The 115,343-nt window shown below is 40.7% G+C and carries 98 protein-coding genes and 2 pseudogenes (1 of these 100 running past the window's edge); 73 read left to right on the top strand and 27 right to left on the bottom strand.

What is annotated here, in order from left to right:
* Positions 1 to 884: 884 nt before the first annotated feature.
* Both AC4E8C_RS22960 and AC4E8C_RS22955 read right to left on the bottom strand, forming a co-directional pair.
* The gene (locus tag AC4E8C_RS22960) at positions 885 to 1,385 is read right to left on the bottom strand and encodes a competence protein ComK (RefSeq protein WP_490212635.1); all 501 of its coding nucleotides are present in this window, start codon (positions 1,383 to 1,385) and stop codon (positions 885 to 887) included.
* Positions 1,386 to 1,913: 528 nt separating this feature from the next.
* Positions 1,914 to 2,141 (bottom strand): helix-turn-helix domain-containing protein, encoded by a 228-nt coding sequence (locus AC4E8C_RS22955; RefSeq protein WP_490212634.1) that lies wholly within the window; start codon positions 2,139 to 2,141, stop codon positions 1,914 to 1,916.
* A gap of 216 nt (positions 2,142 to 2,357) precedes the next feature.
* Here AC4E8C_RS22955 and AC4E8C_RS22950 point away from each other — a divergent pair, with 216 nt between their 5' ends.
* Both AC4E8C_RS22950 and AC4E8C_RS22945 read left to right on the top strand, forming a co-directional pair.
* Positions 2,358 to 2,615, top strand: a complete 258-nt coding sequence (locus AC4E8C_RS22950) for a hypothetical protein (protein ID WP_490208938.1) — start codon at positions 2,358 to 2,360, stop codon at positions 2,613 to 2,615.
* A 58-nt stretch (positions 2,616 to 2,673) separates the two neighbouring features.
* On the top strand, positions 2,674 to 2,874 hold the full coding sequence (locus tag AC4E8C_RS22945) for a hypothetical protein (protein WP_490208937.1): 201 nt from the start codon (positions 2,674 to 2,676) through the stop codon (positions 2,872 to 2,874).
* Between the two features lie 438 nt (positions 2,875 to 3,312).
* On the opposite strand, the gene AC4E8C_RS22940 is transcribed toward AC4E8C_RS22945, so the two are convergent.
* The gene (locus AC4E8C_RS22940) at positions 3,313 to 4,134 is read right to left on the bottom strand and encodes a hypothetical protein (RefSeq protein WP_490208936.1); all 822 of its coding nucleotides are present in this window, start codon (positions 4,132 to 4,134) and stop codon (positions 3,313 to 3,315) included.
* A 379-nt stretch (positions 4,135 to 4,513) separates the two neighbouring features.
* Here AC4E8C_RS22940 and AC4E8C_RS22935 point away from each other — a divergent pair, with 379 nt between their 5' ends.
* Positions 4,514 to 4,744: a hypothetical protein gene (locus AC4E8C_RS22935; RefSeq protein ID WP_490208935.1), complete on the top strand. Its 231-nt coding sequence runs from the start codon at positions 4,514 to 4,516 to the stop codon at positions 4,742 to 4,744.
* A 163-nt stretch (positions 4,745 to 4,907) separates the two neighbouring features.
* Here the strand turns inward: AC4E8C_RS22935 and AC4E8C_RS22930 are convergent, their stop codons facing one another.
* A complete protein-coding gene (locus tag AC4E8C_RS22930) occupies positions 4,908 to 5,609 on the bottom strand; it encodes a hypothetical protein (RefSeq protein WP_490208934.1) in 702 nt (233 codons plus the stop codon).
* Between the two features lie 408 nt (positions 5,610 to 6,017).
* Between AC4E8C_RS22930 and AC4E8C_RS22925 the strand changes: the two genes are divergently transcribed.
* From AC4E8C_RS22925 to AC4E8C_RS22890, 8 genes are all read left to right on the top strand, one after another.
* Positions 6,018 to 6,923 carry a DnaD domain protein gene (locus AC4E8C_RS22925; protein ID WP_490208933.1) on the top strand — a complete coding sequence of 302 codons (906 nt, stop codon included), beginning with the start codon at positions 6,018 to 6,020 and terminating at the stop codon, positions 6,921 to 6,923.
* 670 nt (positions 6,924 to 7,593) lie between these two features.
* The gene (locus tag AC4E8C_RS22920; RefSeq protein ID WP_490208932.1) at positions 7,594 to 8,754 is read left to right on the top strand and encodes a DUF2628 domain-containing protein; all 1,161 of its coding nucleotides are present in this window, start codon (positions 7,594 to 7,596) and stop codon (positions 8,752 to 8,754) included.
* A gap of 940 nt (positions 8,755 to 9,694) precedes the next feature.
* Complete coding sequence (locus tag AC4E8C_RS22915; protein WP_490208931.1) at positions 9,695 to 10,945, top strand: ATP-binding protein; 1,251 nt, start codon at positions 9,695 to 9,697, stop codon at positions 10,943 to 10,945.
* A gap of 486 nt (positions 10,946 to 11,431) precedes the next feature.
* Positions 11,432 to 11,803 (top strand): GIY-YIG nuclease family protein, encoded by a 372-nt coding sequence (locus AC4E8C_RS22910; RefSeq protein ID WP_490208930.1) that lies wholly within the window; start codon positions 11,432 to 11,434, stop codon positions 11,801 to 11,803.
* Between the two features lie 133 nt (positions 11,804 to 11,936).
* Positions 11,937 to 12,119 (top strand): hypothetical protein, encoded by a 183-nt coding sequence (locus tag AC4E8C_RS22905; protein ID WP_490208929.1) that lies wholly within the window; start codon positions 11,937 to 11,939, stop codon positions 12,117 to 12,119.
* 121 nt (positions 12,120 to 12,240) lie between these two features.
* On the top strand, positions 12,241 to 12,570 hold the full coding sequence (locus AC4E8C_RS22900) for a hypothetical protein (protein ID WP_490208928.1): 330 nt from the start codon (positions 12,241 to 12,243) through the stop codon (positions 12,568 to 12,570).
* 65 nt (positions 12,571 to 12,635) lie between these two features.
* A complete protein-coding gene (locus AC4E8C_RS22895; protein WP_490208927.1) occupies positions 12,636 to 12,863 on the top strand; it encodes a hypothetical protein in 228 nt (75 codons plus the stop codon).
* 226 nt (positions 12,864 to 13,089) lie between these two features.
* A complete protein-coding gene (locus AC4E8C_RS22890; protein WP_490208926.1) occupies positions 13,090 to 14,160 on the top strand; it encodes an HNH endonuclease in 1,071 nt (356 codons plus the stop codon).
* 742 nt (positions 14,161 to 14,902) lie between these two features.
* On the opposite strand, the gene AC4E8C_RS22885 is transcribed toward AC4E8C_RS22890, so the two are convergent.
* Positions 14,903 to 16,444 carry an amidase gene (locus AC4E8C_RS22885; RefSeq protein WP_490208925.1) on the bottom strand — a complete coding sequence of 514 codons (1,542 nt, stop codon included), beginning with the start codon at positions 16,442 to 16,444 and terminating at the stop codon, positions 14,903 to 14,905.
* Positions 16,445 to 16,488: 44 nt separating this feature from the next.
* A complete protein-coding gene (locus tag AC4E8C_RS22880; RefSeq protein WP_490208924.1) occupies positions 16,489 to 17,958 on the bottom strand; it encodes an amidase family protein in 1,470 nt (489 codons plus the stop codon).
* A 1,734-nt stretch (positions 17,959 to 19,692) separates the two neighbouring features.
* On the opposite strand from AC4E8C_RS22880, the gene AC4E8C_RS22875 reads away from it, so the two are divergent.
* From AC4E8C_RS22875 to AC4E8C_RS22855, 5 genes are all read left to right on the top strand, one after another.
* A complete protein-coding gene (locus AC4E8C_RS22875; protein WP_490208923.1) occupies positions 19,693 to 22,050 on the top strand; it encodes a bifunctional YncE family protein/alkaline phosphatase family protein in 2,358 nt (785 codons plus the stop codon).
* A 144-nt stretch (positions 22,051 to 22,194) separates the two neighbouring features.
* Positions 22,195 to 25,317: an efflux RND transporter permease subunit gene (locus tag AC4E8C_RS22870; RefSeq protein ID WP_490208922.1), complete on the top strand. Its 3,123-nt coding sequence runs from the start codon at positions 22,195 to 22,197 to the stop codon at positions 25,315 to 25,317.
* Positions 25,318 to 26,156: 839 nt separating this feature from the next.
* A complete protein-coding gene (locus tag AC4E8C_RS22865; RefSeq protein WP_490208921.1) occupies positions 26,157 to 28,562 on the top strand; it encodes a pectate lyase family protein in 2,406 nt (801 codons plus the stop codon).
* 357 nt (positions 28,563 to 28,919) lie between these two features.
* Positions 28,920 to 32,432 (top strand): InlB B-repeat-containing protein, encoded by a 3,513-nt coding sequence (locus AC4E8C_RS22860; protein ID WP_490208920.1) that lies wholly within the window; start codon positions 28,920 to 28,922, stop codon positions 32,430 to 32,432.
* Positions 32,433 to 32,772: 340 nt separating this feature from the next.
* Positions 32,773 to 33,297: a CBO0543 family protein gene (locus AC4E8C_RS22855; protein ID WP_490208919.1), complete on the top strand. Its 525-nt coding sequence runs from the start codon at positions 32,773 to 32,775 to the stop codon at positions 33,295 to 33,297.
* A gap of 127 nt (positions 33,298 to 33,424) precedes the next feature.
* Here AC4E8C_RS22855 and AC4E8C_RS22850 read toward each other — a convergent pair.
* The 3 genes and pseudogenes from AC4E8C_RS22850 to AC4E8C_RS22840 form a co-directional block, all read right to left on the bottom strand.
* A pseudogene (locus AC4E8C_RS22850) lies at positions 33,425 to 33,541 on the bottom strand (putative protein N(5)-glutamine methyltransferase); the annotation flags it as partial.
* A gap of 718 nt (positions 33,542 to 34,259) precedes the next feature.
* Positions 34,260 to 35,177 (bottom strand): ketopantoate reductase family protein, encoded by a 918-nt coding sequence (locus AC4E8C_RS22845; protein WP_490212633.1) that lies wholly within the window; start codon positions 35,175 to 35,177, stop codon positions 34,260 to 34,262.
* A 77-nt stretch (positions 35,178 to 35,254) separates the two neighbouring features.
* Positions 35,255 to 35,446: pseudogene (locus tag AC4E8C_RS22840) on the bottom strand (carbon starvation CstA family protein); the annotation flags it as partial.
* 573 nt (positions 35,447 to 36,019) lie between these two features.
* On the opposite strand from AC4E8C_RS22840, the gene AC4E8C_RS22835 reads away from it, so the two are divergent.
* The 8 genes from AC4E8C_RS22835 to AC4E8C_RS22800 all read left to right on the top strand — a co-directional run bounded on the left by AC4E8C_RS22835 (position 36,020) and on the right by AC4E8C_RS22800 (position 44,634).
* Entirely contained in the window at positions 36,020 to 37,318 is a 1,299-nt protein-coding gene (locus AC4E8C_RS22835; protein ID WP_490208918.1) for an ABC transporter substrate-binding protein, read from the top strand.
* 91 nt (positions 37,319 to 37,409) lie between these two features.
* Entirely contained in the window at positions 37,410 to 38,366 is a 957-nt protein-coding gene (locus AC4E8C_RS22830) for a carbohydrate ABC transporter permease (RefSeq protein ID WP_490208917.1), read from the top strand.
* Positions 38,366 to 39,208 (top strand): carbohydrate ABC transporter permease, encoded by an 843-nt coding sequence (locus AC4E8C_RS22825; RefSeq protein WP_490208916.1) that lies wholly within the window; start codon positions 38,366 to 38,368, stop codon positions 39,206 to 39,208. The genes AC4E8C_RS22830 and AC4E8C_RS22825 overlap by 1 nt, the downstream gene beginning before the upstream one ends.
* Before the next feature lie 90 nt (positions 39,209 to 39,298).
* On the top strand, positions 39,299 to 40,324 hold the full coding sequence (locus AC4E8C_RS22820) for a LacI family DNA-binding transcriptional regulator (RefSeq protein ID WP_490208915.1): 1,026 nt from the start codon (positions 39,299 to 39,301) through the stop codon (positions 40,322 to 40,324).
* A gap of 53 nt (positions 40,325 to 40,377) precedes the next feature.
* Entirely contained in the window at positions 40,378 to 41,280 is a 903-nt protein-coding gene (locus AC4E8C_RS22815) for an ROK family protein (protein ID WP_490208914.1), read from the top strand.
* A 35-nt stretch (positions 41,281 to 41,315) separates the two neighbouring features.
* Positions 41,316 to 42,749, top strand: coding sequence for a glycoside hydrolase family 1 protein (locus AC4E8C_RS22810; protein ID WP_490208913.1), 1,434 nt, complete (start codon positions 41,316 to 41,318; stop codon positions 42,747 to 42,749).
* A gap of 236 nt (positions 42,750 to 42,985) precedes the next feature.
* Positions 42,986 to 43,720: a hypothetical protein gene (locus AC4E8C_RS22805; RefSeq protein ID WP_490208912.1), complete on the top strand. Its 735-nt coding sequence runs from the start codon at positions 42,986 to 42,988 to the stop codon at positions 43,718 to 43,720.
* A gap of 374 nt (positions 43,721 to 44,094) precedes the next feature.
* The gene (locus AC4E8C_RS22800; RefSeq protein ID WP_490208911.1) at positions 44,095 to 44,634 is read left to right on the top strand and encodes a hypothetical protein; all 540 of its coding nucleotides are present in this window, start codon (positions 44,095 to 44,097) and stop codon (positions 44,632 to 44,634) included.
* Between the two features lie 82 nt (positions 44,635 to 44,716).
* Here the strand turns inward: AC4E8C_RS22800 and AC4E8C_RS22795 are convergent, their stop codons facing one another.
* The 8 genes from AC4E8C_RS22795 to AC4E8C_RS22760 form a co-directional block, all read right to left on the bottom strand.
* On the bottom strand, positions 44,717 to 45,145 hold the full coding sequence (locus tag AC4E8C_RS22795; RefSeq protein WP_490208910.1) for a YhfM domain-containing protein: 429 nt from the start codon (positions 45,143 to 45,145) through the stop codon (positions 44,717 to 44,719).
* A 128-nt stretch (positions 45,146 to 45,273) separates the two neighbouring features.
* Positions 45,274 to 47,043, bottom strand: a complete 1,770-nt coding sequence (locus AC4E8C_RS22790) for a PhoX family protein (protein WP_490208909.1) — start codon at positions 47,041 to 47,043, stop codon at positions 45,274 to 45,276.
* Between the two features lie 196 nt (positions 47,044 to 47,239).
* Positions 47,240 to 49,456 carry a glycerophosphodiester phosphodiesterase family protein gene (locus AC4E8C_RS22785; RefSeq protein WP_490208908.1) on the bottom strand — a complete coding sequence of 739 codons (2,217 nt, stop codon included), beginning with the start codon at positions 49,454 to 49,456 and terminating at the stop codon, positions 47,240 to 47,242.
* 1,358 nt (positions 49,457 to 50,814) lie between these two features.
* Entirely contained in the window at positions 50,815 to 51,492 is a 678-nt protein-coding gene (locus AC4E8C_RS22780) for a DUF1129 family protein (RefSeq protein ID WP_490208907.1), read from the bottom strand.
* Positions 51,482 to 51,820, bottom strand: coding sequence for a PadR family transcriptional regulator (locus tag AC4E8C_RS22775; RefSeq protein WP_490208906.1), 339 nt, complete (start codon positions 51,818 to 51,820; stop codon positions 51,482 to 51,484). Before AC4E8C_RS22775 ends, AC4E8C_RS22780 begins: the two co-directional genes overlap by 11 nt.
* A gap of 238 nt (positions 51,821 to 52,058) precedes the next feature.
* Complete coding sequence (locus AC4E8C_RS22770) at positions 52,059 to 52,547, bottom strand: hypothetical protein (protein ID WP_490208905.1); 489 nt, start codon at positions 52,545 to 52,547, stop codon at positions 52,059 to 52,061.
* A gap of 24 nt (positions 52,548 to 52,571) precedes the next feature.
* The gene (locus tag AC4E8C_RS22765; RefSeq protein WP_490208904.1) at positions 52,572 to 53,504 is read right to left on the bottom strand and encodes a PD-(D/E)XK nuclease family protein; all 933 of its coding nucleotides are present in this window, start codon (positions 53,502 to 53,504) and stop codon (positions 52,572 to 52,574) included.
* 124 nt (positions 53,505 to 53,628) lie between these two features.
* Positions 53,629 to 54,417, bottom strand: a complete 789-nt coding sequence (locus AC4E8C_RS22760) for an HIRAN domain-containing protein (RefSeq protein ID WP_490208903.1) — start codon at positions 54,415 to 54,417, stop codon at positions 53,629 to 53,631.
* 187 nt (positions 54,418 to 54,604) lie between these two features.
* Here AC4E8C_RS22760 and AC4E8C_RS22755 point away from each other — a divergent pair, with 187 nt between their 5' ends.
* Positions 54,605 to 55,216: a tetratricopeptide repeat protein gene (locus AC4E8C_RS22755; RefSeq protein WP_490208902.1), complete on the top strand. Its 612-nt coding sequence runs from the start codon at positions 54,605 to 54,607 to the stop codon at positions 55,214 to 55,216.
* Positions 55,217 to 55,326: 110 nt separating this feature from the next.
* On the opposite strand, the gene AC4E8C_RS22750 is transcribed toward AC4E8C_RS22755, so the two are convergent.
* Complete coding sequence (locus AC4E8C_RS22750; RefSeq protein WP_490208901.1) at positions 55,327 to 56,571, bottom strand: YHYH domain-containing protein; 1,245 nt, start codon at positions 56,569 to 56,571, stop codon at positions 55,327 to 55,329.
* Between the two features lie 329 nt (positions 56,572 to 56,900).
* On the opposite strand from AC4E8C_RS22750, the gene AC4E8C_RS22745 reads away from it, so the two are divergent.
* The 8 genes from AC4E8C_RS22745 (at position 56,901) to AC4E8C_RS22710 (ending at position 66,453) form a co-directional block, all read left to right on the top strand.
* Complete coding sequence (locus tag AC4E8C_RS22745; RefSeq protein WP_490208900.1) at positions 56,901 to 58,733, top strand: cache domain-containing sensor histidine kinase; 1,833 nt, start codon at positions 56,901 to 56,903, stop codon at positions 58,731 to 58,733.
* Positions 58,711 to 59,412, top strand: a complete 702-nt coding sequence (locus AC4E8C_RS22740; RefSeq protein ID WP_490208899.1) for a response regulator transcription factor — start codon at positions 58,711 to 58,713, stop codon at positions 59,410 to 59,412. The genes AC4E8C_RS22745 and AC4E8C_RS22740 overlap by 23 nt, the downstream gene beginning before the upstream one ends.
* Positions 59,413 to 59,511: 99 nt before the next feature.
* Complete coding sequence (locus AC4E8C_RS22735; protein WP_490208898.1) at positions 59,512 to 60,804, top strand: ABC transporter substrate-binding protein; 1,293 nt, start codon at positions 59,512 to 59,514, stop codon at positions 60,802 to 60,804.
* A 62-nt stretch (positions 60,805 to 60,866) separates the two neighbouring features.
* Positions 60,867 to 61,559, top strand: coding sequence for a hypothetical protein (locus AC4E8C_RS22730; RefSeq protein ID WP_490208897.1), 693 nt, complete (start codon positions 60,867 to 60,869; stop codon positions 61,557 to 61,559).
* A gap of 116 nt (positions 61,560 to 61,675) precedes the next feature.
* Positions 61,676 to 62,503, top strand: a complete 828-nt coding sequence (locus AC4E8C_RS22725) for a carbohydrate ABC transporter permease (protein WP_490212632.1) — start codon at positions 61,676 to 61,678, stop codon at positions 62,501 to 62,503.
* Positions 62,493 to 63,326, top strand: a complete 834-nt coding sequence (locus AC4E8C_RS22720; protein WP_490208896.1) for a carbohydrate ABC transporter permease — start codon at positions 62,493 to 62,495, stop codon at positions 63,324 to 63,326. Before AC4E8C_RS22725 ends, AC4E8C_RS22720 begins: the two co-directional genes overlap by 11 nt.
* Before the next feature lie 48 nt (positions 63,327 to 63,374).
* Positions 63,375 to 64,715 (top strand): FAD-dependent oxidoreductase, encoded by a 1,341-nt coding sequence (locus AC4E8C_RS22715; protein ID WP_490208895.1) that lies wholly within the window; start codon positions 63,375 to 63,377, stop codon positions 64,713 to 64,715.
* A gap of 88 nt (positions 64,716 to 64,803) precedes the next feature.
* A complete protein-coding gene (locus AC4E8C_RS22710; protein WP_490208894.1) occupies positions 64,804 to 66,453 on the top strand; it encodes a DUF4127 family protein in 1,650 nt (549 codons plus the stop codon).
* A 694-nt stretch (positions 66,454 to 67,147) separates the two neighbouring features.
* Here the strand turns inward: AC4E8C_RS22710 and AC4E8C_RS22705 are convergent.
* The 3 genes from AC4E8C_RS22705 to AC4E8C_RS22695 all read right to left on the bottom strand — a co-directional run bounded on the left by AC4E8C_RS22705 (position 67,148) and on the right by AC4E8C_RS22695 (position 69,240).
* Positions 67,148 to 67,321, bottom strand: coding sequence for a capping complex subunit for YIEGIA (locus AC4E8C_RS22705; protein ID WP_490212631.1), 174 nt, complete (start codon positions 67,319 to 67,321; stop codon positions 67,148 to 67,150).
* Between the two features lie 38 nt (positions 67,322 to 67,359).
* The gene (locus AC4E8C_RS22700; RefSeq protein WP_490208893.1) at positions 67,360 to 68,268 is read right to left on the bottom strand and encodes a YIEGIA family protein; all 909 of its coding nucleotides are present in this window, start codon (positions 68,266 to 68,268) and stop codon (positions 67,360 to 67,362) included.
* A gap of 318 nt (positions 68,269 to 68,586) precedes the next feature.
* The gene (locus AC4E8C_RS22695) at positions 68,587 to 69,240 is read right to left on the bottom strand and encodes an HAD family hydrolase (RefSeq protein WP_490208892.1); all 654 of its coding nucleotides are present in this window, start codon (positions 69,238 to 69,240) and stop codon (positions 68,587 to 68,589) included.
* Between the two features lie 270 nt (positions 69,241 to 69,510).
* On the opposite strand from AC4E8C_RS22695, the gene pcp reads away from it, so the two are divergent.
* The 16 genes from pcp (at position 69,511) to AC4E8C_RS22615 (ending at position 83,175) form a co-directional block, all read left to right on the top strand.
* Entirely contained in the window at positions 69,511 to 70,128 is a 618-nt protein-coding gene (gene pcp / locus AC4E8C_RS22690; protein WP_490208891.1) for a pyroglutamyl-peptidase I, read from the top strand.
* A complete protein-coding gene (gene pxpB / locus AC4E8C_RS22685) occupies positions 70,092 to 70,859 on the top strand; it encodes a 5-oxoprolinase subunit PxpB (RefSeq protein WP_490208890.1) in 768 nt (255 codons plus the stop codon). Before pcp ends, pxpB begins: the two co-directional genes overlap by 37 nt.
* 25 nt (positions 70,860 to 70,884) lie before the next feature.
* Complete coding sequence (locus AC4E8C_RS22680) at positions 70,885 to 71,664, top strand: LamB/YcsF family protein (protein WP_490208889.1); 780 nt, start codon at positions 70,885 to 70,887, stop codon at positions 71,662 to 71,664.
* Positions 71,648 to 72,532: a 5-oxoprolinase subunit C family protein gene (locus AC4E8C_RS22675; protein WP_490208888.1), complete on the top strand. Its 885-nt coding sequence runs from the start codon at positions 71,648 to 71,650 to the stop codon at positions 72,530 to 72,532. The genes AC4E8C_RS22680 and AC4E8C_RS22675 overlap by 17 nt, the downstream gene beginning before the upstream one ends.
* Positions 72,533 to 73,190: 658 nt before the next feature.
* Positions 73,191 to 75,014: a BglG family transcription antiterminator gene (locus AC4E8C_RS22670; protein WP_490208887.1), complete on the top strand. Its 1,824-nt coding sequence runs from the start codon at positions 73,191 to 73,193 to the stop codon at positions 75,012 to 75,014.
* Between the two features lie 40 nt (positions 75,015 to 75,054).
* Positions 75,055 to 75,396 carry a PRD domain-containing protein gene (locus AC4E8C_RS22665; RefSeq protein WP_490208886.1) on the top strand — a complete coding sequence of 114 codons (342 nt, stop codon included), beginning with the start codon at positions 75,055 to 75,057 and terminating at the stop codon, positions 75,394 to 75,396.
* A gap of 63 nt (positions 75,397 to 75,459) precedes the next feature.
* Positions 75,460 to 76,596: a DgaE family pyridoxal phosphate-dependent ammonia lyase gene (locus tag AC4E8C_RS22660; protein ID WP_490208885.1), complete on the top strand. Its 1,137-nt coding sequence runs from the start codon at positions 75,460 to 75,462 to the stop codon at positions 76,594 to 76,596.
* A complete protein-coding gene (gene dagF, locus AC4E8C_RS22655) occupies positions 76,574 to 77,329 on the top strand; it encodes a 2-dehydro-3-deoxy-phosphogluconate aldolase (RefSeq protein ID WP_490208884.1) in 756 nt (251 codons plus the stop codon). Before AC4E8C_RS22660 ends, dagF begins: the two co-directional genes overlap by 23 nt.
* A 16-nt stretch (positions 77,330 to 77,345) precedes the next feature.
* Positions 77,346 to 78,473, top strand: a complete 1,128-nt coding sequence (locus AC4E8C_RS22650; protein WP_490208883.1) for an amidohydrolase/deacetylase family metallohydrolase — start codon at positions 77,346 to 77,348, stop codon at positions 78,471 to 78,473.
* Positions 78,474 to 78,486: 13 nt separating this feature from the next.
* The gene (locus AC4E8C_RS22645) at positions 78,487 to 78,849 is read left to right on the top strand and encodes an SFCGS family glycine-rich protein (RefSeq protein ID WP_490208882.1); all 363 of its coding nucleotides are present in this window, start codon (positions 78,487 to 78,489) and stop codon (positions 78,847 to 78,849) included.
* Positions 78,842 to 79,117 carry a DUF4312 family protein gene (locus tag AC4E8C_RS22640; RefSeq protein WP_490208881.1) on the top strand — a complete coding sequence of 92 codons (276 nt, stop codon included), beginning with the start codon at positions 78,842 to 78,844 and terminating at the stop codon, positions 79,115 to 79,117. The genes AC4E8C_RS22645 and AC4E8C_RS22640 overlap by 8 nt, the downstream gene beginning before the upstream one ends.
* A 30-nt stretch (positions 79,118 to 79,147) precedes the next feature.
* Positions 79,148 to 79,930 carry a DUF4311 domain-containing protein gene (locus AC4E8C_RS22635; RefSeq protein ID WP_490208880.1) on the top strand — a complete coding sequence of 261 codons (783 nt, stop codon included), beginning with the start codon at positions 79,148 to 79,150 and terminating at the stop codon, positions 79,928 to 79,930.
* A gap of 1 nt (position 79,931) precedes the next feature.
* On the top strand, positions 79,932 to 80,606 hold the full coding sequence (locus AC4E8C_RS22630; protein WP_490208879.1) for a DUF4310 family protein: 675 nt from the start codon (positions 79,932 to 79,934) through the stop codon (positions 80,604 to 80,606).
* A gap of 22 nt (positions 80,607 to 80,628) precedes the next feature.
* Entirely contained in the window at positions 80,629 to 81,744 is a 1,116-nt protein-coding gene (locus tag AC4E8C_RS22625) for a DgaE family pyridoxal phosphate-dependent ammonia lyase (protein ID WP_490208878.1), read from the top strand.
* Between the two features lie 99 nt (positions 81,745 to 81,843).
* Entirely contained in the window at positions 81,844 to 82,476 is a 633-nt protein-coding gene (locus tag AC4E8C_RS22620; protein WP_490208877.1) for an HAD family hydrolase, read from the top strand.
* 21 nt (positions 82,477 to 82,497) lie between these two features.
* On the top strand, positions 82,498 to 83,175 hold the full coding sequence (locus tag AC4E8C_RS22615; RefSeq protein WP_490208876.1) for a copper homeostasis protein CutC: 678 nt from the start codon (positions 82,498 to 82,500) through the stop codon (positions 83,173 to 83,175).
* Between the two features lie 118 nt (positions 83,176 to 83,293).
* Here the strand turns inward: AC4E8C_RS22615 and norA are convergent, their stop codons facing one another.
* The gene (gene norA, locus AC4E8C_RS22610; protein WP_490208875.1) at positions 83,294 to 84,487 is read right to left on the bottom strand and encodes a multidrug efflux MFS transporter NorA; all 1,194 of its coding nucleotides are present in this window, start codon (positions 84,485 to 84,487) and stop codon (positions 83,294 to 83,296) included.
* A 113-nt stretch (positions 84,488 to 84,600) separates the two neighbouring features.
* Here norA and AC4E8C_RS22605 point away from each other — a divergent pair, with 113 nt between their 5' ends.
* The 19 genes from AC4E8C_RS22605 (at position 84,601) to manA (ending at position 104,443) form a co-directional block, all read left to right on the top strand.
* Entirely contained in the window at positions 84,601 to 85,428 is an 828-nt protein-coding gene (locus AC4E8C_RS22605) for a MerR family transcriptional regulator (protein WP_490208874.1), read from the top strand.
* A gap of 600 nt (positions 85,429 to 86,028) precedes the next feature.
* Entirely contained in the window at positions 86,029 to 86,493 is a 465-nt protein-coding gene (locus tag AC4E8C_RS22600) for a CBO0543 family protein (protein ID WP_490212630.1), read from the top strand.
* Positions 86,483 to 86,962 carry a CBO0543 family protein gene (locus tag AC4E8C_RS22595; protein WP_490208873.1) on the top strand — a complete coding sequence of 160 codons (480 nt, stop codon included), beginning with the start codon at positions 86,483 to 86,485 and terminating at the stop codon, positions 86,960 to 86,962. Before AC4E8C_RS22600 ends, AC4E8C_RS22595 begins: the two co-directional genes overlap by 11 nt.
* 1,909 nt (positions 86,963 to 88,871) lie before the next feature.
* Positions 88,872 to 89,798, top strand: coding sequence for a GntR family transcriptional regulator YhfZ (gene yhfZ, locus AC4E8C_RS22590; protein WP_490208872.1), 927 nt, complete (start codon positions 88,872 to 88,874; stop codon positions 89,796 to 89,798).
* 46 nt (positions 89,799 to 89,844) lie between these two features.
* Positions 89,845 to 90,720: a phosphotriesterase family protein gene (locus tag AC4E8C_RS22585; protein ID WP_490208871.1), complete on the top strand. Its 876-nt coding sequence runs from the start codon at positions 89,845 to 89,847 to the stop codon at positions 90,718 to 90,720.
* A 10-nt stretch (positions 90,721 to 90,730) separates the two neighbouring features.
* The gene (locus AC4E8C_RS22580; RefSeq protein ID WP_490208870.1) at positions 90,731 to 91,840 is read left to right on the top strand and encodes an aminotransferase class V-fold PLP-dependent enzyme; all 1,110 of its coding nucleotides are present in this window, start codon (positions 90,731 to 90,733) and stop codon (positions 91,838 to 91,840) included.
* A 1-nt stretch (position 91,841) separates the two neighbouring features.
* Positions 91,842 to 93,050: a phosphopentomutase gene (locus tag AC4E8C_RS22575; RefSeq protein WP_490208869.1), complete on the top strand. Its 1,209-nt coding sequence runs from the start codon at positions 91,842 to 91,844 to the stop codon at positions 93,048 to 93,050.
* A 16-nt stretch (positions 93,051 to 93,066) separates the two neighbouring features.
* Positions 93,067 to 94,218: a YhfX family PLP-dependent enzyme gene (locus AC4E8C_RS22570; protein ID WP_490208868.1), complete on the top strand. Its 1,152-nt coding sequence runs from the start codon at positions 93,067 to 93,069 to the stop codon at positions 94,216 to 94,218.
* A gap of 136 nt (positions 94,219 to 94,354) precedes the next feature.
* On the top strand, positions 94,355 to 95,425 hold the full coding sequence (locus AC4E8C_RS22565) for a hypothetical protein (protein ID WP_490208867.1): 1,071 nt from the start codon (positions 94,355 to 94,357) through the stop codon (positions 95,423 to 95,425).
* A gap of 45 nt (positions 95,426 to 95,470) precedes the next feature.
* Positions 95,471 to 95,848, top strand: a complete 378-nt coding sequence (locus tag AC4E8C_RS22560; protein ID WP_490208866.1) for a PRD domain-containing protein — start codon at positions 95,471 to 95,473, stop codon at positions 95,846 to 95,848.
* A gap of 1 nt (position 95,849) precedes the next feature.
* Positions 95,850 to 96,209 (top strand): DUF2620 domain-containing protein, encoded by a 360-nt coding sequence (locus tag AC4E8C_RS22555; protein WP_490208865.1) that lies wholly within the window; start codon positions 95,850 to 95,852, stop codon positions 96,207 to 96,209.
* 22 nt (positions 96,210 to 96,231) lie between these two features.
* Entirely contained in the window at positions 96,232 to 97,524 is a 1,293-nt protein-coding gene (locus AC4E8C_RS22550; RefSeq protein ID WP_490208864.1) for a YhfT family protein, read from the top strand.
* A 415-nt stretch (positions 97,525 to 97,939) separates the two neighbouring features.
* Positions 97,940 to 99,124 (top strand): acyl-CoA dehydrogenase family protein, encoded by a 1,185-nt coding sequence (locus tag AC4E8C_RS22545; RefSeq protein WP_490208863.1) that lies wholly within the window; start codon positions 97,940 to 97,942, stop codon positions 99,122 to 99,124.
* Complete coding sequence (locus AC4E8C_RS22540) at positions 99,111 to 99,983, top strand: transporter substrate-binding domain-containing protein (RefSeq protein ID WP_490208862.1); 873 nt, start codon at positions 99,111 to 99,113, stop codon at positions 99,981 to 99,983. Before AC4E8C_RS22545 ends, AC4E8C_RS22540 begins: the two co-directional genes overlap by 14 nt.
* Before the next feature lie 20 nt (positions 99,984 to 100,003).
* Complete coding sequence (locus AC4E8C_RS22535) at positions 100,004 to 100,711, top strand: amino acid ABC transporter permease (protein ID WP_490208861.1); 708 nt, start codon at positions 100,004 to 100,006, stop codon at positions 100,709 to 100,711.
* Between the two features lie 11 nt (positions 100,712 to 100,722).
* Positions 100,723 to 101,436, top strand: coding sequence for an amino acid ABC transporter permease (locus tag AC4E8C_RS22530; protein WP_490208860.1), 714 nt, complete (start codon positions 100,723 to 100,725; stop codon positions 101,434 to 101,436).
* A 22-nt stretch (positions 101,437 to 101,458) separates the two neighbouring features.
* Positions 101,459 to 102,214, top strand: coding sequence for an amino acid ABC transporter ATP-binding protein (locus AC4E8C_RS22525; protein WP_490208859.1), 756 nt, complete (start codon positions 101,459 to 101,461; stop codon positions 102,212 to 102,214).
* Positions 102,215 to 102,582: 368 nt separating this feature from the next.
* Positions 102,583 to 103,446 (top strand): ROK family protein, encoded by an 864-nt coding sequence (locus AC4E8C_RS22520; protein ID WP_490208858.1) that lies wholly within the window; start codon positions 102,583 to 102,585, stop codon positions 103,444 to 103,446.
* Positions 103,447 to 103,498: 52 nt separating this feature from the next.
* A complete protein-coding gene (gene manA, locus AC4E8C_RS22515) occupies positions 103,499 to 104,443 on the top strand; it encodes a mannose-6-phosphate isomerase, class I (protein ID WP_490208857.1) in 945 nt (314 codons plus the stop codon).
* A 202-nt stretch (positions 104,444 to 104,645) separates the two neighbouring features.
* Here the strand turns inward: manA and AC4E8C_RS22510 are convergent, their stop codons facing one another.
* Positions 104,646 to 104,975, bottom strand: a complete 330-nt coding sequence (locus tag AC4E8C_RS22510) for a four-helix bundle copper-binding protein (RefSeq protein WP_490208856.1) — start codon at positions 104,973 to 104,975, stop codon at positions 104,646 to 104,648.
* Positions 104,976 to 105,208: 233 nt separating this feature from the next.
* On the opposite strand from AC4E8C_RS22510, the gene AC4E8C_RS22505 reads away from it, so the two are divergent.
* Positions 105,209 to 106,390, top strand: coding sequence for a hypothetical protein (locus tag AC4E8C_RS22505; RefSeq protein WP_490208855.1), 1,182 nt, complete (start codon positions 105,209 to 105,211; stop codon positions 106,388 to 106,390).
* Between the two features lie 154 nt (positions 106,391 to 106,544).
* On the opposite strand, the gene AC4E8C_RS22500 is transcribed toward AC4E8C_RS22505, so the two are convergent.
* Together AC4E8C_RS22500 and AC4E8C_RS22495 are read right to left on the bottom strand one after the other, a co-directional pair.
* Positions 106,545 to 107,498, bottom strand: a complete 954-nt coding sequence (locus AC4E8C_RS22500; RefSeq protein WP_490208854.1) for an ADP-ribosylglycohydrolase family protein — start codon at positions 107,496 to 107,498, stop codon at positions 106,545 to 106,547.
* An 815-nt stretch (positions 107,499 to 108,313) separates the two neighbouring features.
* Positions 108,314 to 109,162, bottom strand: coding sequence for a DUF2935 domain-containing protein (locus AC4E8C_RS22495; protein WP_490208853.1), 849 nt, complete (start codon positions 109,160 to 109,162; stop codon positions 108,314 to 108,316).
* 266 nt (positions 109,163 to 109,428) lie between these two features.
* On the opposite strand from AC4E8C_RS22495, the gene AC4E8C_RS22490 reads away from it, so the two are divergent.
* Positions 109,429 to 109,950: a DoxX family protein gene (locus AC4E8C_RS22490; RefSeq protein ID WP_490208852.1), complete on the top strand. Its 522-nt coding sequence runs from the start codon at positions 109,429 to 109,431 to the stop codon at positions 109,948 to 109,950.
* 146 nt (positions 109,951 to 110,096) lie between these two features.
* Positions 110,097 to 110,642: an SMI1/KNR4 family protein gene (locus tag AC4E8C_RS22485; RefSeq protein WP_490208851.1), complete on the top strand. Its 546-nt coding sequence runs from the start codon at positions 110,097 to 110,099 to the stop codon at positions 110,640 to 110,642.
* Positions 110,643 to 111,288: 646 nt separating this feature from the next.
* Here AC4E8C_RS22485 and AC4E8C_RS22480 read toward each other — a convergent pair.
* Together AC4E8C_RS22480 and exaC are read right to left on the bottom strand one after the other, a co-directional pair.
* Positions 111,289 to 111,651 (bottom strand): DUF779 domain-containing protein, encoded by a 363-nt coding sequence (locus AC4E8C_RS22480; RefSeq protein ID WP_490208850.1) that lies wholly within the window; start codon positions 111,649 to 111,651, stop codon positions 111,289 to 111,291.
* A gap of 20 nt (positions 111,652 to 111,671) precedes the next feature.
* On the bottom strand, positions 111,672 to 113,192 hold the full coding sequence (gene exaC / locus AC4E8C_RS22475) for an acetaldehyde dehydrogenase ExaC (RefSeq protein WP_490208849.1): 1,521 nt from the start codon (positions 113,190 to 113,192) through the stop codon (positions 111,672 to 111,674).
* Positions 113,193 to 113,738: 546 nt separating this feature from the next.
* On the opposite strand from exaC, the gene AC4E8C_RS22470 reads away from it, so the two are divergent.
* A complete protein-coding gene (locus tag AC4E8C_RS22470; RefSeq protein WP_490208848.1) occupies positions 113,739 to 114,620 on the top strand; it encodes a fumarylacetoacetate hydrolase family protein in 882 nt (293 codons plus the stop codon).
* A gap of 11 nt (positions 114,621 to 114,631) precedes the next feature.
* On the top strand, positions 114,632 to 115,343 hold the 5' portion of the coding sequence (locus tag AC4E8C_RS22465) for an aldehyde dehydrogenase family protein (protein ID WP_490208847.1). It continues 728 nt past the right edge of the window; only the first 712 of its 1,440 coding nucleotides appear in the window; its start codon is at positions 114,632 to 114,634; its stop codon lies off the right edge, out of view.

Raw genomic sequence — 115,343 nt, 5'->3', positions numbered from 1 at the left:
AGAAAAAACGGGTAATTAAAAGGAACGGCAATTATCAGACTATATTCTTTGATAGGTCAATGATTTAATTATAGGTAACTCTACCGGTTCCGTTATTTATATTAGCGATTTATTGGGTCAGTAGGTACAGTTCTCGACAACCTTTTTAGTAGATGTATGGATAAAATGAGGAATGGAGCATGATAGGGGGTCTTCTAATTAAACGTTTAGTTAGTGTTGAAAAGAGAGGAAATTTATTGAATGGTGTCACTTAATGAGAATCTTAACTAATTTGCTAGAAAGTTAGGTTATAGTAAGATAAATTCCGATTTGGTTCACGACAATCTTTTTCATGCTGGTTCGGGAGATTGTTTATATAGTGCCACTTTCAGTCATATTAAACAAACGTTTGAACAGTATAGCACATAGGGAATTTGCTCGAAAATGCGTCGTATTGTGCTGAATCAGTGCTAAGCCATCAATCTTATCCCATATTTCAACAACTTTTTTAAGTGCTAACTGGTAAGAGTGCATATTTCCCAAGGCATGGAGCCTATTTAACCAAACGTTAATTAGAGGAGAAATTACTAGATACTAGTCGGTACTTGTCATTTCAACTGTGGTTCATGGGGGGCTTTACACTTTTAGAATTGTTCCGCTCATGATGGGACATAGCTAAGACCCCCAATGGCATAGGGGGTCCTGGCATCAAACTATTAATGCTGATAGATGTTTGCTGTTGCTCTTTTGCTTAATTTGGCATAGGTCACCTGAATTTAACTATGCAAAGCTTTTATCTTTACGGTAAGAGCGAAACGTTCTTTTATATAATTCAATAATAATTGATGTATTTGCTCATCAATATTTATAAATAGCCTCTAATCTTTAAAATATTATGTATTAAGTCATGCACCTTTTTTAGGATCTTGCTTAAAGGAAATGGTGTTATTTTCTATACCGACTGTCATTTTCTTAAATTGCTCAGCTGTTTGCAATTTATGATTAAAAGAATAAAGTTTCGAAGGAATAATAATAATCAACCCATTCGTAAACTCTACCTTTGCTTTTCCATTTAATGTATTTGTTCTTAGTATATGAGTAGGATTAAACCAGATGGTATTGTCATGTTTGGCAGATTTATCAGGGAATACACAAATTTTATATATAGGATTAACCATAACCGGACACATATGCTTATCACCAAGGAGCCACTTGGAAGTTTCCATTGCTCCTTTTAAATTGAAACCAATACACCTAATACTGTCATTAAGGATCTCCAAGGGCGATCTGTCTACAACAAATCTTCTATTTAATTCAATAACGAGTGTACACAATTTAGCATTCCGATCATAGTGCCCAACCATATACATAAAATCTGAATTAATATTATATTTTTGTTCGATCATCAAATAGTTTCAACTCCCATATTTAGTTTAATTTGATTTTTTCTCAATACGACCTTTGACCTCCCTTTAATGATAATTCCATCCTTGCGTACCACTAATTTTGACCCTTACCTTTCATTTAAACTCCTTTACTAAATTTTGATCACTTTTAGTGGTGTAGACATTATATTTAAAGTAATAAGCTGTTAGTTATTAATCACAACTTATCCCATTAAAACGCTTTCATTTTTGAATATTATTCTAATCCTATTGACCTAAAAATAGGAGGCAAATATAAGTTTCTTTGGGTCTATTAAAATATGAAAAGATCAATGAACTATTCTTGAAGGGGTGAGCAAAAGAAGGGAAATAGCTCTTGATATGCATAAGTGGTATCTACTTAGATTTTATATACTACTTCTAATCGACGGGTTCGTGCAGTGATGTTAATCTGAGGGATCAAGGTGATGGAATATCAAAAAAGTTCCAATGGAAATTCTTTGAGCTATCATTTGGAGAATTTTCTATGAGCTGGTTATATAAAGCTGCTTAATCATCCTCATCCGTATCTTCTAAAGTAATAATTTTACGGATATCATTTATATCAAGAGCTTCCGCAATTCGCTCTATATGGCCAAAGTTAATATTTCTTCTTTGCTGGTTCGCTAATTCATTCAAGGCTTCGGCGCGAACATCTGTCTTGCGGGATAATTCTCTCATTGAGATGTTTTTCTCTTCTATAAGTTTATGAATCTTCGCTACAACTTTTTTTCCCATGATTAAGAATATCTCCATTCATATGACTCTATTGAAAAATTAACATATAAGAAATTCCAAAGTGGAACGCGTAAGCGTCTCATTTTTAGGTTATATGTGGAGAATTTAGGTAATTTTGTATAATAGTGTTACAACATGGTGAATTTTGTAGAAAACTGATGAAAAAAGAAGGCGAAGGACTTACAGCGGGAGGCCCAAGGTGGTAAATGGGAAGATTTGAATTGGAATGAGTATAAAACAAAAGATTTAGCCGTTGGTATTTGTAAACAAGCCGGATATGCAGCCATCCAAGGTACAGCTATTGGTGCCGGGATAGAGACCGCTACTAAAGTTTGGAACGGAGAGGGAATTAAGGGTGAAGAAGTTGTTGAAACAGCCCTGAGAATAGGGGCTGACTTTGGTATCAAAGCAGCAATGGCAGGTGCCTTAAAGGTCGGGGTGGGCAGAATACTCTCGTCTTTTTTTATTCTTTAAAATTGTCACAAGGATTTTGAAGTTTTTTATATAAGCTATAGGTAAGGAAGGTGATTATATGAAGCCCGGAAAAGTGAAATCCTTTGTTTATATCCCTATGTTGGGATTGGTTGAGGCAGGCGCTACAAAGAAAGAAACAAAGAGAAGAATAAGACGTGCAGAAGCAGAAAAGGAAAGGGAACGGAAAGAAACAATGAGAGAGCTTGAAAAAGAGTTCCTCGGCATTGATAAGCTGAGTGAGTTGGATGATTATTCCTAGGAAGCAATAATTTGATCCTGCTTTAATCAACAGTTTGTGTTGAGAGAGGCTTTCAAATGGGATGGGAGAATTTATTTAAAGATTGATTCTAAGAGGACAAGGAAAACACTCCGTGCCCTATCAAGCAAACTCATTTTATGCGTGCCTTTTTTCGGATTAGGTCTCGAGTTTAATAAATTTTTTGGATGGCTATCACTTATTAATAATAGCAGGGCCATTACAAAGGGTAATGGCTCCATCATTAAATAGTATGTAATCATCTATTATTGTATTTTTTCTACTGTTGCACCAAAGAATACTTGTACATTTGTAGATCCACCTGAAACATTCTCAAATGATTATGCTCCTATAGGTAATCTCCAAAACGTACTCTATCCTCTTCAAGTTATAAATAGCTAGTTATTTCGTCTGTTTTTACTTCAGAGGTCGATCACTCACTCATTCTAAATTCAGTCCCTCGCCAAAAATAATCTCTTTATATGTCAAGTTATACTGTTCGTAGAAGTTCTGGGTATAATGCCGGCGAAACTTTTTGTCAGTGATTCCATAATAATAAGCAAATGGATTCTTAATGTTGCTGTTGAATTTGAGTTTGCGAATCAGCTGCTTGAAGGATTGGATGGCAACTTCCAGAATTAAATCATGGTCATTCTCCATAAGATTCTGATAGGCCGTGGTTCGTGCCGTTCTCCAGTATTCTTCGATGGTCTTTGCCTCAGGAAAGTAGCATTTTACCAGCTGGACAAATGGCTGCGGGACTCGGTCACTCACAAAGGTATAATCTAATTCAGACCGTTCTTCTTTACGTTCTTTTATCTTTTGATCTTTTTCAGTTTTTAAAAGGTTATTAGTTTCTTTAGGGTGGTCCATAATTTCCACTTTGGGTGGTTCATTTGTAGGAAATCGATTAAAACGATACAAATTACTAGACTGTGAGCCGTTTTTTCGTTCTGTTTCAAAGACGGTGATGATTCCCCATTCCTTTGCTTTTAGAATCATTCGTTTGAAGGTAGAGCGAGAGATTCCATTCTCGTGGTATTCGGCATGAATCGCTTTTAAGATCGTTCCGATTTTTGCATTGCAAATTCCAGGAATCTTTGCGGAAAAACGAACCAACCGCTTTAAGCCGATTAATTCTCCTTTCGAGAAATCCCCCTTGTGTTGGAGGAACCACCTCTCCATATGCGTATTAAACTCTTTAAGACTTGCAAACTGAGAAAACTGTTCAAACCCATCAATTGATCCTGATTTTAGATCCATAACTTTATCCACCCTTTTGGTATAATTCCAGCACCTCAAAGATAGCGGGTTTCAAAGTTTAAATCGAACGCCCCCAAATCACATTTGGAGGCATTTTTGATGCCAAACACTCTTTTTTGCCATCAAAACGGCATTTTGAAAGTGATTTTTACGGTTTGAGTAGTTTTTCTAGTGATTTATGGTTCATGGGGACAGTTCTTGTGCTCCATTTTCGTGGGTTATCTGTTACTGAACCAAGACATTGGGGTTTATAGAAATTAAATGTGTCTATAAAAGATCCAGTCGATGTAAATAATTTGTAGTAAATGTAATGTTTACAAAGTTGCCACAAGGAATTTTTACCTCCTCTGTCTAAATACTAGCGGAGGAAGGTGATTCTATGAAACCAGGAGATAAGAAAAATTTCATTTATATTCCGCTATATGACTTTATCGAAGCAGGGGAGACAAAGGAAGAAACCCTGAAAAGAATTGCAAAGGCAGAAGTTGATAGGGAAATTAGGAGAAAAAAAACATTTAAAAAACTCCAAAAGCAATTTCCTGATTGTGATATTATTCCAGACTTAGGAGGCATGTTTAATATCATACCTCGAAATAGGGAGGAAAATTAATACGTAATCTCCAAACAAAAGGAAGCTGATTTTTTCTTAACGGGTTCCATTTTGAGGTGTAAGCATAGGAAAAATCATATCAATTCGCATATGATTTCTCCTATATAATCACAGTAATAATCACATACAAAAAAGCATTGGAATCAACAGATTCCAATGCTTTTTATTTACTGTATTCAAATATCACCCAAGGAAGCCATAAAACAGGTTCAGTTCCCAAATCTTCATCATTACTATAATCACAATAGCGAGAAGCGTCTTCAAGTGAAGGTATAAAACCATTTTGATTCAAAGTGAATTTAAAATGTTCATCAAAATCTTTTTCTAAGCCATTACACAAATAAGAGTGAAATGACCCGTACTCAAAACCAAGCACTTCATAGCCCATCATTTTTGAATCTTTTACTTCAATGGGACTTCTGCGTAATAATAATTTTTCTATGCCGTATTGGTTTTCTTCTTCTTTGTTTTGAGACTCTTCATATTCGATAAATTCTTCTATATACTCTTCAAGTAATCCAATCCCGATAATTTTAGTATTCGATAAATGGCAAAGAAATTTAGCTAGGAATTCCCTAGCTAGTTCAATCGTGGTAAATACCTGTGGAAATCCAAAAATTCCTTCTTCAAGCTTATCTTCAACCCATTTTTCTATTTCTTTATAGGTGCCTTGAGAAATATTTAATTGTTGAGCGTATTTACGTTTTTCTTCATTTGAGCCACCCCACAAAACAGTTGTTTCAGGGTGAAAGTCACAAATACACTCGCTAACTGACAAGATGGTTTCTGGAATTAACTCTTTATCCATATAATCAGCTCTCTCAATGGGAGTAATGATGTAATACCCTCCTGAGATAAAATTCATTGTTATACCTCCCCTAACGTTTTATAGCCATTTCGCACATTATTTCACAACTATTTTCACACAAATATTCTCACTGAACAATAAGTATTGTCACCCTCAAGAAAAGTGATGTGAATTCTCAAGAGAAATGGAGATAAAATCAGGTAGATTGTTGATATATCAATAAAAATAAAGGCGTGAATTCTTATGCAAATTCACGCTAGAAAACTTAATGTGATTTGCCTTTTTGCACCCCGTATCGGAACCCATTATTTTTTTCTCAGCTTCTTTTAATGTGCGTTCATTTCACTCTTCATTAATTTGTCATAAGTCATTCACATTTTTATAGAAATTATCCTGTCCTTTTTCAACCTAAAACTATATATGAATTTTGAAGGTATTTTTGTAGATGAAGGGATATGGTTGTTGATGGCTAAATACCGAATGGTGCGTACTGATTTTTGGAAGGATCCTATTGTCTCTGAGGAGATGTCTGTGGAGGATAAGTACTTTTATCTGTATTTGCTGACCAATCCACAAACAAAGCAAATTGGCATCTATAAAATTACTAAAAAACAGATGGCCTTTGATTTGGGCTTTTCGATAGAGAGTGTTCATTCGTTAATGGAACGGTTCATCCAACATCATAAGCTGATACGTTACAATCCTGAAACAAGAGAACTCGCCATTAAAAGCTGGGGGAAAGATAACTTGGTTAAAGGCGGGAAACCGGTGATGGATTGTATCTATGCCGAATTAAAAAAAGTCGAGGACCGCTCGCTGATTGCATATGCTTTTGAATCCATCCGTAATCAAGAAATTCGCAGCCTTTATGAATCCTTCTATCCATCAGAAGAGTTAAGGATCGATCAGGAAGATAGCTGTGAAAATGATTCCTCTATCACTCCATATGAAGAGCATGACGACCCGTTCACGACTCGTTATACGATAAGTGGGCAAAAAGAAAAAGAAAAAGAAAAAGAAAAAGAAAATAAAAAAGAAAAACAACAAAAAGCTTTTCCACTGAATAGAGAGAACCTTTTAGACGAAGAGGATCTCTTACCGAGTAAAGATGGAAAAGAAATTGTGGAGTTTTGGGATGCGAATGGATTTGGATTTACGAATATGAATGCAAAAGAGCAGTTGTTGTGGTGGTTAGATGATTCTAGATTTCTACAACCGAAAGAACTCGTCTTAATGGCCATGAAGATTGCCTGTGCCAATAACAAGTGCAAGCTGAACTATATTGTGGGGATTCTGAAGAATTGGGAAAATGAATCGTTACTGATCATAAAGGATGTTAATACATATCTTGGAAGCAAAAGCCTGTACTAAAACATAGGCCATTAACTGAATCGGTTCCTGATGGCAGACCTATTCCACTTGGGTTTACACCTGATCTTACTGCGGGGGAAGAGTGAGGAGGTAGGTTGGAGATATGTGGATAGGCACTACCATTCGACATGCTTTTCAATCATTAGGAGGAATAATTCCAGGATATCTGCGGGTTGAGGGGACTTCTAATCAAACGTTTGGTTAGTGTTGAAGGGTTGGGGAATTTGCAGGATTGTGTCTATCTTTAAAAATTTTGGGGAGAGTTCAGTTTTTATAGGAGTATTTCCTATGTGGCTCACGACAATGTTCTCTCTTAAGAGTAGAAGCGGATGTGGATAGACCGGTACTTTCAACAGTTTTAACCAAACGTTTGAATAGTATAGCCTATATGGAGTATGGTCGAAAGGTTGTGATTTAGTAGGAAATTAGTAATAGAAGTATTGTTAGAATTTTATGTAAAAGGTACTAGTTTATCCCATTTGATTATATTAGAATGATATTATTAGATTTTCGAACTATTTTATGGTAGGTGATTAGATTCATTAGGCTGACCCTGCAACATCGATGATTAATCTATTAATAGGTAAGGTCAAAAAATGGAAGGAGAGTCAGTTCGTTAAGTAAGTCACGACTTTAATAGGTGAAAAGAAAATTAACTAAGAGGTGTAACATGTATTGTACAAATTGTGGAAATGCGAATCCTGATGGAGCTAAATTTTGCGGGAGTTGCGGATCCTCTCTCATACCTGAATCATCAGGACATCAACCAGTTGGTCTTGGTCTTGGAGAGGATGAGGAACTCAAGCTGTTTGTGGGGCAGAAGTCGGACTTTTATTTAAACAAATGGAAGACAGCCAAAAATAATCGGAGTTGGAACTGGGCAGCCTTTTTTGCCGGTTTATTTTGGGTCGGTTATCGAAAAATGTACAAGGTAATCTTTATTACGCTTGGTATTTTCATTTTAATTGATATTCTTACCTTGTTTTTAGATACCTCCATTGCTGATAAATTGAATTATGCCATTTCCATTGGGCTGGCCTTTTCTTTAGGTAGTTCTGGAAACTACTTTTATTCCCAGAATGCCAAGAAAAAGATTCAAAAGATTAAAGCTGTCAACCCTCATAATCCTGAAACTCAACGCAAGGAGATTGAAAAACAAGGCGGATCAAGTTGGAAGGGTGTCTTTATTGCACTAGGACTTCTTGTAGTTTATGGCAGCATTAACCTGGGTTTATTTACATTGCAAGATTATGCCCTTCAAGATAAAGGGAGTACCAAACCAGCAGTTGCCCAAACATCTAACGAAACCAAAACAAATGATAGTACGGATGAGGATGTAAGCTATGATTCAGCAGCGGACACAGCAACCACAACGGAAGAAGCCTCCAGTGATGCGGTTGTGGCCAATTCAGATCAGGAAGTTGCTGCTGAAGAAGATGCTCCCGCCGAGGTGTCTTATGAAGAAGTTTTCCAATCCTATATGAGCGAAAATGGAATTACCCTTACAGCGAAAGATGTTCAATTTGATATGGAGAATAATTTAGATAAGGATTTTGCTATTTTAGGAACCGCGGAGTTGGATACATACTATAATTATGGGTTTTCAGATGCGGAAAGTGAATATTTCTCCGTAGATATTACCCCCTTTGATGGTGAGTTTGGTGATAGTTGGAATTTATATTTTAGTCGCAAAGACTTTTCAGAGCTTTTTAATTTATTAAAGACTAGTGGAGAAGTGACGATTGCAGCTACTGGAATCATTCCAAGTAATGTGTATGAACCAGACCAAGGGAATTTAGCATCAGCTAAGAAAGCGACTTGGGGTGATTAACCTTTTTAGTAGATGGTGCATGGACTGTAAGAGGTTATCTTGATGTAAGCAAATTGTAAAATTAAAAGCGATCAAGCATAAAATTAGCAGGGGAGGGTTAAATCTCTCCTTTTTTTTATGTTTATTAATTTTAAGAGGTTGATAGGTTTTAAAATCAATTGAATGGGAAGAACGATCTCGGCCTCAGCGGAGAAGGTCCAATAACTGATTGGGAATCTCGACATTTATTTTAAAGACTTACAAGAAAAAGTGAGCAATGTAGCGGTTTTGACCATTTTCAATCAAACGTTTGGTTGAAACGTAAGTTGGTAGAAATAGGCCAGTATTTATCGATTAATAATATTTATAGAAGAATGTTGGCTGAGTGATAAAAAATTCAAACGATTCTTCAGCAATTTTTTTACAGCCATATAATGTTTTTTCTTAGATTCATCAAGGTTTATTCCCAATTTAACTAAACGTTTAATTGAAGGAGAATGTTAAAAGAAAAAGCCGAGTGCTGTATGTTTTAAGAAAATAAAAATAGAATTTGTAGAAAAAGGAAGAATGGGCAACAGTATTATTACAGCTTGCGCCATTCTTTTTACTACATTTTGTTCGAAAAGCTTGATTGCATAACGTTTATAATGAATCTACACAAACGTTTAATTAATTCGAGAGATAGTAGGGACCTGGCGCTTGCTGTAGTTTTATTGGGTATTTGCTGCACTTGGAGTCAACTAGAAAAAATTTTTTCAAAAGAAGGGTAGTTGTTATGGATATATATACCATTTACCATCCTATCTTCGGTATACTAGATTTATGGAGAGCATAAGAGGATTTTGCTAGGAAGACATTAAATAAGTATTCAACATGAATGGTATACTATTCTGTGAGTTCAAAATGTTGATGAGCAAATGCTTCTTTTAACATATAGAAGAGAATATGAAAGGTAACTTAGATGAGTATCATAAAGGATTTTTTACTGCAACTAACACTTATTGTAATACCTATATTTATTTACTATACATTTATTACCGAGAGGGTAATTAGTGATAAAAATAAAAAAATGATCATGACCATATTGTGGGGAATATCCATATTTTTTTGCATGTCATTCCCGGCCAGCTTTGGTGAAAATGCTCGTTTGGATTTAAGAGTTATTCCTCTATTATTTGGAAGCCTTTACGGGCGATTTGGTTCAGCCATCTTCCTATCGGCTATTATTATCCTTTATCGACTTTATTTTGGAATCAGTATTGGATTTTATAATACTGTTCTTGTCTTATTATTATCACTGCCTGTTATTTTTTTCTTTCAAAAAGCGTTCGCCAGTTCAAACAAAGATAAAAGGGCTAAAATTGCGGTTGGACTTGCTTTTTATTATTGTCTAATTGGACTTGCTCTTTTTGGTATTTTAAGAGGATTTTCTATAGATCATCTTAAAGTACAGATGATTCAGCTTATTTTTGTAGCGGTCGTTATTTGGTCCCTAACGATCCTTATTGAAGCGATCAGGGATATTCACCAGCTGCGATTAGACGTGCTAAACTCGGAGAAATTACGGGTTATAAGTGAGTTAACAAGTGTTTTCGCACATGAAATTAGAAATCCGATGCAGGTTACTCGTGGCTTTCTGCAACTTTTAAACGAGCCTGATTTGTCCAATGAGAAGAAGGAGTATATCCAAATCTCAATTGAAGAATTGGATCGTGCAAATGACATTATTAATGATTTTTTATCTTTTGGAAAACCCTCCATCATTAACAACGATAGAATCGAAGTAGGTTCTCAGTTAGAACGTGTAGTAAAAATGATTCAAAGTTACAGCCTGAGCCATAATGTTGAGATTAAAACAGATTTTCTTGAAGGCAGTTGGATTTATGGAGATTCTCAAAAATTGAACCAGTGCTTCATTAATATTTTGAAAAATGCCATAGAGTCTATGCCGAGTGGCGGAGTTGTTTGGATTACATGTACTACGACTAGTGATGGATTTATAAAGATTATCATTAAGGACCAAGGAATTGGAATGACAAAAATGCAAATGGATAGGCTTGGAACTCCGTTTTATTCTTTAAAGGAAAATGGGACAGGCCTAGGTATGATGGTAAGTTTTCAAATTATCCGTTCCTTTAAAGGCAAAGTACAAGTGAAAAGTGAAAAAAATAAGGGGACAGAATTTATTGTTCTTTTGCCGCAGGTCAACTAAACGTGATGCGTGGGGACGGTTCTCACGCATCATTATAAATCGGTACCTGTCACGCCCCAGGTTTTGTTGGAGATTGATAGGCTTGTAGATAGTCACTTAATAACAGAATGAAGCTGCAACTGAATATCATTGGGTGGTGGATTGTAAGCTTCTTTCCATTTCGGAAAGGGGATGAAACCCTGGGAACATTTCATGAAATTCTTCGAGAGGTTCTGAAGGGGATTACGCGTGAGTATTTATCATTTGAAAAACGTTCAAGCAATGGTACACCTAAAATGACGGTAGCAGTTGCATGGAGAAGTGTTAGCCCACTTCTCTTTTTTAATATATATATCTATATAAGAATATCCATGTTGAGAAGGAGAAACCATTCCAGTACGCCGGTACATGAATATAGAATTTTATTAAAAATATGGATATATTTTCTATCAATGTTAAAATAGTTGGTAAGAAATACCTAAAAATTCATAGAAAGAAGTGTTATTATTGAGTTTTTTTAGTTCTTTGGTCTCTGCAGCTGTAAAACAGGTAAGTAAGGTTAATAGTTTTGAATTTGTAAAAAATACTGCTCCAAATGAAATTGGTGTGTACATAATGAAGCTTAATGGGAAAGTCATGTATGTAGGCCGGGCTATCGAGAATAGAGAAGGACAAAGTACCCGTGGTCTTCGTAAAAGATTACAGGAACATTGGAGAGGGGCCGGAAACTGTAAACCTGAACTTTATCAATACCGAGACCAACTAACTGTAACTTTAAAGGTTTGTTCTTCCGTTGAAGAAGCAAAAAAATTAGAGGGGCAACTCATTCGTCAATATAATACTGTTGAAAAGGGTTGGAATCTCCGTTACGAAGATTAATAAGTGGAAAAAGAATGGGAATGCGACTCATTCTACTACAATTTTCGATGCAGAATCATTTTGGTGAAATGGACAGACTTAGGATTTACTAGGTAACAGTACAAATGTAAATCCGAATAAGGAGAGCGGAATAGTGGCATTATTGGATAATGAGTTTTTTCAGTTTTTAAGACATGTGGTGGTTGCTGGCATTTTTGGATTTTTAATTGCGCGTAAAATTTATTTGGAAAAACTGAAGAAAAAGGATGATGAAATATTCGTTTTGCAGTCTATGTTACAAGTTTTAGTTCCTAAAGAAGATAGACAAAAATTTTAGCGGCTTTAGAGTATTTAGTTCTGGCTAATAAGTTTATTATCCTCTCTGTCGTACTCTACTTAAATTCTTCAGACATGCTGTAGGCATTTAGGCATTAATATCCTCTTTGATGAGCCCTGTGGTGTTATTGCCTAATAAAGTTCCGCTTATTTCCTGCTTATACATAGAAATGGATAAGGAGCAGACTGTTAGCAAAACCAATGAATATATAGTGCTGGCTGGCATGAAGGATCCACAAACTTCGCAGAACACTCTAAACTTTATCATAACCGAACATTCTCAATTAACAACCATCGTAAATTACTTCCTGCCACTGGATGCCATCCTTAATCAGGAGTCAGTCAACGAAATCATCATTAACCCTCTTATTCAGATGTATAAGGGGAAAATAGAAGAAGTATATGAGTCTATTCAATTAGTATGTCTATCTAAAGAGGAATTGTGTTTGTAGTCATTGTTGTAACAGGGGGAAGATTTTCGTGGAAGACATAATAGAAAGGTTTGGAGGATTAGACGATGGAAACAAAAATACTAGCTGACGCTTTTATTGATTTGGTCACGGGGAAATTTGAAGATGTGATAATAAAACAACCAACCATTAAAAGGCCCAATAGAATAAGCCTTTATGTGCCAAATAAAAATCGAAACAAAAGGTGGATGCAAATCGACTGGAATCCAAAATCATTAAGTATTGCGATGGATCACTTAAAAGGAGATTTAACTGAGCAGGTTGTTATGTCGTAAGGTATTACCTATGGGGATTTTAACGGAGATGACACAAGAATTAAGCTAAATAATAGTGACGCTGTATTTTTAACTATCTTTCAAGACAATCAAAGTAACTTAAAATCAGAAGAGTTTTTAAGTTTTTTAAAAGTACACTATATTTCTTACTTAAAAAGAGTTGGTGGGATGGATTTAATTTGAAAGAGTATAGATACTAAAGCGTAAAGGAGCATGGGGAGATTAATTGGATAAAATAAGTAATTATAGTAGATATTTAATTGAGTCCATACTAGAAAGAATTGAGAAAAATAAAATAACTGAAATACCTAACCTATTCATAGATGTAGCAGATATTAATGAAAATGAACTTTCCAAATTTTATTCTGAGGACGATTTAATTCAAATAATAGATGAGTTGGATGCATTAGAAGAGATTGAAGATAAAACTGAAAATGTAACTGAATACAGGCCTAAAGGTGATTTAATTATTGATCCCGTAAGGCTAGTTAATAAGTATAAACATGGTGCTTTAACACCAGTAGGAGATTTTGAGGATAGAGAGGAAAAGGAGTTATGGAGAAAGCATATTCCAAAGTCTCTAAAAAATAAAATTCGTGATTGGCAAAATTTAAGTTTAAAGGAGTTCTATGATCAATCAAAGGAAATATTAAGAAAAGCAATAGGAGTAGAACGAGATTTTTTACTAGAATATACTTCCGACTTATCACAGATTTTGTTTGTTGAAAATAAAGATATGGATGAAGAGGATAATAACTCAACATTATCTAACTCAGATGAAGCAGCTGAATCTATCATGAGTATTGTTGAAATGATAATTTTACCTCATCTCGAAGTGTTAGATCGATTTAAGGAAACAGGAGGCAGGGTAAAATTCCTTAATTTATGGAATATACCATTTAATGAATCACTTAAAAAGGAAGTAAAAGAGCGAGATGGATGGAAGTGTGTGACATGTGAAAGAGAAACTGATTTGCATGTCCATCATAAAATACCTCGTAATTTGGGTGGGGTTCATCATAAAGATAATCTTGTGACGCTATGTGCCTCTTGTCACGGGGCTATTGAAACAGCGGATATTAAAGTTGCTTTTAATAAGTGCCTTTTAAATTATAGACGAAATAAAGTAAAGAGGAACCTAAAGAATTATTTGTCTAAGGACAAGTCGCTACTAAAGTCAGAGGTAGAAAGAAAATTAGAAGACTTACTTACGAGGTTAAATAATAAAGATGAAAATGAACTTGTAATTGAAGTAATAGAAATAATGGATAGATTAGATATTATATTTTACGATTGATTGAAAGATGACAAAGTGCTAAAAACTAAGTGAGATTACCAAGGATATTGATAATTTTCCTTTCATAAAAAAGCTATTCTAATCTCGAGTTTATTGGAGGAAAGGATAGCTTGTTTTTGATGGTAGCAACATTAATAGGGAGTATCTATCCCAACTTCTCTTAAGACTATAGGAACCATCCCTGTGGTGTTCGGGGATAGGCAGGCACCACCAATCGACATGCTTTTTAATCAAAGGAAGGGATAATGCCAGGATATCCGGGGGCTGGGGGTACTTCTAATCATACGTTTAGTTAGTGTTGAAAAGAGAGGAAACTCGTAGATTTATGTCACGAGAGCAAAACTTGATTGATTATTGTGGAAAAGTGGGTTATCATCTGCAGCTTCCTAATATATTTATCGACAATTTTTGTTCATGCCAGTTAGGGAGGAAGTTGATTTAGCAGGGTGTATAGCTGCTTTACTTAAACGTTTGAATAGTATAGTCTATATGGGATTTGGTCGAAAGGTTGGGATCGAGTAGGAAATTAGTAATAGAAGTAATATTAGAATTTTAAGTAGTTGGAACTTATATTATAGTTGAAAAGACTTTTCAGAGCTTTTCAATTTATTAAAGACTAGTGGAGAAGTGACTATTGCAGCTACTGGAATCATTCCAAGTAATGTGTATGAACCAGATCAAGTATATTTAGCATCAGCTAAGAAAGCGACCTGGGATGACTAGCGTTTTTATAGATAGCCAACTATATTGAATGCTCTAAGTTTACTATAATACTAAGAGAACTAATTAGAAGCGGAAGTTGAGAGTATGGGGTTGGAAAGGAAAACAGAGTAGCAAATTTGCTACTCTGTTTTGGTATATAAAATTTTGGTTTGACAGTATTTTTAAAGACTATATATTTAATTTTAATGGTTCTGCAACTGTAATTTTCGATTAGCTTAAATACACATTTAGCTGCAATTGCAGGTTCAACGTCATAATATCGTCGTCCAACAATTTGGGTTCCATTCCCTATGGCTACAGCAGGTAGGTTTAATGTATTGACCCAAACATTAGAACGCATATAATCAAATAAATCTTTCGTCTCTTCTTTTGATAAATAGTAATCAAAATTTATTGGTGGCCGTTGCATACCGCTAACAGGCGAAAGAATAAGTGGATACTCAGCCATAAATTCAGAAACCTCACGAGCAATAGATCGAAGTTCCTGCTCAGCTTCAATGAATGGACGTAATTCAGGACCATAATCATATTGTCCATATAAGGTATCAATATGATCCCTTGCGCTGTCCCCGATAATCCCTCTTGCATTTGGCATCGTGCATTGCATTAATTCTGTCCCCAGCATCTCCACCCACAATTGAGCTAACCTATCCATTCTCGGTGGGGCTACATCAACAACCTCGTATCCAGCTTGAGTAAGTGCATTTGCAACACGATCCACCTCTGCTCGAATTTCTGGTGTCACTTTTGCCCCAGTCTTATCAATAATACGAGCGACACGTAGAGTAGGGCCATCCGTTGACAATGAATTCGGTAGAGTGAGAGGAACAGTTTTAGGTACAGAAGGATGTGGGCCTGCAATTGCCCTAAGAGCTAGCCAAGCATCATCCATAGATTTAGCGAATGGTCCTAACGAAGTCCAATCTTCCCATACCATCGAAGGCTCAACTGGATATACAAGTGGCACAACACCCCCAGAAGGTCTTATGGTGATCACGTTATTAAATGATGCAGGTACTCTTAAAGAGCCTCCTAAATCTGCATGGAAAGCAATAGGGACAATTCCGCTCGCAACCGATGAAGCTGCTCCACCGCCTGAACCACCTGCTGAACATGAAGTATCGCGTGCGTTTCGAGTTTCTCCGAACTGTTCTCCTATAGAATTCCATCGAATAAAAAATTCCGGAGTGGAAGATTTGCCCAGGATAATAGCTCCAGCCTTGCGGATTCTGTCTACAATTGCATCATCAGATTTGCTTATATTTTCAGCCCATGCACGGACGCCAAAACTATGCGGGACACCTTCAACGCTATACCAATCAGAAACTAAAACTGGCACACCATCAAGTAATAAATCCGTTCTCTCGCTATCTCTCTTATCAGCTTCCTCAGCTTCGAGTAAGGCTTTTTCATCAAAGCGATGAATGACTGCATTTATAGATGGATTAACCTCATCCATTCTCTTTAAATGTGCTTCTACTACTTGCCTGCGAGTTAATTTCTTTGAGCGATAAGCTTCGATTAACTCGATTGCGGACATTTCATAAATCTTTTTGCTCATTAAGGATTGCACCTCCGAATATTTTTTCTAAGTTTTATAACAAACTACCTTGGATCAATAGGTGTTTCGATTCGCGCATGCGCTTCAATGACTTCAGCAGCATCAAATAACGTATCCTCTCGGAAACGTCTTCCTAAGAGCTGAACGCCAACTGGGAGACCATCTGTAACAGCAGTTGGAACGGATATTGCTGGGAATCCGAGCACTGGGATTGCCATCATGGACCATTGTGCATCCATACAACGCCTCATGCCTTCAACGCTTTTTATATCAGCATCTTGTTCAAATGCCTGTTCAGCAGATACCGGCATGAGCAGCAGCGGATATTTTTGTAAAAACTCTTGAAGTTGAGCAATTAATGTTCCACGACGTGCGTAGCCCTTAATATAATCCGATAGTCCAGGGCTTTCTCCCCACCATTCTTTTGCATTAGCAAAATAATTAAAAGCAGCCTTTTTCATTCCTACGTCCCCATACTGCTCTACGAGTGACATATTAGTTCTGAAATCTTCCATTACTAATAGATACCAAAGTCTGTAGGCCTCTGCGAATAGAGGAAGATTGACTTCTTCGACGATATAACCAGCCTGCGTCAACTGAATAGCTGCATCACTCAAAGCTTGATTGACAGCTGGTGATGGAGTGGCAACACCTCCATCACGTAATAGTCCAACACGGATTGGCTTTTGAAGGGGCTCGCCAATTAACGGTACTGATGTATGGAGTGGATCACGAGGATCAAATTCACACATGCTTATTAGGGCAAGACGCAGATCCGCAACGTTACGAGCAAGTGGTCCATCGGTTGACATCAATTGTACGGAAAGTGACTGATCTCCACTCGGAGGACCATACCAGCCAGGAACTCTTCCCATTGTAGGGCGGATGCCAGTGAGTCCACAGGCATAGGCTGGATGACGAACCGAACCTCCAATATCATTACCATGCCCGATTGGCATCATGCCAGATGCTACAGCTGAAGCAGCTCCTCCGCTTGATCCGCCAGGTGTATGAGTTTTATCCCAAGGGTTTAAGGTTCTTCCATGTAAATCATTATTTGTAAACCAGCGGAAACTAAAGGCCGGTGTATTGCTGCGGCCCACAATCACAGCTCCTGACTTTCGTAAATTGGCTACAGGGGGACTGTCTTTTTCCGCTAGATTGTCTTTAAATGCCACAACACCATCTGTTGTCACATGTCCAGCTTGGTCAACATTAATTTTTGTTGAAACAGGTACACCATGTAAAGGTCCAAGCCGCTCGCCCTTTCTCATAGCAAGATCGGCCCGATCGGCTATCGCAAGTGCTTCTTCTGCATGTACTTCAACAAGGGCATTAACCACTGGATTTACTTCCTCAATTCTGTTCAAACAGCTCTCAACTGCCTCACGGGAAGAAAAGAGTCCAGTTCGAATGCCATGAGCCAGATCTGTTGCAGACCAACGCCATAATTCATCCTTGCTCTTATTATGTAATCCCTGAGATGCACGAGTTTGTACTAAATGCTTGTCCAACCTACATCGCCACCTATCTAATCATTTTGAGATATTTAAGAACTGGTCATAAACTTTCACAGCATAATAAAAGATATTCATTAATTTTTGAAATATGTCCTATCTATACAATTATGAAAAGTATCACATCTGGCAATTATCGAGAAAAAGAAAGGATAAAAACTGGTCTCTATCCTAAATCGCATTGTAGCTAGCATTGGAGTTTGCCCGGTTCTCTAGTCGTTCGCTCCTATTTAAAAAAGGGATTGGTAGGAACAAATTTTCGACAACCTTTTTAGTGATTAGCACGTATAAATACGCCTTAGTGCGTGATGGGGACTCTTCTAATCAATCGTTTGTTTAGTGTGGAAAAGATGGGGATTTTTTAGAATGGTGTCTTTTGATGAGAATTTTATCTTATTTGATAGAAAGTTAGGTTTTAGTAGGATGAATTTCGATTTGATTTACGACAATCTTTGTTCATGCTTATTCACGAGATTGTGAATGGAGTGTTACCTCCGGCCGTTTTAACTAAACGTTTGAATAGTATAGCACATAAGGATTATGGTCGAAAATGCGTCGTTTTTTGAGGATTAAGAGTTAAACGGGTTTAATCCATCAATTTTATCCCAAATTCCAACAACTTTTTTATGCGCTGAGAGGGAAGAGTGTTTATTTTTCAAGGGCAGCATCCTTTTTAATTAAACGTTTGATTAAAGGAGAAAATACTAGATAGTAGTCGGTCTTTGTCATTTTAAATGTTCCTACTAATATAAAATAGAGAGAGGAAGTTTCTTACTTATGTTGTGCTTGTAAATATTTATAAGGTAAATATTCTTGTGAAAATATCATCTAGACTGTTAATAAAGAGAATTGTATTTGTACAAAGTAATATGAAAAGTCCAGTAAGGATTAAGAAATAATATTTTTCCATGAGAATGCTCCCTTACTTTAAAATTTAGTCCTTAAACAAAATTATAGCTTCCAATTGTTAACCAATTTTTGATTTTTAGTAAAAAATAGATAAATATTATTAAGAGTCCCAGAAGGACAGCACTAGTTCAGAGGCTGCCCCATTCTTCTTTATGTGATTTGAACAACAGTTCCCGACAACTTTTTTAATTTATTTCAGTTATAAATTGAGGAATAGTGCATGTTAAGGATCTTTTATTTAACGATTGTGTAATGTTGAAAAGGTGGAGAATTTTTAGAACGGTGTCACTTAATGAGAATTTTATCGGTTTTGATTATAAGTTAGGTTTTAGAATGATGAATTTCGATTTGGTTTGCGACAATCTTTTTCCAGCTAGTTTGGAAGAATGTATATAGGGCGAACCTTTCCGCTACTTCAAACAAACGTTTGAATAGTATAGCACATACGGAATTCAGTCGAAAATCCGTCGATTTTTGACAAAAGTGCACTACACGGGTTTACCCCCCATCTTAACCCAAGATTCAACAACCTTTTTATACGAAGTAGGGGAGAAGTTATTTAAAGAGGGGTGGGTATTTACCTATATTTGAATATATTTCTCCATTCTGACGTGGCATGTTATTCCAACTATAAATCTTCAATATATGAAAATGGTAGGAGATGTTGAAGTTTGGCATAGGAAATCCCTCTCATAGATAAATAGCAATCGATAGATTTTCCTAATTTTCTTTATATTTCTTTAATTTCCCTTAACTTCCAATTTACAAAAGCGGAGTAGGATTGACTTTGTAAACAAACTCAATCCTAGAGGAGATGTTAAAATGAAACGCAAAAAGTTATTGGCAGCATCGCTTGTGACATTGCTTCTTGGTTCTACGTCAACCTATGCAGCCTACACGAATTTGGTTGGTCCGAAAGAAGATGGAACCGCTGTTACTCCACATGGATGGACGGTTACGCCTCCGGGTTCGCAAGTGACGCTTGGAGACTTTCCTATGGGTGGCGTGTTAAGCCCTGACCATCGGTATCTTCTTGTTTCCAACGATGGACAAGGTGAGCAATCCCTTCAAGTAGTGGATGTTAACACCCAGAAAGTCGTACAGACCATTCCTTACAAATCACCTGAGGCCTTGTATTTAGGGGTCGCCTTTAGTCCGGACGGAAAAACAGTTTATGCATCAGCGGGCGGCAATAACAAAATCCGCGTCTATGGATTTGAAAACGGCACCTTAACCGAGCGTTCGCCAATCATGCTTGCAGATAAAAACAAAACCAACTACTACCCAGCTGGAATTTCTGTTTCAAAAGATGGGAAGTCTCTGTTAGTTGCGAATAATTTACATCATTCCGTTTCAAAAGTGGATCTCACCACCAATCAAATCGTAAAAACCACTTCTGTCGGTAAAAATCCTTACACAGCCGAATTAAGCCATGATGGGAAATCTCTTTATGTAAGCAACTGGGGTGAAAGCAGCATCAGTGTTGTCGACCCGGAAACGTTGACCATAAAAAGCACCATTTCCGTCGGACTGCATCCAAATGCCATTATTGAAAATACAGTGGATGGGATGATTTATGTATCGAATTCCGACAGTGATTCCATTTCCGTTATCGACCCTGCTCAACAAAAGGAAATAAAAACCATTTCGCTAAGTCCATATAAAAATGCGCCTACAGGGAACCAGCCCAATGCGCTAGCCTTAAGTGCAGATGGAAACACCCTTTACGTGACGAACGGAGGAACGAACGACGTAGCCGTTGTGAACCTGCAAAAAGGAGAAGTGGATGGACGAATTCCTACTGGCTGGTATCCAAGCGGTGTCTACATACATGAAGATCAACTCATGGTTCTGAATGCCAAGGGTCTTGGCGCTGGTTCGAACCGGGAAGGCCAGTATATCGGCAGTATGATCAAAGGAACGATGTCATTCATCGATACGCCAGATGGGAAGCAGTTGAAAAAATATACGAAACAAGTAGAAAAAAACAATGAGATTTATAAGCCAACAGGTTTTAGCGCAAGTGATAATTTCCCAATCCCTCGCTTTGAAGGTCAAGAATCACCCATCAAGCACATCATTTATGTAATCAAGGAAAATCGCACGTATGACCAAGTATTTGGCGATGTGGAAAAAGGAAACGGTGACCCTAGCTTAACCATCTTTGGCAAAGAGATTACGCCAAATATCCATCAGCTTGCCGATCAATTCGTTTTATTGGACAACTTTTATGCGAATGCAGAAATCAGCGCCCAGGGTCATAACTGGTCGACAGCGGCCCAGTCCAATGATTATGTAGAGAAAAACTGGCTTGCCAACTATTCTGGACGTAACCGCGGTTATGATTTTGAAGGAGATAATGAGGCCGCCTATCCAAAAGCTGGATTCCTCTGGACAAATGCAGCTCGTTCAGGTGTAACCTACCGAAACTATGGGGAATTCGTCAACTATGACAAAAAAACAGGAAAATATGTGGCGACCGAACCTAGTATGGGCACTAATTTTGACCCGGACTTTCCTTCCTATAATCTGAAAATTTCCGATCTCACCCGCTATGAGGCATGGTCAGAGGAATTTCAGCAATACGTAAAAAACGGGAATCTGCCACAGCTGCAAATCGTTCGCCTGCCTAATGATCATACGCTTGGAACAAAGGTAGGGGAACTAACACCGCAAGCGATGGTCGCGCAAAACGATTATGCACTTGGAAAGCTTGTTGAGACGGTCAGCCAGTCTCCTTATTGGAAAGACACAGCCATTTTTGTGACAGAAGATGATGCCCAGAATGGCTGGGATTCGGTGGATGCCCACCGCACAACATCACTTGTGATCAGCCCGTACACGCAAACAGGCAAGGTGGACAGTACTCTTTATGATACCACCTCCATGCTGCGGACGATGGAAATGATCTTGGGCATGAAGCCGATGACCCAATTCGATGCTTCTGCCGTTCCAATGGTCAATTCATTTACGCATAAGCCAGACTTTACTCCTTTTAAGGTAACTGAACCAACCTATCCGCTTGATCAGAAAAACGGGGCAAAGGCACCGATGGCAAAAGAATCCGCAGAACTAGACTTTACAGGGGTTGACCATGCCAACCCTGAAAAGTTAAACAAGATTCTTTGGAAAGCGGCAAAAGGAGATAAGCCATATCCTGGAGAGAAAAAGTCTAACTAAATCATGATGAATTGGGTGACGCAAAGTGAAAGTTAGCAGCACCGCAAGCACCAAAACATGTTGGTGCGGGTGCGAACTCCATTTTTGGGTCACCTTTTTTTAGCTCTAATTCATTTAGTATTTGAAAAGGTGGTTTATTTTTCGATGAGTCGATTTATTGAAGCAGCAATGAAACGGTCGGTTTTAATCTTAACCTGTGTCGCCTTGATCATCACATGGGGGGCGATGTCAGCTTTTCAGATGCAGCGGGAGTATCTGCCGCCGATTAATAACACGGCCCTTATGGTTACGATTCAAGCGGACGATTATCAATCGGATCAGGTGAAACAAACGATTGCGGCCAAAGTGGAGGAAGCCGTTCAATCTGTTGACAAGCTCAGCTACATCGAAACCAACTCATTTGATGGCGGGTTCATGGCCAGTCTCTACTTCCCCAACCATACGGATATGGAAGAGGCGGAAAACGACGTCCAGAAGGCGATTGAAAAAATGGAATGGCCAGACCGTGTGAAAACACCTCTTGTTTCACGAGTCAGTACGAACTCTTTTCCCGTCCTGCGCTTGAGTTTAACAAGCGAAAAAACAAAGGAAAATCAATTGCGGACATCGGTTCAAGATCATGTGGTTAATGAAATGAAACGTGTTCCAGGCGTAATGGATATACGGGTAACCGGTGCCGGAAAAGCCGGATATGTAATGACACTGAAACCTGACGCACTTGAAAAACACCATCTAACAGTAAAAGATATCGAAAATGCCCTTTCTTCGATTCATCCGATCTGGCCTCAAGGGACGATAAAAGAAAACGGCGGACCGGAAGGACAAATTTCCATGCCTATCCGCGTTACAGGGTGGGAGCTGAATCGGACAGACTTAGAAAATATTAAAATTCCTACCTCTGACGGAGAATCCGTCGTTTTACAAGAAATCGCCACCATTAAAAGCAGTTTAGTAGACCTGCAAACCATTTCAAGAACGTCGGGAGACCCAAGTGTACTTCTTGATGTTTTAAAAACACCTTCAGCAAACGTAACCGATGTGACAGAACGGATCAATGAACGAATCCAGGCCCTGCCTGAAATCAAGTCAGGAGACGTTCAGCTCTCCCTTTTATTGGACCAAGGAAAAGAAATAAACACGGCTTTAAAAGGGTTAATCAAGGAAGGGTTATTAGGGATTGTATTCTCGGTCATCTGTGTGTTTGTCTTTTTTAGAAATATCCGTTCCACCCTGATTATCGCCTTGTCATTGCCAGTCTGCCTCCTTGCCGCAACAGCGATCCTCAAAGCGATGGATGTCAGTTTGAATATCTTAACCATTTCCGGATTAATCGTCGCGATGGGGCGAGTGGTCGATGATTCCATTGTCGTGATTGATAATATGTTCAGAAAACAAATGGAACAAACAGTCCGCCAGGTATCCATTCGGCAATTGGCGAGCGGGGTGGTGGAAATGATTCCTGCCATTGTTTCCTCCACAGCCACTACCATCGCTGTGTTTCTGCCGATTTCGCTGATTGGCGGGATGATTAGCGCTGCTTTTTCCGGATTTGCTTGGGCAGTTGTCATTGCCCTTGTCACCTCACTGGCCGTTTCGATTTTGGTCGTACCTGCTTTAGCCTATTTATGCTGGAAAAAACAGTCCATTACGAAGTCAGTGGACGTGGAGATGAAAGCGCGAAACGTACTTCAAGGGGTATTTTTAAAGAAAAAAGTCATTGTAACCGGTGCGGTGGCCTTATTGGCTATAACCGTTGCAATCGCTGCTTTTCTGCCAGTGAATTTTTTTCCAAGAGAGAATGCCAATGGTGTGACCATTCAAGTGGAACTTCCGGAGCAAGCCCTGCTTGCTGATGTGGATGCTGAGGTAAAAAATATTGAAACCATCTTAAAAGATCAACCTGAGGTGGAAATCTATACTTCTACTCTTGGCTCAACGTTTACCCCTATGTTTGACGATGTATTTGATGAGGGCGGCGGTTGGATTCAAAAGCAAAATATCGCCAACATTTCGGTCGGGATTAAGAAGCAAACAGACACTGACCAATTCGTGAAACAATTGCGCAGCCAGCTTGGAGCGTTATCCACCAATGCGGTCTTCACTGTTGCCAACCAAAATATTGCCGGTGATGATTCGCGCTTAAAGGTGATTTTAACCGGGGAAGATCAGCAGGACCTAGATACCGCTGCGATTCTAGTAAGAAGTAAACTACAGATGGTCCCTGGTTTAAGTGTGGAAGGAGCGGCAAATGATGCCGATGAGTCGATGAAACATTTCCTTTCGCTAAACCAGAACAAAATTCAAGGCTTAGGTCTGAATGTCGATGAAGTGACGAATCGAATTAGTCGCTATTTGCCTCAAAATGTAAGAATGGATGTTGGCAATGGAGAGGCAGCGATCCCGATTGAGTTGCAAATGGACTCGGCTCAAGGGAAGCTCGCAGCGGCGGGTGACCCGAATCCGGAAAAAACGATTCTTTCCAAACTGGGACATGAAACGTTTACGGCCAAGGATGGCGCACAGGTGTCGCTGGCGGAAATAACGACATTAGAGACGAGCAGCCAAACGGCGATCAGTGAACGGGACGGCCATTCATTTGCGGCTGTGACCGGCAATATTGTCACAAGAGATATTGGCAAGGTCACGAGACAAGTAAATGAGACCATGAAAGGGTTGGACCTTCCTTCAGGTGTTGACTACTCGCTCGGCGGCATTTCACAGCAAGTGAAGCAAATGGTGATGGAGATGAGCTTAGCCCTCATACTGTCGCTTGCCCTTGTCCTGATGATTGTCAGTGCGGTATTCCGCGGCTGGCATGCACCGGCTGCTGTATTGATGTGTATTCCGATGGCATTGATTGGATCTGTTTGGGGCATGGCTCTCCTTGGCATGGAATGGAATCTGGCTGCCTTGATTGGCCTGTTGATGCTTGCAGGTATTGCGGTCACCAACGGCATTGTCCTCGTCGATAAAATTGAACGGAATCTTGCTTCAGGAATGGAAGTGAGAGAAGCCATTCTTTTCGGAACGGCTACAAGGGTGAGGCCGGTACTCATGACAGCGGGGACGACGATTCTGACTCTGCTGCCTTTAGCTGCCTCAAGTAACGGAAAAACACTGGTATCGCAAACCCTCGGGGTTGTCGTTGTAGGCGGGATGATTAGTTCAACCCTTATCTGCCTCCTGCTCATACCGATTATGTATGAATGGCTGAGCGTAAAAAGGAATAAAACAAAAAAACTTCAGCAGCAGCCGGTGTCAGCGTAATTCGAAAAGAGGAGGAAATTGGATAGACTTATAGATTTTAAGAATGATCGATACCCAAGGGGCAGATCTTTACTCCTGAGCCAGGCAAATGATGCCTGGCTTTTGTTAGCTATTGATAGATTACGAATTTTAGAGAATCTAGCTAACAATCCTCTAAAAATTAGTTGATGGACGAGCAGGAGTAGTAATTTCATCCCTATGGAAACGCCACAAACTGACATCTTTTCGACCAAATTCCAGATGTGCTATACTATTCAAACGTTTGGTTAAAACTGCTGAATAGACTGGTCCATACACGTTCTTCCCTTTTAAATAGGAAAAAGATTGTCGTTAACCCTCACCCAATTTTCCACAAGATTAGATAATTTCCTCTAAACCCGACACAATTCTATCACTATCCTATTTATTCAACACTACACAAACGTTTGATTAGAAACACCCTCAGCCCGCATCTAGCCTGGAATAATTCCTCCTAATGAGAGAAAAGCATGTCGAATGAAAGCTGCTTTTCCCTCTATCCTCAGTCACTTTCCCCAAAAAGAAGATTCTCCTCTGAATAAAGAGAACTCTTTAAACAGAGTGGATAAAAAACAGAAATAGCAGCTGCCCTAATGGGTATCTTTTCCTAAAAAACTGTTAAATAGTTGGAAAATTAAGAAAACATCTAAAAATATTAACCTAAAATCTAAAAATCTTTAATATTACTATGAAAGCGTTTTCGATATAATGAGACCCGAAAGGAGGAAATCAATGGAAATTGAGGTTACGGAAATGTTGATCGAGGACAAAACGGTGGAATATTGTTTGTCACAAAATAGAGCAAGGAGAGGTGGTTCAAAATGTTTTTTTCAAAAGTAAAGAAAGGAATCGGTATCGTGTTAGCGACGATGTTGGTATTGTCATCCTTCGTGTATGTACCGATTTTAGCTAATGATGCGCCAGCTTCGGCGGCTTCTAATGAAGTAGTTGTCAAAGATTCCGGGACCTGGTTTGAGACCGCTTTTGCGACTTGGACAGGAAGTACCGACGCAGATTATAAAGTTTATGTCCGAGGAGAAAACATCGTGGATTGGCGCGATGGCAGCCAGATTGAAGACTTTTTAACAGACTGGTCTTTAGTGAATGACGAAGCAAACCAACTGCTGGTTCGTGTAGTAGATAAAGCCCGCGGCACTTGGCGTGTGGATATTCCAGGCCTGCCTAAAGGGAAATATGAAATTCAGATTCGAAACAATGATGGGAAAGTCCTTGAAACCATTTCCAATCTGGAGACGCGCTCATTTCCGCGTAACGGAGCTGCGTTTGTTCCTTCAAATCAAAATGAATTCGAAGGAAATCATGAATTTGCTTTAGATGGAGCTGTAGGTGGTTACCTGCCGGATGGACGGGTAAACCCTGAGGCGAAAGTTATTTATGTCACAGAAAAAAATAAAGAAACGACTTTCTGGGGAAATGCCATTTTTCAAACAGATAGAGGAAATACCCCAAATAAACGTACGCCGTTAATCGTTCGTTTCTTAGGAAAAATTACCGGTGATGACCGCTTAGTTGGTGCCGGCAACGGAAATATCACCTTTGAAGGAATCGGTCCGGATGCCTTGCTTTATGGATGGGGACTTCGTACCGGAGGCGCCCATAATATTGTCATCCGTAACCTGCACTTTGATTATTGGCCAAATGATGCCATTGAACTCAATGGTAATAACGCTACAAGAGGTTCAAATTATTGGGTACATAACAACAGCTTTGGTTATGGCCAAAACCTGTACCTTGCCACGGCAACCGACCCGGACCAAGCGAAAGGCGACGGCGCTGTTGATATTACCAACCACGCAAGAAACTACACCATTGCCTACAACCACTTCAACGGCAGTAGTAAGGTGATGCTGATTGGCGGCGGTCCTACTTCCATCAGCGCACACTATGGAACTATCGATCATAACTGGTTCGAAGGTTCTGAAGAACGAACACCACGGGTACGCAACGGACGTGTTCACGTCTTCAATAACCTCTACCAAAATGTTCAAGGGCATCCATACCATGACACTCTCTTTGACCGTAACACGGGTTATGGAATCGGTGCTGCCCATAATGCCAACGTTTGGGCGGAAGGGAATATTTTTGACCATGTTAACTTCCCATTCCTAAGAAGCCGTCAAGGACACGCAAGAGGGTTCCAACCCAATGATTACGGCTCTGACTTGCCATCTGGGACGCCGAATGCCGGATATAATCACTTCTTCGGTGATGCCCCAGGATTTATTGTGTCCTATGAAGCGGTGAAAGATGGGGATTTCCCTGAAACAATAGAAGGCTTTAGAAAACTTACCGATGTTATGCCGGGCATTACCCAAGAAGACTTGGATTCTCTCAGAGAAGCTGCCCTGAAGCTTCAGCCGAATGTTTTGGACGAAAGCTCTGCCAAAAACTTTAATGTCAAAGAAGATGTGGGAATCGTTGTTGCTCATGATTCAACCACTACGAATCCAAATATGACAACAAGTCCGGCAGCACAATTGGATTGGAAATTCAGACCTAGTGAACAAGGGGTTTGGCCTACAGGCAGTGCGGAACAATCCAAAGCTTTACGAACTGAAATTGAATATTATTCCGGTGCCCAACATGCTCCGAAAGCAAAAGAGGCGCCAGCCACTCCTGTGATTTCAAGTGTTGTGATTAATGATGAAGCACGTTCTGCGGTGGGAGCGTTTATTCCAGCGCCAGGTAAAATCGTGGTCTATAAAGATACCTTCACCGTTAACTGGGTGAATACAGATGTATTGACAGAAAACTATGAAATTCAATGGGATCAAGGTTCTAATGAGTGGACATCCCTTAAGACGGTTAAAGCCAATGGCCGTCCGACAAGTTTCATTACTCAAGATATCGACCAGTTTGCCCATCTGAAAGCCATTCTTGCCAAAGCGGAAGAAGGCGGCGCTTATTCATTCAGAGTCCGCGCCCTCAACACTAAAGGTGCAAGTGGATGGTCGGATGTGTATCTGGTAGGCGAGTTGAAAGTGGTCGATGCTGCGCCTTCAGCTGTCGTCCATAAACAGAACGGAAATCAAAATGAGCTAACAGTGACAGTAACAGAAACGTATCAGAATCGAACCACTCATGAAATTTCTGATACCTTCACCATTAAAAACAATGCCGAAGGCACATACAATGTCGGCGGCTACAAGGTCTTTGTCAACACAAAAGGAAACGACCAAATCCGCGATTGCTACATTGTGAAGTAAGTCCAATTTTAAACCGCTAAGACGAAGGTGCAATACCAACTTTAACCCAACCGGCGCCGCCAATCAGCCTGATGCCGCGGCGCCATAAGGATGGGAGAGCATTTTTGTTTGAAAAATAAACGGAGAAATTCCGCTTAAATTGGAAAATACCCATATTTTATTAAAAATAATGGGAGTTTTTCCGCCTATATGGTCCAACTCTTTGATTATTGTCCTATTTAGAGTAGTTAAGCGGAATAGCTCCGCTTATTTCTGCTTTTTAAGCTCGAAGGATATACATTAGGCGGAAATTCTCCGCCTATGCGTTATACCGACGAAAATCAACTATATAAAAAAAGAGAAGGAGTGTATTGTCTGATGGTAGGAAAAAAAGCAGTCAGTATTTTGACCAGCGTTCTGCTAGTGTTCAATATGTTCCTGGCAATCGCGTCTGCCGCGGAAGGCGATGACGCCGCTGCCCCTGCAGGCACTAGGTTTGACCAAGAAAATATCAACCAATTGGAAATCGCTAAGATGGAACTTCAGAACAAGATCACCACGTTGAAGAAGGCCAAGTCGGTCAATGCTACCAAGGTTGCCCAGCTCCAGTCGCAGCAAGCCGCTGTAAAGGCGCTGGCGGACGGCTTAGAAACTGCCCAAGGGGCGTCGGCTGAGGAAAAGGCTGCCTTACAAGCGGCGCGGACGGGAGCACGCAACGCCTTAGAAGCGGCGAACGACCTCATCGAAAACGTAACCAACGCTTCAAGCGGTGAATCTCTGTTAGTAACGTTTGACACCAACGGCGGCAGCGCAGTCGATCCGCAGCACGTGTCCGCCGGCGACACGATCGAGGTTCCGGAGCGTCCTAAAAAAGACGGTTTGGTATTCGTGGGCTGGTACACGGATCAAACCACCAGCGTCCATATGTGGGACTTTTTGAACAACAAAGTAGTCGATTCTATGACATTGCACGCAAAGTGGGTCCAGGTGGACGAGAAGCATCGCCTGCTGAATGCTTACGCCACGACGGAAGAGCTTGAAAATCCTTACGTTGCAAAAACGCTGCAGACGTTGGGAACGCTGTCCGCAGACCAACGCGAGCTGACGCTGCCTGAGGGCACGACGGTGTACGTAGTTCCCGGCGTGTACTGGACGGATACGACGTATAAGGAAGGCGGCGTGATTGCCGGTCCGAATATCGGCTTAAGCCTTTTGGGCGAAAACGTCTCTTTCCTCGGCCTTACTGAGGATGCTACAGACGCAATTATCTGCGGCAACCGCGGTGAGGGAGGTGAGACCGGCTTAGGCGCGAACGGCAGCTGGTATTCACTTGGCATCTCCTCGGGCTTCCACAGCGAGAACATCACCATCGCCAATTATGCGCAGGAGGATTTGGTTTATCCGCGCGATCCATCACAAAATATGAAAAAGCGCATCGACTCCAAAAATCACGCTGAGGTTTTAACAAGAGCCAACGGCACGGGTGCGCCAGATAAGCTGTACTTTGAAAACACGCGGTTCGTCGGCTATTTGAACATGATGCTTGGCCTTGCGCCCACCCGCGCTTATTTCTTAGATAGCTTTTTCCAATTAACCGACGACTCTATTTTCGCCGGCGGTGTCAATGTGTACGAGAACTGTACCTTTCACTTCTTCGGTAACCACCCGTCCGTCAACGGTGCTGCTAACGGCGGTGTCAGCGTCCTCTTGGGCAGTAAAATCGTCGGCATGCCGCAAATGACCAGTACGGATGTTTTCCTTGCCAAGCAGTCCAACTCAATCGGCCCTAACGCGAACGGAATCTTCGCCATCATCGATACCCAGTTCACCGGCCGGATTGAATCGGTCGAGTGGGAAAACGTGGTACGTGAGGACGCCCGCCACTTTGTGTCGAACAACACCATCGGTGAGGATAAAAAGCCGCTCGTCATCAGCCCGTCCCAGCCGCAAACCTCCGTTACGCTTACTGGAAATGCCCTTAATGCGTTTAAAGTTGGCGAGGAATACAACGTGTTTAACCTCTTAAAGGGGAATGACGGTTGGGATCCTAAGGGCCAGTACAATGCTGAGTGGGAACCTTATGCCCATCTGCCGTATCGATTCTTAATCGAAGCAACGGGTAAAACCATGTATTCCGACAAAACGGACAACACTAACAAGGCTGTTTTGACGCCTGCCCCGGCTCCGGTGGATTCCGTTGACGTAAAAAATACTGTTTGGTCATACGATAAGAATCTGTTGAACGGCACCGTCGACGCTGAGACTGGCGTCATTACGCTGACCGCCAAGCCGAACAATACCGGCGCTATCATTAAGACGATTGTAACGGGCACGCTTCCGAGCGGTATATCGGCTGGTGCTACGCTATACATCCGCCCGACGCCCGTCTCCGTACCTGTAGTTACAGCGCCAGGGATTGAGATTAGCGAGAATCTTGCAGCGCTCAGCTATACGCTGGACCAGCTTGGATACAAGGATACCTCCGTCATCGAATGGTATCGCGAGACAGGTCCTGATACGACAAACGGCGTTCATATCGGCACGATGCGTAACGACGCAAATGGATTCTTCGTAGATGAACCATTTAAAAACTACGCTTTGAATAAGTACGACGTAGGTTACTACCTGCGCGCCGTGATCACACCGAAGTATGAGTTCAGTTCTGCCGGCGCTCCGATCACGGTATACTCCAAGCGTCCGGTCAAGGCAGCCGACGTAACCGAAACGTCGTTGTATACCGACTTTAAGAATTTGTATGTTAACAATGAAGACAACACCACCACGAAGGACAGATGGTTCTTTGACCGTGTGAGCGGTACAGCAGTGCCGTGGGGTTGGGGAATCGGAACCAATGGCACGGATAAGATATGGGGCCTTCAGAATAATTCAGGCGGTACGAACACCAGATTCGTGTTCGGTCAAACTGGCAGCTACAGCGATATGTCGATGGTCCTGAACTACTCATCAAGTAAGGTCGAGGGTCAGGGCTTCGGCGGGAACGGTAACTTCATGGATCTCTATGTGAAATACGATCCAGCGACCCGGGTGGGATACGGTCTTCGCGTCGAACGTACCGCTGCCGGAGGCTCTAACGCCACGATATGGACGCTGTATAAATATGACGGCACCAATCAAACTCCGTTGAGCGAGCCGATTAGGACAGCTGCGTTTATGCCGAAGAGCACCATTACCGTTTCCGTAACGGGAAGCACCCTTCGCGTCCAGGCTTCGACGCTGTCCAAGAAGACGCCGCTGCAAACCCAGCAAAATCTGCCTAATTCGGTTGACATGTCGTGGACGGATGAAACCGGCGCTTTGGGTAAAAACAATTTTGGCGGATTCGGCGTCCGCATTAACAACTCTGGCAACTCCTCTTACGACTATGCCGGCAGCGGTATGACCACCAATAACACCGTCATGCTGCACAACGTGAGAGTTGACGCCTCCGATAGAAATCATGTGGTGACGTTCGATACCAACGGCGGTTCTGCGGTCGCTTCGCAGGTTGTGGACGAGGGCGGCAAAATTGCCCAGCCTGAAGACCCGACCAAGACCGGCTACATGTTTGACGGCTGGTTCAGCGACGACAAGCTTGAAAAGTCATGGAACTTCGACACGCCTGTCACCACTGACATGACGTTGTACGCCGCTTGGAAAAAGATTGTCGTACTCTCGGCGACTCCGTCTGCCTCGGTCGAGCAGCTGCCTGGCGATACGAACAAGCTAACGATTAAGGTCTCAGAGGCGCTGTCTGACGGCAGCACGAACGTCATCAGCGAGACCTTCAGCATTCGCAATAACGCGGTCGACACCTACGAGGTCGGCAACTACAAGGTCTACGTCGACACCAAGGGCAACACGCAAATCCGGGAGTGCTATATTGTGGAGTAGAGATGCCGGAAAGGGGACTAAGTAGTTCTTTTTTAAGGTACCAGCACATATAAAAGCAACTATAATAGCAGAGCGATTCGCTCTGCTATTTAGTTGAGTTGAAATTTAACCTCTATTAATTGTAAAGCGAATAGTTTTGCTACTTGAAAACTAAAAAAACGACAGTTCACCTGTCGTCATTAAAATTTCTTATTGAACATAAGGTCCCTGTTAGTAGAACAAACACTTCATTTTGTATAATTATTATACACATTCTGCACATGTGAAATAGTTTTCTTACCTTAATATTTTACTGTTTTTATGGGCAAAATTCCCTTATATTATCTAAGGGGTTTTTTATATGCACTTGCTTTTAAATTCTCTGTTCTTGTTAGCTGCTGTTAAATGGGGCGACTGGAAGAATTGGCGAACTTATTATCCAACCTGGCTTTTCTTTATTGGTGGTGATCTATTTAAAAATGCGTTATTGCATGATCACCGATTCTGGTCTTATAAAGAATCTATATTCGGAAACAGGATTTTGTTCGGTCATCTAATCATTGACATTTTAATTATGACAATTGCATACTCATCAACCCTGCTTATTTATTTGGGGAGATTCCCTGCTCAGCGATTAAAACAGATTTTTTGGATATTATTGTGGGTTTCACTATATTGCCTTATTGAATTTATCAATTTAAGGTATTTAAATTTAATCGAACATCATAACGGATGGAATATGTTTTGGTCTATTCTTTTTAATTTAGTAATGTTTACAGCTTTAAAAATCCATGTAGAAAAACCACTGATAGCTTGGTTAATATCTATATTATTCCTGTCCTTTTTGTTAAAAGTATTTGAGGTGCCTTCATGGGTATTTAAGTAGTAATGGGTTGAAACCTAATTGCTGAACAATGTCCAAATGGCAGATCAATAAACATCTCCTCTGATGGTACAACCTGCCTCGGTGAAGTAGAAAGGCGTTCCAGCATATCACAAAAAAAGCAACCCTGTTAGCCAGATTTTGTTCCAATAACAACTGTTGCGTCCAATTCTTCATCTCTAACTATTCGGGTAATTAGACCAGCTTTAACAAAGATTTCAAAGGTTTTTGCACCCTGCATTTCTCTCGAGGACGTATTCAAGCGGTAACCCACTTACTCGTTTTTCTACCATATTAGTTAATTCCTCTATGCTTCCAGCCACAGAGGCAAGTAACTGTGTTTCTTCTTCAGCGAAGAAACACCCCTCACTCTGTAGTCTGTCAATTATGCTTTTCTTAGTTTCACGATCTAATAATAAATTGGTTTTCTGTCCTATAAATCTCATCCCTTCCTTCATCACAGTTATTTATATTTTTTATTCTAAAAATAATTCCAATGTCCTTCCTGTCTGCCCTGTTTTTTGTCGGGAATTGTAGGGTCGCAGATTCAACAAAGCGATTGGCGGATGATATACGTGCCGTAGTTATTTAAAAGTATTGAGTTGAATGATATAATTTTCCATAAAAGGTGATAGGCTGAAGAAGCAAAAAAACTAGAGGGACAACTCATTCGTCAATATAATAATGTTGAAAAGGGCTGGAATCTCCGTTACGAAGATTAATAAGTGGCAGAAGAATGGGAGTTTTGCTTTCATTAGAGCTAGGTGTCACCGCCCGAAGTTATTAAAGGGTGAAGTGTTAACGTTAAGGCATTGGAATCCACCCAGAGCCTTAACGTTTTATTATATCAGGGTATGTATGGTGGATGTCGACGCAAATGGAAGATTCACTTAGGTACCACCACACCTTATGGAAAAACGTTTAGACAAGACCCACTGCTTTCGATTGCTGAAACATTTGCATGGTTATAAATGCAACCTTTCATAAATTTTTAAATTTACGTTAATCACGTTTAAAAGGGGAGCATCCAAGTTTTTTTGTTTAGCGATGTTTAATAAATACCCATATAAATGATCTACTTCGATGGATAAATTCTTTTCCATATCCCGCTGAAGCGACGACTTCATTTGATAGTCCATGCCTTTCAGTTTTTCAAGCTGCCTCTCTTCAATGTGATCGGGTAGGGGAGCATGGATACTTTTCATGATAGTAGCCGTTTCCTGTAGTACCTTTTTGATACTTCTCAAGCCTTCTTCTTGTTCCCGAATCGGACCAATCGCGGAACGAAACAAGGAAGTAATGCCTGAAAGGCTGGCAATGAATAAATATTTTTCCCACATATCCTGGGTGATTTGTTTAGAGAGCTGAAAATTAGCTTTCGTTCCCTGAAATACTTGCTCCAGCCGATTTATTCTCTCGGTTTTTTCTCCGTTTCGTTCTCCATAAACTAAATCGTGGATTGGGCTCGTTTGAATAATCGTCCCGTTGTGATCAAGCGTGGATTCCACAAAGCAAAGACCACCAAGGACATTTTTTTCATCAAATGATTTACTCAATTTGTCGATGTGAGCCATCCCATTTAATAGTGGAAGAATCATCGTGTCTCTTCCAACGTATGGGCGCATGTCGTTGATCGCTGCATCAAGGTGATAGGCCTTAGTGGAAACCAAAACAACATCAAATGATTCTGTTTTTTCCCCAGAGAGAAGGAGTTGCGGGATCAGTTTTGCATTTCCATGGATGCTATCCAGTACTAACCCATTTTGTTCAAGCTGTTTTTTTCTCTTTTCCCGAACAAGAAAGGTGACATCCTCTCCTTTTTCCGCTAAGCGACCGCCAAAATAACCTCCGACCGCCCCAGCTCCAACCACTAAAACTTTCATCATTCAAAACCTCCCATTTTGGTTATGTATGTTAAAAAGGTGCACGAGTGGATTCGCGCATCTTTTTGCTAATTGATTGAAATAATCGGTGTTTGAGTTGCATGGAATCCTGATAATGCCCCACAAGAAATGGTTAGAAATAACAATGGAAAAATGGGAGCATGATCCGGGTGTAGATTTTTAAATGTTAATTCAGGAATTGGAGCGCCCATTAACACCAATTGTAAACCAACTCGGACTGCACTTATTAATAAAAGTGCTCCAAAGATAAACAATGGAGTTATGTATACTAATTTTAGCATAAATCAATCATTTGGAGGTCAGACCGAACGAGTAAATGCTGGTGGATAGTATAGGGAATAGATTTATATAATAAATAACTACCAAAAGGCACGAGGGTAGTCAATCGGCTTATTAAATTAATAGGGTATTGGATATCCCAATTGGCTCTCTCATGAAAACAAAGTGATTGTTCCACAATTCATTGTTGTGCTAAACCAGAGTGTTGATAGTACTTCCCTTTTTTCTACTCAGCACTCTTCCGAGAAGGATATTAGGAAAGCGGTTTCCTTGTTTGCGGTAAAATATTAAAATAATGGTTGTTTTTTCTAAAAAATGGATTTATAATCACTTATGAAAGCGGTTTCCAATGCGGATATAGAAAACTGCTAGAATATTAATAGAAACCGGTTTCCTAGCAATGGAGCTATTATTTCGTTTTTGAAAGTTTAATACTTTGAAAGAGGCGGGGGGGTACAAGGATAAAGAACAATTCAAATTTATTTTTTGAGCATCATTCCATTTATTGAAAGCCTGAAAAAACATAATAGGGGGAATTTCAATTGAAAAGCTTGAAAAAACTAGCTGCATTCGGATTATCAACAGCTCTTGCGTTTTCATTAGCAGCATGTAGTGGAAATGACAAGGCATCTACTAACGACAGTAAAAGTGGAGATAAAAAAGTCACCTTAAATTTCTGGACATTTGGCGCTACTGGATATGAAGACTTAGCGAAAACCTATGAAAAAGAACATCCAGGTGTCAAAGTGAAAGTTAGATCGGCTGAAACGGCAGAGCATCATGATGCCTTATTTACCGCCTTATCTGCTGGTAGTGGAGCACCGGATATTACCATGTTGGAAATAGATCAACTAGACCGCTTTAAAGCAGCATCAGATCGCTTCGAAAACTTATATGATCTTGGGGCGAAGGATATTAAGGATCAATACCTTGATTGGAAATGGAAAACAGGCGAAAACGAAAAAGGTGATTTCTTAATTGGCTTGCCAACGGATATCGGCCCGAAAGCTTTATACTACCGAACAGATGTATTTGAGGCTGCCGGTCTGCCGACCAATCCAGATGAAGTGACTGCATTGATTAATTCACCAGCTGCCTTTGAAGAAGCAGCTCTTCAAGTGAAAGAAAAAACAGGAAAGCCATTTGTCGATAGTATTGAAATGGCCTTCAGAGCCTACTTAGACGGTGCCAAAGAAACATTCCTCAACCCAAAAGGGGAGTTGTTGATTAAAAAGGATGGAGGCGCGGTTAAAGAGGCCTATGATTATGCCGTGAAATTAAATAAACTAGGCGTGGTTGGTAAATTCGAAATGTGGTCACCTGAGTGGGCAAATGCCGTGAACAAAGGAGAATTTGCTGCTGAATTAGGGGCTGGCTGGTTAAAAGGCTGGATGGAAGGCAACGCACAAGAAGCTGCTGGTAAATGGAAAGTAGCAACACTGCCATCTGAATTTGCGGCAAACTGGGGCGGCTCTTTCATCGCCATTCCAAAAGAAACGAAAAATGCGAAAGAAGCTTATAAATTTGCATCATGGTTAATATCTCCAGACAATCAATTGAAATCTTTCCAAGACAAGGGACTTTTCCCATCTGCACAATCTGTATATGAAATGGATGCCTTCAAAACGAATGAAGATGCCTTCTTTGGCGGGCAAGCAACTGCCCCAGTATTTGCAAAAGCGGCACAAGATATCAATGGAGCAGTTTATAAAGGGGAAAAATACTTCCCAGTCTATTCTGAAGTGCTAAATGCCTTGAAGAACGTTCAAAACAAAGGTACCGATCCTGAAAAAGAATGGAAAGATGCGATTAAGCGCGCTGAAGGTTTATTAAGCCGCTAAACTAGCAAGTTTACTAGAATGGAAGGCGGATTTGGCGCCCCGGTAAGATGGGTGCTCCACTTCCCCCTTTGATGGGAAAAGAGGTGTGAACATGGATCCAGTGAAGGCGAATACCGCCAGTCATCACGTGAAGGTAAAAAAGAAGCGATATCGGTCTGAAGCGAAGAAAGACATGATTTCTGGTTATTTATATATTGCCCCGTTCTTTATTATTTTTGCGATTATTGGTTTGTATCCTGTCTTATTTAGTATTTATTTAGGGTTTCAAAAATGGAATGGCTTAAGCCCAATGACGTTTGTGGGAATGGCTAATTTTAAAATGGTTTTAACAGATCCCCTTTTCTGGAAGTCAGTTTATAATACGATTGTCATGGGAATCATGGGCACTGCCCCGCAATTAGTGTTTGGTATCATTTTTGCCTATTTATTGAATTTGGCCTTTCTTAAATTTAAAAACTTCTTCCGAGTCACCATTTTTATGCCGTATATTACCTCGATGGTGGCGGTAGCCTTGATTTTCAGTGTGTTGTTTAGTGATCATGAATCTTCCTTAGTCAATTATGTATTAAGTCTAGCCGGACTTGATCCAGTGCATTGGGGAAGTTCAGAATGGGGAACGAAAATTGCGATCTCCATCATGGTCTTTTGGCGCTGGGTCGGCTATAACACGATTATTTATCTTGCCGGGATTCAGAGTATCTCCAATGATTTGTATGAAGCAGCCACGATTGATGGAGCTAATAAATTCCAGCAGCTCCGTTATATTACAATGCCTATGCTGAAGCCGTTTATCGTGCTAACGGTCTTTACCTCGACGGTTGGGGCCCTGCAGCTATTCTCCGAGCCAACGGTTTTCCTAGGAACGAGTGCGTTTACGAGGGATGAGGCGATGACGATCGTCATGTATTTGTATCGGGATGCCTTTAAATTACAATCCTTTGGTACTGCATCGGCAACAGCAATCATTTTATTAGTGTTGATTTCAGCGTTTGCAGCCATCAATGTATACTTAACGTCTGGTATCGGCAAGAAGAGGAGGAGTCGATAATGAATAAATTAGAAAAGGGAAGAAAGTTGTCCGGCGGCAGACTCCTCATTTATATCTTTTTATCGCTTGCTGCGTTATTATCGTTGTTTCCATTTTATTGGATGTTTGTGATGGCCACGAGTCCGAGCTCGGCCTATAACTCGATTCCTCCTACCATCGTGCCAGGGAACTTACTGGTTGAAAACTTTAAAAAGGTATTAGATCAAATTGATTTCTTCCAATCGATGTGGAACTCCTTTGTGGTTTGTGCCGTTGTGACGCTGGTCGTCTTGTTCATTAGCTCCTTAGCAGGCTTTGCTTTTGCGAAGTTTAAATTCCGCGGAAAGAATATCTTCTTTACAGCCATTCTGTTAACGATGATTATTCCGCCGCAATTAGGTTTAATCCCGCAGTATTTCCTTATTTCGAAGGCAGGGTTGCTGGACACCCTATCTGGTGTGATGGTTTTATTCTTTTTAAATCCACTCGGTATCTTCCTGATGAGGCAATATATCAGTGAATCGGTCCCTGATGAGTTAATCGAGGCGGCGAAATTGGATGGCTGCTCAAACTTCCGAATCTACCGCAGTATTGTCCTGCCGATTATCCTGCCGGCCTTTGCGACCTTAGGGATTATTGTCTTTACGGCTGTCTGGGGAGAATTTTTATGGCAGTTTACCGTGCTGCGCGACCCGGAAAACTATACGATTCAGGTTGCATTAGCGCAATTAAGCAATACCCGCAATGTGGACTTTGGGATGATTATGTCAGGTGTATTCTGGGCAACAGTTCCACTATTAGTGGTGTTCTTATTATTTAACCGGCTCTTCATTTCGAGTATTACTGAAGGCTCTGTGAAATAGGCATTCCTGCCAGATCATATTGTACTCAATTGGAACTTCTAGTAATCTAACACGGAGACTACTTAATTTTTGTAAATAGAAGGGGTTCAAATGAATTTAACCATTAAAGATATTGCGCAATTGGCGGGTGTTTCACAAAGCACCGTTTCAAAGGTCATTAACAATTACGGGGGAATAAGGGAAAGTACAAAGAAAAAGGTTATGGATATTATTAACCAAAATGGCTACGAGCCTAACTTTTCTGCCAGATCCTTGGCAACGAAAAAGTCCAACTTAATTGGGTTAATTTATGCCGGGAAAATCAATGTCGATATGACCCACCCTTATTTCAATGAAGTTATTTCCTCTTTTAAAAAAAATATCGGTTTACTTGGTTATGATATATTAATGTTTTCAAATGAACGCTTTCAATCGGATAATGGCAGTTATTTAGCAAGATGCCGGCATTTCAACGTGGACGGCTGCTTGATTATTGCCGGGGAGGAAGTGGAGGAATCCACCTACGATTTGGCTTTGGAGGGCCTGCCGTGTATCGGGATTGATATTGAGTTAAAAGGACCGAAATCCAGTTACATCATGACCGATAACGTGGATTTGTCTAGAAAAGTGGTGGAGTATTTTTATCTCCATTCAATCAAAAAAATTGCCTATATTGGCGGCAAATTTGATTCTGCGATTTCTGCTTTCCGTAAACAAGGTTTCCTGGGTGCGATGAATCAATTTGGTCTTGAGGTTCGCGATAACTGGATTCAATATGGTGATTTCCATGAGGAAAGCGGATATGCGGCGATGAAAAAGATCCTCCAATGTAAAGAACTGCCGGAAGCTGTTTTTGCCACCTCGGATTTGATGGCACTTGGTGCATTGCAAGCCATCAAAGAAGCAGGTTTACACTGCCCGCAAGACATCCGGATTGTCGGCTGTGATGATATTGCCGCCTGCCGCTATAGTGAACCGAAACTGACGACGGTGAAACAGGATAAAGAGAAATTTGGAAAATTATCAGCCTATATGCTCAATGATTTAATTAATGGCGGGTCACAATTAAAGCCAGTCTTTATTGACTCTGAATTAATCATCAGGGAATCTTGCGGAACAAATTCCACTATTCGGTGAGGTGAGACAGCTATTTTTTTAAAAAGTGAGAAGTAGGGTTGATTGGAGGTCATATGGTGAATTACTACGCAGTGCTTGATGTTGGAGGTTCCGCTATTAAATATGCCCTTATGGATGAGGCAGGTGCATTTATTGAAAAATCCTCCGTCCCCACCCCAAAAACGAGTTTGACTATGTTTATGGATACGGTCGATTCTATCGTGAAAGGTTTGCAAAAGGGTCATGTGGTTAAAGGCCTGGCCGTCAGTATGCCTGGTGCAGTAAATGTGGAAACCGGATTTATTGAGGGAGTGTCGGCGCTCCCTTATATTCATGGACCCAATATGAAGGAGCTGCTTCAGGAACGAACCCAGTTGCCGGTTGAATTTGAAAATGATGCGAATTGCGCTGGCCTGGCGGAAGGCTGGATTGGGGCCGCGAAGGATGTCAACGATTATCTTTGTATTGTGATTGGCACCGGGATTGGCGGCGCAGTGGTTCTGGATAAAAAGGTCCGTCATGGTAAAAATGGCTTTGCCGGAGAATTTGGCTATATGATGATGGAGGATTACCTGGGTCAGCAGGCAGGGGAAACGTGGAGTTCTTGTGCTGCTGTCGGTGGATTGATTACTCAGGTGGCCAAACGAAAGGGGCTTGCCCCCGATGTTCTGACCGGTAAAGAAATATTTGCGCTAGCTGAAAATGGGGATCCAGACATACTGGATGAGATTGACAAGTTTTTTCGGCGTCTCGCTGTCGGCATCTATAATTTACAGTTCATTATCGACCCGGAGAAGATTTTGATTGGCGGGGCCATCAGTCATCGGGAAGGCTTTGTTGAACGGATTAATGAAACGCTACAGCAGCTGAAATATGATCAAGAGGGTTTAACAGTCCGAGTGGAAAGCTGTCAGTTTGGCAATGATTCTAATTTAATCGGTGCCTTGTACCACTTTTTTCAGCGGAATCCATATTAGTATTTTAATAGGTAAGAAGAAGGGAGATGTACACGATGATTCATAAAACACTTAAACCGTTTCCAGCGGATTTTCTATGGGGGGCGGCCTCTGCTGCCTACCAGGTAGAAGGTGCTTGGAATGTAGACGGGAAAGGGGTTACGAATTGGGACCAGTTTGTCCGGATTCCCGGTAAAACCTTTAAAGGGACAACGGGGGATGTGGCCGTTGATCACTATCACCGTTTTAAGGAAGATGTCCGGCTGATGGCGGAAATGGGGTTGAAGGCGTATCGTTTTTCGGTATCCTGGGCCCGTATTTTTCCAAATGGAAGAGGAGAGGTCAACGAGAAGGGCATCGCGTTTTATAATGAGTTAATTAATGAATTGCGCCATCATCAGATCGAGCCGATTTTGACTTTGTATCACTGGGATTTGCCCATGGCCCTTCAAGACGAATATGGCGGCTGGGAATCCCGCAGAATCATAGAGGATTTTACGAATTATAGTGTCGAATGTTTTAAACGCTTTGGTGACCGTGTGAAATACTGGGTCAGCTTGAATGAACAAAATATTTTTACCAGTCATGGCTATGTCCATGCCACCCATCCACCTGGTGTAAAAGATCGGAAGCTGTTTTATCAGGTGAATCACCATGCCAATCTAGCGAATGCCAGTGTGATTAAAGCATTCCGTAAACTTGTTCCAGATGGCCAGATTGGCCCAAGCTTTGCCTACTCGCCGGCCTATCCGGCATCGTCTAAGCCAGAAGATATTTTGGCTGCAGAAAATGCGGAGGAACTGAACAATCATTGGTGGATGGACATTTATGCGTGGGGGAGATACCCTAAAGCAGCGTGGAACTACTTAGTGGAACAAGGCCTTGCCCCAGTAGTGGAAGAGGGAGACTTTGTTTTATTAAGAGAAGGTAAACCTGACTTTATGGGCTTAAACTATTATCAGACCACTACCTTTGAAGCGAATCCATTAGAAGGCGGTGTCGGTGCCGCGGAAATGAATACGACTGGGATCAAAGGGACGTCAAAGGATTCAGGCATCCCCGGGCTGTTTAAAACCACGGTAAATGCCAACTTGGAACGGACGAATTGGGATTGGAATATTGATCCGCAGGGACTTCGAATTGCGCTCCGCCGAATCACCAATCGGTATGATTTGCCGATTTTGATTAGTGAAAATGGGCTGGGGGAATACGACAAGCTAGAGGGTCAGGACCTCATCCATGATGATTATCGGATCGATTATCTCCGCGCTCATATTGCCGCCATTCAAGAAGCTATTTCCGATGGTGTCGACATGCTTGGCTATTGTGTATGGTCTTTTACGGATTTATTAAGCTGGCTCAACGGCTTCCAAAAACGGTATGGATTTGTCTATGTGAATCAACACGAAGAAGGAACCCATGACCTGCGCCGGATCAAAAAGGATAGCTACTACTGGTACAAACAGGTGATTGAAGCGAATGGACTTTAGGAAGCAGGGGGATCCTGCTTCTTTTTTCGTGCTTGCTTGTATGGCTGGCCGTTATGTGATCAGGTGGAGAAGGATCCTTTTTTTATTGGGGAAATGTGGAAAATTTATGTTAAACTATTAATATATTAAATGTTCAAACATAATAGCAGTAGAAATCGCACAAGGATTCTCACTGCTTTTATGACTGTCTAGGGATGTAAAGCGTGATAATATTTATGGATTTAAGGGAGATCGCCGTGAAAAAAAGATTAGTTTTTTTTATTATAGGTGTCATTTTATTTATGACATCCCTTCCGACTAGCACGAAAATGATGATGGAACTCATACATAATAAAAAGATGAATGACCAATACGAAATTGTTAATGTTAGTGAAGGATATCCACCGACTGACTCAACCTATAATTTTCATCATCATGAAATAAAAATTAAGGAAACGATAAAACAAACGGAAAGTTACAAAGACCCCTGGGATTATCAAATAAAAATGGCCGATTTGTCCTTAGAGGTAGATGGGAAACAACTGGATGTTTTAAAAAATCATCCTATAAGAGCGGAAGAGGAAGGTTTAAATAGATATTACGGCGAGGTAGCGTATCTAATCGTAAGGGAAAAAGAAAACAATACCTCTCAGTTTGCGATCCTGTTAAAGAAAACGAGAGAATTACAAAGGGAGATGCCTAATGGAGATATCGTTGGGTGGGTGCCAGAGAATAAATTACGATATACACTTTATGCGATAGATGAGAGCGGAGAGGTTGAAAGCAGTTCTTTTCATTTTACTGAACCGAATGCTTTACAAACCAAATTGCTAAATGCAGGTGTGGTTGGTCCATACCGAATTGGCTATTACACCAATGCTTGGGAAGCGTATCCATCCATATTCTTTCCATTCATTTATCCGTTTTTCAGTTTCATCATAGGGTTGATTTTATGTATCGTTTGTTTCCCTTTACATAAAAAATTCAAATGATAATCACTACGGCGAGGAATGCTCACCTTTATAATAGAAGTTTCTATTTCTCCATATGAAAAAGCTCCATTTCCTGATGAATCAGGGAAATGGAGCTTTTTGCGTTGATTGTATGCCAGATACGCGTTGAACTTTAATAGATTCTTCTATTTACTTTCCGCTTTGGCAAGTTTACTTTCCGGTTTCGGGGTTTTACTTTCCGCTTTTCTCTTTTTACTTTCCCCTTTTGGTAGTTTACTTTCCGGTTTTCTACATTTACTTTCCACTTGGTATGGCCTTCTACTTATTCTGTAATTTTTTCTCAGTTATGTTCTTTGTTTACCGGGTACATAAAAAATGGCCCTTTACTTACTCAAAGGAATGGAGGGATCGTCATGTTTGGATTCGCAGACATAATAAAATTTCTCATCTCTTTTTTCGTGATCCTGCCTATCGTTACGCTTATCCATTTAAGCGGGCATATTTTTTTTGTTACGCTTTTCGGCGGGTCCGAGAAAAAGATCAAAATCGGATGCGGGACCATGTTATTTTCCTTTTGGAATATCGAAGTGAGGAAATATTACTTTTGGAATGGAGCCTGTGAGTTTAAATCGTTACGGCATGATAATCGTGTGACAAACACCTTCATTTACCTTGGTGGGTCCATATTCAACTTGGCAGGTATCTTTCTGGTAAACAACCTTATTTCTAAAGGAACTTTAGACCATTCAGCCTTTTGGAATCAGTTTATTTATTTCTCATTTTATATGCTGTTTTTCTCGTTATTTCCTATGTACTTTTCGGATGGGTCGCCCAGTGACGGGAAAGCAGCCGTCCTTACAATGAAAAATCAGCATGAGAAGAAAATAAGTGATGATATTCAATTCGTAAAAATTGAAGAGCAAAATAAACAAGAGGAACGATTCAGGGGATAATCATAAGACATGATTTCAAAACCAACATAAAACGGCTTTTAATCTGAAATAAGATTAAGAGCCGTTTTGCGAGGTCAAATTATCATTCATCAGATAATTCCTTGCCTGTAAGTATTTTAAAAAGTTCTGCTGACTTATTTTTGTCTAATTGTATATATTTACTTTCAGAGTCTATTACGAGTTCCACTTTATCTTTATTTGGACTTATCCAAAGTTCATACAAAACATTCTTTTCCTGTACGATTTTGGGATCGGTAAACTGGAAAGTAAATTGATAATCAGCTGGGCGTACCATACTTACTTGGGCATTTTTCCAATCAATATCGTCTAATATGTCTCTTACCTTTTCTACCTGCCCATTATTGGTAATCTTTTTAAAGTTTTCGAATTTAGGTTCATCACTAATACGCTTTTGTACCTCAATGATTTGCTCTTCATTTTCATTTGAACAGCCCACTATAAAAATTGAAATAATCCCTAAAAAGGCAATTAAATATTTTACTTTTTTCAAAATTACCTCCCCCTTTATACAATTAGACGTTTGTTATTTAAAAAAGTCTCTTTACCTCCCCATCCGGAATTGGCAAATAAGTTCAAATAAAAAAAGACCGTGGGAGAGGCTCCCAGCGGTCCTGAACATTATTTAGTTGAATCGAGCGAAGATAAATCAATATAACCAACGTTCCCTGGATTTTGCGAACCAACCATTAAATAGGATTTGCCATTTAAATCGTCGATTGCTTGAATTCCGGTGACTTCCCCACCGTCCGGAGCTGAAATAATCCGGGAAAGTTTCTTGGTGTCAACATTATAAGCCCATCCAAAGTTATTGGTATGCATGCCGCTGTCTTCGGCAATGAATAAGGTTTTTAACTCTTCAGAGTAAGTAAGATTGTCTGGATTGGCAATTTTGTCTAAAGCAGCTGTGTTTCCATCTGCATCTGGAGTTGCGAGATCTTCACCAAGCACTAAGCCAGACATGCTAGTTACTACATAATCACTGCCAATGGAGCTGCCATCACGGTCTATTTGATCCTTTGCCAAGTTCATTTCATAAACCGCACCGGCTTTAAGTTTTGGTAATTGAATATCATCTACCGGATCATCAGCATTTTTGGTCATGCCTTTTTCAATATTGGACATGGACATATAGACTTTGTTATCAGCCTTGTTAAACGTCAATGTTTCCATTTTATTGAATTCGGAAGTTGCCCCAAGGATAGCCCCATAACGGCGGGATTCTAAGAACGCAGCTGCTTTTTCCATACCTGGCTTAACTTTCAGCCATTCAGTGGTCTTGCCGCCATTAGAGTTTGTCTTGATTTCTGTAAATCCATTAGCTTGTCCATAGGCTGCATCCGTTGTGGATGCAAAAATATCGCTGAATGTCAGGCTTTGAGCTAATTCTTTTATTTCTGCATCGGTGGCGTGCCCTAATTTAATCCATTCGATATCAGCAGAACCGCCATTTTTATCGCTCGTTTGATTCCATTTAGCCGCATACAAGGTACCGGCAGTTAAATCTTTCGCTTTGTCAGCTATGTACATAAAGGACATCGTATAGCCGCCGTCATCGCCAAAGTAAACGGTCCGGTTATCGGGAGCTACTGTGACATTTTCAAAGGATAAACGTCCCATGCTGTAATGTTTTACAGCGTTTGCTTTACCGCTTGGGCTGACCTTTACTTCTGTAGTATGCCCATAAAGGTAGGGATTGCCAACTGCAGCAGCATCTTGATAGTAATTACGTGCGAATTGAGTAACAGTGGATCCTGCTGGGTTTAATTCGTGTGCACGGGCATCCGGCTCGTACTCTTCACTGCCTAAATGAGTATTCCAAGGAGATAAGACGGCAGCACAAGGGGTCCAAACTCCGCCATCTGCTGAAAAATCAATCGGATTGATATCGGTAATTTTCAGTTCACCGGTTTTCTTATCCTGTTTTACAGTATTTAAATACAATGCTTTTGGCATATTTCCAAGGCCCTTTTCAGGCATACTTTCAAAGTGATTGACCATATATAATTTTCCGCTATTTCCGTTTACATTAAGAAGTGAATTCGCATCAGGTGCTGTAGAAACAATTGGATTGCCATCTTTATCTTTTATCATATTCCCATTTACATCATAAGCGGCACCAACAATTTTGCCGTTAATGACTTCGCCAGGGCGGGTTAAAAAATGATATTCCAATGGTACCGTCTTGGTTGAGCCATCCTTTAAAGTAACAATGGCTGATGCTTTACTATACATAGAAGAACGTTCTGCATCTGTAGCAGGAACCTCCATACCGACAAATTCTACTGATGTTACCGGAACCGGCTTAAAAGGGTTAGCGTGGACATTTACAGCAGAAGGGAATAGAATTGCTGCACTTAATAGTGGAACGAATATTTTACTCTTATTCATTAACTAGTACCTCCAATTGTTTAATCGTTTTTCCGTACACACCTAATGATAGAGTCTGAATATTAAGGAAATGTTCAAGTATTGTAAAAGTAGAATAAAGATTTCTAGGACGTGGGGCATAGGGAAAGAGACCTGGAGCACGGGGACGGTTCTCGTGCACTTTTCAAGCATGAGAACCGTCCCCCTGATTTTTTGGTTAATCTTCCAGCTGGAAGGTGTGGCTGAAATGAATTTTGCCGTTTTCATCCTGAATTTCTACAATCGCTTGCTTCGCTTGAGGATCGATACGGAACACGCCGAAGTTAAAGAAATTGCCTTCTGCATACAATTGCTCCGGGCCGAAGGTTGGATCCAGTGTGCCTGGATTAATTTTTACCGCTCCAATTGGTCCGCTGATCAATTCGTTATAATCCGTTTTTCCATCTTGATTGGCATCATATTTGATCACCTCGGCAAAATGAACATCCGTTGTAACGAAGAAGACATTTTTGATGTCATTTTCGATGATAAAATCAGAGATTTCCTTGAACTCTCTTTCGTACCCGGTCGGATCATTGGGGTTTACATTATCGCCATTTGCCCATCCATCCCTGGACAGGGCTTTTCCGGTTGGAACGGAGATCGGCACAGAAGACGCTACAAGCTTTACTTTTGAATCCGATTCTAGCAGCTGCTTCTTCAGCCATTCTACTTGTTCATTTCCAAGCATGGTTTTATCCGGTCCATCTGCTTGGGTGTTGGGAGCGCGGTAGCCCCGGTTATTCAGGATCATCATATCCATCGCTTTGCCCCAAGAGTATTGTTTATACAGCTTGTCTGCTTCACTGCGTTCACTTGAAATAGGAAAGTAGTTTTCAAACGCATGTAATCCAGTTGGAGTCAGCGGCTGGGAGGGACCTGAGAAGTCATTGGTGACTTCATGGTCATCCCAAATGGCGAATGTTCCTGTTTTTTGCAGGAGGCTGCGGAAACCTTTATCAGTCCGGGTTTCCTTATATTTTGCCCAGAAATCCTCTACCTTTTGTGAAGGAGGATTTGGTACAGCCGGGGTTGGGCTGTCGGCATAAATCGTGTCTCCGCTGTACAGGAATAAGTCTGGATTTAATGCGGACATCGCTTCGAACGATTTATATGGCGGAATCTCGCCATGACCGCCCGTATCGCCGCCCCAAACCATTGTGAGTGGCTTTAAGCTGTTTTCCTCCGGTGCTGTTTTAAAGGTACCGTTTACGTTATATTGACTGGAAACCGCATGTGCCCGGTAGTAGTAGGTCGTATCTGGCTTTAATCCGTTAACCTCTACCTTTACAGTAAAATCGTTCTTTATTTCCGCAGGGCTTGTTTTCACGATTGTATCATGTTTAAACGTGCTGTCTGTTGAAATTTCAAATTGCACGTTTGCCGCTTTATTTGTCCGTGTCCATAAGATGGCTGAAGAATCGGTCACATCACCGCTTGCAACACCGTGTGAAATAAACGGCTTGTCTAAGAGATTTTCAAACCGATCCGGGTAGTTTGTGAATTGCCCGTCCACACCAAGGGAGGTTAGTGCGGCCATATCATCCTGAGAATTGACGGTCCAAGGATGAACCAGAAGCTTGTTTTGATGTGCCGCTTGCATCAGCTTCGGAACCACCAGTTCCTTGCTCGGACCTACTCCGGAAGCATAGTCAGAGATTCGCTTCATCTCCTGTGACACATCTTTACCTTTCAGCATTTTTGCATCATAAAGCTGAATCAATTTTACATTAGGGGCAAGATTGTGTACCTTACGAAGGCTTTCCTCACTGAACGATTCGAGGAACAGTTTTTCCTCATCCAGGACATTAGTTTTTTTCAAGATTTCAATTACTTTCTCTTCCATTCCCGGGTAAACATTTGGAGCTTTTGTTTCCATGTAAAGGCCGGCTTTGCCGTTTCCATGCTGCTTAACAAATTCAATGGCTTCCTCTAGTGTTGGAACCTTCTGGCCGATGTACGCTTGTTTCGCCTGATCCGGATAGACTTTATTAAACCATGAGCCTGCGTCAAGAGCCTTGATTTCTTCAAGGGTAAAATCCTTTACCCGCCATGGTGCACGGTCTGGATAAAGATCCTTGGCATTGGTTGTCCGCGCCAATGTTTCATCATGCATGGCGATCAATTGGCCATCCTTGGTCATTTGTAAGTCGAATTCGACATAATCGGCCTTCATTGTCATGGCCTGCTTATAGGCGGCAAGTGTATGTTCCGGGCCGTATGCGGAGGCACCACGATGAGCAATTACAGAAACATCGGAGTTTAGTGGTTTTAATGTCGATTGTCCATTATCCGTTGCGGTCATTTCAATCGGTTTCGCTAAAACGGCATATGGCGCTGCTGCTGTGACGGACAAGGAAAGGCAAGCAAGACCAGCAATTAAACCCTTTTTCATTTTTCAATCATCCCCTATACGTTTTATGTATTTCTACTTAAAAATATAGGAGCATTGTTAAGCTGAAATTAATAGAGAATGAATATTCTGTAAATCGGACAAAAACAGGTATTTCTTCTTAGAATGACCATGAGACTATGGGCAGGGGGGAGCATGGGGACGGTTCTTATGACTATATTAATGAGTAAAATGAAAACTGATGTAAGATGATGAAGTTTTAACTCAAACGTTTCTATTTTTCCAAATGAAAAGGCTCAATTTCCCCTGCTTTAGTCAGGAAATAGAGCCTTTTATGTTAGTGTGTACGTATCATGCCGCGAATGTTAAAAGCCTTTTTCTATTTACTTTCCACTTTTGATAGTTTACTGTCCGGTTTCCGCACTTTACTATCCAGTTGGGAGGGGATCCGCTTTTTAAACAAACTTTCCCTGGTTTAGTAAGGAAATTGAGCCTTTTATGTTAGTCGTGTATGTGTCATGCCGCGAATGTTAAAAGACCTTTTCTATTTACTTTCCGCTTTTGGTAGTTTACTTTCCTGTTTAACAAATTTACTTTCCGCTTTTCCCGATTTACTTTCCACTTTTGATAGTTTACTGTCCAGTTTTCGCACTTTACTCTCCAGTTGTGAAGGCATCCGCTTTTTAAACAAACTTTCCCTGGTTTAATAAGGAAATTGAGCCTGTTATGTTAGTCGTGTATGTGTCATGCCGCGAATGTTAAAAGCCTTTTTCTATTTACTTTCCGCTTTTGGTAGTTTACTTTCCAGTTTAACGAATTTACTTTCCGCTTTTCCCGATTTACTTTCCACTTTTGATAGTTTACTGTCCGGTTTTCGCATTTTACTTTCCAGTTGGGAAGGCATCCGCTTTTTAAACAAACTTTCCCTGGTTTAGTAAGGAAATTGAGCCTTTTATGTTAGTGTGTACGTGTCATGCCGCGAATGTTAAAAGACCTTTTCTATTTACTTTCCGCTTTTGGTAGTTTACTTTCCAGTTTAACGAATTTACTTTCCGCTTTTCCCAATTTACTTTCCACTTTTGATAGTTTACTGTCCGGTTTTCGCACTTTACTTTCCAGTTGGGAAGGCACCCGCTTTTTAAACAAACTTTCCCTGGTTTAGTAAGGAAATTGAGCCTTTTATGTTAGGCGCGTACGTGTCATGCCGCGAATGTTAAAAGACTTTTTCTATTTACTTTCCTCTTTTGGTAGTTTACTTTCCTGTTTAACGAATTTACTTTTCGCTTTTCCCGATTTACTTTCCACTTTTGAAAGTTTACTGTCCGGCTTTCGCACTTTACTTTCCAGTTGGGAAGGCACCCGCTTTTTAAACAAACTTTCCCTTGAAAATCGCATCACCATTACTTGGTAATATGATATTTGCGGTTTGCCCATTTTAAAAGAATGAGTATGACGGCCCCAACCACTAGGTATAAGAAACCGCCAACCTCGATTGCGTAACCAAAAGGAGGGATCAATTTTGGCAGGAAAACCATCCCGATTAACGAAAGAGTGATGACGAAAAATAGTAAGAAAAAATCATTCACTTTATTGGATACTTTGTAAACCGATTGTTGCAGCCATTTAAGAATGACATACACATCGAGGAAAATAATCATGGCTATGATTATAAACGAACCAATCGCTGTCCCGATATAGACGGGCTCTGTGCTATCCTTGAAATAGTGAATAATGATGTCGCCAATCCCATTCATAACAGCAATGATGCCAGCTAGCTGCACTAACAAAAAACCGATAAAGAAGGCTGCGTTTTTCCCCGGTTCTTTAGGCAGCTGCTTAATCATTTCATCACAATAAGCTGCTGGGTTCTCACCGAATACCTCTACGGCACGCTTTCCATCTGCCTGCGCCTCAATGAGATGATCGAGAAGTTCCATTAATAATTCTTCGGATTGCTGCTCCGAAACGACCATATTTGCACGAATATAAACGAGCATCTTACCATAATATTCTTCGTTTTCCTTCGTCAATTCTTTTCGTTTTTGATTATTTAGTTGAATCAATTCTTTAGCGTTCATCGTTAAGCCCCCTATTTAACAATTGATCGACCGGTTTTTGAATATTTCTCCATTCCTCTCGAACTTCAGCTAATGACTTTTTCCCCAGCTGGGTCAGATGATAATATTTTCGTTTAGGACCAGAAGGGGAGGCCCGCATTTCCCCTTTGATCAATTCCTCCTTTTGCAGCCGTAGTAAAATCGGATAAATGGATCCCTCACTCACGTCATTCAACCCAAACTGCTGCAGTTTCTGTGAGAGTTCATACCCATAAACTGTTTCTTTTTCAATAATGGATAAAATACATCCTTCTAAAATTCCTTTTAATAATTGGCTTCTTAAAGACATCGTTTATTCGTCCTTTTTGACTATCTTGTTATACAAGATACTTTTTGTGAAAAAAGCTACCTTGCAAAACAAGATAGCTTATATTTCAATCCTATCCTAATTATGGTAATTAGTCAACAATAAAAATACTAGTGCCCGTCATGACGCGAAACGGAAGAAATGGGATGTAGAAAAAAGGGATAGTTTTTAGACTTTTATTTTGAAAAAAGCCAAAAGAACTACCCTTTGATCTCAGCTTTTACTCATTAAAGAATCGCATGATGTTTAGCATTCGATCGGGAAGATCCCTAGCCATTGTATATAAATCGTTATAAGACATGAGGTTGAAATATTTTAGACCTGCTGCTTCGAAACAGGCTTCATAAAGGTTAGATTCGTTCTGCCATAAGTGGTGCTCTTCGACTCCCATATAGGCCTCAACGGCAAAAACGACAATGGGACCGATGGCGCTTCGAAAGTGCTTACTAAGAGAAGCCTCACCATAAAGCGTCTGCTTCGGATAAAGCTTTGTAAAAGTATCATCATCTGTATAATAGAGCTCAAAGAAATCGGATAATGCTAAATCATTTACTTCCTCTGGAGATTCCACTCTCATATAGCCAAGACTAGGATTATTGGCGAAGTGAACCAAAATATTATCAAAAGCAACCGTCACATAATTATCGATTAAGCTTTGTACCTCTTCACTTTCAATAAAGTTTCTAGCTTCTGATTTTGACATTGACATGTTTTAATACCCTCTTTCAAATGTTTAGTACATTTCACATAGCTCTTTGTAATTACAGCGATCGCACTTTTTTGTGTGTTCTGTTTTTGAAAAGTAGTTGAGACCATAGGGCTGATTATCTTCTGGTTTTTCAAGGTAACTCAGCATGGCATCGATGCTTAATCCAAACATTTCTTGCATTTTATCGAGATCTATTTGACTTAGGCTGTACGATTTATGGGTCCCGGGAAGCAGGTATTCGTTTCGAATTTCAATCTCATCTAGATTCTTGACGTTGAATTGGCGTTGTAAGTACAAGGCATACAAGGCCAATTGATGTCTGTCCTCGTATGATTCTTTCCCTGTTTTCCAGTCGACGATAATCCATTTGCCATTTTCGATATCACGGTACAAAAAGTCCATCACAATAGTAATCTTCACATTATGCAGATTCATGTAATGGAAGCGCTCAGCTTCGATGAATTTCATTTGTTTTTTATTCTTGATGTCAGTGAACGTTTTACTTGATAAAAATTGTTTCATACAAACGTCCAGTCTTTCTTGAATATCCGCCACTTTTTCCGCGGGAAGGGTACCGTTATAGTAGATTTCATGAAGCATGGTGTAGTATTTGGGTTTTGCTTCCCAGAGGGACCGCCGTTTCATGGAGTCGATAAAGGCGTTATTTAGTGTTTGGCGCACCCGTTCGACTAATTCAGATTCAGGTGGAATGTATTGAGATTTAAGATATTGCTTTATGACTGAGAAAATAATTTCATGGACTGCATTTCCAAATAGCATTTCGAGGTTGGTTATTTTTTTAAGCCGATAAGCATCTTTGGAGATGGAAAGTGAATCCTGTAACCAGCCATTGTGACTAATATAATAATCGTAGGCGTATTTCCTTTCGCAATCCATTAATGATTTATGGCGCGATAGTGACCAAGAAAATTCAGGAAAAGGCTTTATCTCAAACATCAGGAAATCCCCCTCAACTAATCTGTCGTATTATAGTAAAAAAGACTGACCCCTAAAAAGGAAATAGCAGTTCTCCGAATGGAAACTGCTATTTAGCAGGAGTAATAAGTCTGCGAACCTGACCTTAGTGATTTTCGCTATACTCGTATAAGTCTGTCCAGTCTTCACTTGGGTCGTAGTCATCGCTGCCTCGTTCTGACTCATCCCAAAAGTACCTTTGGGATGAATAATCATCATATTCATCATCTAAATAACTTCGACTCGTATAACTGCTTGGTGTTGATGCATAGGATGATAGTTTACTTGTTTGAACGGCCGGAGCAACTGGCTTATGGTTTGCTACTTTATTGGCATCGGTGGAAACTAACACTTCCAATCCATAATGATAGCCATTTCCCCCCAGCTTTTTGTTGATCGTGGCAAAAAAGGAATGGCCTGCGTCCATTTTCGGTGCAAGCGTAGCCGCTACATCACGTGGAACCCAGCCGAGGTTTTGATTTTGGCTGTTATAAATGCCGATCGCATTCCGGTCATAGGCATTATTACGATCCCGTTTAATGGTCACTTTATCGTAAACACTCAGTCTAGAAATTAATCCTTGTCTGCCGTCATAGGTGACTCCCGCCAATTTCACAAATTGATGGACATAAGGCTTGGTAAGCTGCCAGCCGCAGCTGCTGCAAACCTTGGAATGGCTATTGGTTTGAACCGATGTGGTTTTACTGCATCGTGGACAAGTCATATTTTTATAGCTTGGTGTAGTACTAGAATTGCTTGTATTTTGATACGAGTTCGTTCGGGTGGTCGTACTGGAGTTAGAATTGTAACTAGAACTAGAACTAGAACTAGACCCTGAGCCACCGGCACTTGAAAAGAACCAAATAACCGCAATAATAATTAGAATTGTAAACATAACTTCCCCCACTTTTCTGTTAAAAAAGAACTATTTCCATACTATTTATGTAATTTTACTATAACAAAAGATATGGTATAATTCACATGTTATTTTTGTAAAATTTAAAAGAATAAGATAGAAAACAGTTATTTAGTGGTAAGTTTGTACTAACAGTTTTTTAAAACAGCGTAGGAGTGTTGTGTAAATGAGTAGTGTAGATCAGTTATTAGATCAAGCGGTGTCCTATAAAAGGGCTGGCAATTTAGAGTCAGCAAAAGATTGCTATATTAAGGCTGTGGAGTTAGATCCCCATAATATGATGACATACATCAGTTTAGGAAAAACAGCCCATCTATTAAAAAATCAAAACTTGGCGGTGAGAAGTTATTTAGCGGCCGTCCATATACAACTATCTCCCATTGAAAAGGCGATAAACGCTAATAATTTACCTATTCATTTAAAAGTTCAGTATGATACCTTCCCAAAAGATTTGCTAGCCACATTGCCGAGGAAGTCAGCTTTTACCGTGTTTATCGATGCCAATACGCCAAGGCATCTGGCCCATTCAGTGATTGATTTAACAGGCGGAACATTAAAAGAGAATCCACAATTAGTGCCTTATTCCGAAGTTTACCGTGCTCATATATTCGGAAATGGGACATATGAGAGCGTCTTACAAAGATTCGGTTTAACTTCAAGCAGCCAAATCGAAACGGATGAGAATGTATACATTCCATACGGACGGAAGTTTATCATGTCAGAACTAATATGGGATAAGATTCAAAGCAATAATGTTCTTGATCTTTATTTCAATTAGGATTGACCCCTAGGTTCAAAAAGAATAAACATCGAAATCAGTCTAATTCAAAAAGAGGATAGCAGCGATGCTATCCTCTAATCCAACTAAATTATAGTAGTTTCCTCATTTTACTTTTTCAATAGTTTTGAGTTGTTACTTGATTTTTTCTTAGCTATATAGAATCTTCTCCCAAGCCAGCCCAAAGCTAGTACACCGACACCGCCGGCTGCTGCCTTTTTCGTGTTACTTTGTTTTTCTTCATGTTCCTTTAGGCCTATCTTGTAGTAATGTTTGAAGATCACTTGGGCTTTGTCGTATTTTTTAGGAATTTTTAATGCATCTCCCGTTTTTCCTAAAGAGTAGCCCTCATTTTGAATCTTCTCTATTTCTTCATTCGATTTAAATCCTTCTTTATACCATTTTATAAATTTTTCATTCGCCAGGTTAGGAGTTTTGTATTTTATCAGGGTAAAGGCAGCTTCGTAGCCTTGCTTTACATAACTTTCCTTTAATTCGCTTTGGCCCTGCTTGTATCCCTCTTGATAGGCATTAACATACATCTCGTCGACATCTGTAGGAGGGGAATTTACATCCTTTTTCCCGTCGGCATACCCTAAGCTAGTTAATTCTTTTTTCTTGGCTTCGACTCGTTCCGATACAGCTTTATTAAATCCACCTTCAAAGGCCGCTTTCAGACCTGCATGTGAGGCATATGTAGTAGGAATCTCGATTATGTCTTGTTTCTGTCCTAAAGCATACCCTTGATTGGTTGCATTTGTTTTTTCTGCTTCAATTTTTGCTTTTCCTTCATCATATCCCTTTTTGTAACCAACAGAATAGCCAACATTGTAATCCTCGGAGCCAGCGGAAGTGGTCATATTACTAGATGCTTCTTGGTATCCATCTTTCAGACCCGCTTGATATCCAGCTGTTTCTCCCTTTTGATTGTCTTGTTCTGCTTGTATGTGGGCCTTTTGCTCGGAACTATTGTTGATCAATGTCAGATCATATCCACTTGGTGCTTCACAAGGGATCCCGTCATCTACCACACCATTACCCCAGCCATCTAGATTTTCAGGGTCGTTGGTTGCTGAGTACCCCTTGGAATTCCAATAGGCGATCATATCATCGTACGTGGCAAAGTCTGTACAATCCTTATCATTGATATTGGTGCTTTTGCTACTAGTAGTACTTTTTGATGTGGTGCCTCCGCCGTTATGATAGTGATATTCTCCCGTGCTAAGCCCCCAATTGCCGCAATTTGTTCGGCATGTATGGCCTCCGTTTGAATCCGTTCGCCCTGGATGTGCAGAGACGAATGTTCCAAACATAAAAGTAAATAGCAAGGTAAATAGTGCTATTCTCTTACTCATTTTTCTCCCCCTTATTCACAAAAACCACTACTATTTTTTCATATTACTAAGTTCTTAATAGTGTATTACTATTTTCACATATTTACCAACCTATGGCAAACACTTATTCCCTTATATTGGGAGTTGTTTAGGGCTTGCGAATCCTAAAAACTTAGGGAGCATGGACCAGAACCAGGGGTTCATCTATCTACTAAAAATAGGTACTAGGTTGTAAGTTAGGATAAATGGGGGCAATCAGCTATTCTTCACACCCAACAAAGGAATTTATGCTAAAAATGTAGAAAGAAGTAGAAAGATAGTAAGTAGAGTGAAGGGTGAAGGGGATTTGGATGAAGTTGAGGATTAGTAAACAAAATATCAAAATATCATTATTATCACTTCCATATCGTGTTAAATTAGTTCTCGTTTTCTCCATTCTTATCTTACTAACGGGAGCACTTCTTGGAAGTATTACGTATTATCACGTGGCAAAGTCAACTCAGGAACGTACGGAGGAGTATCAAATCCAATTGGCTGTCCAAATCAATCGAAATTTGGACCGGTATCTGAAAGAGATGCAAATCATTTCATTATCCCCGCTCTATAATCAAGAAGTAATGGATATTCTTCAAAATCACCAAACACCAAGTGATAAAACGATGTTTCCACCTGCCAATGAAAGAATTACATTATGGCGATATATTTCTAGTTTGATTCATATGAGAAATGAGATTAAGGGCATACATCTCATGGCGAATGATGGAACCATCTTCAGTAATTTAGATTCTAATACCGTCATGCTTAAAGTATTTGATCGAAATAGTGAATGGATGAGGAAAATAAGTAAGGCAGACGGGGAGTGGGTACTGCTTCCCCTCCACCAGCCCAATTATTATTTACGTAAAGATGTCACTGTTTTTTCTGTTGCGAGGCTGATTAGAGACCCGGAGTCGTATAAACCCTTGGGGATTATCAAGATCGATTTAAAGCAGGAATTAATTCAAGATATTTTAAGCGGGACAAATATAGCCAGCCGTATGTTTATTTTAAACTCGGAAAATCAATTCATTTATCCAAAAGAAAATGATTCACTTATGGGGAAGACGGTTTTATCCAAAGTCAACCAGTTCAAAGAAAACACTCATATGAATATTACCATTAAAGATACAACGTATTTGGTGGTCTATAATGAGTCGCCCTATTCAGGGGTGAAAATGATTATGTTAACTCCACGTGCAGCCATATTAAGTGAAGTTAACCAGATTCGTAAAGTGATGATCCTGATTGTTATCATAGGCATTTTTATCTCACTGCTATTGGCTTTTATGCTTTCCAAACCTTTGGTGAGCTCTATTTATACCTTAAGAAAAGCGATGGAAAATGTACAAAAAGGCAATCTGCATCAAAGAGTATCAATCCAATACCATGATGAAATCGGACAGTTGGGAAAGGGATTCAATCATATGATTAATGAAATTGACCGTTTGGTTTCAGAAGTGTATAAAACAGGGCTGCGTGAGAAAGAGGCGGAAATCAAAGCATTGCAAAGTCAAATGAATCCTCATTTCCTTTACAACACGCTTGAGACCATTAATATGCTTGCTTTAACCAAGGGGAATTTGGAAGTATCTGATATGGTTTCCTCTCTGGGCAGATTATTGCGGTATACCATTGATAACTCTTCCAAAATAGTCACTTTAAAGGAAGAACTAGATTTTATTCATTCCTATGTGGCGATTCAAAAGGTGAGGATGGGGGAGGAGCTTCAATATGTGGAAGAAATTGAACCGTCTTTATATTCGATCCTCATTCCGAAACTCGTCTTGCAGCCGCTTATAGAGAATGCCATTATCCACGGTCTTTTTGGACAAGGCGGACGGATTGTCATCCAAGCAGCCAGAAAGAAGGATCATATAGAGATCATGATTGCTGATAATGGCAAAGGAATTACAGCTGAAAGGTTGGAGGAGCTAAGGCAGTCACTGGAAACAGGTCAAACCAATCCAACTCAACATCATAGTGGGATTGCATTGCCAAATGTGCATGAACGCATCCAACTGCTTTATGGAAAAATGTACGGAATGAGGGTAGAGGGTCAAGAACACCGCGGTTTTTCCGTTGTCTTGACCATGCCGATTCAGCAAGGGGGGATTGAGGAAATTGAAAGAAATATTAGTGGTTGAAGATGAGGCTATTATCAGACAAGGTTTAAAAGTTTTACTTGAACAAGTTATGGGCGGTTTTCAAGTAGTGGAAGCCAAAAGCGGTGAGGAAGGAGTAGCCATTGTCCACCAGCGGCTTCCTCATTTAATCATCACGGATATCCGCATGGGAGGGATGGATGGTCTTACTTTTATTTCAAAAGTGAGACAACTATACAAGGAAGTTCCGATTATCATCCTAAGTGGCCATAGTGACTTTGAGTATGCCAGAACGGCCATGCGTTTTGGCATACGGGATTTTTTACTAAAGCCGATTAACCGGATAGAACTGTCTGAAGCCATTTCAAATATCTTTAAGGAAAACAAAGCAGAAAGTCTGCCTGTTTCCAAGCAGTTTCAAGACATTCTTCAATTTATTGATGACCATTTAAGCAATGACATTGCCCTTAGTCAAATTGCCGAATATGTGCAGTTGAATCCACAATATGTTGGTCAATTGTTTAAGTCCGAATTAGGAACGACCTTTACGGAATACATGGTGGGGGTACGCTTAAAAAGGGCGAAGAAGTTATTAAAGGAGACTCATTTAAAGGTATATGAGGTTGCACAGCTTTCAGGCTATAAAAGTCCAAAGCACTTTATGACGGTGTTTAAGCAAGAAACGGGGATGACACCGATCGGCTACCGTAAATTTTCTTAAATTTTAAAAAATATGAGAATAACGAACTATTTCTAGTTTGGAGAGGATATATTTTCAATCCCTTTTTCATTAAAATCAGAAACAAAGGGAGGTTATAACATGATAAAGAAGATGGGAATCATTTTTTTAGCTATTCTTTTGATAGCGGTTTCAGCAGCATGCAGCAAAGATTCCACACCCACTGCCTCAAATGAAAAAGGCTCAAAAGCGAAAGATGAGCCGGTCGAATTGACCTTTATGATGTGGGGGAATGAAGCCCACCAAGAGGTCTATAACAAGTTAATCGCCAAGTTTACGGAAACACATCCAAACATTAAAGTGAAAATGGAGAGTGTGCCTTTCCCTGACTATCAGCAAAAGATTACCGTGCTGGCTGCCGGAAGAGAATTACCTGACGTAGGCTGGGTAGCCGAGCGAATGGTACCGCAATTCGAGGAGAATGGGATATTAGACGATGTTTCCTCATTCAAAGACGATAAAGAATACAAGATGGATGACTTCTTCCCGTCCACGTTGGATTTGTTTAAAAAAGACGATAAATTATACGGCATTCCATTTTCAACACCGCCGATGGTAATGTTCTACAACAAAGATTTATTCGAAAAGGCTGGCGAAAAAACGCCAAACGAATATGTTCAAGCTGGAACATGGACTTGGGAGCAATTTGAAAAGTCAGCCAAAGCTATCTCGGAAAAAGGAACTTACGGAGCGAACTTCTTCCGTGATTGGAATACCTGGATTGCGTTATTATCACACACTTGGAGCTATGGCGGAGACCTATTTAATAAGGATCAAACCAAGTTCACTTGGAACAGTTCCCAGGGTGTAGAAACACTAAAGATGCTCGACAGGATGATGTTTAAAGACGGGTCCCATCCAAAAGCAGGCGAGCAAGTAAGTTTTGAGTCTGGAAAAATTGGTATGTTCTTCGATGTGTATAGTTATGTTTCCCGTGCCCGAGAAGTAAAAGATTTTGCTTGGGATATCGCTCCGCTTCCGGAAGGACCTGAGGGAAGATTCCCGATGCTAGGGCAAGCTGGATATGGACTATTCAAAGGTTCCAAGCATCCTGAGGAAGCCAAAGAATTGCTAAAATTCTTTACAAGCCAAGAGGGGATTACCGCGACATCAACTTACTTTGTACCGCCGCGTGAATCAGTTCTTAGCTCGGATGAATTTGTCAATCAGCCAAATAATCCGCCAGCGGAAAGCATTAAAAGAGCTGTCATTGATGAAATGGACAATGCCCGACTACAAGCGGGACATATGGAATGGCAAAAAATTGATAGTGCGATTCAATTTGGCTTTGATGAATTATTTGGCCAGTTGAAAAAGCCTGAAGACATATTAAAAGGTATGGAAGGTAAGATTGATCCATTATTGAAAAAATAAGCGCGATGCGGTTAATCCTTCGATGGATTAACCGCATCCCTTTTAATAGGGGTGTAAAAACATTGAGCTCTTCCTTAACACAGTTATTAGAAACAAAAAAACTAACCTTAATTGTCAGTCTCCCGGAAAATCGCTTGGATCTTGCCCGTGCAGCCACTGATGCTGGAGTGGACGTCATTAAATTGCATGTAAATGTCGATCATCGTGCCTCGGGAAACAGCTTTGCTTCCGTTAGCACGTATGAAGAAGTTTTTCGCCAATTGAGAGAGGAATTTTCCGGTCCGCTTGGGATTGTTCCCGGGGGCAATTTCGAAGCGATCAATCGCCTGGAGATGGACCAGTTAATTCAATTAGGTTTTAATTTCTATTCTATTTATGCCCATCATAAGCCGGGCTGGCTCATGCAGCTAGACGGGATAGAAAAGACATTTGCGATTACGAGTGAGTATCAATTTAGTCAGTTGGGTAAGGTGCAGCATTTTGGCGTATCTGCGCTTGAAGCGTCGATTATTCCGGGAGAAGAGTACGGCACTCCTTTGACCTTTAAAGATATCCTTGCCTACCATGCGCTTGTGCAACGTGTGGATGTCCCAGTTATGGTCCCGTCCCAAAGGAAGATTGAGCCATCTGATATTCCTCTGCTTTATCAGGCGGGGGTAAAAGCTGTCATGCTGGGGGCCGTTGTGATTGGCAAAACCGAAGAAAGTATTAAAGGAGCTATTTCATCTTTTAGAGAAACCATTGATTCATTGTAAAGGAGGCTGCGAAGTTGGAGTTAAAAGTGAAAACAGAAGAAGGCCTGCTTATTAAAAAGGGACGAAAGAAAATTTGGGGCAGTGAAGCCTTTTATGGCTATTTATTTATTAGTCCGATGGTGCTTGGCTTTTTGCTGGTTATGCTCGTTCCTTTCATTTATTCCGTCTATATGAGTTTAACCGATTGGAAGCTGCTTGGTGACCCCAATTTTATTGGCAGTGAGAATTACCAGCGTTTAGTGAATGACCCTGATTTCTGGGAAGTGATGAAAAATACACTCCTCTTTTCCGTGGGCTTGGTTCCGTTAAACATTTTGATTGCGTTGTTATTGGCCCTGCTGCTGCAACGTCAATTACCAGGGATTGGCCTGTTTCGAACGGCCATTTTTATACCGGTTATGACCTCAATTGTCGTTTGGTCCATCATATGGAAGTACATGTTTGGAACGGATGAAGGATTTATTAACCAAATACTCGGTGTTTTTGGTATTACTGGCCCTGCCTGGCTATACGACCCAAAATTGGCCATGGGTGCTGTGATTGTCGTAAGTGCTTTGAAAAATGTGGGTCTAAATATGGTCCTATTCCTTGCGGCCCTGCAACAGGTCGATAAAAATCTTTATGAAGCTTCCTATTTAGACGGTGCCAATAAACTTAAACAATTTTGGCATGTTACCCTTCCGATGATAACCCCTACTGTTTTTTTAACGTTGATTTTAACGGTGATTGGCTCGATGAAGGTTTTCGGGCAGATCTTTGTTATGACTGGGGGCGGACCAGGGAACCACACGAAGGTACTAGTTTATTATATTTGGGAAAATGCCTTCAAATTGTTTGATTTTGGCTATGCTTCTGCCATTGCTATTGTTTTATTTGTGATTATCTTATTCTTTACACTCGTCCAATGGAGCGTTAGAAAAAGGTGGGTTTTCCATGAACAATAAGAAAAGTAATATTTTTATTAAAGCAAGCTTTTATGGCATCTTATCGCTTATTTCTTTGATTATGATTGTTCCATTTATATGGATGATTAACACATCCTTTAAGGACTCTACGAAAATCTTTTCGTTTCAATTCATTCCAGATCCATTTAGGTGGGAGAACTATCTGCATGTCCTAAAAACGACTCCCTTCCACCTTTTTTATTTTAATAGTTTTTACATTGCCGTTTTAGTTACGATCGGGACGATTTTTTTCGGCTCACTTGCCGGTTATGCCTTTGCCAAATTGAAGTTTAAAGGAAGCAATCTCCTGTTTTTATGTTTATTAAGCACGATGATGATTCCTGTCGAAGTCATTACGATTCCACTATTCCTCTTTATGAGGGATTTAGGGTTGATCAACACCCACGTCCCGCTGATTGTCATCCCTATTTTAGGTCCAGCGGGCGTGTTTGGGATTTTCGTGATGAGGCAATTTTTCTTATTGGTTCCAAAGGAATTAGAAGAGGCGGCCATGCTGGATGGATGCGGGTATTTTCGAATTTACTGGAATATCATGCTGCCACTGGCGAAACCGGCCATTGCCACGCTAACCATTTTTACATTTTTAACAAGCTGGAATGAATTCTATGAACCGCTTATTTATATCAATTCAAAAGAACTGATGACCCTGCCATTAGCTTTGGCACTATTCACGGATGAGGTAGGAACCAGGTGGGAGTTATTGATGAGTGCATCGGTGATGGCCACGGTTCCATTGTTAGTCATCTTTTTCTTTGCCCAAAAACAATTTATCGAGGGCGTTACGATGACGGGTGGAAAATAATGACTGTCACGAAGACAGGCGGAAAATTTTTAAAAGGATGTGTCTGGTTTGAAAACAGAACTAACTTTTGATGTGGTGGTTGCAGGCGGAGGGCCTGCCGGCATCAATGCAGCGATCGCTTCGGGAAGAGCAGGAGCAAAAACCCTTCTGATTGAAAGATATGGTTTTTTGGGAGGGATGTCGACGGTTGCCCTAGTGTATCCGTGGATGACCTTTCATACGAATTCCGGTAAGCAAGTGATTAAAGGAATTGCGCAGGAGATTGTTGAGCGGTTAATGGACATCAACGGTTCACCGGGCCACTTGCGGGATACGGTAGGATTCACCTATTCGTTAACCCCTTATCATCCTGAAAAATATAAACTATTGGCTTTAGATATGTTAGAGGAAGCTGGGGTTGAAGTCCTTGTTCATAGTTTCGTAGATAAGATAGAAGTGGAAGGAAACCAGATTACCTCACTTGGTCTTGCCACAAAATCAGGTCCTATCCGCGTTTTTGCCAAGAGATTTGTAGATACGACAGGAGATGCCGATCTTGCGTATCTTTCCGGTGCTCCTTGTTTGAAGGGAAGAGAGGAAGACCATAAAACACAGCCGATGACGATGAAGTTCCGGATGAGGGGCGTAAACCTTGAAAAAGTAAAAGAGGAAATGAAAGCAAATCCGAGTAATTTTTACAAGAAGACCCCCATTGATGAATTGGATCACATTCCGTTAACAGGAGTTCAGGGCTTTTATAAGGAATGGAGTGAATCCGGTGTCCCGATTAATCGGGATCAAGTTCTCTTTTTCGCCGGGCCGGAGGAAGATGAAGTACTCGTCAACTGTACTCGTGTGCAAGGACTGGACGGAACAGATGTATTTGATTTAACCGCGGGGGAAAAAGAAGGAAGAAAGCAAGTTCTGATGATGGCAGAGTTCCTGCAAGCAAAAATTCCGGGTTTTGAAAAGGCCTCTATTTCTGCTGTGGGAACTCAAATAGGTATCCGCGAATCACGCAGGATTGATGGTCAATATGTCCTTACTATTGAGGATGTTGTCAATGGCAAGAAATTCGAGGATACCATTGCGGTAAGCGGCTACCCAATTGACATACATGATCCAAGTGGTAAAGGCGTTCAAGCAAAAGACATCGAAGGAGATGGCAGTTATGGCATTCCGTACCGCTGCCTCGTGCCCCAAGGAATTGATAATTTATTAGTAGCGGGGAGGTGTATTTCAACCACTCACGAAGCATTAGCCACCACCAGACTAACTCCAAGTGCAATGGCAACGGGGCAGGCTGCCGGAACCGCCGCAGCACTCTCCATCACCGATCATGTCGCACCAAAAGACCTAAACATCACCAAGCTAAAAGAACATTTAGCTGAAAATGGGGTAGTACTTTAAGGGCATGGGGACGGTTCTCATGCTTCATTTCCTTACGCTCTTTGAAGCAGAAGAACCGTCCCCATGGTCTATTAAGAGGAGGAAAATCGTGAAGTATTGGAAACGAATTTGTTCGATAGGCCTTGCTGTTGTTTTGTTATTTAGTTCTATGGGGATGATACAGGCAGCTGGGAAGGAGAAGTCGCTGGCTACCATTTTAGTGGTCCCACTGGATGACCGCCCAGCCAATATTTACTTTCCTCAGCAGGTTGGACTGTCATCGGGTGTGGAGGTAATGATTCCGCCAAAGAATATGATTGGCCATTTCACCGATCCCGGTAATGGGGAGGAAATTAGTAAATGGATACTTCAAAATGCTGATAAGGCAGATGGATTTGTCATTTCTACAAGTATGCTTGCCTATGGGGGCCTAGTGGCATCACGTACAGGCGTTAAATCATTAGAAGACTCGCTTCAGGATATTCAGGTTATTAAGAAACTCAAAGAATTATATCCAAATAAGCCTGTCTATGTATACGATACGATTCAAAGGCTGGCCGTAACGGCTATTAACGCTGAATACGAAAAGTATTATTCTCTTATCAGCGAATGGGCAATTTTGTATGATAAGGTCGTTAATTTAGGAATGGATGGTAAAGAGAGACTCGCAGAACTGGAGTCCTTAATACCTGCTTCTGTTTTAGAAGATTACAAGCAAGCTAGAGCAAGAAATCACACAGTGAACAAACTCATGATTGATTGGGTGGATCAAGGTTACATTGACTATTTAATACTATCCCAAGATGATGCTGCTCCTTATGGAGTGCATCGTGCGGAGAGGGAGCAATTAATTGAGAAGGTCAATGAGCTTAAAGTCCAGGATCAAGTTTCCGTTTTCCCTGGTGCAGATGAAGTGGATGTCGTATTGGTTTCCCGATTTGTGAACCAATTCTTCCATTCCTCGCCAAGGTTCTTTGTTGAATATGGAGGGATCGACGGAAAGGATTGGATTGCGCCTTTTGAGGATACTACTTTTGATTACAATGTGCAAAAGCATATAACTTCAGCAGGTGGTACGATAGTGGGGAATGAAAACCAGGCAGATATTCACCTTCTGTTAAATACACCTTCAGCTAGCAGTTCAACGAGATCAAAAGATATTGACGGGCTAGTTAATCGAACAAAAGAGTTAATCGCAAATGGTCAGCAGGTGGCCATTGGGGATGTTTTGATTGTGAATAAGGCCGATGAAGCATTTGTCACGGAGCTTGCTGGGCAGGTAGATTTAACAAAAATTCTTTCTTATAGTGGCTGGAACACGGCTGGAAATGCACTTGGGATCACGGTTGGTCATGCTGCTTCAAGGTATGCCTTCTTATCTCAAAAGTCCGGATTTGGGGTTCCATTGTATGAGCAAACGGCGAAAGCCCATTACGAATTCTTACTTCACCGGTTTGCCAAAGATCAAGGCTATAAAAATGTGGTCCACCCGGCCGCAAGAGCGTATATCCAACAAATAGGGGCAAGCGAGTTTTCCCTTGGTGACAAATATGACCAAGTAAACAGTTTTGTTGTGGAGAAATTAACAAAGGAAACTGAACACTGGTATCAATACTTTGATGGGAAGCAGGTTTACATTGGTTCAAGGGGAAACAAAGATTTTTACAAAACGATTTCTTCATTAGAAAGCGTTCATGTAAAACTACCTTGGCCGCGAATCTTTGAAGCAGAGCTTGAACCAACATTAAAATTAAAATAATGAAGGTGGGACGGGGAGATAGATTCTTTGTCCCTTTTTTGTGTCGCTATCTCGACAAATTTTTTAGACTATTTTTGTGTTAAAGTTAGGAATTTAGCATGGTAAAGGCTCTTCTAAACAAACGTTTGGTTAATGTTGAAAAGAGGGGGTTTTTTTAGAAATGTGTAAAATAATAAGAATTTTATCTTATTTGGTAGAAAGTTAGGTTAATGTAAGATGAAATACGATTTGGTTTACGACAATCTTTTTCCTGCTAGTTCGGGGGATTGTGAATACAGTGCGCCATTCAACCGTTTTAACCAAACGTTTGATTAAAAGAGAAAATAGTCGGTCTTTGTCATTTTTTATAAGGCCAATATTAGAAAAAATGTTCTTGCTGTTTAAGGTGCGATTTTTTAATAGGGCTCTGTTATTATTATTGTCAATTATCGTACGAGTATAGAGTTCATAGACGGAGGATTTCCGGCTATTGTATAAAAAGGAAGCTTAAAAAGCAAAAATAGGCGGAGAAATTCCGATTAACTGATCTAAATAAGGCAAAATACAAAGATTTGAATCACTTAAACGGAAAAACTCCCCTTATTTTTTAAGAAAGTTTATGTATTTTCTTTTTTAGCGGAATTTTTTCCGTTTATTTTAGGGTCAGCCCCACGCTCAAGTAAAGTTTAAAGCAATGGAGCGTGCTCATTATTTTTTATCCTCCTCTTATGACTAAATAATCTCCTGATGTCATTTTAACAACATCGGCCTTCAGTGCTTTTGCAATATCAGCTGTCATTGTTTTTTGCTCTTCTTCATCTTTTGCTAATAAGGTCAATTGTTTCCCGCCTAATATTCGGGTTTTATCCAGTGTCACAAGAGCGAGAATATCATAATTTGGTTTGGTACTAGCTTCACGTCCCAGTTTTATTTCCTCCCCACCATATTTGTATTCATAACAGCCTTGCTTTTCTTCACGCTTTCAAGAAGCGGTGTTTTCTTCACAGCTTCAATTAATTTATCTTTATCATTCATAACCGGGACTAAGGCGATCACAACCCGGCCATTTTCAAAATTCCTGCGAGTAAAATGATATCTTTTAACTCCCAAGGTCCTTGTTGCTTCGAATAAGGCAGCCTGCCTTTGCCCGAAATTCTCTAGTGTAACCCGAAAATGATCTTCCTTCGGCTTTATGACCACAGCACGGCCCTCTTCTTGAAACAGTTTTGATGCATTTTCGGTTCCAAGAAGGTTTGATACATAAATTCCATCAACAAATAGTTCATGATTTTTCACTTCAATCCGTGCTTCTTCCACTTCGGCAATATCGCCGATCGTTTTTCCTTTCGAAAAGCGTTTTAATAGAAAAAGAAGGATGAGACCCACGACACAGCCGGAAATGATATTGATCCAATTTGACTTACTATCGACAAGCTGCATGGTAATCGCTGTCCCTAAAGCGACAATGAGAGAAAAATAATTTCTGGATTCAAAGGTTTTGGCAATTCCATCAATATAAGCATCGCCTCGATAGGCATATTCTGTATTTTCCAAGTCCTTTAAACTTTCTCTTTCCGATTTTCTAACATCCCTAAATTGTTGGATGGCTAAGGTTAAAAACGTAACGGCGATGAAATTTTTTGTCATTAAAGCGGGGATGGCAATGGCTCCTAAAGAAGCAGCCACAAACCCTGTTACCAAATGAATCATATACCCATTAGGATAGCTTGGGGACTGTCTGAAATCTTCCTTAATCGTTAAAATACGTGCTAATGTACCAATAATGATGGAAGTCACAATTAATATAATTTGTTCTTTTGATATTGGTCCGCTCATTAATATCCCCCATTCTTCATTCATAGTCTTTGGAGAAGTATGAGAAAATATGTAATAAGGCAGGTGAATTATGGTAATTTTGGCGAGAGAAGCAACCTACTCTCGGATGGCGTAGAAATACTCACGGATGGTGGAGAAATACTCTCGGATAGCGTAGAAATACTCTCGAAAAGCAAACCTACTCTTGGATAGCCGCCACTCAGCTAAAGGTTTGAGGATTAAGCCCTTATAATGGTGTAAAAGAAAATAGGCCATCATCATGTCCCGTATTAAGAAAACGGAGGACATAATGATGACCCGGATTACAATAAATGAAGATCACTCGTTAACCAACTTTATCAATTCTTCCAATTTTGCCTCTGCCATTGAAGTTATTTGGTGTGTTGCATCGGAGAAGTCCAAATGAACGGTGACACCGTTTGGGACGACGATGCAGTGGAGGCCGGCGGCTTTTGCTGCTAGCATCCCGTTTCGTGAATCTTCAAAGGCAACTGCTTCTGAGGCCGATACTTCCAATGCCTCGAGTGCTTTTAGATACAATGCAGGATGGGGTTTCACCAATTCCACGTCATCACTCGTTTTGATGGCATCAAAATAATCATAGATTTGCAGCTTCTTTAGATAACCTTCCACCCAATTACGACTTGAACTGGAGGCAAGACCTATTTTAAGTCCTAATTCCTTTGCTTCTTTTAGGTAACTCTCCACCCCATCTCTTAAAACGGGCTCGCCCATCTTGGCTGAAAAAAGCCCATGTGTGGATTTTTCAATTTCATCAGGAGATACCGGGGATGGAAGATTTAGGTTGATATACTCGTATAAAGCCTCGTCAGTCGTTCCAATGACAGTTGAAAACTGTTCGATCGTTAAATCAAGCCCTTTGCCGGCTAGCACTTCCCTGTAACATTCGTACCAAATGGATTCAGTATCCACAATTAACCCATCAAAATCAAAAATAATCGCCTTCAACAATGATCACCTCATCATGAAAAGAGACCTATTCGTTATAGGTCTTCCTTTAAAGTTTTAATTACGAACATTATACCGTAATCATTATGAATAATGTTAAAGGGGGACACATTATTTTGCTAATAAGCGAAAAATAGGATCTGTCATGCCCCTGACTTTTTCAAAGACTAATAGATTTTAAGCGGGGTGGAAAATGATAGAATAAAGATACAGCTGGAAATTGTTTTGCGACCTGGAAAGAACCACTTTCATAATAGGGAAGGAGCTTTAAACATGAAAACACTATTGTTAACAGGCTTTGAGCCATTCCTGCAATTCACCATCAACCCGACCATGCAGATTGTCGAGGAATTGAACGGTTTAGAAATTGGCGATTACAAGATCCATGGTGAGATTCTATCAGTGGATTTCAAAAAAGCAGGGTCACAGTTAGCAGCACATCTTGAGAACATTCAGCCGGATGCGGTTATTTCACTTGGCCTTGCCGGCGGCAGATACAAAGTAACCCCCGAGCGGATTGCGATTAATGTCAATGACGGGCAACCCGATAATAATGGCAATACGCCAGTGGATGAGTCCATCCAGCCGGAGGGGGCGGATGGGTATATGACGACGCTGCCTATTCGGGCAATGGTGGACCGCCTGAAAGAAGCTGGCCTGCCTGCAGAGATTTCCAATACGGCAGGGACGTATTTATGCAATCATGTTATGTATCAAGGATTGCATTATATGAAAACCCACAATAAGAAAATGCCTTCTGGGTTTATTCATATCCCAGCTTCACATGAGCTGGCCATTCAGCACGGAAAAATTCCAAGTTGGTCGCATGAGGATTTGAAAAAGGGAGTCTACACTTGCATCCAAGTGTTAGCGGAGCAGGGAATACAATGATGGTTCCACATGTCCATATCACGGGTGAGAGAAGCATCCGTTTTGCATTCGGCAGTGAGGTGGGGAAGGAAACCTTTCACCTAGTGCAGCAATTTTGCGAAATGGTCCAAACGGAATCCTCTTTCTATATGGAAGAGGTCGTTCCTAGTTATCACACGGTTACGGTCTATTTGAAAAAGGATCTGGTGGATAAGGGACCGTTCATTCAGACACTATTAGCAAAGTGGGAAGGTTATTTTAAAGAGGAAATGGTCCACAAGCCAAGAACGCTTCGGATTCCTGTTTGTTATGGCGGGGAATTTGGGATGGATATGGAGAGAGTGATGAGTCGTACAGGATTAACTACGAATGAAATTATTACTCTTCATTCCCAACCACTTTACACGGTATATATGATGGGGTTTTTACCAGGTTTCCCTTATTTAGGGGGCCTGAATGAAAAATTGACCACTCCTAGGCTGGCTGAACCAAGGTTGAAGGTTCCAAAAGGAACGGTCGGCATTGGGGGCAGTCAAACGGGCATCTATCCATTAGATTGTCCGGGCGGATGGAATATCATTGGAAGAACGCCGCTGGATATTTATGACCCCAAGCGGGAAGAACCTTTTTTTATCCGAGCGGGGGATCAGCTTAAGTTTGAACCCATTTCATATGAGAGGTTTCTTGAAATCGAGGCGGAGCTGGGGGAATATCCGGAACTGATGAAGGAGTTCGTAGAGGACCCAGTGTAAAAAAATCGTAAAAAGGTGGTGTTGGATGATGAGAATTGATTTAAATGCCGATGTGGGAGAATGTTTTGGTGCTTATAAAATTGGGGAAGACAGCCAGTTATTTGCATCGATTACCTCGGCGAATATTGCCTGCGGCTTTCATGCAGGGGACTTTAATGTGATGCATGACACCGTGAAAAAGGCAAAAGAAAAAGGGGTTGCCGTGGGGGCGCATCCTGGTTACCCGGATCTCCAAGGATTCGGCCGCCGCCAGTTGCAAATGAAGCCGCGCGAAATTTACAATTTGATTGTCTACCAGATTGGTGCTCTTAAAGTGTTCTGCGATATTCATGGCCTTTCTTTGCAGCATGTTAAACCGCATGGTGCCCTTTACAATACCGCAGCGGAGAATTCAGCGGTTGCCGAAGCCATTGCCGAAGCCGTAAACGATACCGTGCCAACTGCCTATTTATTTGGCCTTTGTCACAGTGAGTTAGTGACGGCTGGAGGGAAAATTGGTCTCAAAACGGCATCAGAAGCCTTTGCAGACAGGCAATATACAGATGACGGACGTTTGTGTCCCCGTCATCTGCCGAATGCTGTTTTGAAATCATCTGATGCCATCCTTGCACAGGTTCATGAGATTATTTTTCATAAAAGAGTGAAAGGACTTTCCGGAAACTGGATTCCGTTGCAAGCAGACACCATTTGTTTCCACGGTGATGGGGAACATGCAGCCGAGCGCACAGCCCAAGTCCGCCAGTCACTGGAAAAAGAGAATATTCGTGTGATCGCAGTAGGAGCCCCCGATGATACCGCTTTTTAAAGTAAAAAAAACGGGAGTCTATGGATCCATTCAGGACAAAGGCAGGGTGGGCTTCCAACGATTCGGTGTGCCTGTATCAGGTCCAATGGACGCCTATGCTTTCCAATATGGACATACGATATTGCGAAACTCCCCAGGTGACCCGGCGCTTGAATTGTTTCTTGGCGGCCACGAATTAGAGGTGTTGTCGGACCATCGAATCGTGATTACTGGTGCGGATTTACGGGCACAGATTGATGGAAAGGAAGCGCCGCTGTGGAAGACCCTTTCTATTTATCAAGGTCAGACGTTAAAGTTTGCCGGACCAAGGTGGGGAAGCATCGCGTATGTGATTCCTGAGGGCGGATTCTACTCAGAAGAAATGTTAGGGAGTGCTTCTGTTTATCCGAAAGGGCTGCTGGGGAGTCCGCTGCAAAAGGATATGATTTTGTATGCACGAATACATAAGAAGAGTGGCTTTCAGAGAGGGTTAATCAAAAGTGAAATTCCTGAATACGCAATGGATGTAAAGGTAAAGCTTTGGCCGAGTCCTCATTGGAATTTATTTGCTCCGGGTAGTTTAGAGGAGTTTTTTCAGTATACCTACACGCTTAAGGCTGGGGATCGAATGGGCTATCTTCTTAACGGAACGCCTCTTAAGTTTAAGGAAAGCAGTGATATCCTCTCGGAGGCCACCCAATTTGGCACGATCCAAGTTCCCAATAACGGCCAGCCCATCATACTAATGGCAGACGCGCAGACAATTGGTGGTTACGCCACCATTGGAAAAATAGTAAATACAGATTTATGGAAAGTCGCTCAGCTCCGCCCTGGCGGTAAAATACAGTTTTCTTCCATCTCGGTGCCTGACACCGGATTCTATTGTTGATTTTAGGCGGAGAATTTCCGGCTAATGTAGAAAGAGTATGCATAAGAAGCAGATATAAGCGGAGAAAGTCCGATTAACTGCTCTAAATAAACCAAAATCCAAGGATTAGAATTAAATAAGCGGAAAAACTTCCTTTATTTTTAAGGAATTATAAATGTTTCCCAATTTAAACGGAATTTTTCCGTTTATTTTTCAAACACAGTGAACATTCAATTGCCTCATTAAAGCTAATAGGAAAAGTAATTCCCCATACTGTAGAAAAGAAAAGGACTTCGGAAAGAAGTCCTTTTCATCGTTCTACCATTAGGCATTTATATTTCTATTAGCCTTTTGAACGGAGCTGTTGGATAACGATTTAAATGTATTCCTTTACCCAACGAAAAAAAGACCCCCTGATCTGAATGGGAACAGTTATTTACCATAACGGAGAAAACGTTTTACATTCAATTGGTAATTCGAGGTAATAAATGGATGCGGCGACGGTTCTAATGGTGACTTGGAAAGGGGATATTCCGCTTAACGTTCTGTTTATTTGTAATTGTCAGAGGTTTGCACTATTAATAGTGAGTTAAATTGGTCTGTAAACGGTTGCATGAGCAGTTGTATAATTTAAGCATGGATATCCTATTTAAAACTACTAGTAGATGGTGAGAATAGTATGTTAACAACGAGGGAAGTTCAAATTGCGACAAAATTAATTGATACAGAAAAGACACTGCGGACAAAGGATTTATCCACACAGTTGAAGGTGAGTACAAGGACCATTAAGTCCGATCTCGAAAATGTACGCAAGTGGTTTCAGGAAAATAATGCGGAGCTTTTTGCGCAGCCCAATAAAGGTTATTGGATTAAAGCAGGTAAGAATGAACGGCTGAAGCTCTATCAAACCCTGATGGATATGGTGAATAAACCTGAATTTAATGATCCAAACCTAAGAATTCAAAAGATACTCTATTTGTTTTTTTCACAGAATGGCTATGTCACGGCCGCTCAGCTTTCTACCCATTTACAGGTTAGTAGAAACACAGTCCTTAGTGATCTAAATGATTTAGAGTGTTATATTCAGCCCTGGGAGGTTCACCTGGAAAGAAAACAGCGGACCGGTTACAGGATCGTGGGTGAAGAGCTCCATATCCGGATGCTTTTTGAACATCTCATTCAGGAAAGCTTAAGTAACTTTGATGTGTATAAAATTAGTTCACAGATCAAATCAGATCAGATGACGGATATGGATTACGGCTTGATTCCAGAAATTCAGGTGAAGTTTGAAATCATCATTAGCTATTTTCAAAAGATGGAGAACCAAAATCCTCTTTCGCAGCCAGAAGCATTATCGATTATTATGCGGTTGATTGTTTTCTTAGTCAGGATGGAATGTGAATATACGATTGGAAGTTATCGATTATTGAAGGTAAATCAACATACCTCTTCACTCTCGTCGATTTTTCTCCTTAAAGTAATGAAGAAAATATGTGAAGAATATTCCTTTCCATTACTTGAAGATGAGTTCATGTATGTGCATCGCAACTATATCCAGGAAGATGACGAAATCAACTTGCTTGCAAGTACGGAAAAAATTATTCATTACGTAAGTGAAAAAGAGCGAGTTCCCTACTATAAGGATACAAAGTTATTTAACAATCTCTTAGCCCATCTTTCCTTACGGTTTGAAAAAGATACAACATATGTGACGGAAGTCAATCCGTTTATTGATGAAATGAAACAGTATCATTTCTCCCTTTTCACGGCCATTAAGGCTGCATGCGAAAGGGTACTTCCAAACTCTTTAAATGTCATCCAAGATACCTTTATTTCGTTTATCGCCCTGCATTTTCTGAATTCCTATGAAAATGTCTTTCATAAAAAGCCGAAGATCCGTGCCCTTTATGTTTGCTCAACGGGCAGGGGAGTAGCCCGTCTTATTAAGAATAGGGTTGAACGGGAAATTAAAGATTTCACCTTGACCTCCTATTGCTCCATAACGGAAGTGGAAGAAACGTGTGCAAATGAAAACATTGACCTAATTATTAGTGTCTTTCCGATAGAATCACCAATTCCCGTTATTATCGTTGAGCCTGTACCAACGAGGGAGAATATTCAAGCCATACAGGAAGAAGTCGATCGCCTCCTAAAAGGGCGGGAAATAGTTGAACCTTTTTTAATAGATGAAGGGGATGAGGATCAGTTCGAAATCGATACTGAAATCATTAGCCAGGAGATTATTATTAAAGGTTTTGAAGTAGCAGATGAAGTGATGACGACATTGGCAGATCGAATAACGGAGGAACACCAAAAGGGGCTGAATGTCCACTTATTTCTGATGATTCACCGTTATTATTTTAATAAACAGTACGATCAATTTATTCATCAATCAAAAGAGCAAAATGACGAACTGCTAGAGCAAATTAACGCCATTTTACATAAGCATAATATTTATATTAAAGAGTCTGAACAAAGAGCACTATTAGAATATTTTAGCTGATTTACTTATACGACGATAAAGAAAGGTGTTCTTAATCCCAATGAATATCACCAATGCCAATGACGAAATTAACCAATTATTAACCAAGAGTGGGGATGCCAAGCTATGTGAACAAGCATTTGAGCTGTCACAATCAGAAGCGAAAGAACATGGGATTGTGATGACCGATGTTCAACAAAAGTCATTGCTTTCGCATCTTTCTGCCATGGTTCGCCGTTCATTAACAGGTGAAAAGCTGCCCTTCATCGACCAATCGATTTTTGCAGGGGTTTCAAGCGAGTCTATTTCCATCGCAAGGGCTGTGAAGGATTCACTGGAGAATCTCGAAGATAATGAAATCTATTTACTATCGATCCATTTTGAGGCAGCCAAGCAAAACTAATAAAATGCTAGATTCATAGAGCTACTAGAGGACCATGTCCCCAACAACTAGGAGTGAGAAAAAATGACCAAACCATTATTTGAGGAATTCGGTTTAACAAAAATTATTAATGCGAGTGGAAAGATGACGGCATTAGGTGCATCCGCTGTTACGGATGAGGTGGCCAATGCTCTAAAAGCAGCTGCTCAAGACTATGTAAATATTGATGAACTGATTGAATATGCAGGTAGTGTCATTGCCAAGCATACAGGTGCAGAGGATGGCTGCCCAACGGTTGGAGCATCAGCCGGAATTGCCATTTCCACCGCAGCGGTTATTGCGGGCAAGAATTTAAGCTTAATTGAAAGAATGCCAAACTCAGAGGGTTTGAGGAATGAAGTGATTATCCAAAAGGGTCAAAATATTCATTTTGGCGGCAGTATTGATCAAATGATTCGTTTAGGCGGCGGCCGTGTCGTCGAAGTCGGTGCGGCTAACCATGTCGAGGCCGATCATATAGAACAAGCGATTACGGATAAGACTGCAGCCCTTCTTTATGTGAAATCTCACCATGCGGTTCAAAAGGGGATGCAATCGATCGAAACCATGAGGGACATTGCTAAAAAACATAACATTCCCTTTATTATGGACGGGGCTGCAGAAGGAGATTTTAAAAAATATATCGCAATGGGCGTTGATATTGTCATCTACAGCGGCGGTAAAGCATTAGAAGGTCCGACATCCGGCTTTATTTGCGGTAAGAAGGACTACATGGAAGCCTGCCGTAAGCAATATAAAGGAATTGGCCGCGCCATGAAGGTTGGGAAGGAATCCATCTCCGGATTGATTGTGGCGTTGAATCAATATCCGTTTAAGGATGACCGTGTAGAAGAGCAAAAGTCCCGTATGAGCGCACTTTGTGAAAAATTAAATCAAGTCCAAGGCTTAGTTTGTTCTATTAAACAGGACGAAGCAGGACGACCCATCTACCGGGCACAAATTGATGTTCAAAAACCAGCTGGTGTAACAGCAGAAGAATTACTCCATAAGCTTGAAGCAGGTAATCCGGCGATTTTCTTACGTCATCATTATGCTAATATTGGCATCTTATCGGTTGACCCGCGCCCATTATTAGCTGGGCAAGAAGAGATCATTGCAGACAAGATTATTTCCATCATCAAGGAGGCACAAGAAAATCATGTCCAATCAACCAACAATTAACACCACCCCACAGTTTTACAAAGATAAGGTCAGCTTAAATGTCCTTACGGGTTCATACGAGAATGCGGCTGCGATTTGTGAAGCGGCAGAGGGCAATGTTTTAGTAGGAATTTTATCGAAAAATTACAAAACAGATGAAGAAGCGATTGCCGATATGAAAAAATATGCAGAAGTTACCGGCAACCGAATTTCGGTTGGCTTGGGAGCGGGGGATCCAGCTCAATCCAAGATGGTAGCAAGAATCTCGCCATTCATCCAGCCGCAGCACGTGAATCAAGTTTTTACCGATGTGGGCGCGACTAGAGCGCTGCTTGGCCAGGATTCTACATTTGTTAACGCATTGGTTTCACCAAGTGGCAAAGAAGGGTTTGTCGTCATTAATACTGGAGCTATTTCCAGCAGCTTTGAACCTGCCATTGTACCTGTGGAAACAGCAATTGCGATGGCGAAGGATGCCGGTGCAAGCTCCTTGAAATACTTCCCGATGCAGGGACTGAACAAGCTGAACGAATATAAGATTGTCGCTCAAAGTTGTGCAGAGCATGATTTCTATCTCGAACCAACCGGTGGAATTACGCTCGAAAACTTCGAAGAAATTGTAGAAGTAGCTTTGAAGGCCGGCGTGCAAAAAGTCATTCCGCATGTATATAGCTCGATCATTGATAAGGAAACGAATCTTACTAGAATTGAAGATGTTGTCACACTGTTTAACATGATTAAGAGACTTGTATAAAAAGGGGGGGATCGCGGTGAAAGATCAATTATTGGTCAACGGGGTAATCATTGATCCGGAAAAGTCCGCGCCAAGTAATGGGGAAATTGGCATTCGTGACGGAAAATTTATTGACCCTGCAGAAATCAATCGTGAGGCAGCGGAAATGGTGGATTTGGAAGGGGCCTTTGTGGCACCGGGTTTTATTGACATCCATGTTCATGTCTTTGAAAATACCACCTCATTAGGCGTAAACCCGGACGATGTGGGGATTGCCCAAGGCGTCACCACTATTGTGGATGCCGGCAGTTCAGGGGTAGACGACTTTCCTGTTTTCAAAGAAGACATTATTGCGAAAAGTGAAACGGATGTATTGGCATTTTTAAATATTTCACGTAAAGGACTTGTGGCTGGACGACATGAGCTTCAAAATCCCGACGATTTAATGTCCTTGGAAGAGGCGAAGCAGGTTTTTGCGGAAAATCCTTCCTTAGTCGGACTTAAAGTACGATTAAGTCGTTCGGTGGTGGGAGGTCAAGGTGTTCTTCCGTTAATCCATGCTCGGAAAGTAGCGGATGAGCTCGACGTACCCATTATGGTTCATGTGGGGAATCCGCCGCCTTATTTACCAGATGTGTTCCCACTTCTTCGAAAGGGAGATATCGTTACCCATGCCTTTCACGGAAAACCATTTGGCATTTTAGATGAAAAGGGCAATCTGATTAGGGAGGCCGAAGAAGGGCTGAAACGTGGCGTGCTTTTTGACATTGGCCATGGTTCAGCAAGCTTCAGCTTTACTATCCTAGAAAAATTTAAAGAGCAATATCCGTATACGTTTACCACCAGCACGGATCTCCATGCTGAGAATATTCATGGACCCGTCAGCAGCTTAATGGTCACGATGACGAAACTTCTGCAATTAGATTATTCTCTGGAATCGATTGTGAAGTCCGTTACCTTGCTGCCAAAGCGGGCACTTAACTTAACGGAACAAGGTACGTTTTCTTATGGAACAAGGGCAGATGCCTCCATTTTCCGAATGGAAGAACAAGAAATTGTTTTGCAGGATGCAGAAGGAAATGAACGAACCAACTCACAAGTAATCGTACCAGAAATGACGATTCGAAACGGAAAAGTCGTTTGGAAAAAATCATCTAAAAATTAAGGGGGAAATCAGGATGGTAACAGTTGTTATTGCAGATCGATTAGGAAAAGGACAAAATGTGGCAAAAGGCGCGGAGGAGGCTGGCGCAAACGTAATTCTAGTCCCTGGCGTGGGAGCAGATATGAGACTTGGTGATGTCATGAAGGAAAATAATGCTGACTTTGGCATTTCCTTCTGTGGCTCAGGCGGAGCTGGTGCAATTACCGCCCAAACAAAATACAAGTACCCTGCACAATATGGTATGCGTTCCATTCAAGAAGGAATTACAGCGATTCAAAACGGAAAGAAAGCACTTGGCTTTGGTTTCATGGATTCAGCTGAACTTGGTAAGGCCTTAGTGGAAGCCTACATTAAAAAGTTTGGTCAAAATGAATAAAAAGTTTGAGGAACATGTCCGGGTGCAGGGGAAAGGTCCATCAAAGAGACTGGCATGCAACCAGGCATTGTCCAAAATTCAATCAGAAATATTAAAAAAATATAAAGATCATCTGATTATTCGAATCGAACCAATTGATGTTGACATTGTCAAAGTAGAGGAAGAAAAATACACAGAAAAATTTCTCTTCTTCTTCTTAAAGAGGGAAAAATCAACGTTTAAAGTAGAATTGAATGTAAACGTTTCCCTGTTTTTAATGGAAATTTAACGAACGGAGAAGAGAGAGGGGATCGGCTAAATGAGTATTGTTATTTTATTTAAATCAATCATCATTGGTGTACTCGTTGGACTAGGCGTTGGAGCTGGTGCGGCTAGAATGTTCCATATTCCGAAAACGCAAGGAATGGGGGCCTTTCGTACGCTTGGAGAATTAAATGCTTGTCAAGGAGACCCAGCGAGTCACTTTTCATTTGGACTTGGATTTTTCTTTAACTCATGGGCAACTTCTGTTGCCGGCGGCTCTTTAACGGGGGACGTTGCACACAGGATTATTCCAAACTGGGCAGCAGCGGTTTTACTTTTAAAAGGGAAAAACCCGGAAGACACCTTACATAATCCGAAGAAAATGGCGATTGCCGGTGCTATAGTTGGTGCTATTGTTGTTTCATTCCTTAATTTAACTGCAGCGGCAATTCCTGAATCTTTACAAAAAGTGGCAAGCGGCGTGTTAACACCTGCAGCCAACTGGTTTTTAAATCCGGTCATGCCAGCGATTTTCTGGTTAGCTGCTATGGATGGCGGTAAAAGAACAGGGTTTTATGGAACATTATTTGGCGGTTTAGCACAACTTGTCATGGGTAATGCCGTTCCTGGCGTAGTTTTAGGGATCTTGATTGGTAAAGGAATTGATGACACGGGATGGTCAAGGCTGACAAAGATTTTATTTACGGCTGTTATTTTACTCTTTGTTTTCAGCGGATTCTTCCGTGGCTTCGATCTAACCATGATTCAACAATTCCATATGACAGCTCCAGATTGGCTAATCGATTTGCATAAACTCTTTGGATATGAGGTGAAGTAATATGGGAAATCAAACAGACACGGAAGTAGTAGAAAAAGTCGGTTTTTGGTATGCTGATTGGTCTTTTCCAATATTTACAGCTCTTCTGGCTTCAGGAATTTTCACTGGAACCCATATGTATTATGTATATGGAACAGGGGCTTTTAATGAAATTTCGATTGTTGCGATGTTAAAGGCAGGTATGGATGGCGGAAGCTATGGTGCAGCCGCTGCATTTGGAGCAAGCTTCCTCTTTGCTCGAATCTTAGAAGGATCACTTGTAGGGATATTGGATATTGGCGGTTCGATGATGACAGGTATTGGGATTGGGATCCCCGCCCTTATTTTAGCGACCGGGTTTACTCTTCCCTTAACGAGTTTTCCAATGGCATTACTTACCGGTGCTCTTTTGGGACTAGCGATTGGCTACATTATTATTTCCATTCGTAAGGCGACTGTCAATAAAGGCAACGGCGGTGGCTCTACATTTGGAGCGGATATTATGATGGGTGCAGGTAACTCATCAGGCCGCTTCTTCGGCCCATTGGTTATTATCAGTGCCATTATGGCTTCCATTCCGGTTGGAGTTGGCGCAATCCTTGGAGCTCTCATTTTTTATAAGTTAGATAAACCAATTATTGGCGGAGCAATTATTGGAGCCATGATACTTGGACTCTTCTTCCCACTTGCCAGTTAATTCAAAGAAAAGGGATGGCAAAATGGATATCTATAAAAAACTACGATTACAACGGGTCATCAATGCATCGGGCAAGATGACCAAGCTGGGTGTTTCAGGAGTCAGTAATGAGGTAGCGGAAACCGTCCGTCAGGCACTGCAGGGCTACTTTCATATGGACGAGATGTTGAAAGCGGTTGGACGGGTAATTGCAGAGGTTACTGGAGCTGAGGATGGCTGTCCAACCGTAGGGGCAGCCGCAGGAATTGCGATTGCGACCGCAGCGGTGATTACGGAAGGCAGGCATGAGCTGGTCGAACGCCTGCCTGATTCCACTGGTTTGAAGAATGAAATGATCATCCAAGCCGGCCATATCGTCAATTTTGGTGCCGATATTCGCCAGATGATGAGGGTTGGCGGAGGGAAGCCAGTCGTGATTGGCACAAAAGAATCAGCTGCCATTGATGAGGTGGAGGCAGCGTTTACTCCACAAACAGGAGCGCTCCTTTATGTGCAGTCCCACTCTACGGCAGGCTATAATGGGCTCTCACTAGAGGAAATGCGCGACCTTGCCCATCAGCATGACGTACCTTTGATTGTGGATGCGGCGGCGGAATATGATTTTAAAAAGTACTATGCCATGGGGGCGGACATGGTGATCTATAGCGGTGCCAAGGCCTTAGCCGGTCCGACCTCTGGTTTAATATGCGGTCATTCTTTTTACATGGAAGCCTGCCGCGCCCAGTACAAAGGAATTGCCCGCGCGATGAAAATCGGGAAAGAAGGAATGGCAGGGTTAGCCGCTGCCTTACTGGAATACCCGAACGGCGTGATGTCCAAAGAGGATCAATTGGAAAAGTTGGCTGTGATGGAGAATATCCTGGGTGGTGGTGGACTGCCGGGGATTGAGTATACGATTATTCAAGATGAGGCGGGCCGGGAGATTTACAGGGGCCGTGTAGTGATCAGGGAAGCAGAAGCCAATCTCTCTGCAGTCGAGCTGCAGGATGCTTTATTAGAAGGAGATCCCTCGATTGTGTTACGGAATCACAGGCAGGAAGAGGGCATCCTCGATATTGATCCACGGAATTTAGCATCAGGGCAGGAAGTAGAAATTGCCGAGCGAATGAAAGTAATTATTGAGAGGGCGGCAAAGTAAAGAGTCAGAGAATACAGCTCTGGCTCATTTTTTGTTGTGTGTGGACATGAGTGGTAACATAGTAGTACTGAATTCGTTTGATTAAGGAGGAATGTGCCTATGAAAGGCCGTGGAGTCATTTTTGACATGGATGGAGTTATTATTAATAGTGAACCAGTGTACCGCGATATGAATATAGAAATTTTCAAACACCTGGGAATTGAAGTCGAAGAAAAGCATCAACTGGAATATATCGGCGTAACCAAGTGGAAGAAGTGGGAGCTTCTAAAAGAGCGTTACCAGCTTCCATTAAGCATCGAAGAATTAATCAAGGTCCAACGTGGATTTTTTTCAAAAGCCGTCTGGGATTATAAGAGCTTGTTATTTCCCCAAGTCATTCCATTGCTTGAAAAATTAAAGTCTAAAAACATTCCCATGGCGTTGGCCTCCTCGTCAGGGCGGGAAACGGTCGATAAGGTGTTGAAGAACTGCGGCTTAACCGAGTATTTAAGGCAGACCGTATCGGGAGATGAGGTCGTGAACGGAAAACCTGATCCAGAGATCTTTTTGAAAGCCGCTCAAAAAATTGAACTCCCTCCCGAACAGTGCATCGTAATAGAAGATTCCTATAATGGCCTAGTCGCAGCCAAAAAAGCCAACATGTATGGGATTGGTGTCAGGCACCAGGGCATTGGAATGGACCTATCAATAGCCGACCAAATCGTTGATTCGCTTGCTGAAATTGAAATTTAGGAGAAAGAGTGGACAGAAATCATGATTGAAATTATCGCATCAACGCTGGAGGATGCAAAAAAGATTGAAGACTATGGAGGAGACAGGATCGAGCTTGTCAGCGCTCTATCAGAAGGCGGGCTGACGCCGAGTTACGGGCTCATGAAAAAGGTAATTGAGTCTGTCCGTATTCCTGTGAATGTGATCATTAGACTGCATTCGCACTCCTTTGTTTACCGTGAGGAAGAGCTTGAAATCATGAGGCAGGATATTCGAATGGCCAAGGAGCTTGGCGCTAATGGTGTCGTGATCGGAGCCCTTAATGAAAAGAACCAAATATGTGAAAGAAGCCTTCAAGCCCTGTTGGAAGCGGCTGAAGGATTGGAGGTTACCTTTCATCGCGCCATCGATGAAATGGATGATCCGGCAGAGGGAGTCAGCATTCTTTCCCACTATAAGAGTATTAACCGAATTCTGACCTCAGGCGGCAAAGGCAGCGTACGTCAGAATACAGAGGTACTTAGAAAGATGATCGACCACTCCGGACATATCCTTATTATGGTCGGAGGAGGCTTGAATTTCGATAATGTAGTAGAAATCAGGAAAGAGACAAGTGCCCCAGAATATCACTTTGGGACCGCTGTGAGGTTTGACCGTTCTCCTTTCAGTCACATCAGTGAGGACTTGCTGAAAAAGCTAATTACGCTTTTAAAGGGATAAGGAATTAAAAACCCGAAAGGCTTAATTTTTACATAAAAATGGCTCAGTTCAATACTGAGCCATTTTTTTGCTTGATGAACCAAATAGATTAAGTACGTTGGTTCGCGATTTCCATCATTTAGTTAGCCGCACTTGTCTTTACTTTGCTGGAAGAATCACTTGCTTGCTTCTTCCATAACAAGGTGATAATTATTCCCAGAGATAGTATCATCGTCGAAAAGTAGTAAGGGTAGTTAATATCTATATCAAATAAAATCCCGCCTAGAATGGGCCCGCTAATGTTCGCTAAACTTGTAAACATAGAGTTCATTCCGCCAACAAAACCTTGTTCGTTCCCGGCGATATTTGAAAGATAGGAAGTAACGGCTGGTCTGAATAAATCGAATCCGACAAAAACAATAAATGTAACAAATAAAATAGAGAAATAGGAATGAACAACGGTCATTAAAAAGACAAGGATGGCTGATAATAGTAAGCAATATCCAATCAGTTTAATTTCACCCCAAATTTTAGTCAGCCGATCAAATAATAGGACTTGTGAGACGGCGCCAAAAATGGCACCACCTGTGATAACAATGGCAATATCGGATGGTTTAAACTGAAATTTATGGTCCACAAATAGACTAAAGAACGATTCAAAAGCGGCTAAACCAAAAGAGGCAATAAAAATTAAAATAAACGCAAGGAAATATTTGGGGTCCAGCATACGTTTGAAACCAATCTTCCCATCGGTAACTTGTTCATGATGATCTTCGCTGCGATTTGGCTCAGATAATAAAATTATAGAAAGTACAGCCGCAATGGTACCAAGTGCCCCTGCAAAGTAGAATGGTACACGTGTTCCAAATTCCGCTAAGAATCCGCCAATACCTGGACCGATAATAAATCCTGTGCTAATGGCAGCTGACATAAACCCGAGTGCTTTTGGTCGAGTATCTAAATCTGTAATATCAGCAATAAAAGCTGTAACAGCTGGCATGATGAATGCTGCACTTATTCCACCTAAGGCGCGGGAAATAAATAGCATCTCAATTCCTTTTCCAATCCCAAATAAGAATTCCGAAATGCCAAAAATAAATAAGCCCATGACAATCATCATTTTCCTGCCGAATTGGTCGGCTGCTTTCCCTGCGAATGGTGAAGCAATTAATTGAGAGATGGCGAATGCTGCTGTTAGATAACCAATTGTTGTTCCAGTAATGCCTAATTCCTTCATCAGTGTAGGTAAGACTGGAATGACAAGACCAATTCCCAAAAAAGCTATGAATAAGTTCATTAATAATAATCCTAAGGTGACTTTATGAGTCTTCATCTTTTCCATTCCCCTTAACCATACAAATTACAAATTTGTATTTTTTTCATTTATTTACAATTCCCATCCTAGTGTATATAGTAACTATATAGTCAAGGATGGTGCTGTAAAAAATGAATGAAAAAAATGGCAAGTATTTAACTACTGGGGAATTTGCGAAGCTTTGTAAGGTAAACAAACAGACCATCTTTTATTATGATCAAATTGGACTTTTGTCTCCCGTATGGAAAAATGAAAAAGGTTATCGTTATTACTCCATTCACCAAATTGAGCTATTCTTTGTTATTGATTTATTAAAGGATTTAGGTATGTCGCTGAAAGATATTCAACAATATACACAAAATAAATCGCCTGAAGGTTTTTTATCATTAATGCATCAAGAAAAAGAAGAAATTGTAAAAAAACGTTTGGAGATTGAAATGAAGGAAAGAATGATTGATGCAAAAATAGCCTTAATGGAAGAGGCAGCACTCCTTGATTTTCAGCAAATTACGCTCAAGCCATTACCGGAAGCAACACTTTATCTAAGTAGAAACATTGAGAATATAACAGATGAAGAATTTGTAGAAGTTATTTCAGATTTTATTAATGAACTGAATATATCTCATCTCGATTCAGGTTATCCTATAGGCGGGATTACGAAACGGGAGCACGTTTTGAAGGGAGAATTCTCTAATTATAGCTTTTTATATATTGAGCAGCCGCATCCCAAGGCTGGATATCCGTATTTTCAGGCTGTGAAAGGTGATTTTCTCATTGGATATCATGTTGGGGATGAGAAAACATTACATAAAACATATATGCGGCTTTTTTCAGAAATGGAACGTTTACATTTAGCCATGGGTGATTATGTCTTTGAAGAGTATATTTATGACACAGTTGTTATGAATCAAAAGGAACAGTACGTCACAAAAATTATGATTCAAGTCGACCGATTATAAGGTTAATTTGTAAAACCGTACAGTTCCAAATATTTTTTTGCAGAATACATAAGTCCAAAGATGGTGCAGGCAAATCTTCTTTTTGAAGTTTCGACATGTACACTTCAATATGGTTATGTGTTAACTTCTTCCCGCGTAAAAACAATACTCGAATCAAAGCCGTTTAAAAATTCTTTTTTAACAAACTCCACTTTATCGGGAACTGGAATAATAGGCGGCTTTGATTTGTTGAACTTATATTAATTGGTTTAAGCATGTCCATAGAAAAGTCTCCCTTTTTCCTGTTTTGCTTAGTATTCACTCCATTCAAAATCATATTCTAGATAAGTATTTTATGGTCTTTCATATTAGTTAACTAACCTCATCCATTCGTACAACCAAAAAACCTCTTCCTTTCATGTTCCACCACCCCTAGTAAAAGGCATAATCTCTTCAAAAACTCCTCCAAATTTATCCGTGTACTTTATTACCAATTCCTGAGCGAGTAAGAAAATACAACTGAAAACAATAAAAAAGAGCTTTCTTGGCAAACTAAAGTAAATTACCTAATTAGAGGGGAATTCCTAAAAGATGCTAAGGGAGTATATAATTTTGGCAGCCATGTGGCTGTTCGGCTTTATTGGTTTTATTCTTTTTATTCCACACCAAGATCGGCGGAAGGGAATATTAGCTGCCTTAATGTTTCAAGTATTCATTTGGCTGTGTGATATGCCTTCGTTTACATACGGTTTGTTAAGTGCACCGGTTCGGATAGTTCCTAAAGCAACGGACCTCACGGTTACAATCAATTATTTTTTTTATCCTATCTTGTTTGCCATTTTTTATGTACATAGGAAAGCAAAGAGCAGTCTATGGTTTCGATTGGCCTACTTTTTCGTTTGGATTTCCATTATTACGATTTATGATATCGTCCTCGAACGATACACAGATTTAATAGAATATGGTTCCTTGACTTGGTTAGGGATGTGGGTTTACATTGGATTTCTTTTTTACATAAGCGTGGTCTGCTGTAACTGGTTCTATAAGGAAAAAAGCTCAACCGCTGGAGGCACAAATGAAGATTGAATGGTGGATCTTATTATCGGCGTATGCAATCGCAACAGGTATTCTTTTTTTCATCCCTAAACATAAAATTCGACTTGCGGTAGTAGCCTTTTTGTTCATACAGATTATTACTTTTCTCATTGGACTATTGGTCGTCGAGTGGGGACTGATTGAATATCCTATTCGGACATTTGCTTCAATCAATCGAACGAGCTTTGATTATGAATTTTATATCTTTCCAGTCACGTGTGCCGTTTTTAATGTATGGTATCCAAATAAGAGAAGGGCCCTTTTTCAATTAGGTTATTATATCCTTTTCAGTACAGTATTGACGATCGGGGAAGTGATTTTAGAAAAACACACCGAGCTTATTCATTACATACATTGGGAATGGTATATGAGTTGGATCACCATTTTTATATCATTTTTTATCGTGCGCATATGTTGTGTTTGGTTTTTTTATAATGATTCATGGGGACGGTTCTCATGAATCATTTCGGATAGGGGATAGAAGCATACTGCTTATTCTTTCGACACTCTTTTTAAGTAAATAGAGGGATCATACTAGGATTGGTGCTTTCTAAGGGCTATTCTAATCAAACGTTTGTGTAGTGTTGAATGGTTGGGGATTTTGTAGAGAATGATCGAAATCCAGGGTGATTCCTACCAATAAGAGCCATCTTATGACAGCTGTATGAATGAAAGGTACTCCATTCTGAGATGATCCCCAAAAGTCAGATTTCACTTTAACTTTTGGGGAGAGTACAAAGCTGTCCCTACTTCATTTATTGTTGCCCGAACGATTTTATCATCCCAAAATGCTGGAAAGCTTCTTTCAGGTCATCTTGCTTTGATTGAGGGCAGGGATGTACCCTAGAGTTTGGTGAATGCCTATTGGGTGAAATTCGGGGGTTAAGTCCGCAAACTTCTTTCATATGAGCAATCCAGCATGTTTTAACTGAATATCCGTGATTTTGCTTTATGTATGCTTGAATTTGTTGATAGGTGGCCATCAAATCACCCTGCCTTTTTAAAATGGTAACTAACTTTGGACACGCCTATGCTTATTATACCTTTCCTTGGCAGAAGTTGACACGCCTTCGGACACACCCTTTCTATTTTGGTCCTTCCATGTCCGAAGTTGACACGCCTTCGGACACACCCCTAGCTATTTGGTCCTTCCATGTCCGAAGTTGACACGCCTTCGGACACGCCCATGGCTTTTTGGCCCTTCCATGTCCGAAGTTGACACGAGTTCGGACACGCCCTTGGCTTTTTAGTCCTTCCATGTCCGAAGTTGACACGACTTCGGACACGCCCCTAGCTATTTGGTCCTTCCATGTCCGAAGTTGACATGACTTCGGACACACCCCTAGCTATTTGGTCCTTCCATGTCCGAAGTTGACATGACTTCAGACACGCCCTTTCTATTTTGGCTCTTCCATGTCCAAAGTTGACACGCCTTCGGACACGCCCATGGCTTTTTGGCCCTTCCATGTCCGAAGTTGACACGAGTTCGGACATGCCCTTGGCTTTTTAGTCCTTCCATGTCCGAAGTTGACACGCCTTCGGACACGCCCCTAGCTATTTGGTCCTTCCATGTCCGAAGTTGACACACCTTCGGACATGCCCCTGGCTATTTGGTCCTTCCATGTCCGAAGCTGACACGAGTTCGGACACGCCCTTGGCTTTTTAGTCCTTCCATGTCCGAAGTTGACACACCTTCGGACACGCCCCTGGCTATTTGGTCCTTCCATGTCCGAAGTTGACACGAGTTCGGACACGCCCTAGGCTTTTTGGTTCTTCCATGTCTGAAGTTGACACGCCTTCGGACACGCCCATGGCTTTTTGGCCCTTCCATGTCCGAAGTTGACACGAGTTCGGACATGCCCTTGGCTTTTTAGTCCTTCCATGTCCGAAGTTGACACGCCTTCGGACACGCCCCTAGCTATTTGGTCCTTCCATGTCCGAAGTTGACACACCTTCGGACATGCCCCTGGCTATTTGGTCCTTCCATGTCCGAAGTTGACACGCCTTCGGACACGCCCATGGCTTTTTGGCCCTTCCATGTCCGAAGTTGACACACCTTCGGACACGCCCTTGGCTTTTTAGTCCTTCCATGTCCGAAGTTGACACGGCTTCGGACACGCCCTTGGCTTTTTGGCCCTTCCATGTCCGAAGTTGACACGCCTTCGGACAAGCTAACAGGCCCTAAGAGAAACTCACCTACTAACCACGACCAACTGCGCTTGAAGCACTTTTTCTTGAAGTCTCTGTAAACCAAAGGCTTTCTAACATATGAAGAAAACTGAAATATAAATAGGTTGAAAGATGGATTGAAAGCGTTTATAATTATCAATATACAAAATATAGTATACTGTTTTAAAAGGAAGATGTTCATGTGGGAAAAATTATATTCTAAAAATGGCTTGGCAGCCAAACATATTGCACAAGAGTTAATCCAAGTAGATATTGGTGTGAAGATTCCACGGGTATCTGATTATAGTGAAAAGTTGAATTTTGGAAGAGGGACGGTTCAAAGTGCCCTTAGTTTGCTAGAGGAAATGAAGGTCATCAAACTTGAGGCAAGGGGTCATTTAGGCACCTACTTAATTAGTAAGGATAATAACCTCTTAAGTGAAATTGCCGGGATCTCTCCGTTAATTGGTTCCATGCCTTTGCCGTATTCAAGAAAATACGAAGGTTTAGCAACGGGTATCATGGAAGCTTTTGAATTAACGGGGAAGAAAATTTATTTGACCTATATGCGAGGTGGATTGAATCGTATTGAAACAGTCCGATCGATGCGAAGTGACTTTGCGATTGTATCTAAAATGACAGCCGAAAAGGTGTTAGCTGATTACCCGAATTTAAAAATAATCAAAAATCTTGGTGTAAATAGTTATGTTTCTGCACATAAGGTGTTTTTAGCAGATTCTACAGAAGAACGGGTTAAAGATGCCATGAAAATTGGTGTGGATATGGATTCACTCGATCAGAAGAATTTAACCTTTGCTGAATTTGAAGGTGCCAATATTGACTATGTTGATGTCAATTACATGCAGCTATTTGACATGCTTTTGTCTAAAAAAATTGATGCTGCTGTTTGGAATATGGATGATCGAAGAATGAGCCAAACCTTTAAAGCTATTGATTTCCAATCTTCTGCGGCAAAAGAAATTTCGAAAGATACCTCAGAGGCTGTCGTTATTATTGATGGGAATCGCGAAAAAGAGTTTTTAGAAAAATGGAACTCGGTAGAAATTGATAAAATCTTGGAAATCCAAGCAAGTGTTGAATCAGGTGAAAGATTACCAAGCTATTAAATTTTTCTTAGAGTAACCTATCTAAACTAGAAGGAATGTGAATTTCATGTTAGAAAATGGCATTACTTATATGCATGAACATACCACCATTGATCTATCTGAAGTGAAATGCAATGAAGATTGCCAGTTGGATGTATTTTCTGAAACGGTAAGAGAGTACAAAAAACTATATGAAAAAGGCGTACGTAATATTGTGGATGTCACAAACTTTGGGATGGGGAGAAATATTCCCTTTGTTCAAAAAGTTGCGGAAGAATCAGGCATTAACATTATCTATGCGACTGGTTTTTATCAGGAGAAATTTTATCCGATTCAAGTTTTTCGTGAAACAAAAGAGCAGCTTGCCGAGAGAATGGTCAAGGAGATTAACGAAGGAATAAAGGGAACAGATGTGAAGGCGGAAATTATAGGAGAGATCGGTACAAGTTATAACAAATGGACGGATACCGAGAAAAAGGTGTTTGAGGCCGTAGTGTTAACACATATGGAAACCAATAAACCGATCACCACCCACACAACGTTAGGAACATTGGGCTATGAACAGGCAGCCTTTTTTAAAGAAAGGGGAGTAGAATTGAACCGTGTAATTATTGGTCATGTCGACTTGACGGGGGACTTCGATTATATCTTGAAAATTATTAAAGAAGGGGCATATGTCGAATTTGATACCATCGGAAAAGAAAATTATATGCCGGACCAGGTTCGAGCAGATATTTTAAAAAAGCTGCAAGATTTAGGGTATATCGACCGCGTTCTCTTATCGATGGATATCACTCGTAAATCACATCTAGAGTATCAAGGTGGATTGGGTTACTCCTATTTGTTAGACCATTTTATCCCGCTTTTAAAGAAAAGCGGCCTGACAGATGAATCGATTGAAAAAATGCTCGTGAAGAACCCAATCACTTTTATGAAGGGATAAGGTGAATGGTATGCAAACATATCCATTGAGTAGTATTTCGTTAGAAGAAGCCCAGCAAAGACAATTCAGACTCGTTGATATGATTACCAACCATTTTCGCGGGGATGAAATACTATCTTTAGGTGATTTAGGTGTAGTGAAAGGATTAAACAAGCCTCAGTACACTAAGAAAGTAGAAGGAGTCTTAGCAGAGTTTTTCGGAGCGGAAAAGGCGATGCTGGTACGCGGAGCGGGGACAGGTGCGTTACGATTTGGCTTTATGACGTTCCTTAGGCCTGGTGATAAAATTCTTGTCCATGAAGCCCCGATTTACCCGACAAGTAAGACATCGTTAGAGTTTATGGGAGCGGTTCCCGTGTATGCTGATTTCCATAACCATGAGGAAGTTAAAGAAGTGCTCGGACAAAATCCAGATTTAAAAGGCGTGCTGATTCAACATACGCGCCAGAAAATGGATGATTCTTATGATCTTGGAGAAACCATAGAGATGATTCGTTCCCTCAATCCTCATATAACCATCATAACGGATGATAATTATGCCGCCATGAAGGTAGAAAGGATTGGCACACAGGCAGGAGCTGACTTAGCCACCTTCTCGTTATTCAAGCTGCTTGGTCCCGAAGGTATTGGCGTGATATTGGGAAGAGCGGATTTAATCAGTAAAGTTGAAAAACTAAATTATTCAGGTGGAAGTCAAGTACAAGGATATGAAGCACTCGAGGCATTAAGAGGCCTAATCTATGCGCCAGTGATGCTTGCCATTCAGGCAAATGTGAATGAACAGCTCGTGAGCATGTTGAATAATGGAGAGGTTCAAGGTGTGAGAAAGGCATTTCTGGCTAATGCCCAATCAAAGGTCCTTTTAGTAGAGTTCACTGAGCCCATTGCTGAGGAAGTATTACAGTGTGCAAATGAATTAGGAGCAGCACCGCATCCAGTGGGAGCAGAATCGAAATATGAATTTGTGCCGATGTTTTATCGGGTGTCAGGCACCTTTTTAGAAGCCGACCCAAGCCTGGCCAAGAAAATGATTCGTATTAATCCTTTAAGAAGCGGTCCCGATACGATTATTAGAATACTAAAAACATCTATACAGCAGGCAACAGAAAGAAGGCAGTAAAATGGGAAGAAGAGCCATCATTTTAATATTAGATAGTTTAGGTGTTGGATATATGGATGATGCGAAGGATTATCACCCACAGGACGTGGGAGCAAATACCTTTTCACATATACTAGATCAAGTGCCTTCACTAAAAATACCTACCTTTGAAAGGCTTGGCATAAATAAAATTTTGCAGCATCCAAAGCTAAATGATACGAGTAATATTGCTAGCTTTGGAGTTTGTCATTTAATGCACCAAGGCGCTGACAGCTTTGAAGGGCATAATGAAATTATGGGGACTAAACCAAAGAAGGCTTATTTAGCTCCATTTAGTGAAAATATGGAGGAAGTCAAATCAGCTCTCGAAAAAGAAGGCTATAAGGTTGTGATTCCCAATTTGCAATTACCCTATCTATTAGTCAATGACTATGTCATTGTTGCCGATAACATTGAAACAGATTATGGACAAATCTATAATGTAAGCGCTCCTCTCGACTATATTTCGTTTGATGAAGTGCTACAGATTGGTCAGTGCGTTCGAAATCATGTGAGGGTAAATCGAGTCATTGCTCTTGGCGGAGAAAATGTGACCCCGGAACATCTGCAGAATTCCGTTGAGAGAAGAGAAGATGGCTTGGTGGGAGTGAATTCTCCTAAATCGAACGTCTATAAACAAGGATATCAAGTCCGGCATTTAGGGTACGGGATTTCTCCGGAACATCAGTTACCTACATTAGCGATCAAAGCAGGACTAGAAGTTTCCCTTGTTGGAAAAATGCAGGATGTCATTTATTGTGAAGGTGCAAATAAATTTCCAGGAGTCGATACGGATCAGGTTATGCAGAACCTATTAAGAGAAATGGATCATGTTCAAAATGGGATAATTGCGGCAACCGTGCAAGAAACAGATTTGGCTGGGCATGCACAGGATCCCATTCGATACGCCAATCGGATTGGGGTAGTAGAGTCCTATTTACCAAGGTTACTTGAAATGATGCAGGAAGATGATCTCCTCATTATGAGTGCTGATCATGGCAATGACCCAACGATCGGTCATAATCAACATACAAGAGAAAAAACCTATCTATTAGCCTATCAAAAGCGGTTAACACCCGTTCATCTTGGCGAAAGAAATACTTTGTCTGATATTGCAGCCACAGCTGCTGATTATCTAGGATTGACCAATATTGAGAATGGAACTTCTTTTCTCCCGTTAATGCAGCAATAAGAAAGGAGTGAGAGAGATGTTTTTAGATGTAACCCAAAAGTACAACCCAGAATTAATCCATTTCGCCTTAGAGCTTCATCAAAATGGCTCCATCACACCGAACACTTATGTCATTGATTTAGATACCATCCGAAAAAATAGTTCTATCTTATCATCAGAATCCAGAAAACAGGATATTGAATTGTTTTTTATGACCAAACAATTTGGGAGAAATCCATTAGTATCTAAAGCCATTGTCGAGTCAGGAATTGAAAAGGCCGTTGCGGTTGATCCTTGGGAGGCTTTATGGTTGAGCAAAAATGGGATAAAAATAGGTCATGTGGGTCATCTTGTTCAAATTCCGAAAAGAATGATCGCTCAAATATTGGAATTAAATCCTGACTATGTAACCGTGTTTAGTTATGAAAACGCTAAAAACATTAGTGAAGCGGCCAAAAAAATGAATAAAAAACAGAAGGTATTTTTACGAATCGCCACTAAAGATGATTATATTTATAACGGTCAAGAGGGAGGCTTCACAGTAGAACAAGTACATCAACAAATAGAGGATTTGGAGCGGCTGACGGGAATTCAGATCGCAGGGCTAACAAGTTTCCCTTGTGTGTTAATTGAAGGAAGTGACGCAAAAATAACTCCAAATGCAGCTTCCATGCATAAAGTGAAGTCCTTTCTTGAAGATAAAGGCTACAAAAATTTAGAAATGAATATGCCCAGCGCTACTTCGGTGGAAACACTGCCATTATTAAAGAAACACGGGGCAACACAAGGGGAGCCAGGTCATGCTTTAACGGGAACGACACCATTGCATGCTGTAAAGGACTTACCCGAAAAACCGGCGATGATTTATGTTTCTGAGGTTTCACACTGTTATGAAGACAAAGCCTATGTATTTGGCGGTGGATTTTATCCGCGTTCCCGGATGGAGGGGGCATTGGTTGGAACCAGCAAGGATGACCTGAAAAAAATGCCCATCATCGAAAATGATCCAACCAATATAGATTATTATGGAACGCTAGATACCACTAAGGTTCATGTAGGGGATACCGTTATTTATGCATTCCGGACTCAAATTTTTGTTACAAATGCACAAGTTGCCATAGTGGAAAATCTGGCTGCCAGCCCTAAACTCTTAGGTGTTTTTGACTCAACGGGCCATTTCATCTGTTAGGGGGAGTTGTTAAGAAGAGCTTAAAAAGCATTCTATTTAAAGAATTGATTGAATTTTGGAAATGAAAGCGCTATGATATACAATATACAATATTCTGTATAGTAAATTCTATACTTTAGGATGTGAGTGTGGCGATATGTCTGACTTACACGACAAACTGAATCTTGCAAAAAGAGAATTGGGCAGGACCGTTGTGAAAACAAACCCTGCAATTGATAAAGAGATGAGCGGTAAAAATAATGATGTGAAGTATTTTGGTGTAAAGGATACGAGCCAGATTCCAACAGAGCTAGTGGAAAAGCTTCGCTTCGATCCTCGCTTTGCTTGGCTTACTATTGATAAAGCTTCGAATCGAGGACGTGCCATTGACACGGATTTAATGAACCCTGTAACCTATCGGGTCATGACAGGTTCTACAAGCGGCGGACCTATCAATATACTAAAAGGAATAAATGATTTTGCGATTGGAACAGACGGTGGAGGTTCTGTATTAGCGCCAGCCTTAAGCTGTCAATTGCCTTCTATGATTGGTGCTGGCCTGGGTCTATTCGTAAAAGATAAGAAGAGTTCTACTGAAGGGCTTGAATTTACAGGAAGTATTGGTGCTATCAGCAAAAATGTCCATACATTGAAGACGGTCATGGAATGCCTGACGAATGAAAACCTCACAGCAGCCAGAAGTAAGCGGATAAAGATTCTCATTCCTAAGAAAAATTCAGTTGTATGTCCTGATGGGGTTGATATGCACCAAAAAGTAATGACGTATCTTTCTAGAATAGTAGAATCTCATTATAGTATCGAGGAAGTGGATATGGAGGGAATCGAGGATCGCAAGAGAGGTATCAATGTTATTACAGAAGCCTTTAAAAGGAACGATGTTGATTTAATCGTTACCTGTGAAGGACCCATTGATGTTTATGGCTATGGAGAAACGATTCCTCAATTTCTCGGTAAAACAGGTTTGGAACTCACTAAAAATCATGGAAAGTCTTTAGTAAGGGCTGCGAATATGTGTCAGACTACTGCGATCACTGTTCCCATTGAAACCATCGCCAGCGGATTAGTCATTATAGCGAAAAAGGGGATTACATCTACAGCGTACGCACTTGAACTGGCTGAAAGAGTAGAGAAATCTATTCAAATGCCAGAAGTTTGGAAGCGATATTTTATAGAGGAATCCCATTTTTCTGGACTCGATTTTTATTAACCAAATGCAGCTAGGATTCTATTTTTTATACAGGAGAGATAGTTTATGAATTTACAAGAATATCAAGAGAGGCTGACGATTCTTCTAGAACAAGAAGTCATTACGGAAAAATCTTCAGATGTTTCTCTATTGGCCTTTAAAGAGTTGCTTAAGGTATTAGAAAAGACAGAGATTGAACAGGCAGAAATGTTATTCACGCATTTGCCAATGGCCTTAACCCGAATTAGTAAGGGAGAAACCTTAGAGGGTCCAGCAGATGAGATTATTGCTGACATTACCAATTCTCCTTATTTTTCAATTGCTGAGTCACAAGTGAGTTGGATAGAAGAAAATTGGAATCAAGCACTGCCACAGGAAGAAAAAAACTTTTTGTACTTACATTATTCAAATGTTTTCAATATCAATGTTCAAGGGGGAGCTTAAGATGAAAATCGTTGTTGGGGGACAGGTAGAAAAAAAGCAAATTGAAAATTTAATTAAGCAAATCGATCCTTCTATTGAAACTGTCGTGAAATCAGATTTAGAAGCAGCTATGGTGATGAAGACAGGTCAGGCAGATTATTACTTTGGCGCTTGTCACACAGGCGGCGGCGGTGCCTTGGCAATGGCCATCGCACTCATCGGCAGGGATAAGTGTGAAACCGTATCCATGCCTGGTAAAAAACCAAATGAAGAAAAAGTCATTGAGGCAGTTAAAAATGGAAAGAAGGCATTCGGCTTTACTGGAGACCATGCTGAAGCCGCAGTACCAATGATTCTAAAGGCAATAAAAGCTAATTCATAAAAAAGTCAGGGGGGAATAGGTTATGGAAACGTTATTTGTCGTATTGATTGGTGCCGTCGCAGCTGTTCTGGCGAATAGAAATATCGCCGTGTTTAATGATGGATTGCGGCCGATTGTATCTGAACATATCGAAGGAAGATTAAAGCGCAGAGAGCTGGGATTAACGGCATTTGCGATGAGTTTTGGTCTTGTTATTGGATTTGGTATTCCATTTACTTTGTCAGCTAGTATTATTCTAATCCACAGTATTTTATTAGGGACTGATATTATCGGATTGGCAACACCTAAGAATAAGTGGGGGACACCTGTGGCAGCCGCTATTGGTGCCATATATGGCTGGGGACTTATTGCTGGGCTGGATGGATTCGTAAAATTATTTGATCATTTACCATTGAACTTCTTAGAACCGCTTGGTGCGGTAGGTACTCCGGTCGTTGTTACCTTTATGGCATTCCCGGCACTAGCCGTGGCCATGCAGTTCAGCATTAAAAAGGGTGTCTTAACCTTTATTGTTTCAGCAATCGTCAGGCAGTTAGCTGTGTGGGTAAATACAGCCGGATTCCTTAAAATTGGCGGAAATGTCGTCTCCTTGAATCAAGAAGGTATGGCTTTAATTGTCGGAATGATTTTCTTATTCACTTATGCGATTAAACAAAAGGCAGAAGAAGGATCTTCGATCGATTTAGCTTCCATCTTTAGTGACAAGGTTAAATCAATCAAGAAAAATGTCGGATTCTTTATGGTGATCGGCGCTTTAATTGCAGGTGCGACAAACTTGCTTCTTATGGCCGGAGACCCCATTTCATTAAATCTTTTAGCAGATGGTAAACAGACTGATGCAGGTATCGCTGCAGCCGCAAGAGCGATTGGCTTTATCCCATTAGTCGCAAGTACAGCTATTGCAACAGGTGTATACAGCCCAGTTGGTTTTACTTTAATCTTTGTTGTTGGGTTATTCTCACCAAATGTTTGGGTAGCTGTAGTGATTGGCGCAGTCATTATTTTCTTAGAGGTAACTCTGTTAAGTTATATTGCTAGATTCTTAGATAAATATCCTGGTGTTCGAAACTCTGGGGAAAATATTCGAAATGCTATGACGAAATTGTTAGAGGTTGCTCTTTTAATCGGCGGGGCCAATGCCGCTAACACGATCGCTCCAGGATTTGGTTTCTTCTTCATCGCAGGCTTCTACCTGCTAAACGAAGTGGCCGGCCGGCCAATCGTACGTATGGCAGTAGGCCCATTGGGCGCCATTGCAGTTGGTATTATTGCTAATATCTTGGTCGCCTTAGGTTTCATGGTTATACCTAAATAATTATAAAGATGTAAGGAGACTTCCCATTTTTAAAAAGAATGGGAAGTCTTTTCTTTGAGTTTTTCCTAACTATAGTTCAGTGGCCAGCCACAGTTCTCGACACCTTTTTCAGTGAATTTATGGGTTAAAATGAGGATTGGAGCATGGTACAGGTTCTTCTACTCAAACGTTTGTTTAGTGTTGAAAAGGTGGGAATTTTTTAGAATGGTGTACAGGGAGTGTAACCGAAGCTTTCTGTGCAGTTTACAAATTTATAATTCCTAGTTGACACATGGGATTAATGCACTTATTATAAAAGATACATAATATTCAAACAAAATATACACTTATGAGCTTAGCTTATCAGTCAACTGAAGGCTGCTTCCATTTTACATGGGAGCAGCCTTTTCTATTAAGTGAAAAGGGAGCAAAGGGTATGCAGGAGTTATTTATTAAAAGTAACAAACAGCGTGAATGGCTTGAAAGACTGTACCCATTGGAAGCGGATTTTAAAGCACTGGCCTTCCAAATGGATGAAGATGGCCGTTTCCCCAGGGAGAATATCCAGGCCTTACGAAAAATGGGTTACACCAAATTAACTTTACCGGAAGAATTTGGAGGGTCAGGCTTTACGCTATACGACGCCATCCTAGTACAGGAAAGACTAGGGAGCTATGATGGCAGTACCGCATTGTCGATTGGTTGGACCTTAATGACAGTGGGAGAACTATTTGAAAATAGATATTGGGACTCTGAGAAGTTAGCCTTTTTTGCGGAAGAAGTAAACAATGGGGCGATCATTAACCGAGCCGTGAGTGAAGTGGCGACAGGCAGCCCCATTCGCGGGGGGAGGCCTGAAACAAGTGCTAAGAAAGTAGCGGGCAAATGGGTGATTAATGGACGCAAGAGTTATACAACCTGCTCACCGGAACTGGATTATTTTTTAACCTCTGCATGGATTGAAGAAAAAGAGACAGTCGGATTTTTCCTGATTCCTAAAGAAGCAAGGGGTCTAACCATCGAGGAAAATTGGCAGGTAATCGCTATGCGTGGTACAGGAAGCCATGATCTTGTCTTAGAGAACGTTGAGGTGGAGGAGTCTGATTTAGTCGAGATTCCAAGTTATCACACTGGTTTCAAACTGAATGGCTGGGGACTTTTAATTCCTGCCACCTACTTAGGCATTGCGCAGGCGGCCAGGGACTATGCCCTGCAGTTTGCCAATACCCATTCACCTAATAGCATTAAGGGACCCATTGCTCAGCTTCCGAATGTGCAGGTGTTACTAGGCGAGATGGATTTGGAATTATACAAAGCAAGATTTGCCCTATATGGCACAGCAGACGCGTACATCGATGAGAATCATCAGCGGGATATTACGAACGAAGCGCTTGTAGCCAAACATATTGTAACCAATTCAGCAATTACTGTTGTCGATAAAGCGATGCGATTAGTCGGGGCGAAAAGCCTGCAGCTAGCCAATCCGCTCCAGCGTTATTATCGAGATGTCCGGGCAGGTCTGCATAATCCGCCCATGGATGATCTAACCATTGCAAAATTAGCTCAAACCGCTATTCAATTATATGAAACTAAGGGAGGAAAACAAAATGAAAATGAATAAATTTTTTAAAATCGCCGCGACAGGAATCGCTTTTGTCACCCTCATAGCAGGCTGCGGTTCCACTACTACAACGGGTGCAAAATCTGGTTCAAGTGAGTCAAAGAAAGAGGTAAGAAAGGTAAAAGTAGCCTTTGATCAAGGCGGAAAACCAATCGGCTATGTGGATGAAAAAGGTAACCCAACTGGATATGAGCTGGAGGTCATGAAGCTTGTCGATAAGGCTCTCCCAGATTATGAATTTGAATATGTGCCGACATCGAGTGAGGATTTATTGGTAGGGGTGCAGCAAGGAAAATATCAAGTAGGGGTCAAAAATGCCTGGTTCACAGAGGAGCGGACGAAAAGTTATATTTTTCCAAAAGAATTCCTCGGACTTAGCGGCGTTGGTATTTTATTAAAAAAGAAAAATGAAAATATAAAGGACTTATCTGATTTTGCGAAGGCAAAGCTTTCTCTAGCCCCTATTGCGGCAAGTAATGCTCAATATACGATTGTGGATGAATACAACCAAGCCAATCCTAACAATCAAGTCAAGCTGGAGGCCGGTGATGCTTTCTCAGTCGATGTTGTTCAATGGGTAAATGAAGGACGTGTAGATGGCGGCATTTATCTAGGCGCCACTTTTGAAAAGCAGGTACTTGCAACGGATGGCCCTTATCATAATTTAGCGAATGATCTTGTCTATAATGAGTTTACGGTGGTTAAAACATGGCCATTATTCAACAAAAAGGAACAAGAATTTGCAGATGCTTATGATGGGGCGATTAAGAAATTAAAAGAGGAAAAGAAGACCAACGAACTGATGGTTAAATTTTATAATACGGATTTATTTAAATTACTGGATACTGTAAAAAGGTAACCATCTAATAGAGGTGGAATATGCAAACGTATTTTGATAGTACCTACATGTGGGGAGCATTACCACAACTTCTTTCTTTTTTAAAGGTAACATTTATGGTAGCCGGTTTATCGGTTTTGTTCGGGACGATTCTAGGGTTTATCCTAGCTGTGATGAAGTTAGGAACGAGTAAAGTCGCCAACAAACTGGCCAATGGTTATACCACCATTTTAAGGTGTACCCCGTCTATTGTTCTATTATTTTTAGTGTATTACGGTTTGCCGGCCATCGCTAGTCAGTTTGGTACAGACCTGAATCAGCTTCACTCTGCGGTGTTTGTGGTCATTACCTTTTCGCTTCAATTTGGGGCCTTCATGTCTGAGGTGATGAGAACGGCCTATGAAGCGATCGACCGAGGTCAATATGAGGCAGCGGTGAGTGTAGGGCTAAGTCCCGAACAAGCATTTTGGAGAATTGTGTTACCGCAGGCATTTGTTGTCGCCTTGCCGAATTTTGGCAATAGCCTCCTTGAATTAATGAAAGAAGGGTCATTAGCTTATACCATTGGCTTGGTAGATATTATGGGGAAAGCCAGTTTGATTATTTCTAATAACTATAATTCTCATTCCCTAGAAATCTATCTTGCCCTATCACTAATTTACTGGGTTTTATCCATTTTGATTGAACAGTTCTTTTTCAAGTTGGAAAAAATCTTTAGTAAAGGAAAACTGGTTATAAAAACGACATAGGGGGTGAGAGGATGTCGGTCGGATTAAATTATCCATTTTTAGTGAAAACCTTTTTTGTTGCTTTATCGGGAGTGCCTACAGCCTTGCTTATAACGATTGTCTCTTTACTTATTGCTCTGCCCTTAGGCTTTTTGCTCGCCCTAACGCGGATTAATCGGATTCCCGTCATAAGCCAGCTTGCTAGAGTTTATGTATCGTTTGTGAGAGGGACACCTGTTATTGTACAAATTTTTATTATCTTTACGAGTGTTCCGTTATTATTGACTCCGTTATTTGAAAAATATCATGTAAAAACCAATGTTTATGATATTAATCCGATTTGGTACGCCTTTATTGTTTTCTCGTTGAATACAACAGCTATTTTAATAGAAGTATTTCGTTCTGCGATCAGCACGGTCAGTAAGGGCCAGCTGGAGGCCGCCTATTCGGTTGGATTGAATAATATACAGGCATTTAGAAGAATTCTGATTCCACAAATTCTAGTGGTGGCCTTACCCAATATTTGTACGGCAACGGTCAATCTCATTAAAGCTACCTCTTTAGGTTATGCTTTGTCATTGCGGGAGATTACGTTGCGAGCCCAAGTGGCAGCCAATGTTGGCTACAACTTTATTGAAGCGTACATTGATATCTTTCTAGTTTATCTCCTCTTATGCAGCTTGGTGGAATATCTATTTAAGCTGTATGAAAAACGGTTACGGAAGTTTAAAGCAGCTGCGGCTTAAGGTCATGATGGGAGGCTAACAAATGTTAGAAATTAAGAATATCCATAAATCTTTTGGGAAGAATGAGATTTTAAAAGGAGTAGATTTAAAGATTGATAGAGGTGACGTGGTGGTCATTCTGGGCCCAAGTGGTTCCGGTAAAACGACGCTCCTACGGTGCATTAATTTTCTGGAACGGGCTGATCAGGGCCAGGCCATTTTTGGAGAAATGGATGTACATCTTAAATCGGCAAGCAAAAAGCAAATTCATCAGATCAGGCAAAAGATTGCGTTTGTGTTCCAGAATTATAATTTGTTTACGAATAAAACGGCGTTAGAGAATGTGACAGAAGGTCTTATTATTGGAAGGAAAGTTCCGAAAGCGGAAGCCAATGAGATGGGGAAGCAGGCCTTGGCTAAGGTGGGATTGTCGGATAAATTGCATGCCTACCCGAGTGAATTGTCTGGCGGGCAGCAGCAGCGGGTTGGAATTGCCAGGGCGATTGCAATCAATCCGGATATTATTTTGTTTGATGAACCAACGTCCGCACTAGATCCGGGGTTAGTCGGGGAAGTATTAACGGTCATGAAAAATATTGCGAAAGAAGGAACCACTATGTTGGTGGTGACACATGAGATGTCGTTTGCAAAGGATGTCGCCAATCGCGTGATTTTTATGGATGGCGGGGTGATAGTGGAAGAAAATTCTCCTAAGGAGATCTTCACAAGACCAAAAGAAGAGAGGACCCAACATTTTTTGAGGCGCGTAATACCAGAGGATTTTATTTACCATATTTAATGGTTTATAGGGATTCATGGGCATTCATGGGGACGGTTCTCATGCATCATTTTTGGGTAAGCGCTAAGTTTTTACATAATTAATTGGGATTATTATGTAATAGGGCCCACGGTGCATTGTAAAACAAGGAGATTTTCATGTAGAATTAAATATAATCTTCATTAAATCTATTATTAAAGCATGTGGATGTTTGTATTTCATATATAAGAAAAAGTAGGATGGCCGAAATCAGGGTAGATTTCGACCATTCTAAAGCAACTTGATGGTAGATGGATACAAGTTGAAGTTACTCCTTTCAAAATGAAAAGGGGTACTTTTTACGTCATTTTAGAGCAGAAGAACCGTCCCCATGTATAGGAGGAATTGAGATGTTAGGTGCAATTGAAGCTGGTGGAACAAAATTTGTTTGTGCTGTGGGAGATGTGGAAGGGAATATCATGGATCGAATTCAGATTCCTACCACTGTACCCGAGGAGACCATGCCAGAGGTCATCGCATTTTTTAAACGATATGAGATCGACTCGATCGGAGTCGGTTCATTTGGCCCTATTGATGTGAACCGGGAAAGTTCCACTTATGGCCATATCACTTCAACACCGAAACCGGGCTGGAGGGATTTTCCGTTTGTACAAGCATTGAAGGAATCGTTCAATGTCCCGGTTGGTTTTAATACAGATGTAAATGCTGCAGCATTGGGAGAAGCTACCCTTGGTGCAGCCAAAGGATTGGATAGTTGTGTGTATATGACCGTTGGTACGGGAATTGGGGCAGGAGCGATTGTTCAGGGGAAGCTTTTGCAAGGTCTTTCACATCCGGAAATGGGGCATATCCTTGTGAGACGGCACCCAAAGGATGTATATCAGGGAAAATGTCCGTATCATCATGACTGCCTAGAGGGTTTAGCTGCCGGACCGGCGATTGAGGCACGCTGGGGAACCAAGGGTATCAATCTTGTCAACAAGCCTGAAGTTTGGGATTTAGAAGGTTATTATCTTGCCCAAGCATTGATGCAATATATCTTGATTCTTTCGCCGAAAAAGATTATCCTTGGTGGCGGAGTTATGCACCAGCCACAAGTGTTTACATCTATTTATCAGTATTTACCTAAACTAATGAATGAGTATGTTACTTTACCGGAGCTTTCCACTTATATTGTCGGACCTGGGTTGGGCGATGATGCAGGAATTATTGGAGCTCTACTGCTTGCAGATCAGGTGTTAAAAGAAAGATAAAAGTGAAAATCTATAAGTTTTTGATCGATTAAGATAGTTGGAGGTAGTTCATTTGGAACCATTATTTTTAAAACCGGTATTTAAGGAAAGGATTTGGGGCGGAACGGCTTTACAAGAAGCCTTCGGCTATGAGATACCAACTGAACATACAGGCGAATGCTGGGCCATTTCGGCTCATCCTAATGGACCTTCTAAAATTGAGAATGGCCCCTATGAGGGAATGACGCTCGACCAGTTATGGCGGGAACATCCTGAATTATTTGGGAATGCTGAAGGGGAGGTTTTTCCTCTTTTGACCAAGATTTTGGATGCGAATATGGATTTATCCGTTCAAGTCCATCCCAATGATGCTTATGCGATGGCGAATGAAAATGGTGAGCTAGGGAAGACGGAGTGCTGGTATATCATTGACTGTAAAGAAGATGCTGATATGATCTTCGGTCACAATGCTCGTTCAAAGGAAGAATTGGTTGAGCAAATCAATCAAGGAAAATGGGGAGAACTGCTCCGCAGAGTAAAAATCAAGCCAGGTGATTTTTTCTATGTTCCTAGCGGGACCATTCATGCCTTATGTGAAGGAACACTTGTATTAGAAACGCAGCAAAGCTCCGACACAACCTACCGTGTGTATGATTATGACCGCCGGGATGCAGAAGGTAACCTAAGAGATCTTCATTTACAAAAAGCTATTGAGGTGACAACCGTTCCCCATCAGGATGTTGTAAGTACACCAGTCGTTCAGGAACAAGACCATGCAACGATTACCACCTTTGTGGAATCCGAATTTTTCTCTGTTTATAAATGGGAAGTTCATGGTAAGTCCATGTTTAACGATAATGAACACTACTTGCTGCTAAGTGTCATTAAAGGCGACGGGACCCTTATTCATAAGGGAGTGTCCTATGAATTGAAGAAGGGAACGCACCTAATTCTCCCAGTCGGATTTGGAGAATTTGCAGTAGACGGGAATTGCGAACTGATTGTTTCTCATACATAGGAGCGTGACACGGGGACGGTTCTCGTGTATCATTTTTCCTAAAAAGAGGAAGGACTTCTTGTGTACAAGAGGTCTTTCCTTTTTTTTGTCCTTTTTGGGCCAATGGCTTGTAAACACAACATACCAATGTCATTTTTTTTCAAAATAATAGAGGATGACCACTAATGTGATCATCCCCAGTTTAACTTAGCTACTATTAAACCTAGGCAGTTAACGTTCTGCAAACTTCCCCGCATTTTAAGCATGCTTCGGAACATTTTTGACAATGTTCATGTTCGTGTTTTTGACACTCTTTTCCGCAAGCTTCACAAATGGTTGCGCACACCTGTGCCAACTCGGAAATAAACGGTGTTCCTCTTCCTATAGCTTGTTCCAAATAACCACAAATATCGGCACATTCCCTGTCCAGGCGAATACATTCGGCCATCATTCCCACTTGATCTTCCTGTAAACATGAATCATAACAATGATTACATGCGACCATACATTCGTGTAGTGATTGAATTACAGATTGATATTGCTCATGTGACAAAGTAGATTCCTCCTCCTATTTTAATAGTTACTATATTTACGGTACCCGCCAATTTTGGTATTAAACGTGATTCGTGGGGACGGTTCTAATGCATCATTCCGATGCCTGTCACTCCCCGAAATTTGTCGAAGATTGATAGTCTTTTAGATTGTTCGTTAATGATAGAATGGAATCATTGCCGTGCTTATTCTAATTTATCCTAAGCCTTAAATGAAAGGAAAGCAGTGATCAGAATGGTAATCGAAAATACACTGACTAAAAAAATATATCGAAGACTTATTTTACGAGATTTAATTTTTGGAAGTAAAATTAACTTGATTATGCTTCTACTGTATGTCATGTTATGGCGGATTTTGTACACTATTACCAAAATAGGACAATTGAAAACCAATATTCCGATATTTTTAGGAACCAGCGTGCTTCTGTTCGTAATGTTTATCTATATTTTTGTTGTGTATCATCAGCATATGAAAAAGGACTACTTATTTCAAAATGGCAGTCAGGTTGAAATCAATCAGACGCAATTGGTTATATCAAGTAATGGCACTGACCGTCATGTTTTTCCGTTCGAAAGTTTAATTAAAATAAAGGAAAATAAAAAATGGTATATTCTATACTTTCCAGATCAAACGTTTATCCCCATTTCTAAGAAGATAGACCATTCTCTTGAACAACTAAAAGAATATTTTCATGCTTTTAAGCCCATTTATCCGATCTATTGGAAATGGACGGTTGCTTTCTTTTCACTCTCTACCATTGTTGGCGGATATTATGTTGGTTCGAATGCTGTCAATTTTAATGGAGCATTAGCTTGGAAAATCAACGAGTGGAAAACAGGTACAGCAGTAAAGGTAGAGAATGATAATTTTTATACAACAAAGCTGAATGGAATACTAGATTCTGTAAAAGCGAAGACGGATCTAGAACCATATTTAATGACGAATGATTTAAAGGTAGAGTTTGAACCGGATGGGACGATTACGGATATTTACATGTATGTTTACGGGTTTGATCAAAACCAGAAATTACAATCAGGATATTTAATCTATACGGATAAAACAAACCGCAATAAGATAAAGATCCATAAACAAGATTGGAATGGGCAAGGAACAACGGTTTACGACCCGAACAACGATTTATCGATGGTAATCAATATGCTGAAATGGATTCCAGTTAAAGAGGAAGTAAAACGTTGGAATGAAGAAAAATATGCGACCCTGTATAAAGGAATACGAAACTGGGGTGTTATTCGGGAGGGAATTCACTATATAGATGAAAAAGGTAAGGCTATTCCTTCTATGGCTGATCCAGGAAACTCAGGACCAACGATTTCCTTATACGTTCCAGGCAAGGAAGATAGTATTACTCCCCAGCGTTATATATTTGTGAAGAATAGTAGCGATGCCGCTGATTAACCTAAGAAGCCAAGATTTCAGATGTCATGGGAATCTTGGCACCCCAACATTAACTCAATTGGGATAAGGAAAATAGTAAAAGAGGAGGTTCCAATCAAGGTCAAGGGAACCCTCATCCTCATCTTTCTTATAACCATTACTCGTTTATTTTTGCCTATGCAGCGTTATGTCCTTCAAAAAGTTCAACAGACATGTTTTCAATTAGTTCTCGTTGGACGATTTGATGACGCCAGTGTTCCGGAATAGAGGAAATCCCATAGTAAGCACCTGCTAATTGTCCGTAGATGGCTCCGGTTGTATCCGAGTCGTTTCCTAAATTCACTACATTGAGCAAGCCTTCCTTGAAATGGTCGGTCTGATAAAAAGCCCACAGGGCGGCCTCTAATGAAGAAACGACATAGCCGCTTCCATTAATCACCGGTGGCTGCTTTTCTTTATAGGAACCAAGTGCCACTTCTTTTATTTTAGGACTCAATGGTCTAGCGATTTTCTCTTCTACAACATGGACAAAGTCCCTTGATAGAAGTTCGTCTTTGGCCACACCATTTACCGCTCCCGCAATCAGGGCGCCAAAGTAATAGCAGGCATCGATGGTTTCCTCTGCTTGGTGGGTTGTTCTAGAACTTTCACCAGAATAATAAATAGCTTGGGCTATATCTTTCGACCAAAATAGGGGAACGGGGGATAATCTCATGATGGAGCCATTTCCTGCTTTAAACGGGTCAGTCGATCCACTGAATGGTTCGCCTGTCTCCTGATAATGGGTCAGGGCTTCTCTTGTGGCAATTCCGATATCAAAACACTCGCCGATACTGCTCATGTATCCCTCCTTAAACCACCGTGTATAACGGTCCATTTGATCTTTAGCATCAAATCCTTTGCATTCAATCAGACTTTGGGCTAAGCACAATGCCATTGAGGTATCATCCGTCCATTCACCAGGCTTTAAATTAAATGGACCTCCGCCCAACATGTCAGTCACCGGTGAAAAAGTCCCTGGAGGACTGAACTCGATGGCCGCTCCCACACAATCACCAACCGCTAATCCTATCAAGCTTCCTTTAAACCGTTCTAATTTTGTTATCTGTTCAAAAACGTTATTGTCCATATTCCACTCCCCTATTTATTCATTTCGCCATACTTCTCATCTTATTATAAAACCTATTTCTGAAAACAATTAGTGTGATGCATGGGGACGGTTCTCATGTATCATTTTGCATAGAGCCTAGCAGCGCACCTGTTTATTCAATCGACATTCTTTTTAGACATATTGAGAGCTAATTCCAGGATTGACGCATTCAAAGGGTTATTCTAATCAAACGTTTGTGTAGTGTCGAAGTGGTGGGAGATTTGGAGGACCGTGTCTGTTTTAAAAGATATCTATCTGTTTTTGTAGAAATCTTAGTTTTAAGTTAGATATTCTTAAGTCGGTTAACGACAATTTTCTTTCCATCAAGATAGGGAGAATATGAACGAAATAGTACATTCAGCCGTTTTAATTAAACGTTTGATTGAAGAAGAATATAGTAGAAAATGGTCGAAATGGGGGATCCCTATCAATAACCAAGCCTTATGGCAGCTATGCGTATATAAAAGGGACTCCTGTTTTAATATCTGAGGAGTTTTAGAGCGGAAGAACCGTCCCCATGATTCTTCAAACAAAAAAAGGACTTCGGAAAGTCCCTTTTATCACTCTGCACATAACCAAACCAAATGGAGCTGCACGTATGTGGGATTCCTCTGTTAATAACGGAGGAGTTTTAGAGCGGAAGAACCGTCCCCATGATTCTTCAAACAAAAAAAGGACTTCGGAAAGTCCCTTTTATCACTCTGTACATAACCAAACCAAATGGAGCTGCACGTATGTGGGATTCCTCTGTTAATAACGGAGGAGTTTTAGAGCAGAAGAACCGTCCCCATGATCTACCTTGGTTGTGAAGGACCTCCTGTTAGATGGGCGTCGAACATATCTATGATTTCGAGGAATCGATCTGCTTCACGGAATACATGGTCTGCTAACAATGGATGGATGATGCTCTTGATTTTACATTGTTCAATTAAATCACGGGCTGTTTTCTTGAAGTCTCGAAGGGATGAGACCGACACCCGGTTTTGATCCAGGAATTGATCTAACAGTGGACCTGTTTGAGATTGTGGCTTCATCGATTCTAAGTCCCTCGCTTGATACAATAATTGATCAAAATCATTGCTGAAATTACGGGCGACATCAATTAGCTTTCGTTCGGATGGGTCGAGAAGATGACCAATAAATTTGGCGTGATCGGCCATAATCCTTAAGAAGAAGACATTTTCTTTAATAATAGCATCAGGGAGCGCCTGCAATTTACCTTCATTTAATTCCATTAACCTTCTTCTAAAATAATTTGCCTCCCTGCTTATATGATCAACTAATAGAGGGAAATTATTGGCTCCTGGCAATTTGCATGCGAGAATGAGGCCTAATACTTTTCGTTTATAGACGAATATATTGGTTGCAGCTTGTTGTACTTCTGTATTAAATCTTCTTATTTGTTCAGGGTCCGTTTGATTGTTTAAGTTATGGGCCGTTTGTTCGATGTATTCAAATTGACGATAAAACTGGTTAGCCTCTTGAATGAGTTGCGTATCCTCGGCTCTAAAACCTAATCGAAGAAATAAGGAATGCTCTTTCATGATCCTAGCCCAAAAACGTATCTCGTTTAATGAACGCTCCACAAACATGCCAGATGTAACACCTGTATCAGCATGCAAAGTTCTCTCATCCCCGTTCATTCTATTACCCCCCATCAATATTCCATATGGTCTATATTTATTTTCAAAGTCGTTTAAACAGACCAAAATAAAATAATATTTAGCTTTGGTGGGGTATCCTGCTATTTGAGTGCCTGACACCTTGTTCACTACAAAACAAGCGTTCACTTTTTTGACAAAGCATTTTTAATAATGTGTGAACTTAGTAATATAGCCAAGTTGTTTATGTGAAAATGTAATATATTGTAAGTGTAGAGAACGAAATAAAACGAAGGGCGGAATGACTTATGTTTAATAAATTTTTAAGAGAAAATCAGATTGCAGCAGCCATTCTAACGATCATACGATTATACCTAGGCTATTCCTGGTTCACAGCAGGTTTTCATAAAATAACAGGCGGATTTGACGCCGCTGGTTATCTAAAAGGGGCGATTGCCAATCCGGTAAAAGGTCCTGATGGCGCAGTAATCTTTGGCTGGTATGTTGATTTCTTGAAACACTTTGCTTTACCAAATGTGGATGCGTTCAATATTATTGTCCCTTGGGGCGAAACATTAATTGGCTTAGGGTTAATCCTTGGCTGCTTAACCACTACGGCGATGTTCTTCGGCTTAGTGATGAACTTCAGCTTCTTCCTCGCAGGTACTGTATCCCATAACCCAAGAGACATTTTCTTAGGATTCATTATCTTAACAGCTGGTTACAACGCTGGCAAAATCGGCCTCGACCGGTGGGTGGTCCCATTTATAAGAAAAACGTTTAAAAAGGAAACTGATTCGAAAAAATCCGAAAGTAACAGCTTAACTTAATATTCTTTGAAAAAACGATTCGGAACTTGAATCGTTTTTTTTAGAATAAGGTGCGAGGTAGATTCATTGAGAAAAATGGGGTAGGAAAATCCGTTCTGTACGCAGAATAACTTAGATACTATTACCTCAAAAAGGGGAGTTGTTGGGTGTCTAATGAAGGAAAGCTCGTGAAGCAGACTTTACATTCTTTAAAAAAGAGATTGAGTGAAAATAGCCAAACCATTCAAGTTCAAACGGAAGAAGGACATGTGTACCAAGCAAAATGTACATTCAATCCACCTGCAAGTGATGAGGATATCACTACTTTTGAAAAACAGACAGGATTTATTTTACCTGCGGATTTTAAGGAATTCTTAAAAATAACGAATGGATGCCGTTTGTTTGATGATATCCATTTTGGGGGAGAAATTGAGCTTTATAGTTTAGAAAAAATAGTAGAATACCATCACGACGGTTACGATGAATATGAAGGATGTTACGATATTGCCTATATTTATCAAGATCATATCGTGATTAATTCTAAACTTGTTTCAGAAAATAACCCGAATTATCTCTTTTGGAAAGACCATATAGACCAATTTAAAGAGGCACGGCCGTTACAAATGAATTTTGAATTATGGTTTGATCGATTCGTGGTGTGCCAAGGAACTAAGTTTTGTTGGTGGCCGATTTATACGAGTGAACTTTATTAAAGTGCCATGAGTCATGGGGACGGTTCTACCGCTTCTAAAATTTTATAAAAAAAATACTCCTTTCGTGGTGAAAGGAGTATCTTAACAAAAAGAACAAGCTGATTTTCCTTTGGAAAATTGACTTGTTCTAAAACCGCAATGGTCTTGCATTTACCATGTGAACCAACTTTTCCTCCAAAAGGTAAATGGAACCCCCTTCCATTTACCATCTGAGCCGATTTTCTCTCCTAAAGGGAAATGCAACCGCCTTCCTTCCCCAGAGTGGAGAGTTTTTCTACTAATTAAATGCTTTTCTAAGACGTTGCCATCCAATAAAATTTTCTAGTTTACACTAGCGCCTGAATCATTTTTTAATCAAACTTTTAAGTAAAGGTGAAATTTAGAGGAATTAATCGAATAGGGGCAGTTTAAAAGACTTTGTTGAAAGATGCATTATTGTCTGGGAAATGACCTCCTCATCTCGACAATTTTTTAAATCACTTTTCTAAGAGACTCATATCAATCAATACTTCCACTCGATTTAACCAAACGTTTGAATAGTATATCTTATGGGGAATTATGGGGTTTTTAGGTAGGGAAATGCACATCATTTCGGATAGAGCGAAAGAACCGTCCCCATGCACTGGGAACGGTCCTTTTTTAAAGCTTATAAAAGTTCTTTCACTTCCGCGTATTCCTCATCAGTGAAAACACGTGATGTGGTTACGAAATGTTGATTTTCTAAACTATCGAGGGAGAATTCTGGCCCTTGACCGGGACGAACGTCGATGATGAGCTGGGTATGTTTCCAATATTCATATTGGCTTCGATGCATATAAAAGGCGATGCCGCCGATTGAGCCAAGATAAATATCCGAATCCCCCAGCTTAAAATCTTCCTCTCTGTAGCACATCGGAGCAGAGCCGTCACAGCACCCGCCCGATTGATAAAACATGATAGATCCATGTATCTGTTTGAGCGAATCTATGAAATGTAATGCTTCGTCAGTAGCCTTCACATGTTCTACCATGACAATCGCATCCTTTCGATTTAGAAAAATCCTTGGGCTTTGCGATCGTAGCTAACAAGCAAGCATTTCGTTTGTTGATAATGTTCGAGCATCATCGCATGGTTTTCACGACCGATACCAGATTGTTTAAATCCACCGAATGCAGCGCCGGCAGGATATTGGTGATACGTATTGGTCCAAACACGGCCAGCTTGGATGGCACGTCCGGCACGGTAAGCAATATCGCCGCTGCGAGACCATACACCAGCACCTAAGCCGTAAAGGGTATCGTTTGCAATTTCAATAGCTTCATCAAAATCTTTGAAGGTTGTCACAGCAAGTACTGGTCCAAAGATTTCTTCTTGGAAGATGCGCATTTTATTGTTTCCTTTGAATAAAGTTGGCTGGATGTAGTTGCCGTTTTCAAGGCTGTCGCCAAGATGGTTGACATCACCGCCAATTAATAATTCAGCGCCTTCTTCTTTACCAAGTTGGATATAAGAAAGGATTTTATCTTTTTGTTGTTGAGAGGCTTGTGCACCCATCATGACATCGGTATCAAGAGGGTTGCCGACTTTAATCGCTTTCACGCGTTCTAAGGCACGTTCGATAAATTTATCGTAAATGGATTCCTGAATTAAAGCACGCGAAGGGCAAGTACAGATTTCACCTGAGTTTAAGGCAAACATAACTAAACCTTCAATTGCTTTATCCAAAAACTCATCATCTTGATCCATGACATCTTCGAAGAATACGTTTGGTGATTTTCCGCCAAGTTCAAGTGTTACTGGAATAATATTTTCGGTTGCATATTGCATAATTTGACGTCCAACGGCAGTTGAGCCCGTGAAGGCAACTTTTGCAATACGTGGGTTCGTTGCAAGTGGTTTCCCTGTTTCGATTCCAAAGCCATTCACAATATTAAGAACACCTGCTGGAAGTAGGTCTTCGATTAATTCTACCAATACCATAATGGAAACTGGAGTTTGTTCTGCTGGTTTTAACACGATACAGTTACCTGCAGCTAATGCAGGAGCAATTTTCCAAACAGCCATTAAGATTGGGAAGTTCCATGGAATAATTTGTCCGACTACACCTAGTGGCTCGTGGAAATGATAGGCTACTGTATCATTATCTAATTGAGTGGTCCGTCCTTCTTGTGCACGGATAGCGCTTGCAAAATAACGGAAATGGTCGATCGCTAATGGAATATCTGCATTTAATGTTTCACGGACAGCTTTACCATTGTCCCAAGTTTCAGCTACAGCAAGTAATTCGAGATTCTCTTCTAAACGATCCGCAATTTTATTTAAGATACGTGCACGTTCAGCTGTTGATGTTTTTCCCCAGGCATCTTTGGCTGCATGTGCCGCGTCTAATGCAAGCTCAATATCTTCAGCTGAAGAACGAGCTGCCTTTGTAAATACTTCGCCGGTTACAGGAGTCTTATTTTCAAAGTATTGTCCTTTAACAGGTGCCACCCATTTGCCACCGATAAAGTTATCGTACTTTTCCTTGAATTGAATAACTGACCCTTCAGTATTCGGATTTGCGTAAATCATGATTAAATTCCTCCCCTTTGTCAAATAGGAAGGCGCTAAAATGAGAGCGTCTTCATAATAATAAACAACACGTTCATAGTGTTTATTATTATAGTATTATAGTAAAACTGAAAAAATTGAAATTCAAGAATTATGCTCTGAATCGTGTCAGGAAATAGTCCGCCGACTCTTACCATTTTAACCAAACGTTTGAATAGCATAGCCTATATGGAATTTGGTCGAAAGAATTCGATACAAGGCGTGTACGTTGTGGAATTGAAATTTCTCTATTTTTTTTGACTCTTTCGACAATCTATTTATATCGATGTTTGGTAAAATGCTTATATATCATGTACTCCTGCCAGTTTAATTAAACGTTTGAGTAAAGGTGAATCTAGTAGAGAAAGGTCGGAATAAGGGATATTCACAATGGCAACTTGATGCCAGCTGCCTACAGGTAAAAGTTACTTCTCACTTCATGAAGGGAGGAGTATTCTATTAACCTCAAATTTAGAGCGGAAGAACCGTCCCCATGCATCACAAAATTAAATTTAAGGAGATTGACCGATGAAATTATTACAATTTTTCAATCAAGGTGAACTTCGATTAGGTGTTAAAACAGATCTTGGGATCTTAGATGTACAAAAAGCCGCGCAAAAATTTGAAATTTCGGCCCCTGTCAGTGTTCAGGAATTAATTTTACAAGAGAATAAGGGTCTGGAAGTGGTAAATAGTTTAGTGAGTCGTGCCAGTGAAAATGGGTTGAATGAGTTGTTTGTCCAAGAGGAAGGGATTACCTATGCTCCAGCGGTTTCCAATCCTGAAAAGATAATTTGTGTCGGTTTAAACTATATTAACCATGCAAAAGAATCAAAAATGGAGGTTCCCACTACTCCGATTTTATTTAGTAAATTTAATAATGCATTAGCTGCACACCAAGATACCGTTGCCATTCCAGAAGGTTCGGAACAAATGGACTATGAAGCAGAACTTGTTTTAGTCATTGGCAAGAAGGCTAAAAATGTTTCAGAAGAGGAAGCGTTGTCCTATGTTTTTGGTTACAGTGTGGGAAATGATATTTCTTCTCGTGATTTGCAATTTAGAACGGGGCAATGGTTACTAGGAAAAAGTCCGGACGGATTTGCTCCAGTCGGTCCTTACGTGGTCACCAGTGATGAGGTTGATCCAAATAATCTAACGGTTGAATGCCGGGTCAACGGTGAATTACATCAATCTGCCAATACAAAGGATATGATTTTCAATTGTGCCACAATCGTTAGCTATACTTCAAAGTATATGACATTAAAGCCAGGTGATATTATTTATACGGGAACTCCAGATGGTGTAATCCTTGGCTATTCAAAAGAGGAACAGGTTTGGTTAAAATCTGGTGATGAAATGGTTATATCGATAGAGTCCCTAGGCGAATTAAAAAATACTTTACAATAGGGGGAATTAGCATGGCCTTGTCACAGGATACGAAAATACAAAACTATGGAAATTTTATTAATGGAAAATGGCAGACATCGAAAGAGACATTATCTGTCTTCGATAAGTATAAAGGTGAAGAAATTGCTAGGATTGCGATTGCTTCTCGAGAAGAAGTGACGGAAGCGATTCAAAATGCTTATGAAACCTTTCAAACGGTTAAACTCTCACCCATCCAGAGATATGATATTTTAATGAAAACCGTTGAGATTGTGAAACAAAGGAAAGAAGAGTTAGCTCTCATTATGGTTCAGGAAGCTGGTAAGGTTCTAAAAGAGGCAAGAGGGGAAATTGACCGAGGGATCCAGACCTTAATTGCTTCTGCTGAGGAAGCAAAACGGATTACCGGACAAGGAATTCCATTAGGACAGCCTGATAATGATCATAAACTGGCTTTCACGATTCGGGTACCAGTTGGGGTGATTGGCGCCATCACTCCCTTTAATTTTCCATTTAACTTAGTTGTACATAAACTTGGTCCGGCCATTGCTGCCGGAAATACAGTTGTTCTTAAGCCGGCGGAAAAAACGCCGATCATTGCCTGTAAATTGGTTGAGATTTTAACGGAGGCTGGTCTTCCAAAAGGGTATGTGAATCTAGTAAACGGTCTTGGACACACAACCGGACAATATTTACTGGAAGATGAGCGGATTGCAATGTACACGTTCACGGGCAGTCCGATTG

It is taken from the genome of Neobacillus sp. SRL179, assembly GCF_984799095.1.
Note: the sequence above shows the minus strand (reverse complement) of the source record. Positions and strands in the feature narration are given on the sequence as shown.

Excerpts from the sequence above, each read along its gene's own strand:
- AC4E8C_RS22615 (WP_490208876.1), top strand. The coding sequence starts at position 82,498 with ATGATTGAAATTATCGCATCAACGCTGGAGGATGCAAAAAAGATTGAA.
- AC4E8C_RS22680 (WP_490208889.1), top strand. The coding sequence starts at position 70,885 with ATGATGAGAATTGATTTAAATGCCGATGTGGGAGAATGTTTTGGTGCT.
- AC4E8C_RS22925 (WP_490208933.1), top strand. The coding sequence starts at position 6,018 with ATGGCTAAATACCGAATGGTGCGTACTGATTTTTGGAAGGATCCTATT.
- AC4E8C_RS22920 (WP_490208932.1), top strand. The coding sequence starts at position 7,594 with ATGTATTGTACAAATTGTGGAAATGCGAATCCTGATGGAGCTAAATTT.
- AC4E8C_RS22620 (WP_490208877.1), top strand. The coding sequence starts at position 81,844 with ATGAAAGGCCGTGGAGTCATTTTTGACATGGATGGAGTTATTATTAAT.
- AC4E8C_RS22855 (WP_490208919.1), top strand. The coding sequence starts at position 32,773 with ATGCACTTGCTTTTAAATTCTCTGTTCTTGTTAGCTGCTGTTAAATGG.
- AC4E8C_RS22535 (WP_490208861.1), top strand. The coding sequence starts at position 100,004 with ATGCAAACGTATTTTGATAGTACCTACATGTGGGGAGCATTACCACAA.
- AC4E8C_RS22830 (WP_490208917.1), top strand. The coding sequence starts at position 37,410 with ATGGATCCAGTGAAGGCGAATACCGCCAGTCATCACGTGAAGGTAAAA.
- AC4E8C_RS22955 (WP_490212634.1), bottom strand. The coding sequence starts at position 2,141 with ATGGGAAAAAAAGTTGTAGCGAAGATTCATAAACTTATAGAAGAGAAA.
- AC4E8C_RS22790 (WP_490208909.1), bottom strand. The coding sequence starts at position 47,043 with ATGAATAAGAGTAAAATATTCGTTCCACTATTAAGTGCAGCAATTCTA.
- AC4E8C_RS22720 (WP_490208896.1), top strand. The coding sequence starts at position 62,493 with ATGAACAATAAGAAAAGTAATATTTTTATTAAAGCAAGCTTTTATGGC.
- AC4E8C_RS22800 (WP_490208911.1), top strand. The coding sequence starts at position 44,095 with ATGTTTGGATTCGCAGACATAATAAAATTTCTCATCTCTTTTTTCGTG.
- AC4E8C_RS22600 (WP_490212630.1), top strand. The coding sequence starts at position 86,029 with ATGTGGCTGTTCGGCTTTATTGGTTTTATTCTTTTTATTCCACACCAA.
- AC4E8C_RS22665 (WP_490208886.1), top strand. The coding sequence starts at position 75,055 with ATGAATATCACCAATGCCAATGACGAAATTAACCAATTATTAACCAAG.
- AC4E8C_RS22470 (WP_490208848.1), top strand. The coding sequence starts at position 113,739 with ATGAAATTATTACAATTTTTCAATCAAGGTGAACTTCGATTAGGTGTT.
- AC4E8C_RS22545 (WP_490208863.1), top strand. The coding sequence starts at position 97,940 with ATGCAGGAGTTATTTATTAAAAGTAACAAACAGCGTGAATGGCTTGAA.
- AC4E8C_RS22525 (WP_490208859.1), top strand. The coding sequence starts at position 101,459 with ATGTTAGAAATTAAGAATATCCATAAATCTTTTGGGAAGAATGAGATT.
- AC4E8C_RS22565 (WP_490208867.1), top strand. The coding sequence starts at position 94,355 with ATGTCTGACTTACACGACAAACTGAATCTTGCAAAAAGAGAATTGGGC.
- AC4E8C_RS22575 (WP_490208869.1), top strand. The coding sequence starts at position 91,842 with ATGGGAAGAAGAGCCATCATTTTAATATTAGATAGTTTAGGTGTTGGA.
- AC4E8C_RS22785 (WP_490208908.1), bottom strand. The coding sequence starts at position 49,456 with ATGAAAAAGGGTTTAATTGCTGGTCTTGCTTGCCTTTCCTTGTCCGTC.
- AC4E8C_RS22820 (WP_490208915.1), top strand. The coding sequence starts at position 39,299 with ATGAATTTAACCATTAAAGATATTGCGCAATTGGCGGGTGTTTCACAA.
- AC4E8C_RS22635 (WP_490208880.1), top strand. The coding sequence starts at position 79,148 with ATGAGTATTGTTATTTTATTTAAATCAATCATCATTGGTGTACTCGTT.
- AC4E8C_RS22870 (WP_490208922.1), top strand. The coding sequence starts at position 22,195 with ATGAGTCGATTTATTGAAGCAGCAATGAAACGGTCGGTTTTAATCTTA.
- AC4E8C_RS22825 (WP_490208916.1), top strand. The coding sequence starts at position 38,366 with ATGAATAAATTAGAAAAGGGAAGAAAGTTGTCCGGCGGCAGACTCCTC.
- yhfZ (WP_490208872.1), top strand. The coding sequence starts at position 88,872 with ATGTGGGAAAAATTATATTCTAAAAATGGCTTGGCAGCCAAACATATT.
- AC4E8C_RS22555 (WP_490208865.1), top strand. The coding sequence starts at position 95,850 with ATGAAAATCGTTGTTGGGGGACAGGTAGAAAAAAAGCAAATTGAAAAT.
- AC4E8C_RS22550 (WP_490208864.1), top strand. The coding sequence starts at position 96,232 with ATGGAAACGTTATTTGTCGTATTGATTGGTGCCGTCGCAGCTGTTCTG.
- AC4E8C_RS22945 (WP_490208937.1), top strand. The coding sequence starts at position 2,674 with ATGAAGCCCGGAAAAGTGAAATCCTTTGTTTATATCCCTATGTTGGGA.
- AC4E8C_RS22765 (WP_490208904.1), bottom strand. The coding sequence starts at position 53,504 with ATGTTTGAGATAAAGCCTTTTCCTGAATTTTCTTGGTCACTATCGCGC.
- AC4E8C_RS22770 (WP_490208905.1), bottom strand. The coding sequence starts at position 52,547 with ATGTCAATGTCAAAATCAGAAGCTAGAAACTTTATTGAAAGTGAAGAG.
- AC4E8C_RS22875 (WP_490208923.1), top strand. The coding sequence starts at position 19,693 with ATGAAACGCAAAAAGTTATTGGCAGCATCGCTTGTGACATTGCTTCTT.
- AC4E8C_RS22605 (WP_490208874.1), top strand. The coding sequence starts at position 84,601 with ATGAATGAAAAAAATGGCAAGTATTTAACTACTGGGGAATTTGCGAAG.
- AC4E8C_RS22580 (WP_490208870.1), top strand. The coding sequence starts at position 90,731 with ATGCAAACATATCCATTGAGTAGTATTTCGTTAGAAGAAGCCCAGCAA.
- norA (WP_490208875.1), bottom strand. The coding sequence starts at position 84,487 with ATGAAGACTCATAAAGTCACCTTAGGATTATTATTAATGAACTTATTC.
- AC4E8C_RS22625 (WP_490208878.1), top strand. The coding sequence starts at position 80,629 with ATGGATATCTATAAAAAACTACGATTACAACGGGTCATCAATGCATCG.
- AC4E8C_RS22640 (WP_490208881.1), top strand. The coding sequence starts at position 78,842 with ATGAATAAAAAGTTTGAGGAACATGTCCGGGTGCAGGGGAAAGGTCCA.
- AC4E8C_RS22630 (WP_490208879.1), top strand. The coding sequence starts at position 79,932 with ATGGGAAATCAAACAGACACGGAAGTAGTAGAAAAAGTCGGTTTTTGG.
- AC4E8C_RS22775 (WP_490208906.1), bottom strand. The coding sequence starts at position 51,820 with ATGTCTTTAAGAAGCCAATTATTAAAAGGAATTTTAGAAGGATGTATT.
- AC4E8C_RS22750 (WP_490208901.1), bottom strand. The coding sequence starts at position 56,571 with ATGAGTAAGAGAATAGCACTATTTACCTTGCTATTTACTTTTATGTTT.
- AC4E8C_RS22865 (WP_490208921.1), top strand. The coding sequence starts at position 26,157 with ATGTTTTTTTCAAAAGTAAAGAAAGGAATCGGTATCGTGTTAGCGACG.
- AC4E8C_RS22500 (WP_490208854.1), bottom strand. The coding sequence starts at position 107,498 with ATGGACAATAACGTTTTTGAACAGATAACAAAATTAGAACGGTTTAAA.
- AC4E8C_RS22540 (WP_490208862.1), top strand. The coding sequence starts at position 99,111 with ATGAAAATGAATAAATTTTTTAAAATCGCCGCGACAGGAATCGCTTTT.
- AC4E8C_RS22480 (WP_490208850.1), bottom strand. The coding sequence starts at position 111,651 with ATGGTAGAACATGTGAAGGCTACTGACGAAGCATTACATTTCATAGAT.
- AC4E8C_RS22935 (WP_490208935.1), top strand. The coding sequence starts at position 4,514 with ATGAAACCAGGAGATAAGAAAAATTTCATTTATATTCCGCTATATGAC.
- AC4E8C_RS22595 (WP_490208873.1), top strand. The coding sequence starts at position 86,483 with ATGAAGATTGAATGGTGGATCTTATTATCGGCGTATGCAATCGCAACA.
- AC4E8C_RS22895 (WP_490208927.1), top strand. The coding sequence starts at position 12,636 with ATGGAAACAAAAATACTAGCTGACGCTTTTATTGATTTGGTCACGGGG.
- AC4E8C_RS22845 (WP_490212633.1), bottom strand. The coding sequence starts at position 35,177 with ATGAAAGTTTTAGTGGTTGGAGCTGGGGCGGTCGGAGGTTATTTTGGC.
- AC4E8C_RS22815 (WP_490208914.1), top strand. The coding sequence starts at position 40,378 with ATGGTGAATTACTACGCAGTGCTTGATGTTGGAGGTTCCGCTATTAAA.
- AC4E8C_RS22520 (WP_490208858.1), top strand. The coding sequence starts at position 102,583 with ATGTTAGGTGCAATTGAAGCTGGTGGAACAAAATTTGTTTGTGCTGTG.
- AC4E8C_RS22675 (WP_490208888.1), top strand. The coding sequence starts at position 71,648 with ATGATACCGCTTTTTAAAGTAAAAAAAACGGGAGTCTATGGATCCATT.
- AC4E8C_RS22885 (WP_490208925.1), bottom strand. The coding sequence starts at position 16,444 with ATGAGCAAAAAGATTTATGAAATGTCCGCAATCGAGTTAATCGAAGCT.
- AC4E8C_RS22505 (WP_490208855.1), top strand. The coding sequence starts at position 105,209 with ATGGTAATCGAAAATACACTGACTAAAAAAATATATCGAAGACTTATT.
- AC4E8C_RS22915 (WP_490208931.1), top strand. The coding sequence starts at position 9,695 with ATGAGTATCATAAAGGATTTTTTACTGCAACTAACACTTATTGTAATA.
- AC4E8C_RS22755 (WP_490208902.1), top strand. The coding sequence starts at position 54,605 with ATGAGTAGTGTAGATCAGTTATTAGATCAAGCGGTGTCCTATAAAAGG.
- AC4E8C_RS22780 (WP_490208907.1), bottom strand. The coding sequence starts at position 51,492 with ATGAACGCTAAAGAATTGATTCAACTAAATAATCAAAAACGAAAAGAA.
- AC4E8C_RS22570 (WP_490208868.1), top strand. The coding sequence starts at position 93,067 with ATGTTTTTAGATGTAACCCAAAAGTACAACCCAGAATTAATCCATTTC.
- AC4E8C_RS22530 (WP_490208860.1), top strand. The coding sequence starts at position 100,723 with ATGTCGGTCGGATTAAATTATCCATTTTTAGTGAAAACCTTTTTTGTT.
- AC4E8C_RS22735 (WP_490208898.1), top strand. The coding sequence starts at position 59,512 with ATGATAAAGAAGATGGGAATCATTTTTTTAGCTATTCTTTTGATAGCG.
- AC4E8C_RS22760 (WP_490208903.1), bottom strand. The coding sequence starts at position 54,417 with ATGTTTACAATTCTAATTATTATTGCGGTTATTTGGTTCTTTTCAAGT.
- pcp (WP_490208891.1), top strand. The coding sequence starts at position 69,511 with ATGAAAACACTATTGTTAACAGGCTTTGAGCCATTCCTGCAATTCACC.
- AC4E8C_RS22495 (WP_490208853.1), bottom strand. The coding sequence starts at position 109,162 with ATGAACGGGGATGAGAGAACTTTGCATGCTGATACAGGTGTTACATCT.
- AC4E8C_RS22490 (WP_490208852.1), top strand. The coding sequence starts at position 109,429 with ATGTTTAATAAATTTTTAAGAGAAAATCAGATTGCAGCAGCCATTCTA.
- AC4E8C_RS22560 (WP_490208866.1), top strand. The coding sequence starts at position 95,471 with ATGAATTTACAAGAATATCAAGAGAGGCTGACGATTCTTCTAGAACAA.
- AC4E8C_RS22940 (WP_490208936.1), bottom strand. The coding sequence starts at position 4,134 with ATGGATCTAAAATCAGGATCAATTGATGGGTTTGAACAGTTTTCTCAG.
- dagF (WP_490208884.1), top strand. The coding sequence starts at position 76,574 with ATGTCCAATCAACCAACAATTAACACCACCCCACAGTTTTACAAAGAT.
- AC4E8C_RS22700 (WP_490208893.1), bottom strand. The coding sequence starts at position 68,268 with ATGAGCGGACCAATATCAAAAGAACAAATTATATTAATTGTGACTTCC.
- AC4E8C_RS22930 (WP_490208934.1), bottom strand. The coding sequence starts at position 5,609 with ATGAATTTTATCTCAGGAGGGTATTACATCATTACTCCCATTGAGAGA.
- AC4E8C_RS22670 (WP_490208887.1), top strand. The coding sequence starts at position 73,191 with ATGTTAACAACGAGGGAAGTTCAAATTGCGACAAAATTAATTGATACA.
- AC4E8C_RS22860 (WP_490208920.1), top strand. The coding sequence starts at position 28,920 with ATGGTAGGAAAAAAAGCAGTCAGTATTTTGACCAGCGTTCTGCTAGTG.
- AC4E8C_RS22810 (WP_490208913.1), top strand. The coding sequence starts at position 41,316 with ATGATTCATAAAACACTTAAACCGTTTCCAGCGGATTTTCTATGGGGG.
- AC4E8C_RS22660 (WP_490208885.1), top strand. The coding sequence starts at position 75,460 with ATGACCAAACCATTATTTGAGGAATTCGGTTTAACAAAAATTATTAAT.
- AC4E8C_RS22745 (WP_490208900.1), top strand. The coding sequence starts at position 56,901 with ATGAAGTTGAGGATTAGTAAACAAAATATCAAAATATCATTATTATCA.
- AC4E8C_RS22725 (WP_490212632.1), top strand. The coding sequence starts at position 61,676 with ATGGTGCTTGGCTTTTTGCTGGTTATGCTCGTTCCTTTCATTTATTCC.
- AC4E8C_RS22585 (WP_490208871.1), top strand. The coding sequence starts at position 89,845 with ATGTTAGAAAATGGCATTACTTATATGCATGAACATACCACCATTGAT.
- AC4E8C_RS22645 (WP_490208882.1), top strand. The coding sequence starts at position 78,487 with ATGGTAACAGTTGTTATTGCAGATCGATTAGGAAAAGGACAAAATGTG.
- exaC (WP_490208849.1), bottom strand. The coding sequence starts at position 113,192 with ATGATTTACGCAAATCCGAATACTGAAGGGTCAGTTATTCAATTCAAG.
- AC4E8C_RS22960 (WP_490212635.1), bottom strand. The coding sequence starts at position 1,385 with ATGATCGAACAAAAATATAATATTAATTCAGATTTTATGTATATGGTT.